Annotated in this window: 118 protein-coding genes (2 of these 118 only partly in view); 36 read left to right on the top strand and 82 right to left on the bottom strand. The window is 58.7% G+C overall.

What is annotated here, in order from left to right; all coding sequences use genetic code 11:
* On the top strand, positions 1–96 hold the 3' end of the coding sequence (locus G5171_RS11795) for an AMP-dependent synthetase/ligase (protein ID WP_167573616.1). It extends 1695 nt beyond the left edge of the window; only the last 96 of its 1791 coding nucleotides appear in the window; the start codon falls outside the window, past its left edge; the stop codon is at positions 94–96.
* Between the two features lie 81 nt (positions 97–177).
* Here G5171_RS11795 and gshA read toward each other — a convergent pair whose 3' ends face one another.
* The 4 genes from gshA to G5171_RS11775 all read right to left on the bottom strand — a co-directional run bounded on the left by gshA (position 178) and on the right by G5171_RS11775 (position 6173).
* Complete coding sequence (gshA, locus tag G5171_RS11790; RefSeq protein WP_421260217.1) at positions 178–1776, bottom strand: glutamate--cysteine ligase; 1599 nt, start codon at positions 1774–1776, stop codon at positions 178–180.
* 61 nt (positions 1777–1837) lie between these two features.
* Entirely contained in the window at positions 1838–4651 is a 2814-nt protein-coding gene (locus G5171_RS11785) for a M16 family metallopeptidase (RefSeq protein WP_421260216.1), read from the bottom strand.
* Positions 4652–4678: 27 nt separating this feature from the next.
* A complete protein-coding gene (locus G5171_RS11780) occupies positions 4679–5116 on the bottom strand; it encodes a YqaA family protein (RefSeq protein ID WP_101531118.1) in 438 nt (145 codons plus the stop codon).
* A gap of 79 nt (positions 5117–5195) precedes the next feature.
* Positions 5196–6173 carry an NADP-dependent oxidoreductase gene (locus G5171_RS11775; protein ID WP_421250774.1) on the bottom strand — a complete coding sequence of 326 codons (978 nt, stop codon included), beginning with the start codon at positions 6171–6173 and terminating at the stop codon, positions 5196–5198.
* A gap of 56 nt (positions 6174–6229) precedes the next feature.
* Between G5171_RS11775 and G5171_RS11770 the strand changes: the two genes are divergently transcribed.
* The gene (locus G5171_RS11770; RefSeq protein ID WP_005308905.1) at positions 6230–6397 is read left to right on the top strand and encodes a hypothetical protein; all 168 of its coding nucleotides are present in this window, start codon (positions 6230–6232) and stop codon (positions 6395–6397) included.
* A 53-nt stretch (positions 6398–6450) separates the two neighbouring features.
* Here G5171_RS11770 and G5171_RS11765 read toward each other — a convergent pair whose 3' ends face one another.
* Positions 6451–7461 (bottom strand): Preprotein translocase subunit SecY, encoded by a 1011-nt coding sequence (locus G5171_RS11765; RefSeq protein WP_421250773.1) that lies wholly within the window; start codon positions 7459–7461, stop codon positions 6451–6453.
* Positions 7462–7716: 255 nt separating this feature from the next.
* Between G5171_RS11765 and G5171_RS11760 the strand changes: the two genes are divergently transcribed.
* Together G5171_RS11760 and G5171_RS11755 are read left to right on the top strand one after the other, a co-directional pair.
* Complete coding sequence (locus G5171_RS11760; RefSeq protein ID WP_040067567.1) at positions 7717–8013, top strand: hypothetical protein; 297 nt, start codon at positions 7717–7719, stop codon at positions 8011–8013.
* A 19-nt stretch (positions 8014–8032) separates the two neighbouring features.
* Positions 8033–8383 (top strand): hypothetical protein, encoded by a 351-nt coding sequence (locus G5171_RS11755; RefSeq protein WP_042053367.1) that lies wholly within the window; start codon positions 8033–8035, stop codon positions 8381–8383.
* Positions 8384–8432: 49 nt separating this feature from the next.
* On the opposite strand, the gene G5171_RS11750 is transcribed toward G5171_RS11755, so the two are convergent.
* The 4 genes from G5171_RS11750 to rpsF all read right to left on the bottom strand — a co-directional run bounded on the left by G5171_RS11750 (position 8433) and on the right by rpsF (position 10421).
* Positions 8433–9173, bottom strand: coding sequence for a ferredoxin--NADP reductase (locus tag G5171_RS11750; RefSeq protein ID WP_421250772.1), 741 nt, complete (start codon positions 9171–9173; stop codon positions 8433–8435).
* A 101-nt stretch (positions 9174–9274) separates the two neighbouring features.
* A complete protein-coding gene (rplI, locus tag G5171_RS11745; protein ID WP_005340490.1) occupies positions 9275–9721 on the bottom strand; it encodes a 50S ribosomal protein L9 in 447 nt (148 codons plus the stop codon).
* A gap of 52 nt (positions 9722–9773) precedes the next feature.
* Positions 9774–10004: a 30S ribosomal protein S18 gene (rpsR, locus tag G5171_RS11740; RefSeq protein ID WP_005308890.1), complete on the bottom strand. Its 231-nt coding sequence runs from the start codon at positions 10002–10004 to the stop codon at positions 9774–9776.
* Between the two features lie 30 nt (positions 10005–10034).
* Complete coding sequence (gene rpsF / locus G5171_RS11735) at positions 10035–10421, bottom strand: 30S ribosomal protein S6 (protein WP_005308887.1); 387 nt, start codon at positions 10419–10421, stop codon at positions 10035–10037.
* Between the two features lie 237 nt (positions 10422–10658).
* Here rpsF and G5171_RS11730 point away from each other — a divergent pair, with 237 nt between their 5' ends.
* The 3 genes from G5171_RS11730 (at position 10659) to G5171_RS11720 (ending at position 13460) form a co-directional block, all read left to right on the top strand.
* Complete coding sequence (locus tag G5171_RS11730; protein WP_421260215.1) at positions 10659–11882, top strand: Nramp family divalent metal transporter; 1224 nt, start codon at positions 10659–10661, stop codon at positions 11880–11882.
* 111 nt (positions 11883–11993) lie between these two features.
* Entirely contained in the window at positions 11994–12851 is an 858-nt protein-coding gene (locus G5171_RS11725; RefSeq protein ID WP_421260214.1) for a hypothetical protein, read from the top strand.
* A gap of 165 nt (positions 12852–13016) precedes the next feature.
* The gene (locus G5171_RS11720) at positions 13017–13460 is read left to right on the top strand and encodes a PACE efflux transporter (RefSeq protein ID WP_005341315.1); all 444 of its coding nucleotides are present in this window, start codon (positions 13017–13019) and stop codon (positions 13458–13460) included.
* Between the two features lie 141 nt (positions 13461–13601).
* On the opposite strand, the gene hupA is transcribed toward G5171_RS11720, so the two are convergent.
* Positions 13602–13874 carry a nucleoid-associated protein HU-alpha gene (gene hupA, locus G5171_RS11715; protein ID WP_005340484.1) on the bottom strand — a complete coding sequence of 91 codons (273 nt, stop codon included), beginning with the start codon at positions 13872–13874 and terminating at the stop codon, positions 13602–13604.
* Between the two features lie 330 nt (positions 13875–14204).
* Here hupA and G5171_RS11710 point away from each other — a divergent pair, with 330 nt between their 5' ends.
* Together G5171_RS11710 and G5171_RS11705 are read left to right on the top strand one after the other, a co-directional pair.
* A complete protein-coding gene (locus tag G5171_RS11710; protein ID WP_005341316.1) occupies positions 14205–14687 on the top strand; it encodes an Rsd/AlgQ family anti-sigma factor in 483 nt (160 codons plus the stop codon).
* Between the two features lie 101 nt (positions 14688–14788).
* The gene (locus G5171_RS11705) at positions 14789–15169 is read left to right on the top strand and encodes a PilZ domain-containing protein (protein WP_216980102.1); all 381 of its coding nucleotides are present in this window, start codon (positions 14789–14791) and stop codon (positions 15167–15169) included.
* 81 nt (positions 15170–15250) lie between these two features.
* On the opposite strand, the gene radA is transcribed toward G5171_RS11705, so the two are convergent.
* Positions 15251–16618: a DNA repair protein RadA gene (gene radA / locus G5171_RS11700; protein ID WP_005341318.1), complete on the bottom strand. Its 1368-nt coding sequence runs from the start codon at positions 16616–16618 to the stop codon at positions 15251–15253.
* A 100-nt stretch (positions 16619–16718) separates the two neighbouring features.
* On the opposite strand from radA, the gene G5171_RS11695 reads away from it, so the two are divergent.
* Positions 16719–19100 carry a PilZ domain-containing protein gene (locus G5171_RS11695; RefSeq protein ID WP_421250769.1) on the top strand — a complete coding sequence of 794 codons (2382 nt, stop codon included), beginning with the start codon at positions 16719–16721 and terminating at the stop codon, positions 19098–19100.
* 36 nt (positions 19101–19136) lie between these two features.
* Here the strand turns inward: G5171_RS11695 and G5171_RS11690 are convergent, their stop codons facing one another.
* The gene (locus tag G5171_RS11690; RefSeq protein ID WP_421250768.1) at positions 19137–20042 is read right to left on the bottom strand and encodes an alpha/beta fold hydrolase; all 906 of its coding nucleotides are present in this window, start codon (positions 20040–20042) and stop codon (positions 19137–19139) included.
* A gap of 28 nt (positions 20043–20070) precedes the next feature.
* Positions 20071–21081: a phosphoserine phosphatase SerB gene (gene serB / locus G5171_RS11685; protein ID WP_421260213.1), complete on the bottom strand. Its 1011-nt coding sequence runs from the start codon at positions 21079–21081 to the stop codon at positions 20071–20073.
* 119 nt (positions 21082–21200) lie between these two features.
* Here serB and G5171_RS11680 point away from each other — a divergent pair, with 119 nt between their 5' ends.
* On the top strand, positions 21201–21836 hold the full coding sequence (locus G5171_RS11680; RefSeq protein WP_005341324.1) for an AhpA/YtjB family protein: 636 nt from the start codon (positions 21201–21203) through the stop codon (positions 21834–21836).
* 60 nt (positions 21837–21896) lie between these two features.
* Here the strand turns inward: G5171_RS11680 and deoD are convergent, their stop codons facing one another.
* From deoD to G5171_RS11645, 7 genes are all read right to left on the bottom strand, one after another.
* On the bottom strand, positions 21897–22613 hold the full coding sequence (gene deoD / locus G5171_RS11675; protein WP_040096807.1) for a purine-nucleoside phosphorylase: 717 nt from the start codon (positions 22611–22613) through the stop codon (positions 21897–21899).
* A gap of 76 nt (positions 22614–22689) precedes the next feature.
* The gene (locus G5171_RS11670; RefSeq protein WP_139408470.1) at positions 22690–23898 is read right to left on the bottom strand and encodes a phosphopentomutase; all 1209 of its coding nucleotides are present in this window, start codon (positions 23896–23898) and stop codon (positions 22690–22692) included.
* 14 nt (positions 23899–23912) lie between these two features.
* Positions 23913–25244 carry a thymidine phosphorylase gene (gene deoA, locus G5171_RS11665; RefSeq protein WP_005358033.1) on the bottom strand — a complete coding sequence of 444 codons (1332 nt, stop codon included), beginning with the start codon at positions 25242–25244 and terminating at the stop codon, positions 23913–23915.
* A 109-nt stretch (positions 25245–25353) separates the two neighbouring features.
* Positions 25354–26127 carry a deoxyribose-phosphate aldolase gene (gene deoC, locus G5171_RS11660; protein ID WP_421260212.1) on the bottom strand — a complete coding sequence of 258 codons (774 nt, stop codon included), beginning with the start codon at positions 26125–26127 and terminating at the stop codon, positions 25354–25356.
* 424 nt (positions 26128–26551) lie between these two features.
* Positions 26552–26722: a XapX domain-containing protein gene (locus tag G5171_RS11655; RefSeq protein ID WP_005340467.1), complete on the bottom strand. Its 171-nt coding sequence runs from the start codon at positions 26720–26722 to the stop codon at positions 26552–26554.
* Between the two features lie 125 nt (positions 26723–26847).
* Positions 26848–28122: a NupC/NupG family nucleoside CNT transporter gene (locus G5171_RS11650; RefSeq protein WP_005341329.1), complete on the bottom strand. Its 1275-nt coding sequence runs from the start codon at positions 28120–28122 to the stop codon at positions 26848–26850.
* Between the two features lie 216 nt (positions 28123–28338).
* On the bottom strand, positions 28339–29118 hold the full coding sequence (locus tag G5171_RS11645) for a TatD family hydrolase (protein WP_216980097.1): 780 nt from the start codon (positions 29116–29118) through the stop codon (positions 28339–28341).
* Between the two features lie 41 nt (positions 29119–29159).
* Here G5171_RS11645 and G5171_RS11640 point away from each other — a divergent pair, with 41 nt between their 5' ends.
* Positions 29160–29801, top strand: coding sequence for a type II secretion system protein (locus tag G5171_RS11640; protein WP_337073220.1), 642 nt, complete (start codon positions 29160–29162; stop codon positions 29799–29801).
* Positions 29802–30127: 326 nt separating this feature from the next.
* Here the strand turns inward: G5171_RS11640 and luxS are convergent, their stop codons facing one another.
* The 8 genes from luxS to G5171_RS11600 form a co-directional block, all read right to left on the bottom strand.
* The gene (gene luxS, locus G5171_RS11635; protein WP_017782209.1) at positions 30128–30637 is read right to left on the bottom strand and encodes an S-ribosylhomocysteine lyase; all 510 of its coding nucleotides are present in this window, start codon (positions 30635–30637) and stop codon (positions 30128–30130) included.
* 18 nt (positions 30638–30655) lie between these two features.
* Positions 30656–31258, bottom strand: a complete 603-nt coding sequence (locus tag G5171_RS11630) for a transglycosylase SLT domain-containing protein (protein WP_421212800.1) — start codon at positions 31256–31258, stop codon at positions 30656–30658.
* 50 nt (positions 31259–31308) lie between these two features.
* Positions 31309–31647, bottom strand: coding sequence for a nitrogen regulatory protein P-II (gene glnB / locus G5171_RS11625; RefSeq protein ID WP_005308848.1), 339 nt, complete (start codon positions 31645–31647; stop codon positions 31309–31311).
* A gap of 9 nt (positions 31648–31656) precedes the next feature.
* Positions 31657–33279, bottom strand: a complete 1623-nt coding sequence (locus G5171_RS11620) for an NAD+ synthase (protein ID WP_421250766.1) — start codon at positions 33277–33279, stop codon at positions 31657–31659.
* Between the two features lie 73 nt (positions 33280–33352).
* The gene (locus G5171_RS11615; RefSeq protein WP_337073216.1) at positions 33353–35464 is read right to left on the bottom strand and encodes a type IV pilus modification PilV family protein; all 2112 of its coding nucleotides are present in this window, start codon (positions 35462–35464) and stop codon (positions 33353–33355) included.
* An 8-nt stretch (positions 35465–35472) separates the two neighbouring features.
* Complete coding sequence (locus G5171_RS11610; protein WP_421260211.1) at positions 35473–36579, bottom strand: PilX N-terminal domain-containing pilus assembly protein; 1107 nt, start codon at positions 36577–36579, stop codon at positions 35473–35475.
* Between the two features lie 4 nt (positions 36580–36583).
* Positions 36584–37171: a PilW family protein gene (locus G5171_RS11605; protein WP_216980263.1), complete on the bottom strand. Its 588-nt coding sequence runs from the start codon at positions 37169–37171 to the stop codon at positions 36584–36586.
* Positions 37172–37191: 20 nt separating this feature from the next.
* Entirely contained in the window at positions 37192–37743 is a 552-nt protein-coding gene (locus G5171_RS11600; RefSeq protein WP_216980090.1) for a GspH/FimT family pseudopilin, read from the bottom strand.
* A gap of 95 nt (positions 37744–37838) precedes the next feature.
* Here G5171_RS11600 and G5171_RS11595 point away from each other — a divergent pair, with 95 nt between their 5' ends.
* A complete protein-coding gene (locus tag G5171_RS11595; RefSeq protein ID WP_216980089.1) occupies positions 37839–38228 on the top strand; it encodes a type IV pilin protein in 390 nt (129 codons plus the stop codon).
* 3 nt (positions 38229–38231) lie between these two features.
* Here the strand turns inward: G5171_RS11595 and tppA are convergent, their stop codons facing one another.
* The 12 genes from tppA to murJ all read right to left on the bottom strand — a co-directional run bounded on the left by tppA (position 38232) and on the right by murJ (position 52188).
* Positions 38232–38633 (bottom strand): type IVa pilus pseudopilin TppA, encoded by a 402-nt coding sequence (gene tppA / locus G5171_RS11590; protein WP_216980088.1) that lies wholly within the window; start codon positions 38631–38633, stop codon positions 38232–38234.
* Positions 38634–38641: 8 nt separating this feature from the next.
* Positions 38642–41995, bottom strand: coding sequence for a pilus assembly protein (locus tag G5171_RS11585; RefSeq protein WP_421260210.1), 3354 nt, complete (start codon positions 41993–41995; stop codon positions 38642–38644).
* A gap of 10 nt (positions 41996–42005) precedes the next feature.
* Complete coding sequence (locus G5171_RS11580) at positions 42006–42482, bottom strand: pilus assembly PilX family protein (protein ID WP_123173790.1); 477 nt, start codon at positions 42480–42482, stop codon at positions 42006–42008.
* Between the two features lie 11 nt (positions 42483–42493).
* Complete coding sequence (locus G5171_RS11575) at positions 42494–43594, bottom strand: PilW family protein (protein WP_216980086.1); 1101 nt, start codon at positions 43592–43594, stop codon at positions 42494–42496.
* On the bottom strand, positions 43591–43986 hold the full coding sequence (pilV, locus tag G5171_RS11570; protein ID WP_337073213.1) for a type IV pilus modification protein PilV: 396 nt from the start codon (positions 43984–43986) through the stop codon (positions 43591–43593). Before pilV ends, G5171_RS11575 begins: the two co-directional genes overlap by 4 nt.
* A 14-nt stretch (positions 43987–44000) precedes the next feature.
* The gene (tppE, locus tag G5171_RS11565) at positions 44001–44504 is read right to left on the bottom strand and encodes a type IVa pilus pseudopilin TppE (protein WP_216980084.1); all 504 of its coding nucleotides are present in this window, start codon (positions 44502–44504) and stop codon (positions 44001–44003) included.
* Between the two features lie 250 nt (positions 44505–44754).
* Positions 44755–45690, bottom strand: a complete 936-nt coding sequence (gene ispH / locus G5171_RS11560) for a 4-hydroxy-3-methylbut-2-enyl diphosphate reductase (RefSeq protein ID WP_421250763.1) — start codon at positions 45688–45690, stop codon at positions 44755–44757.
* Positions 45690–46142 (bottom strand): FKBP-type peptidyl-prolyl cis-trans isomerase, encoded by a 453-nt coding sequence (gene fkpB / locus G5171_RS11555; protein ID WP_005341354.1) that lies wholly within the window; start codon positions 46140–46142, stop codon positions 45690–45692. The genes ispH and fkpB overlap by 1 nt, the downstream gene beginning before the upstream one ends.
* On the bottom strand, positions 46139–46636 hold the full coding sequence (lspA, locus tag G5171_RS11550; RefSeq protein ID WP_421250762.1) for a signal peptidase II: 498 nt from the start codon (positions 46634–46636) through the stop codon (positions 46139–46141). Before lspA ends, fkpB begins: the two co-directional genes overlap by 4 nt.
* Positions 46636–49497 (bottom strand): isoleucine--tRNA ligase, encoded by a 2862-nt coding sequence (gene ileS / locus G5171_RS11545; protein ID WP_421260209.1) that lies wholly within the window; start codon positions 49495–49497, stop codon positions 46636–46638. Before ileS ends, lspA begins: the two co-directional genes overlap by 1 nt.
* The gene (gene ribF / locus G5171_RS11540) at positions 49497–50471 is read right to left on the bottom strand and encodes a bifunctional riboflavin kinase/FAD synthetase (RefSeq protein WP_111901026.1); all 975 of its coding nucleotides are present in this window, start codon (positions 50469–50471) and stop codon (positions 49497–49499) included. The genes ileS and ribF overlap by 1 nt, the downstream gene beginning before the upstream one ends.
* 154 nt (positions 50472–50625) lie before the next feature.
* Positions 50626–52188 (bottom strand): murein biosynthesis integral membrane protein MurJ, encoded by a 1563-nt coding sequence (gene murJ, locus G5171_RS11535; RefSeq protein WP_421260208.1) that lies wholly within the window; start codon positions 52186–52188, stop codon positions 50626–50628.
* A gap of 191 nt (positions 52189–52379) precedes the next feature.
* Between murJ and rpsT the strand changes: the two genes are divergently transcribed.
* The gene (rpsT, locus tag G5171_RS11530) at positions 52380–52643 is read left to right on the top strand and encodes a 30S ribosomal protein S20 (protein ID WP_005308808.1); all 264 of its coding nucleotides are present in this window, start codon (positions 52380–52382) and stop codon (positions 52641–52643) included.
* Positions 52644–52692: 49 nt separating this feature from the next.
* Here the strand turns inward: rpsT and G5171_RS11525 are convergent, their stop codons facing one another.
* The 8 genes from G5171_RS11525 to rppH all read right to left on the bottom strand — a co-directional run bounded on the left by G5171_RS11525 (position 52693) and on the right by rppH (position 60292).
* Complete coding sequence (locus G5171_RS11525) at positions 52693–52995, bottom strand: ArsR/SmtB family transcription factor (RefSeq protein WP_005341367.1); 303 nt, start codon at positions 52993–52995, stop codon at positions 52693–52695.
* Between the two features lie 51 nt (positions 52996–53046).
* Positions 53047–53979: a transcriptional activator NhaR gene (gene nhaR / locus G5171_RS11520; protein WP_005340434.1), complete on the bottom strand. Its 933-nt coding sequence runs from the start codon at positions 53977–53979 to the stop codon at positions 53047–53049.
* Positions 53966–54373, bottom strand: a complete 408-nt coding sequence (locus G5171_RS11515) for a hypothetical protein (protein ID WP_005348920.1) — start codon at positions 54371–54373, stop codon at positions 53966–53968. The genes nhaR and G5171_RS11515 overlap by 14 nt, the downstream gene beginning before the upstream one ends.
* Complete coding sequence (gene nhaA / locus G5171_RS11510; RefSeq protein WP_157161451.1) at positions 54370–55560, bottom strand: Na+/H+ antiporter NhaA; 1191 nt, start codon at positions 55558–55560, stop codon at positions 54370–54372. The genes G5171_RS11515 and nhaA overlap by 4 nt, the downstream gene beginning before the upstream one ends.
* A 224-nt stretch (positions 55561–55784) precedes the next feature.
* Positions 55785–56579, bottom strand: a complete 795-nt coding sequence (thyA, locus tag G5171_RS11505) for a thymidylate synthase (RefSeq protein ID WP_421250760.1) — start codon at positions 56577–56579, stop codon at positions 55785–55787.
* Positions 56579–57403 (bottom strand): prolipoprotein diacylglyceryl transferase, encoded by an 825-nt coding sequence (gene lgt, locus G5171_RS11500; protein ID WP_031227775.1) that lies wholly within the window; start codon positions 57401–57403, stop codon positions 56579–56581. The genes thyA and lgt overlap by 1 nt, the downstream gene beginning before the upstream one ends.
* Before the next feature lie 67 nt (positions 57404–57470).
* Complete coding sequence (gene ptsP, locus G5171_RS11495; protein WP_421260207.1) at positions 57471–59750, bottom strand: phosphoenolpyruvate--protein phosphotransferase; 2280 nt, start codon at positions 59748–59750, stop codon at positions 57471–57473.
* 14 nt (positions 59751–59764) lie between these two features.
* The gene (rppH, locus tag G5171_RS11490; RefSeq protein WP_005341374.1) at positions 59765–60292 is read right to left on the bottom strand and encodes an RNA pyrophosphohydrolase; all 528 of its coding nucleotides are present in this window, start codon (positions 60290–60292) and stop codon (positions 59765–59767) included.
* Positions 60293–61024: 732 nt separating this feature from the next.
* Here rppH and mutH point away from each other — a divergent pair.
* Both mutH and G5171_RS11480 read left to right on the top strand, forming a co-directional pair.
* Positions 61025–61699, top strand: a complete 675-nt coding sequence (mutH, locus tag G5171_RS11485; RefSeq protein WP_421260206.1) for a DNA mismatch repair endonuclease MutH — start codon at positions 61025–61027, stop codon at positions 61697–61699.
* A gap of 80 nt (positions 61700–61779) precedes the next feature.
* Positions 61780–62103 carry an isoamylase early set domain-containing protein gene (locus tag G5171_RS11480; protein WP_042030746.1) on the top strand — a complete coding sequence of 108 codons (324 nt, stop codon included), beginning with the start codon at positions 61780–61782 and terminating at the stop codon, positions 62101–62103.
* Between the two features lie 108 nt (positions 62104–62211).
* On the opposite strand, the gene rplS is transcribed toward G5171_RS11480, so the two are convergent.
* The 5 genes from rplS to ffh all read right to left on the bottom strand — a co-directional run bounded on the left by rplS (position 62212) and on the right by ffh (position 65729).
* A complete protein-coding gene (gene rplS / locus G5171_RS11475) occupies positions 62212–62559 on the bottom strand; it encodes a 50S ribosomal protein L19 (protein ID WP_005308701.1) in 348 nt (115 codons plus the stop codon).
* Positions 62560–62591: 32 nt separating this feature from the next.
* On the bottom strand, positions 62592–63341 hold the full coding sequence (trmD, locus tag G5171_RS11470) for a tRNA (guanosine(37)-N1)-methyltransferase TrmD (RefSeq protein WP_005308699.1): 750 nt from the start codon (positions 63339–63341) through the stop codon (positions 62592–62594).
* A gap of 34 nt (positions 63342–63375) precedes the next feature.
* On the bottom strand, positions 63376–63897 hold the full coding sequence (gene rimM / locus G5171_RS11465) for a ribosome maturation factor RimM (RefSeq protein ID WP_421191981.1): 522 nt from the start codon (positions 63895–63897) through the stop codon (positions 63376–63378).
* 24 nt (positions 63898–63921) lie between these two features.
* Positions 63922–64170: a 30S ribosomal protein S16 gene (gene rpsP / locus G5171_RS11460; protein WP_005341383.1), complete on the bottom strand. Its 249-nt coding sequence runs from the start codon at positions 64168–64170 to the stop codon at positions 63922–63924.
* Positions 64171–64352: 182 nt separating this feature from the next.
* Positions 64353–65729 carry a signal recognition particle protein gene (gene ffh / locus G5171_RS11455; protein ID WP_216980077.1) on the bottom strand — a complete coding sequence of 459 codons (1377 nt, stop codon included), beginning with the start codon at positions 65727–65729 and terminating at the stop codon, positions 64353–64355.
* 205 nt (positions 65730–65934) lie between these two features.
* Between ffh and G5171_RS11450 the strand changes: the two genes are divergently transcribed.
* Together G5171_RS11450 and G5171_RS11445 are read left to right on the top strand one after the other, a co-directional pair.
* Positions 65935–66726, top strand: coding sequence for a cytochrome C assembly family protein (locus G5171_RS11450; RefSeq protein WP_041233962.1), 792 nt, complete (start codon positions 65935–65937; stop codon positions 66724–66726).
* A gap of 34 nt (positions 66727–66760) precedes the next feature.
* A complete protein-coding gene (locus G5171_RS11445; RefSeq protein WP_421260205.1) occupies positions 66761–68041 on the top strand; it encodes an HlyC/CorC family transporter in 1281 nt (426 codons plus the stop codon).
* A 27-nt stretch (positions 68042–68068) separates the two neighbouring features.
* Here G5171_RS11445 and G5171_RS11440 read toward each other — a convergent pair whose 3' ends face one another.
* A complete protein-coding gene (locus tag G5171_RS11440; protein ID WP_005340388.1) occupies positions 68069–68539 on the bottom strand; it encodes an Rrf2 family transcriptional regulator in 471 nt (156 codons plus the stop codon).
* Between the two features lie 111 nt (positions 68540–68650).
* Here G5171_RS11440 and hmpA point away from each other — a divergent pair, with 111 nt between their 5' ends.
* Positions 68651–69844 (top strand): NO-inducible flavohemoprotein, encoded by a 1194-nt coding sequence (gene hmpA / locus G5171_RS11435; protein WP_421260204.1) that lies wholly within the window; start codon positions 68651–68653, stop codon positions 69842–69844.
* 99 nt (positions 69845–69943) lie between these two features.
* Here hmpA and G5171_RS11430 read toward each other — a convergent pair whose 3' ends face one another.
* From G5171_RS11430 to G5171_RS11405, 6 genes are all read right to left on the bottom strand, one after another.
* The gene (locus G5171_RS11430; protein ID WP_026034955.1) at positions 69944–70528 is read right to left on the bottom strand and encodes a tetratricopeptide repeat protein; all 585 of its coding nucleotides are present in this window, start codon (positions 70526–70528) and stop codon (positions 69944–69946) included.
* A gap of 392 nt (positions 70529–70920) precedes the next feature.
* Positions 70921–71856 carry a malate dehydrogenase gene (gene mdh / locus G5171_RS11425; RefSeq protein ID WP_005340384.1) on the bottom strand — a complete coding sequence of 312 codons (936 nt, stop codon included), beginning with the start codon at positions 71854–71856 and terminating at the stop codon, positions 70921–70923.
* A gap of 221 nt (positions 71857–72077) precedes the next feature.
* Entirely contained in the window at positions 72078–72740 is a 663-nt protein-coding gene (gene artM / locus G5171_RS11420; RefSeq protein ID WP_420939100.1) for an arginine ABC transporter permease ArtM, read from the bottom strand.
* A 3-nt stretch (positions 72741–72743) separates the two neighbouring features.
* Complete coding sequence (artQ, locus tag G5171_RS11415) at positions 72744–73394, bottom strand: arginine ABC transporter permease ArtQ (protein ID WP_421260203.1); 651 nt, start codon at positions 73392–73394, stop codon at positions 72744–72746.
* Between the two features lie 3 nt (positions 73395–73397).
* Positions 73398–74135: a transporter substrate-binding domain-containing protein gene (locus G5171_RS11410; RefSeq protein WP_005340381.1), complete on the bottom strand. Its 738-nt coding sequence runs from the start codon at positions 74133–74135 to the stop codon at positions 73398–73400.
* Positions 74136–74159: 24 nt separating this feature from the next.
* On the bottom strand, positions 74160–74900 hold the full coding sequence (locus G5171_RS11405) for an ATP-binding cassette domain-containing protein (RefSeq protein ID WP_416033002.1): 741 nt from the start codon (positions 74898–74900) through the stop codon (positions 74160–74162).
* Between the two features lie 203 nt (positions 74901–75103).
* Here G5171_RS11405 and argR point away from each other — a divergent pair, with 203 nt between their 5' ends.
* Positions 75104–75574 (top strand): transcriptional regulator ArgR, encoded by a 471-nt coding sequence (gene argR, locus G5171_RS11400; protein WP_005340378.1) that lies wholly within the window; start codon positions 75104–75106, stop codon positions 75572–75574.
* 90 nt (positions 75575–75664) lie between these two features.
* Here argR and G5171_RS11395 read toward each other — a convergent pair whose 3' ends face one another.
* From G5171_RS11395 to glnK, 5 genes are all read right to left on the bottom strand, one after another.
* Positions 75665–76570 carry a Dyp-type peroxidase gene (locus G5171_RS11395; RefSeq protein WP_040067425.1) on the bottom strand — a complete coding sequence of 302 codons (906 nt, stop codon included), beginning with the start codon at positions 76568–76570 and terminating at the stop codon, positions 75665–75667.
* A 103-nt stretch (positions 76571–76673) separates the two neighbouring features.
* A complete protein-coding gene (locus tag G5171_RS11390) occupies positions 76674–77708 on the bottom strand; it encodes an ABC transporter ATP-binding protein (protein ID WP_421260202.1) in 1035 nt (344 codons plus the stop codon).
* Between the two features lie 82 nt (positions 77709–77790).
* Positions 77791–79416: an ABC transporter permease gene (locus G5171_RS11385; protein ID WP_421260201.1), complete on the bottom strand. Its 1626-nt coding sequence runs from the start codon at positions 79414–79416 to the stop codon at positions 77791–77793.
* Between the two features lie 39 nt (positions 79417–79455).
* Positions 79456–80463: a Fe(3+) ABC transporter substrate-binding protein gene (locus G5171_RS11380; protein ID WP_421260227.1), complete on the bottom strand. Its 1008-nt coding sequence runs from the start codon at positions 80461–80463 to the stop codon at positions 79456–79458.
* Positions 80464–80721: 258 nt separating this feature from the next.
* A complete protein-coding gene (gene glnK, locus G5171_RS11375) occupies positions 80722–81060 on the bottom strand; it encodes a P-II family nitrogen regulator (protein WP_005341406.1) in 339 nt (112 codons plus the stop codon).
* Between the two features lie 201 nt (positions 81061–81261).
* Between glnK and arfB the strand changes: the two genes are divergently transcribed.
* Both arfB and G5171_RS11365 read left to right on the top strand, forming a co-directional pair.
* Positions 81262–81678: an alternative ribosome rescue aminoacyl-tRNA hydrolase ArfB gene (gene arfB / locus G5171_RS11370; protein ID WP_201990760.1), complete on the top strand. Its 417-nt coding sequence runs from the start codon at positions 81262–81264 to the stop codon at positions 81676–81678.
* A 25-nt stretch (positions 81679–81703) separates the two neighbouring features.
* The gene (locus G5171_RS11365; protein ID WP_421260200.1) at positions 81704–82195 is read left to right on the top strand and encodes a methylated-DNA--[protein]-cysteine S-methyltransferase; all 492 of its coding nucleotides are present in this window, start codon (positions 81704–81706) and stop codon (positions 82193–82195) included.
* A 360-nt stretch (positions 82196–82555) separates the two neighbouring features.
* On the opposite strand, the gene G5171_RS11360 is transcribed toward G5171_RS11365, so the two are convergent.
* The 4 genes from G5171_RS11360 to tapT form a co-directional block, all read right to left on the bottom strand.
* Positions 82556–82981: a hypothetical protein gene (locus tag G5171_RS11360; protein ID WP_005340360.1), complete on the bottom strand. Its 426-nt coding sequence runs from the start codon at positions 82979–82981 to the stop codon at positions 82556–82558.
* A 194-nt stretch (positions 82982–83175) separates the two neighbouring features.
* Entirely contained in the window at positions 83176–83949 is a 774-nt protein-coding gene (yaaA, locus tag G5171_RS11355) for a peroxide stress protein YaaA (protein ID WP_421260199.1), read from the bottom strand.
* Between the two features lie 47 nt (positions 83950–83996).
* Positions 83997–85106 carry a type IVa pilus ATPase TapU gene (gene tapU, locus G5171_RS11350; RefSeq protein ID WP_421260226.1) on the bottom strand — a complete coding sequence of 370 codons (1110 nt, stop codon included), beginning with the start codon at positions 85104–85106 and terminating at the stop codon, positions 83997–83999.
* Between the two features lie 28 nt (positions 85107–85134).
* Positions 85135–86169 (bottom strand): type IVa pilus ATPase TapT, encoded by a 1035-nt coding sequence (gene tapT, locus G5171_RS11345; RefSeq protein ID WP_421250752.1) that lies wholly within the window; start codon positions 86167–86169, stop codon positions 85135–85137.
* A gap of 39 nt (positions 86170–86208) precedes the next feature.
* Here tapT and G5171_RS11340 point away from each other — a divergent pair, with 39 nt between their 5' ends.
* The 5 genes from G5171_RS11340 to G5171_RS11320 all read left to right on the top strand — a co-directional run bounded on the left by G5171_RS11340 (position 86209) and on the right by G5171_RS11320 (position 89204).
* The gene (locus tag G5171_RS11340; RefSeq protein WP_421260198.1) at positions 86209–86910 is read left to right on the top strand and encodes a YggS family pyridoxal phosphate-dependent enzyme; all 702 of its coding nucleotides are present in this window, start codon (positions 86209–86211) and stop codon (positions 86908–86910) included.
* 141 nt (positions 86911–87051) lie between these two features.
* On the top strand, positions 87052–87876 hold the full coding sequence (gene proC, locus G5171_RS11335; protein ID WP_421260197.1) for a pyrroline-5-carboxylate reductase: 825 nt from the start codon (positions 87052–87054) through the stop codon (positions 87874–87876).
* An 11-nt stretch (positions 87877–87887) separates the two neighbouring features.
* Complete coding sequence (locus G5171_RS11330) at positions 87888–88439, top strand: YggT family protein (RefSeq protein WP_005341416.1); 552 nt, start codon at positions 87888–87890, stop codon at positions 88437–88439.
* Positions 88439–88741: a DUF167 family protein YggU gene (gene yggU / locus G5171_RS11325; RefSeq protein ID WP_005340341.1), complete on the top strand. Its 303-nt coding sequence runs from the start codon at positions 88439–88441 to the stop codon at positions 88739–88741. Before G5171_RS11330 ends, yggU begins: the two co-directional genes overlap by 1 nt.
* Before the next feature lie 43 nt (positions 88742–88784).
* Positions 88785–89204 (top strand): DUF4426 domain-containing protein, encoded by a 420-nt coding sequence (locus G5171_RS11320; protein ID WP_270905199.1) that lies wholly within the window; start codon positions 88785–88787, stop codon positions 89202–89204.
* A 101-nt stretch (positions 89205–89305) separates the two neighbouring features.
* On the opposite strand, the gene G5171_RS11315 is transcribed toward G5171_RS11320, so the two are convergent.
* The 7 genes from G5171_RS11315 to G5171_RS11285 all read right to left on the bottom strand — a co-directional run bounded on the left by G5171_RS11315 (position 89306) and on the right by G5171_RS11285 (position 96733).
* Complete coding sequence (locus tag G5171_RS11315) at positions 89306–90502, bottom strand: NupC/NupG family nucleoside CNT transporter (RefSeq protein ID WP_005348874.1); 1197 nt, start codon at positions 90500–90502, stop codon at positions 89306–89308.
* Positions 90503–90684: 182 nt separating this feature from the next.
* On the bottom strand, positions 90685–91620 hold the full coding sequence (locus G5171_RS11310) for a LysR family transcriptional regulator (protein WP_042053315.1): 936 nt from the start codon (positions 91618–91620) through the stop codon (positions 90685–90687).
* 82 nt (positions 91621–91702) lie between these two features.
* The gene (locus G5171_RS11305; RefSeq protein ID WP_076495785.1) at positions 91703–92239 is read right to left on the bottom strand and encodes a glutathione peroxidase; all 537 of its coding nucleotides are present in this window, start codon (positions 92237–92239) and stop codon (positions 91703–91705) included.
* A gap of 58 nt (positions 92240–92297) precedes the next feature.
* Positions 92298–92861 carry an NnrU family protein gene (locus G5171_RS11300; RefSeq protein ID WP_216976857.1) on the bottom strand — a complete coding sequence of 188 codons (564 nt, stop codon included), beginning with the start codon at positions 92859–92861 and terminating at the stop codon, positions 92298–92300.
* Between the two features lie 232 nt (positions 92862–93093).
* On the bottom strand, positions 93094–94227 hold the full coding sequence (locus G5171_RS11295) for a glycerate kinase (RefSeq protein WP_421260196.1): 1134 nt from the start codon (positions 94225–94227) through the stop codon (positions 93094–93096).
* Positions 94228–94236: 9 nt separating this feature from the next.
* The gene (locus G5171_RS11290) at positions 94237–95499 is read right to left on the bottom strand and encodes a GntP family permease (RefSeq protein WP_005340326.1); all 1263 of its coding nucleotides are present in this window, start codon (positions 95497–95499) and stop codon (positions 94237–94239) included.
* 118 nt (positions 95500–95617) lie between these two features.
* Entirely contained in the window at positions 95618–96733 is a 1116-nt protein-coding gene (locus G5171_RS11285) for a sugar diacid recognition domain-containing protein (RefSeq protein WP_216980066.1), read from the bottom strand.
* Positions 96734–96942: 209 nt separating this feature from the next.
* On the opposite strand from G5171_RS11285, the gene G5171_RS11280 reads away from it, so the two are divergent.
* Together G5171_RS11280 and G5171_RS11275 are read left to right on the top strand one after the other, a co-directional pair.
* Positions 96943–97317 carry a YacL family protein gene (locus tag G5171_RS11280; RefSeq protein ID WP_026034971.1) on the top strand — a complete coding sequence of 125 codons (375 nt, stop codon included), beginning with the start codon at positions 96943–96945 and terminating at the stop codon, positions 97315–97317.
* A gap of 66 nt (positions 97318–97383) precedes the next feature.
* Positions 97384–97680, top strand: a complete 297-nt coding sequence (locus tag G5171_RS11275) for a hypothetical protein (RefSeq protein WP_005348860.1) — start codon at positions 97384–97386, stop codon at positions 97678–97680.
* A gap of 67 nt (positions 97681–97747) precedes the next feature.
* Here the strand turns inward: G5171_RS11275 and G5171_RS11270 are convergent, their stop codons facing one another.
* The gene (locus tag G5171_RS11270) at positions 97748–98485 is read right to left on the bottom strand and encodes a substrate-binding periplasmic protein (protein ID WP_421260195.1); all 738 of its coding nucleotides are present in this window, start codon (positions 98483–98485) and stop codon (positions 97748–97750) included.
* Positions 98486–98605: 120 nt separating this feature from the next.
* Between G5171_RS11270 and G5171_RS11265 the strand changes: the two genes are divergently transcribed.
* The 3 genes from G5171_RS11265 (at position 98606) to G5171_RS11255 (ending at position 101742) form a co-directional block, all read left to right on the top strand.
* The gene (locus G5171_RS11265; RefSeq protein WP_421260194.1) at positions 98606–99436 is read left to right on the top strand and encodes a CPBP family intramembrane glutamic endopeptidase; all 831 of its coding nucleotides are present in this window, start codon (positions 98606–98608) and stop codon (positions 99434–99436) included.
* Positions 99437–99643: 207 nt separating this feature from the next.
* Entirely contained in the window at positions 99644–100960 is a 1317-nt protein-coding gene (locus G5171_RS11260) for a sphingomyelin phosphodiesterase (RefSeq protein ID WP_421260193.1), read from the top strand.
* Positions 100957–101742, top strand: a complete 786-nt coding sequence (locus tag G5171_RS11255) for a hypothetical protein (protein ID WP_421260192.1) — start codon at positions 100957–100959, stop codon at positions 101740–101742. Before G5171_RS11260 ends, G5171_RS11255 begins: the two co-directional genes overlap by 4 nt.
* 2 nt (positions 101743–101744) lie before the next feature.
* Here G5171_RS11255 and G5171_RS11250 read toward each other — a convergent pair whose 3' ends face one another.
* The gene (locus tag G5171_RS11250) at positions 101745–102965 is read right to left on the bottom strand and encodes a DEAD/DEAH box helicase (protein WP_421260191.1); all 1221 of its coding nucleotides are present in this window, start codon (positions 102963–102965) and stop codon (positions 101745–101747) included.
* Positions 102966–103109: 144 nt separating this feature from the next.
* On the opposite strand from G5171_RS11250, the gene G5171_RS11245 reads away from it, so the two are divergent.
* Positions 103110–103937, top strand: coding sequence for an ABC transporter substrate-binding protein (locus tag G5171_RS11245; protein WP_421260190.1), 828 nt, complete (start codon positions 103110–103112; stop codon positions 103935–103937).
* A gap of 58 nt (positions 103938–103995) precedes the next feature.
* Here the strand turns inward: G5171_RS11245 and tpx are convergent, their stop codons facing one another.
* Positions 103996–104496, bottom strand: coding sequence for a thiol peroxidase (gene tpx / locus G5171_RS11240; protein WP_021230929.1), 501 nt, complete (start codon positions 104494–104496; stop codon positions 103996–103998).
* 184 nt (positions 104497–104680) lie between these two features.
* Here tpx and G5171_RS11235 point away from each other — a divergent pair, with 184 nt between their 5' ends.
* Positions 104681–107140 carry a zinc/cadmium/mercury/lead-transporting ATPase gene (locus tag G5171_RS11235; RefSeq protein WP_421260189.1) on the top strand — a complete coding sequence of 820 codons (2460 nt, stop codon included), beginning with the start codon at positions 104681–104683 and terminating at the stop codon, positions 107138–107140.
* A gap of 210 nt (positions 107141–107350) precedes the next feature.
* On the opposite strand, the gene pulA is transcribed toward G5171_RS11235, so the two are convergent.
* Positions 107351–111385, bottom strand: coding sequence for a pullulanase-type alpha-1,6-glucosidase (gene pulA, locus G5171_RS11230; RefSeq protein ID WP_421260188.1), 4035 nt, complete (start codon positions 111383–111385; stop codon positions 107351–107353).
* A gap of 262 nt (positions 111386–111647) precedes the next feature.
* On the opposite strand from pulA, the gene G5171_RS11225 reads away from it, so the two are divergent.
* Entirely contained in the window at positions 111648–112061 is a 414-nt protein-coding gene (locus G5171_RS11225) for a hypothetical protein (RefSeq protein WP_005341466.1), read from the top strand.
* A 173-nt stretch (positions 112062–112234) separates the two neighbouring features.
* Here the strand turns inward: G5171_RS11225 and G5171_RS11220 are convergent, their stop codons facing one another.
* A complete protein-coding gene (locus tag G5171_RS11220) occupies positions 112235–112747 on the bottom strand; it encodes a mechanosensitive ion channel domain-containing protein (RefSeq protein ID WP_005354921.1) in 513 nt (170 codons plus the stop codon).
* 13 nt (positions 112748–112760) lie between these two features.
* Positions 112761–113726 (bottom strand): zinc transporter ZntB, encoded by a 966-nt coding sequence (zntB, locus tag G5171_RS11215; RefSeq protein WP_421213313.1) that lies wholly within the window; start codon positions 113724–113726, stop codon positions 112761–112763.
* 140 nt (positions 113727–113866) lie between these two features.
* On the opposite strand from zntB, the gene G5171_RS11210 reads away from it, so the two are divergent.
* On the top strand, positions 113867–113910 hold the start of the coding sequence (locus tag G5171_RS11210; RefSeq protein WP_421250741.1) for a YaiI/YqxD family protein. 409 nt of this gene lie beyond the right edge of the window; the window shows 44 of its 453 coding nt (coding positions 1–44); the start codon lies at positions 113867–113869; its stop codon lies off the right edge, out of view.

Here is a 113910-nt window from a genome sequence, read left to right as displayed (position 1 = left end):
GAGCTGGGTGAACTGACCCCCACCATGAAGCTGCGCCGCAAGATCATCGAGGCAAAATACCAGAGCGAAATCGAGGCCATGTATAACCACGTCTGATATCGCTCAGGTTCAGAGAAATCAAAAAGCCGCTCACTCGAGCGGCTTTTTGTTGGCACCTTGGTTGGTATGAACCAGCCTTCAGGCCGTGGGGGTACTGGTTCCGAAGTAGTCGGCCAGGAAGTCATCGAACGACAGGCTGTCGCTGCGCTCGCGTTCGCGCTGCTTGGCCAGCGAATCCTTCGCCTCACCGGCAAAGTAGGCTTCATCCCAGTATTGCAGCTCCCCTGCCAGCAGCTCCTCCCGATAGCGGGTAGCCAGCTTGTCGCCATAGCAGCCGTTGTCCTTGCCGCTCTCCAGCAACTCCCTGAGCATGCGGGCGGAGTAGGTGAGCTCGGGGTCGAGCAGCTTCTCGCGGTGCATCGCCAGCGTCTCGCGATAGCGGTTGCGGCCACAGCAGCGATCCAGCAGGTCGGCCACCTGAGCCAGCTCGTCAAACAGTTTAAGGCCGTACTCTTTGAGGCCAATGGCATTGCCCTGCTCATCTTCCAGCGTCAGGTCGGGACGACGTCCCTCCAGCACCACCTTGTTCTGGTTGCGGCGGTTGCGGGCAATCTCTTCGTCACTCAGCACCGGAGAGGGGCGCAGCAGGCACCAGACCAGGAACAGATCGAAGAAGCGGATCTGATCCGCATCGATGCCGAGCGGGGTGAAGGGGTTGACGTCCACGGTACGCAGCTCGATGTATTCGATGCCGCGCTGATCCAGCGCATCCGAAGGCTTCTCGCCGCTGCGCGGAGTACGCTTGGGGCGGATCGGGGCGTAGAGCTCATTCTCCAGCTGCAACACGTTGTCGTTGAGCTGACGATACTCCCCATCCACCTTGACCCCGATCTTGGCAAAGTCGGGATTGTGGGTGTTAATGGCGCGGCGCAGGCTGCTGACATAGGCCGGCAGATTGTCGTGGCTGATCTTGAGCCCAGCCTGGGCGCTGTTGGTATAGCCAAGATCGGAGAGACGCAGCGCGGTGGCGTAAGGCAGATAGAGGGTGCCCTTGCCGGTCTTCTCGAACGGCAGGTTGCTCTTGCGCCCTTTGAGGAAGGATTCGCAGATGGCCGGGGAGGCGCCGAACAGATAGGGCACCAGCCAGCCGAAGCGGTAGACGTTGCGAATAAGCCCCATGTACTTGTCGGAGATAAAGCGCTGGCTGCAGCACCCTTCGCACACCAGATCCTGCCACTCGCTCCAGAAGCTGTCGGGCATGGAGAAGTTGAAGTGCACCCCGGCGATCACCTGCATCAGGCTGCCGTAGCGGTTCTTCAAGCCCTGACGGTAGAGAGTCTTCATCTTGCCGATGTTGGAGCTGCCGTACTGGGCCAGCCGGATGCTCTCTTCCCCACCGACGAAGCAGGGCATGGAGAGCGGCCAAATCCGCTCGTCACCCAGATGCTGAATCACATGGTGATGGATATCGCCGAGCTGCTCCATCAGGCTATCGATGGAGTCGGTGGCCGGGGTGATGAACTCCAGCAGGCTCTCCGAGTAGTCGGTGGTGATATTGGGATGGGTCAGGGCCGAGCCCAGCGCCCGGGGATGGTCACTCTGGGCGAGTCGGCCATCCGGCGTGATGCGCAGGCATTCACGTTCGATCCCGCGCCGGATCCCCTTGAGCGCGGTCAGGCGCTCCGGTGATCCCAACGCATTCAGCAACTCGGTGAGCGACAAGCTTGTTGTAGTCATATTCACGGCTCATGTGAGGCCGCCCCATCCGGGGCGGCTCTTGATTTTTATAAAGCGTCAGTTACGGCAACTGCAGCGGATAGATGGGAAGATGAAGCTCCTTCAGGGGTTTTTCAAGCTTTTGCTTGTCTCCCACCACCACGATCACCATATCGGCCGGATTGAGCCAACGGGCGGCACTGGCCTTCAGCGCCTCGGGCGACACCGTCTTGATCAGGTTGTTCTGGGCCTGCACATAGTCCGGTTTCAGGTCATACATCACCATCTGCAGCAGGAAGCCCGCCTTCTGGCCCAAGGTCTCGTAAGAGAGGGCATCCTGCTGGGAGACCGCGCTGCGCATATAGGCCAGCTCCACCGGTGTCGGGCCGCTCTTGCGGTAGTTGTCCATCTCCTTGAGGAACTGGCGGATGGCATCCACGGTTGCATCGGCCCGCACATTGGCACCGGTGGCGAAGGTGCCCACCTCGCGGTTGGCGGAGAAGCCCGAGCTGGCGCCGTAGGTGTAGCCCTTGTCTTCCCGCAGGTTGAGATTGATGCGGCTGTTGAAGTTACCACCCAGGTTGAAGTTCATCAGCCCGGCGGTGAAGTAATCCCCCGTGGTATCAAACGGCATGGCGCGACGACCGATGCGGATCACCGACTGGGGCGCCCCCGGCTTGTCGACCAGATAGATGCCCGGCTTGGCCTGCTCACCCTTGAGCTTGAGATCCCCCAGGGTTGGCGTTGCCCCCTTCCACTCGGTCAGGAAGCCAAGTTGCTCCTCGATCTGCTTCTGGTCCACATCACCGACCACAACCACTTTGGCGTTGGTGGGGTTGTAGTAGGCCTGATAGAAGTGCTTCACGTCCGCCAGGGTCAGCTTGGCCACATCGGCCGGTACCCCGTCGGTAGGTTGCCCGAGGCGGTTCTGCTTGCCGTAGACCAGTTCGCGGAACGCCTGCCCGGCCAGCCACTCGGGCTGCTGCTGGGCCTGTTGCATCCCTTGCAGCAGCTGCGCCTTGACCCGCTCGAAGTCCGCCTCCCGCATGCCCGGGCGCTCCAGCACCTCGCGCACCAGCGCCAGGGTCTGGGGCAACTTGTCCGCCAGCGAGCTGACGGTGATGAGGTTGTTGTACTGGGCGCTGGAGACATCAATGCTTGAGCCCAGCTTTTGCAGCTCGTCGCTCAGCTGAGCCTCGGTCAGGCGCACCGTGCCCTGCCCCATCATGGCGGCAGTCAGATTGGCCAGCCCAAGCTGCCCCTTATCTTCGGCACGAATACCGCCCGGCAGGGCGATCATGATGGAGACGGCCGGGATCTCGTCACTCTTGGTGCCGATGATCTCGATGTTCTTGTCGAGCTTGCCGTGCCAGATGGCGGGCACCTTGACGCTCACCGCCTCACTCGCCTTGGGCTGCACGCTGCGATCGAAATTGTCTTTAACCGGTCGTTCGGCCAGCGCTTCGTCATGCTTGCTGTAATCCGGCAGCTCGCGCTTGGCGGGAGTAAAGTTCGGGGTGGCAACCTGCCACTCGGTCTTGCCCTTGGGCACCACGCTCAGCACCACCGCCGGCTTGTCGGCGATGAACTTGTCGTAGGCGGCCTTCACCTGCTCCGGTGTCACCTTGCCGATGGCATCGAGGGTCTTGAACACATAGTTGGGGTCCTGGGCAAACACCTGACCCATGGCGAGCTGGCTCACCTTGCCGGATACGCTGTCCAGACCCCAGATGGCGGAGGCGCGGTACTTGGCGATCGCCTTCTCCAGATCTTCCGGTTTGAGGCCGCGCTGGGCGAACTCGCCGATCACCTTGTCCACCTCCCCCTTGAGGGTCTTGAGGCTGCCATCCTGCGACGGATTGGGATAGGCGTAGACGGTCAGGGTACAGGCCAGCTCTTCGCAGTAGTGAGACGCCCCCACATCGATCGCCTTGCCGGTTTTCACCAGCGACTGGTAGAGCATGGAGCTGGCGGAACCGCCCAGCACGTCGGCAAACATGTCGAGCGCAGGCTCCTGCGGATCACCAAGGGAGACGGTGGGGTAGCTGATATAGAGCAGCGGCAGGTGCACCTTGTCCTGCAACGTCACGTAGCGGGTCTCGGGCAGAGTCACCGGCCTTGGCGTCGGCTCGGCCACGTCCGGGCCGCGCGGGATGGAGCCGAAGTATTTCTCGATCCATTCGAGAGCCTGCTTGCTGTCAAAGTCGCCGCCCAGAGTCAGGGTGGCGTTGTTGGGGCCATACCAGCGCAGGAAGAACTGCTTGAGGTCGTTCACATCGACCCGGTCGAGATCTTCCACGTAACCGATAGGCTGCCAGGAGTAGGGGTGAGTACGCGGATAGAGCGCCTCCCCCACCTTCTCGCTCACCAACCCGTACGGCTGGTTGTCGACCCGCTGGGCCCGCTCGTTCTTGACGGTGGCGCGCTGGATCTCGAACTTCTTCTGGCTCACCGCATCGAGCAGGAAGCCCATCCGATCTGCCTCCAGCCAGAGCACTTTTTCCAACTGGTTGGCAGGCACAGTCTCGTAGTAGTTGGTGCGGTCCTTGTTGGTGGTGCCGTTCATGTCGCCACCGGCCTCGTTGATGATCCGCATATGCTCCTGATCACCGACGTGTTTCGAGCCCTGGAACATCATGTGCTCAAAGAAGTGGGCGAAACCGGACTTGCCGACAGTCTCGCGGGATGAACCGACGTGATAGGTCACATCGAGGTGCACCAGCGGATCGGAGCGGTCAGGGGCCAGGATCACGGTCAGGCCGTTGTCCAGCTTGTACATCTGGTAGGGGATGGCGAGCTTGCCCTCCTCCTTGCCCTGTTCGGCAATCAGGGTCGGTGCCGCCAGCACCGGCAGGGTGAAGCCCAGCAGAATCGTTAAAGGTATGACTTTGTTCACGGTAACCTCGTGAGTGACAAAAACAGGCTAGAAAATGTGACTGGCCAGCAGAAAAACCAGGGCATAACGGAACAATTTGCCGAGCCCGATCAGAATGAGAGAGCGCCAGAAGGAGAGGCGCAGCCAACCGGCCAGCAGACAGAGACCATCACCGACCACCGGCGTCCAGGCAAGCAGCAGACACCAGTGACCATGTTGTTTGAGCCAGCCTAAGGCTTTTTGTTCCCCACGGCCTTGAAAATCTTCCGGTTTTTTCTTGAAGGTGGCGAGCCAGCCGAGCCACCAGGTGGTCATGGAGCCGAGGGTATTGCCCAGCGTCGCCCACAGCAGCAGGCTCGCCATGCTCCACTCCCCCTTGGCCGCCATGGCCCCCAGCAGCACTTCGGAGCTACCGGGCAGCAGGGTGGCGGAGGTAAAGGCGCTTAAAAAGAGCCACCCCAGCCCCATCTCCATTAGCTCATTCATGATGCGCGTCCCCACCCCCCAGGCAAGGACGCGAGGCGCTCAATAACAGCCACACCATGTGCCATCTCCATCATCTCGCTCATCCCGGATAGCCATCGGCCGCAGGCATCCGTAGCAGCAGCTTGCCGCGCACATGGCCCCCTTCGATGGCCTGATGGGCCAGCGCCCCCTCGGCCAGGGGGAATTCACCGGCGAGGGTAACCTTAACCTCACCCTGACGCAGCAGCATCAACATCTGCCCCAGCTGCTTCTGGTCGGGGTGAACCAGCATGCCGACCACCTCGATCCCCGCCGCAGCCCCAGCATCCTTGATCAACTGGGCGGTAATGGTAGGCACAGTCACCAAGCGACCACCCGACTTGACGCAGGCCAGCGCCGCCTTGCCGCTCTCGCCGCCCACCAGATCCAGCACCAGATCGACCTGACCGGCCTCTGCCACCACTCGTGCCGGCCAGTTCGCATCGTGGTAATCCACCATCCAGCGCGCCCCCAGTGCGTGCAGGAAGCCATGGTTGTCCGGGCTGGCGGTAGCCACCACCTCGGCGCCATAGGCGCTGGCAAACTGCACCGCCAGATGGCCGACACCACCGGCACCGGCGAGGATCAATACCCGCTGACCGCTCTGGAGGCCGCCGTGCTCAAGCAGCCCCTGCCAGGCGGTGAGACCGGCCAGCGGCAGCGCCGCCCCCTGCTGCAGGCTCACCCCGTCGAGTTTGACCAGCTCGCTCTCGCTTGCCACCACAGACTCCCCGTAGCCACCGGCGGTAAGAGGAAAACCGACCATGCCGCACACCAAATCCCCCTCGACCAGCGAGGTCACGCCGGGGCCCACCTTCTCTACCACGCCGGAGACGTCATAACCCGGTGTCCAGGGCAGCTTGTCCTTGTTCTGGGCCGCCGCCCAGCCAAGACCGGCGCGAGTTTTGGCATCGATGGGGTTAACCCCTGCAAAGCAGATGCGCACCCGCACTTCGCCATCGGCTGGCACCTTATCGAGGGAAGGGTTGAGCTTGAGTACCGAGGGGTCACCGAATGCGGTAATCTGTAGTTGCGTCATTGCACAATCCATCCTGTTGATTGATCAAGGGTCAACAGAATAACAGCGAGGACACCATGGCTCGAATGTTTCTTATTCCTCTGTTGCTGGCACTGGGGTGGTGGGCGTTTCTGCTCTACTTCCGCATCCCGCTCAAACAGGGGGCCAAGGGGTTTTACTGGATCATCGGCATCGGTGGCGGACTAGCCGCCTTCCTCAGCCTGATGATGGTGCTGACTCACTGAGTGCCAAGCCACTCGATAACGAAAAAGGCCACCGAGTTTCGGTGGCCTTCTCACTATCCGGCTTGCTGCTCCAGCGCCGGATTGAGGTAGTAGTGGCGATTGCTCCCCTGCCCCAGCACCCCCTGCGACAGCAGGTGGTGGAACACCCGATCCACCTCCTCCAACGAGAGTGACAAAGCCTGCGCCACCGAGCGCTTGCTGCACTTGAGCTCACCACTCATCAGCGCACCGCGCACCTGCTCCAGCACTTCGGGGGCTGGCTCTGGGGGCATGATGGGTTCGGGCTGGGCAGCCATCGCCAACGCCTCCTGCGCCTCTCTGCGAGCTTGATCCTGCTGCCAGCGCCACATCCGGCGAAAGCGGTTCTCCTCGCCGATCAGACTGACGAAAAAGGCACCGAACACGTCGAGCAACACCGAGAGGAAGCAGACCAGCAGGAACTGCACCTGACTGATGCTCATCCCCACCCCGTCCGCCAGACTGCTCATCAACCCCAGCATGGAGGATTGTTCGTTGACCGGTTTGGCATCGCGCTGCTGACGCAGCTCATCCTGCTGCAAGCGCAGCTTGGTATTGGCGTGCTGCAACGAGGAGACGCCACTGGAGATGCGCTCCAGCTCGATATATTTGCGGGCCGCCTCCTCGTTGAGCTGGATCTGCCGCTCGATGCTGGCGATCTGCTCGTCGAAACGGGCGAGTTCCCGCTCGTGGCGCGCCTGCTGGCTCAGTACCGTGTTGGTGGCGCTGTTGATGCCACCAATACTGCCGCCGATGGAGATGGCAGCCAGCACGCTGTAGAACAACAGCGACCAGAAAGCGCCACTCAAATCCCGCCGCGCCTTGCGCTCGCCGTACTCGTACCAGACGTAAAACTTGCCCAGCTCGAAGATGATGGCCAAGCCGCCGAACAGCCACTTCATCAGCGGGTTGTCATCGATGGAGAGGAACAGCAGCAGGGAGAAGATAATGGAAGCCAGAATGGCCAACCCGGTGAAACTGTATACCGTCGTCAGAGCGAACCACCCCTTGGGGTAGCGCTGTGTGGAGGAGTCCTGTGTGGTCATGATGAAGGGGTGTGCTGTGCAGGAAAAGTTGGCTGCCGATTATAGTCGCCAGACTCGCACAGAGAAGGGCAAATGACTGAATTCCTTCAGATTGGCAACCAGCTGCCCAGAGTGCGACCAAAACGGACAAATCGGCAGCAGAAAAGCGATACAATTCCTCCCTGACTTGATCATCTGGTGAGATGAGGTGCGATTCCGCCCGGGTTCAGCCCAGATCCGTACACTCATCCACCGTTGCAATTATCCGAGGCCATCATGAACAGTACGACCACCTTGCTACTCTCCCTTCTTCTGGTTACCGGCGGCGCCGCTGCGACACAGCAATATCCAGAGAGCGGTGGCACCGAATTTTCCGTCGATGAGCTTAAATTCAATCTGGACTGGGATGACAAACAGTTCGGCTGGACCCAGAACGACTGCCTCACTCTGGATATCGGGGAGACCTCCTCCGTCGACTGCAAGGCGGTCAAATTCAATCTGGAAGATGAAGAGAATCGCAACCAGCCACCGAAAACCAACCAGGTCCCAGCCAACTCGCAGAGCGACCAGTAACAACAGGAGTACCCTTGCGATGACCCAAGCTAAACACAACCCCGTTATCCGGCGCGGCGCCCTGCTGCTTTCCCTGCTCATGGCGCACGGCATCGCGGTTGCGGCACCGCCAAGCAAAAATAGCGATGGCATCAAGATCTCCGGTGATGACATCAAGATCAATCTCGACTGGGATGACAAGGAGTACGACTGGTGGCAGGACAACTGTCTGGATCTTGGCATTGGCGACAGCCGGATCAAACTCAACTGCGACAAGATGGATGGCAAGTACCGGGATCACTACAACCGCAGCATCCACAGCGGCAATAACCCGGGGCAAGGTCACGACAAACAGAAGGATAAAAACAAGGGTAACGGCAAGAAGAACTGAACGCCCTCTCCTGATGCAGCAGGGGCCTGGTGCCCCTGTGCTGATTGTTTTACCAATAATTCTCCGCACTGATATTGCCCGGCGCACGCCTCAGATTCTTGGCCAACCCCAGCGCCAGCAAGGTCTGCTGGGTCTCTTTCACCATCTCCGGATTACCGCAGATAAGCACTTGGCTCAGCTCGGGTGAGAACTCCAACCCCACTCTAGCCTGCAACTGACCATTGGCAATCGCCGCCGGGATCCGCCCTGCCATTGCATCGTGCCAGGGCTCGCGGCTGACAAAGGGGACATAGCGAAAGCGCTCGCCATATTGCTCGGCAAAGCTGGCGATCAAATCCTGATAGCTCAGCTCTTCGCCTTTACGCACCCCGTGCACCAGCACCAGATTCTCGAAACGGTTGAAGGCCTCGCCATCGGCCAGCATGGAGAGGAAGGGGCCGACGGCAGTGCCGGTCGAGAGCAGCCAGAGATCGCGCCCAGCGGGCACCTCATCCAGCGTCAGAAAGCCGGTGGCCTGGGATTGTACCAGCAGGGTGTCACCTGCTTGCAGCGAGCCGAGGGACGGAGTCAGCTCACCGCTCGGGATCTCGACCAAATAGAACTCGTGATATGGCGCAGAGGGAGGATTGACGAAGGAGTAGGCGCGCTGAATGCGGCGATCGCCCTGCTCGAGGGCCAGCTTGGTGAATTGGCCTGCCTTGTAGGGAGCCAGCTCGGCCGCTACCCGCAGGGAGAACAGAGTGGGTGTCCATTCGATGCGTTCGATGACGCGACCTTCTACCCAAGCCATAAAGATCTCCTCCAGTGGAACAGACCTTCACTCTACCCCCGGGCCGGAAAATAAAAAACCCGCGCAAGTGCGCGGGTTTTTTCTGCAAAAGCGAATCGCTATTACAGGGCAACAACCTGGATCTGTACGGTTGCTTTAACGTCAGCGTGCAGCTGAACAGCAACTTCGTAGTCACCGGTGTTACGCAGAACGTTGCCCATGCGGACTTCGCTCTTGGCAACGGCTACGCCGGCAGCAGTGATGGCTTCAGCCACGTCACGGGTACCGATGGAACCGAACAGCTTGCCTTCGTCGCCAGACTTGGAAGCGATAACCACGGTAGCCAGTTCGGCCAGCTTGGCAGCACGCTCTTCAGCAGCAGCTTTGTTGGCAGCCAGTTTGGCTTCCAGCTCAGCGCGACGAGCACCGAAAGCTTCGATGTTGGCCTTGGTGGCCATAACAGCTTTGCCTTGCGGGATCAGGTAGTTACGGGCATAACCAGATTTCACGGAAACTTGGTCACCCAGACCGCCCAGTTTGGCGATTTTGTCGAGCAGGATAACTTGCATTACCTTTCCTCTATAAATTTCGTTGAGTTAGGCTTAAGTGCCGGGCCGATTCTTACTTGTTGTGCAGATCGGTGTACGGCAGCAGAGCCAGGTAACGAGCACGCTTGATGGCGCGTGCCAGCTGACGCTGATACTTGGCGCGGGTACCGGTGATACGGCTCGGTACGATCTTGCCAGATTCAGTGATGTAGTTTTTCAGAGTAACGATATCTTTGTAGTCGATCTCGGTAACGTTCTCGGCGGTGAAGCGGCAGAACTTACGACGACGGAAATAACGTGCCATGGCCTTTATCCTCTAGTCAGTGATCCAGAATTACTCTTCGGAAGCAGCTTCAGTAGCTTCTTCGCGGCGCTCGTCGTCACGACGGGTGAAGCGCTCTTCTTTGGCCTTGGCCATCGGAGAAACTTCAGTCACGGCGTGCTTGGTGCGCATGATCATGTTGCGGATAACGGCATCGTTGAAGCGGAAGTTGGTTTCCAGCTCATCGATAACGGCTTGCTCTGCTTCTACGTTCATCAGAACGTAGTGGGCTTTGTGCAGTTTGTCGATCGGGTAAGCCAGCTGACGACGGCCCCAATCTTCCAGGCGATGAATGGTACCACCGGAGGTGGTGATGGCGCCGGTGTAACGCTCGATCATGCCGGGAACTTGCTCGCTCTGGTCCGGATGAACCATGAAGACGATTTCGTAATGACGCATTTTAGCTCCTTACGGATTAATTCAGCCTCCGCCCAGGTGCAGCCAGACCTCGGAGGCAAGGAACATAAAGGTGTTTAGTCGCTGCTTTTCTAGGGCGGCGTATTGTACGAAATCACATCCCTCACTGCAACTGACCGCCTTAAATGTTTTTCCCGATGGAAATCATCAGAAACAACAATTGATAATAATTATCACTTAGATCTACTCTCTCTCCATATCCTTATGGAGGGTGATGCCATGCAACCCGCACTGACGACTACGATTCCAGCCCGCAAATTCAAACTGACCCTGCTCGGGCCTGCCTTTATCGCCGCCATCGGCTATATCGACCCGGGCAACTTCGCCACCAATATTCAGGCGGGCTCTACCTTTGGCTACCAACTGCTCTGGGTGGTGGTATGGGCCAACTTGATGGCCATGGTGGTGCAAACCCTCTCGGCCAAACTCGGTATCGTCACCGGCAAGAATCTGGCGGAGCACATCCGCGACCGACTGCCGAAACCGGCGGTCTGGGCCTACTGGGTGCAGGCAGAGATCATCGCCATGGCCACCGACCTCGCCGAATTTATCGGCGCCGCCGTCGGCTTCAAGCTGCTGCTTGGCGTGACCTTGCTTGAAGGGGCCTGCATCACCGCCGTGGTGACCTGGGGGATCCTGATGTTGCAATCCCGCGGCCAGAAACCGCTGGAGTTCGTGGTCGGTGGCCTGTTGCTGTTTGTCGCGGCGGCCTACATCGTCGAGCTGATCTTCTCCCGCCCCCATCTGCCCAGCCTGCTGGAGGGCGCCCTCTTCCCCGGTCTGCCCAACAGCGATGCCGTCTATCTGGCCGCCGGTGTGCTCGGTGCTACCGTGATGCCCCACGTTATCTACCTGCACTCGGCACTGACCCAGCACACGCAGGATCAAGGTTCAGTCAGCCAGCGGCTGCACACCACCCGGGTCGATGTGGCGATTGCCATGACTATCGCCGGCTTCGTCAATCTGGCGATGATGGCGATGGCGGCCGCCGCGTTCCACAGCTCGGGCCACCAGCAGGTAGCGGAGCTGGAATCCGCCTACCAGACCCTCACTCCGCTGCTGGGTCAGGCAGCAGCCACCCTGTTTGGCCTCTCGCTGGTCGCCTCCGGCATCAGCTCTACCGTGGTAGGGACCCTGGCCGGGCAAGTGGTAATGCAGGGTTTTGTCCGCTTTACCATCCCGCTCTGGCTGCGTCGCGCCATCACCATGGCTCCCGCCTTCGTGGTGATCGCGATGGGTCTCAACACCACCGAAATTCTGGTGTTGAGTCAGGTGATCCTGAGTTTTGGCATCGCGCTGGCCCTGATCCCGCTGTTGATGCTGACCGGCGATCGGGCGCTGATGGTGCAACATCGCAACCATCCGGTCACACAAGCCATCGGCCGCCTTGTCGTTGTGCTGGTGATCGGGCTCAACGCCTATCTGCTAGTCGCCATGATCTAGCGAACCGTCAAACCGAGAAGAGGGGCTCATTAACACTGGTTAATGAGCCCCTTCGCACTTTGGCGTATGCTGCCGCTTTCTCTTCTCATCTATCGTTGCGGGAGCCTTGCCATGGAACACACCCGAGCCAGCTTCGTACTGGGCCATCATCAGGAGCAGGCCAGCGTGGTCTGCTGCCAGCGCGGTGACACCACACTGCTGGTCACCGACCTCACCCCCTTTCATCCCCAGAGCCATCTCTGGCCCGATCAGCCGGGGGATGTGGGCCATGCTCGCTGGGAAGGGGGCGAAGCCGCCATTGGCCCTTGCCGGATGGGGGTCATCAGCCCGGATGGCGAGCTGTTTGTCGATACTGCGATTCCGGTAAAACGGGGGGCTGAAGGGTGGCGTTTCGTGGTGGTCCATCCACTGACCGGTGACCACGCGCTAGCCGTTGGCAGCCAGGTCGCATTGCAAGTAGATAGTGCTGCCCGCCACGCCCTGAGTCTGGGCCATAGTGGCTGCCATCTGGCGGCGCTGGCTCTCAACCGGGTACTCACCCCCTACTGGCGCAAGGAAGTGAGCGAGCGTGATGCTCTGGGCCAGCCCGACTTCGATCGTCTGGCTATTCAAAGCTCGCGGGTCGAGCCTTGCGGTTCGCGAGAGCAGTACCGAATCGGCAAGAGCCTGCGCAAGAAAGGGGTCAACAGCGAGGCGCTGCTGGCAGATCTGGCGCTGATTGAAGAGAAGGTCAACCAGCAGCTGGCCGACTGGATTGCAGCCGGAGGAGAAATCCGCCGCAGCCGTGCTGGCGAGGCGATCATCGATTCCCGTTACTGGCACTGCATGCTGGAAGGCCATGAGGTGACCATTCCCTGTGGTGGCACCCATGTTGCCTCGCTCGCCGAGTTGGGAGAGGTCAAGGTACAGCTCACTCAAGTGGAAGAGGGCTTTGCCATGCTGACCCGGGTCACGCCAACCGACGCCTGAGTCGCAGACTTGACCACTCAGGGCTAACGCCCAAATTGGCAATAGAGAAGTATCGCAAATGAAGGGGGCATAATCATGCCCCTCAACATCAGTCATGACGGGCCGATGCTTCTCTTTTAACCACTCCCTGATTAGAATGCGCCTCCCACAGGAGGCACATCACCCATGAGTAGTACCCAACTACGCACCACCCCTGATCGACTTCGCTATCTGGTTCTCTACGAAGGCATCGGGCTGGCACTGGTCGCCCCCCTGATCAGCCAGCTGTTCGGTCAGGGCGTCGCCGAGGTCGGTTCGCTGGCCATCTTCTTCTCCATCGTCGCCACCGCCTGGACCTATGGCTGGAACCTGTTGTTCGACAAGGGGTTGCTCAAACTTTGCGGGCGCACCAACAAGCAACCACTGGACCGCTTCCTGCACGCGTTTGGCTATGAGGCGAGCTTTATGATGCTCTCCCTACCCTGCGTCATGTTCTGGCTCGATTTGGGTGTATGGGACGCCCTGATGCTGGATCTCGGCTTCGTCGCCTTCTATCTCGTCTACATCATGCTCTTTACCTGGGCCTATGAGCGGATCTGGCCGCTGCCATCCACTCCGCAGACGGCATAAGGCCTCAGACTCAACAAGGTTGACAAAGGAACTGGTACAACAGGAAAAGCAAGGGAGCGCTAACCGGAAGGATGGGAAAACCCCATAAAAACAATGCCAGTCAGCAAGCTGACTGGCATTGGACAAAACAGACTTTCGGACTTACTTGACGGCGTCTTTCAGTGCCTTGCCAGCCACAAATGAAGGCACGTTGGCAGCAGCAATCTGGATCTCTTTACCAGTTTGCGGGTTACGACCGGTGCGGCCTGCGCGGTGGGTGACCTTGAAGGTGCCAAAACCGACCAGTTGCACAGCATCGCCTTCTTTCAAGCTCTGGGTAATACCATTGATGATCTCTTCCAGAGCCACTTTGGCCTGAGCTTTGCTCAGATCTGCTTTGGCGGCAATCGCATCGACAAGTTGAGCTTTGTTCATAACATTTCCTTTATGATCGGGCATTTAGCGCTGGGTCACTCTATGCAAAAAAAAACGCACAGGCAAAGCCTTTATCGAGGCATACGGGTTAAACGCTGGGGTTTTCATCAAGATCTGCGGAAATAATCACATTCCGTGCCAGCAGAATAGCGAGCGGGCCCGAAACCTGCTTGCGGCAAGCTCCACCGTCCGCTTATTTCTTACCCGCTTAACAATATCCCGGCAAGCCTATTGACGCTTGGTCAGATTTTCCATAGTTATAGGTAGTGTCACCGCTCAAACGGCTCGGAAGCCCTATCAAACGCCAAGCCTTTGCCCCATGGAGGGATTATGTTGACAAAACTGGAACAGACCAAGCAGGCGCTGGCAGGCAAGCATAAGGCAATCGATGACTGGCTGGACGCCCGACAGGCATTGCTGGTTGAATATATGCGACTGGCGGGCCTCACCCCGGCTCGAACCAAACAGCGCTGCCTGCCCAAACAGGAAGAGTTGCAGCACTTCTGCGACCGCTTGGTCGACTATGTCAGCGCGGGCCATTTCGAGATCTACCACCACGTCGTCACCGCTTTCGAACAGGCCAGTGGCGAAACACTGGAACTCGCCAAACGGATTTACCCCCATATTCGTGCTACTACCGAGTTTGCCCTCGAATTCAATGACAAATACAGCGATGCCGATGAGGCCCAACTGCTACTGCTCGATGATGACCTCAACGAATTGGGCCCGGTACTGGAAGATCGCTTCAAACAGGAAGATCGTCTGGTAAAGGCACTCCATGTGGTGGAGTTTCTCAGTGCCCAGCAAGCCTGATCGCTATTTTTGGAGCAAGTTCAAGCTACTGGCAGCCAAGGTGCATTACACTCAGTGCAATGATTCCTTGTGTCCAGCAGATTGCAAACTAGGAGATGATCATGTCTGAGCGCCGCCGTTTTGCACGGATCCTCTATTTGACCACGGCCGACCTCACCCAGGGGGAGCACAAGTGGCAAACTCAGCTTGTCGACATCTCCTTGCAGGGAGCCCTGCTGATCCGCCCAGACGACTGGGAGAGCCGTGACAACAAGGAGTACCAGCTCAGTTTTGTCCTGAGTGGCAGCGATATCGAGATCAAGATGCAGGTCGAGCTGACCCATGAAGCCAGCAAGAAGCTGGGGTTCTACTGCCACCACATCGATATCGACAGCGCCACCCACCTCAAGCGGATGATCGAGCTCAACGTCGGCGACGAAGAGCTGCTCCACCGCGAGCTGGAACAATTGCTGAGCGAGCATCTGGAACATAGCCAGCCCTGATGGCTAGCTCCAGAACAACAAAAAAGAGCGCCGAGGTGCTCTTTTTTGTTGTGCTGTTGTCTTGACTGGAATGCAAGAGAATTAAAGTGCCTCGAGTGCCTCAGACAGCTTCTTGACCGGCACCACTTCCATCCCTTCGATAGGATGCTTGGGGGCATTGGCGTGCGGCACGATGGCACGGCGGAAACCATGCTTGGCCGCCTCCTGCAGCCGCTCCTGACCAGAGGGGACAGGACGGATCTCCCCTGAGAGCCCCACTTCGCCGAACACCACCAGATCCTTGGGCAACGCCTGATCCCGGAAGCTGGAGACCATCGCCAGCAACAGCGCCAAATCCGCACTGGTTTCCTCGACCTTGACCCCGCCAACCACGTTGATGAAGACATCCTGATCCGCCATCTGCAGCCCACCGTGACGGTGCAGCACAGCCAGCAACATGGCGAGTCGGTTGTGATCCATCCCCACCGCCACCCGGCGAGGGTTGGAGAGCTGGGAGTAGTCAACCAGCGCCTGCAACTCAACCAGTAGAGGTCGGGTACCCTCCCAGATCACCATGACGATGGAGCCGGGCGCCTGCTCCTGACCGCGACTGAGGAAGATGGCAGATGGGTTGCTCACCTCACGCATTCCCTGTTCAGTCATGGCAAACACCCCCAGCTCATTGACCGCCCCGAAGCGGTTTTTGTGAGAACGCAGGGTTCGAAAGCGGGAATCGTGACCACCGTCGAGCAGTACCGAGCAGTCGATGCAATGTTCGAGCACCTTGGGACCAGCCAGACTGCCATCCTTGGTCACATGACCCACCATGAAGATGGCCACATGGTTCTGCTTGGCGTAACGGGTCAGTAACGCTGCCGCCTCACGCACCTGTGAGACCGAACCGGGGGAAGATTGGACATCCGCCACATGCATCACCTGAATGGAGTCGATCACCATGATCTGCGGCTGCTCCTGCTGGGCAATCAAACAGATTTGCTCAACGCTGGTCTCGGAGAGCATCCGCAGCTTATCGGTAGGCAAACCAAGGCGGTTGGCCCGCATTGCCACCTGCTGGAGCGACTCCTCACCGGTGACATAGAGAGTTTTCATCCGCTCTGCCAGACCACACATGGTCTGCAGCAGCAGGGTTGATTTACCAGCCCCCGGGTTACCACCGATCAGAATCGCCGAGCCAGGCACCACTCCGCCACCGAGCACCCGATCCAACTCCTTGAAACCGGAAGTAAAACGGGGGATTTCGGTGGTGGCAATCTCTGCCAATGTCTGTACCTGACTACCGACCGCGCCGGCATAACCGGTGTAACGGGCACTCTTGCCAGCGGGAGTGACGGAGCCAAGGCGTACCTCGGTGATGGTATTCCACTCCTTGCACTCGCTGCATTGACCTTGCCAGCGTGTGAAGTCGGCACCACATTCGGAACAAACATAAGCAGTTTTATTTTTAGCCATTGATAACTCGGGGACAGGATGAATTCCTGCTTGATATACTTGTTTGCGACCGACAGATCAAACCCAGAATCGGAAAAGTGACTTTCCGTGGCAGGAACACATGGATTCAGTACACCAACAACATCTGATTGAACAACTTGTACCCCTGCTGCGGGAGAAAGATTTCGAAGAGATCTTCAACCGTCTGACTCAGGACGAAAACAGCAACGGCCGTTTTCTGATCAAGATGGAGCTAAATCGCAAATGCTCCCCCTGCCGCAGGGTTATCGACATGCGCGATGAGCTGGAGGACGAGTGCCTGGTGCACGAGTTCGACGGTATCACCCACTTTATGCCGACCGAGGCCATCGGACTGTTTCAGTCCCAGTGTTATCTCTACCGTGACGCCTATACCCTTGGCGTTTACGAAGCACTGCAGCAATGGCAAAAGAACCATCACCACGCCCGGGTAGATGGTCTGCTGCAACCCCCTGTCAGTCCCTTCCGACAATACGACGTCAACACCATCGTCTTTGCCAGTTACTATGGACGACGGCAGGAGCGGATGCACTTCAGCTCGCCCTTGCTCATCAAACTTCATGACGGGGAAAAGTTATTCGCCAAAAGTTCCGATCTTTCCCTCGGCGGCATGAGAGTCTCTGTCCCCTATTTGCCCAATTACCAGACCGGCGCTCAGGTGGAAGTCTTCTTCACAGGAATGGAGCGGGACCACCCCAATCCGGTGCTGCATCAACCGGTCGGTTATCAGATCCTCGGTGAAGAGAGCAAGGAGGGGAAATATTGGCTGAGGCTGGTGCGCTCTGGCGATCAGCCTGCATTCGATGCCTTCCTTAGCGACTTCATCGAGGCCAACAAAATCCGCTATCGGGTCAGCGTCGACTATCTGCTCTCCGCCGCCATCATCAAGGGATATGAGCAGTTCTACCTGCCACGGATGACCGGCATGCCGCTTTTCTTCAGCACAGGAGACAGTCCCTCACTCGAGATAGCCCTGCGCACCGAGAACAACCAGCACCTGCTGGAGTATTGGCGCGACGAGAAGAACCGCGATGCCCTGGCGGGACTCTTCTCAGCAAAACGGATGAAACGACTCTGCCCTGCCCCCGGCACCACGACCGAGACCCTCATCTACTGCTTTACCCACACGGTACGCAGCCATATCTATTTCTTCTCTGCCACTGCTGAAGAGCTTCGCCAGAGTGGCCTCACCGCCCTCTTCTTCCAGGTGGGCTCCCGGCGTCCCAGCTGGCGTGTCTACAAGTTTTCACTGGAGGCGTGTGAATCGCTGGAGGCAGATGTAGGGCAGTTGCAGGGGGTCGAAAATTCGCAACTGCAGGATATTCTGTTACTCGAACGTCTCAAACTGATTGGGTATTGCGGCCTGCTGCAGGAGATCAGTCTGGAGTCCCAACGGGAGGAGTTCCGCCCGGAGGGCGAGCTCGGCAACAATGCCAATGAACTACAACGTTTTGGTCACGAGCTGGGCGTTGCCCCCTTCGAGATTGAATCCCTGCACTATGTGCAGTTGCGCAAGGAACTGCGCTATATCCACAAGACAGCCGTTGCTATCCATCACAACGGCAAGTCATGGCTTGGCTGGACCCGAGATATCTCGGCCCATGGCTTGCAGATCGAGCTGGAAGAGGCGTTTGCCGGTGATAAAAACGATGTGGTGACCATCGCCCTGCCCCGTCTGCAGGAGTTATCCAAGAGCATGGATCTGCAGCATCTCTCCTACCGGCTGGTTAGTCTCAACATGACTCGCACCGTGCTGCACCTCTGTATCGATGGGGATTCTGATCGCCATACAGGTCGTCAGTTCTTCAGCCTGCTGATCGAGAGCAACCAGAGCAAGCTCAAGGCGGCGCAGGAACAGCGCCGCTATCGCGGACTGGCGCGAGCACTGCGCAATATCTACACCCACCATCTGTTCAACTCACCGGTCTATATCAACAAGCTGAAGGGGGCTCCCAAGCTCGCTGCCATTGGCAAGTCACTCACTCCGCGCAGCCTTCAACGGATACTCACCGCCTGTGCCGAACAACCTGAGCAGGAGAACCTCTACCCACTGTTTCAGGGGGAGCTGCTCAAGGAGCTACTGATGAATCCGTTGCGAGCCATTGAGCGTGAGGATAAACCGCGAGAAGATGAGGTATACATTGCCAGCATCCAGACCAAGGCGGGCCTGCCCATCTGCACCAGTCGCCTTGCCAGCAGCTTTGGCAGCCTAAAGGAGAAACGCCTGTTCATCGAGCAAGCACTGCAGCAGGGGGAGTTCTACTCTGTGCTGGTCGGCATCTCCCGCACAGGACGCCCCGACACCAACTTCATCGCCAACGAGCTGGACTACATCGCCAAGTTCGCTATTCACAAGGCAAAGCGGCTGGAAGAGGAGCTGTGGAGTGTCGTGGGGGTTGGCGAGCTGACCGACACCACCCAGGCAACCTTGTTCCGGCTCGGCATCACGCCGCCGTCCCTCTGACCTATCGACCCGGGCGCAAGATGCGCCCTGTTTTTGTCATGCCGCCTGCGGATGGAGCAGCCATTCAAGGATCTGGGGAAAATGATCCTCCTGTGCCTGCGGGGCGGTCAGCATATTGATATGGTCATAATCGAGGCAGTTGCCGTTATCACGCCCCAATCGGGTGTGACGACTCTTTGACCCCATCTCGTCGCTGAAGCGGCGCACATCGGTCGGATGACCCAATACCTTGTCAGCCTTGGCCGAGATCATCCAGAGCGGCGGCCAGTTCACCCGCGCCGCGCCCTCATCATAGGCAAAACCGTCGTAAGGATCCCGCCAGGGTCCACACTTGACCCAGGGAATGGTCTCCTGCAGATAGCGCAGCGGCTCATCATCGGCTCCAAACCTGAGATCCCGAGCGGCCAAAAAACCGCGGCGACGAGCCAGCCAGGGGGCCAGTCGGTTCCAGATAAGGTCCACTTTCAACCAACGTTCCGGATTTTGTACCGAGACCCCCCGTTTGGTACCGAAGAAGAGCAGGCTGGCCACCTGCTCCGCCAGCTCAGGGAAGCGCACCAGTGTCGAGGCCATGATGACGCCACCCCAGGAGTGAGCCACCCAATGCACCTTGAAGCCGTGATGGCGCTCGCCAATCCAGCGATGCAGGGCAGGCAGATCTTCGGTGATCAGCTCGTGCTGGCCGTGCTCCGCCTGCTCGGCGATGGCCGGAGTGCTGAGCCCACGCCCTCGTAAATCAGCCACATAGACCTGATAGCCGTGGCGGGCCAGAAAACAGGCCAGCCCCTTGCCCGACTCGGTGTAGAAAATCCGGCCGTTCTCGATGGCACCATGGACCATCAGGATTGGCTCACCATGCACGGCGACACGGGGCTTGATATGGCGGACATGCAGTTGATGGGCGCCACAGGGGATAAACAGAGACTGCTGCAACAATTCCATTTTAATTGGTTTCCTCCTTGAAACGGTCTCAGCGCTTATCCCAGCGTCGCTCGCTGCAGGACCGAGCCGTCAGCAGGCAGAGCACGCCCTCCAGATCGTGATGATTGAGGGCTGCTGCAGCCTGTGCCCGCACCAGCGGCTTGGCATGAATAGCAATCCCAAGACCAGCGACCCCCATCATCTTGAGATCGTTGGCACCATCGCCGATGGCCACGGTCTGGACGGCAGCAATGCCGTACTCCTGGGCAAGCAGCTGTAACACCTCGGCCTTGACGCTGGCATCAACGATGCGCCCGCTCACCTTGCCGGTCAGCTGCCCCCCTTCCACCGCCAGCTCGTTGGCGAAGATAGCATCGAGTCCCAGCACTTGCTGCAACTCACCGGCAAAACGGGTAAACCCGCCGGAGGCGATGGCCATCTTCCAGCCAGCCTCTTTGAGGGTATCGACCATTAGCTGCAGGCCAGGCATCCACGGCATGTTGGCGGCAACCTCGTCGAGAATGGTGACCGGCGCACCAGCCAGCAGGGCCACCCGGTTGCGCAGGCTGTCGGAGAACTCCAGTTTGCCCTGCATGGCAGCAGCTGTTACCGCCGCCACCTGATCGCCGACCCCCGCCAGCCGCGCGATCTCGTCGATGCACTCGATACGGATCGCGGTGGAATCCATATCCATCACCAGCAGGCCGGGCTCGCTCAGGGTCGGCAGCGCGGGCAGATGGCAAAGATCGATCTCCCACTCACCGCTCTTGAGTTCGGCCACCAGCGCGGGAGAGAAGCGATCGCAGCCAAGCAACAGCAGCGGCACACCCGTCACCTCGGCGGGAGGATAGAGGGTGGCCACCAGCCCCTGCGCAGCCAACAGTGGTGACAGGCACGCCAGATGGGAGGCGCCCAGCCCCTTGCCAAACAGCACCAACCAACCGCCCGCCAGCGGGGTCTCTGTCGGTTGCAACGCATCGGCGTTGAGCTGCCAATAAGGTGAGCCGGACAACAACGCGGACCAATCGGATATCTGGGGGGAGAGCCGGGACAGCAACATAAGGGATACGCCTTCCTTGGTGATCAGGGGGTTAACAATGCTGACCCAGAGTAGCGTATTGCTTTTTGCGCAGGCAAGCGCCAAGATCCGGCACTCCTTGTCAGCATGAGGTCTCGCGCTTGCAGCGTCATCTTCCCATCAAACGTGTGCTCAGTCTGGTAGCCGGCCTGCTGCTCGGCTGCTGGGTACTTGTTGTTCTCCTTCATATGCAGGGAGAGAGCCAGGCTGCGCTGCACACCGAAGCACGCAACCGCGCCCAGGCGCTGGTCGCCTATGCTGCCCGCGACATGAAGCGCTGGCTCAAGGAGGAGAACAGCAGTGAGCTGGAACGGCTGGCCCGGGATCTGGCGACCGAGCCGGAGATCCTCGATGTCACTCTCTATGATGGACGCGGCATTCCGCTCGCACAGTCGGAACAGGCCGTACCGCTGGAGAGCCTGCTGCCCATCGGCGACAACAACAAATCGATGCCGGAACAAGGTAAGGGTCGGATCCAGTTCGTACAGGAGGTCCTGGATGGCGATCAGACACTGGGCTACCTGCGCATCACCCTGGAAGAGCAGCAGATGCTGGCGGACAAGGACACCAGACTCAAAACGATTCAGGAGAAACAGCGGCTGATATTGCTGGTTGCCCTGCTGGCAGGTCTGCTTATCTCCTACGGCATTCGTCGCAACTATATGCGAGTGCGCAAGCACAAAAAACGAAGTCCCCCGCCCTCCCCACCGCCAACCAACAATGATGCGGCGCAGTAAACGGATAAAGAAACGGCGACCAGAGGTCGCCGTTTTTGCATGGTTCCAGAGGCTGCGGGATTAGTTGTCGCCCAGCAGGACGGAATCCAGCGCGATTTCGATCATGTCGTTGAAGGTCAGCTGACGCTCTTCGGAGGTGGTCTGCTCACCGGTACGGATATGGTCGGAGACGGTGCAGATGGTCAGTGCCTTGGCACCGTACTCTGCGGCCACGCCGTAGATACCGGCGGCTTCCATCTCGACACCCAGGATGCCGTATTTTTCCATGACGTCGAACATGGAGGGGTCCGGAGTGTAGAACAGGTCGGCGGAGAAGATGTTACCGACGCGCACGGCAACGCCCTTGTTCTTGGCGGCCTGCACGGCATTGGCAACCAGGTCGAAGTCGGCGATGGCAGCGAAATCGTGATCCTTGAAGCGCAGACGGTTTACTTTGGAATCGGTGCAGGCACCCATACCGATCACCACGTCACGCAGTTTCACGTCTTCACGCACGGCGCCACAGGAGCCCACACGGATCAGGGTCTTCACACCGTAATCGGTGATCAGCTCTTTTGCGTAGATGGAGCAGGAGGGGATACCCATACCGTGGCCCATTACAGAGATACGACGGCCCTTGTAGGTACCGGTGAAGCCGAACATGTTGCGCACGTCGCAGATTTGCTCGACGTTCTCCAGGAAAGTTTCAGCGATGTACTTGGCGCGCAGGGGATCGCCCGGCATCAGCACGGTATCAGCAAAGGCGCCATCTTTCGCATTGATATGAGGAGTTGCCATTCTCTTGATTCCTTCACACTAGGTTGAGTTTTATTGTTTTATAAATTGCCCGCCGCCGAAGTGGCGGGCGGGTAAATTACAGGAAGCTGGTACCGTACGCCAGTTTCGGCAGACCGTGGTAAGCAGCGATGCTCTGGCCGATATCGGCAAAGGTCTCGCGACGACCAACGGAGCCGGCCTTGACCGGCTTGCCGAAGAACAGCACAGGAATGTATTCGCGGGTGTGGTCGGTCCCACCCCAGGTCGGGTCGCAGCCGTGGTCGGCAGTCAGCACCACCACGTCGCCATCCTGCAGCAGCTCAAACAGCTCTGGCAGGCGGGAATCGAAATACTCCAGCGCACCGGCATAACCGGCAACATCACGGCGGTGGCCATAGGAGGAGTCGAAGTCGACGAAGTTGGTGAAGACGATGGTGTTGTCACCGGCCGCTTTCACCTCTTCCAGCGTGCGATCCCACAGCTCGGTCAGACCGGTCCCTTTCACCTGCTTGGTGATGCCCTGCTGGGCATAGATGTCGGCAATCTTGCCGATGGAGACTACCTGACCGCCCGCATCTTTCATGTAATCCAGCACGGTCGGCGCCGGCGGCAGCACTGAGTAGTCGTGACGGTTGCCGGTACGCTTGAAGTTGCCCTTGCCAGTACCCACGAACGGACGCGCAATCACGCGGCCGATGTTGTAGGGCTCCAGCAGCTCGCGCACGATGTGGCACAGCTCATAGAGCTTCTCGAGGCCGTAGGTCTCTTCGTGGCAGGCAATCTGGAACACGGAGTCGGCAGAAGTGTAGAGAATCGGCTTGCCGGTGCGCATGTGCTCTTCGCCCAGATCGTCCAGCACCTGGGTACCGGAAGCATGGCAGTTGCCGAGATAACCCGGCAGACCGGCCTTCTCGACGATGGCGTCCAGCAGCTCCTGCGGGAAGCTGTTGTGGTGATCCTTGAAGTAGCCCCACTCGAACAGAACGGGCACACCGGCGATCTCCCAGTGACCGGACGGGGTGTCCTTGCCGGAGGAGAGCTCCTGAGCAAAGCCGTAGGCACCGACCACCTCGATATCTTTCTTCAGCCCTTCCGGGAAGTAGCCGGAGGCCTGCTCGCAGGCATGGCCCAGACCCAGCTTGTTGAGGTTGGGCAGATTGAGGGCGCCACGGCCTTCAATTTCACCTGCCGCACACGCCTTGGCGATATGGCCAAGGGTGTTGGCGCCCACATCTCCGAACTTGTCGGCATCGGCAGCAGCGCCAATACCGAAAGAGTCCATCATCAGAATAAAGGTACGTTTCATGGGTCTTCCCCTTGTTACAAATCGGCCAGGGTGATACGGCGGTACACTTCAGGCAGTGCCTCCGGCCGCTCGCCACCAATCCGGACAGCCGCCTGCACCATGCTGGCAGCCTGAGCATATTGCTCTTCAGTCTGAGCGTGGATCATCGCGATCGGCTTGTCAGCATCAACGCTTTGACCCAGGCGGATAAAGTCGGTCAGACCGACCGCATAATCAAGTTTGTCACCGGCAGCGCGGCGACCACCGCCCATCGCCACCACGGCCAGACCCAGCTCGCGTGTATCCATGGCGGTCACGAAACCGCTGTTGGCCGCGAAGACCGGGCGCACGATGGCAGCCTTGGGCAAGTAAGCGTCATAACGCTCCATGAAATCGGCCGGGCCACCGAGACCAGTCACCATGCGACCGAAGATCTCGGCTGCCTTGCCGTTATCCAGCACCGCCTGCAGCTTGGTGCGGGCATCGCGCTCGTCGCTGGCAAGACCGGCAGAGATCAGCATCTCGGCGCACAGCGCCATGGTCACTTCGTGGATCCGCGGGTTGCGGTATTCACCTGTCAGGTAACGCACCGCTTCACGTACTTCCACCGCGTTACCGGCGCTGGAGGCCAGCACCTGGTTCATATCGGTCAAAAGCGCAGAGGTGCGGCAACCGGCACCGTTGGCCACGGCCACAATGCTCTTGGCCAGCTCTTCGGAGGCTTCGAAGGTTGGCATAAAGGCGCCGGAGCCCACTTTCACATCCATCACCAGCGCTTCGAGCCCGGAGGCGAGCTTCTTGGAGAGGATGGAGCCGGTGATCATGGCGATGGATTCGACGGTTGCAGTAATGTCACGTACTGCATAGATACGCTTGTCAGCAGGGGCGAGATCGCCGGTCTGGCCGATGATGGCCACGCCCGCCTCTTTCACCACTTTCAGGAAACGGTCGTTGTCGACCGAGGTCTGGTAGCCGGGAATGGCATCCAGCTTGTCGAGGGTACCGCCGGTATGGCCCAGACCACGACCGGAGATCATCGGCACGAAACCGCCGCAGGCAGCGACCATCGGGCCAAGCATCAGGGAGACAACGTCACCCACCCCGCCGGTGGAGTGCTTGTCGACAATCGGGCCACCCAGATTGAGGTGATCCCAGGTCAATACCATGCCGGAGTCGCGCATGGCGCAGGTCAGGGCAACCCGCTCATCCATGGTCATGTCTTTGAAGTAGACCGCCATCGCCAGCGCGGCAATCTGCCCCTCACCGATGGTGTTGTTGGTAATGCCCTGAACGAAGAATTGAATTTCTTGGGTACTGAGCGCTTCACCGTTGCGCTTCTTGCGAATAATTTCTTGAGGCAAAAACATCTTTCATTCCCTCCGCCATTGCTGGCGTTACACAAGCCTGAATCTTTGCCCGCACACCGCATGGTGGGGGCTAACAGGGCGGACAGCTGTCCGCCCTCTCATCGACCTATTAGTAACCGCTGGTGTTGGCCGGCTTGTCGCCATGCCCCAAAGTGGCCAGCAGACTGGCCAGCAGGCTGGATGCACCAAAGCGGAAGGTACGGGCGGATACCCACTCGTTGCCGAGGATCTCTTCGGCCATGGCCAGGTACTGACCGGCAACGGCGGCGTCTTTCACGCCACCAGCTGGCTTGAAGCCGACTTTCGGATTCTTGGCCTTGATCACTTCCATCATGATGCGTGCCGCTTCTGGGGTCGCATTGACCGGCACCTTGCCGGTGGAGGTCTTGATGAAGTCGGCACCGGCATCGATACAGATCTCGGAAGCGCGACGGATCAGCGCCTCTTCTTTCAGCTCGCCGGTTTCGATGATCACTTTCAGCCGCACCTTGGCACCACAGGCCTCTTTACAGGCTTTGACCAGATCAAAACCAATCTGTTCATTGCCGGCCATGAAGGCACGGTACGGGAACACCACGTCCACTTCATCAGCACCGTAGGCGACAGCGGCACGGGTCTCGGCCACGGCGATCTCGATGTCGTCGTTGCCGTGCGGGAAGTTGGTCACGGTCGCAATGCGTACGTCGGCAGCGCCGATCTCACGCAGGGTCTTGCGAGCGATAGGGATAAAACGGGGGTAGATGCAGACGGCGGCGGTCAGGCCAGCCGGTGACTTGGCCTTATGGCACAGGTCGATCACCTTCTGATCGGTGTCGTCATCGTTCAGGGTGGTCAGGTCCATCAGGTTCAGAGCGCGCTGAGCGGCCACTTTCAGATCAGTCATTCTGTTCTCCAAAGTCTCGATTTAATCCAGATAACCGGGCACCACCATACCATCCAGCGATGGATGCACAGGCAGTAATCCCCAGCTATACGGGAATGGAATTACAGTGCGAAGGCACCGGCACTATCGGGATGCTATTCAAAACACCCTGCAGGCACTGCGACTGTAAATAAGGCAAGAGCCCTGTCACTTTCTTACAAAAGTGCGGACTTGGTTCCATGAAGACTTGAGAAAGGCCGACAGCATCTGACCCGACTTCCCAATCAATTCCATTTGACCGCCAACACCCGATTTCATCGAGTATTAGTCATTGCCAGCACCCTGCTGGCAACGCCTATTTCAGCCGAGATACCCCCTGTTTGCAAGCCGGATTTGCCAATTTCAGAGGTACCTCACATCTGGCAAATCCAGGTCTAAAAAAGCCTTACGAAAAGAAACGAGTCAGGATCCAAGAGTAGGCCAATCCCCCCAGATAGACCCCGACGATCCCCATTACCCCGGACAAAACGGGAGGTGCCGGGATCGGCAATTTGAGGAAAGAAAACAACAAACCAACTATAAAGCCGGCCACCATCGCCAGTAGCACTTCATTCATATAACCTCCGATTTGACTCATTTTATTATTAGTTTAGATAGGAAAACGGTTGTCACCGCTCCATACGCGAACGCCACGGCAGGTGCCGTGGCGTTCGTGTTTATACCCTGTCAGTCAGGCGACGATTACATGCCGGACAGTGCCAGGAAGAAGCCAGCGATAGTGGCAGACATCAGGTTGGACAGAGAGCCAGCCAGTACGGCTTTCAGACCAAAGCGTGCAATGGTGCCGCGGCGGTTCGGCGCCATGGACCCCAGACCACCCAGCAGGATGGCAACAGAGGAGAGGTTGGCAAAACCACACAGTGCGAAGGAGATGATCGCCTTGGTGTGATCGGACATGGCCACACCGTTGATCAGTACTTCGTCTTTCAGGTACGGAGCGAAGTTCAGGTAAGCCACGAACTCGTTCACTACCAGCTTCTGACCGATGAAGGAACCGGCAACCACTGCTTCATTCCAGGGCACACCGATCAGGAACGCCAGCGGGGAGAAGATCCAGCCCAGCAGCAGTTCCAGAGAGAGTTGCGGATAACCGAACCAGCCACCCACACCGGAGAAGATGCCGTTGATCATGGCGATCAGACCGATAAATGCCAGCAGCATGGCGCCGACGTTCAGGGCCAGTTGCATACCGGCAGAGGCGCCAGCAGCAGCAGCGTCAATGACGTTGGCAGGCTTGTCATCCAGCTCGGCATCGGCAGAGCTTTCGTCGTAGTTCGGGGTCTCGGTCTCGGGAACCAGCAGCTTGGCGAACAGCAGACCACCCGGTGCAGCCATGAAGGAGGCAGCAATCAGGTACTCCATCTTCACGCCCATGGAGGCATAACCGGCCAGTACGGAACCGGCAACGGAAGCCAGACCACCACACATGACGGCGAACAGCTCGGAGTCAGTCATCTTGGAGATGTAAGGACGAACCACCAGCGGCGCTTCAGTCTGACCGACGAAGATGTTGGCAGTTGCAGAGAGGGATTCGGTGCGGGAAGTGCCCAGCACTTTCTGCAGGCCGCCGCCCAGCAACTTGATGACCATCTGCATGATGCCCAGGTAGTAGAGCACGGCAATCAGGGAAGAGAAGAAGATGATGACCGGCAGAACACGGAAGGCAAAGATAAAGCCGCCGCCACCGAATACTTCAAACATCTTGTTGCTGACCAGACCGCCGAACAGGAAGTCGATCCCGTTCTGGCCGTAGCTGATCACGCTGGATACCGCATCGGACACGCCGACCAGGATATCGCGACCAACCGGAACATAGAGTACAAACGCCCCCAGACCGGCTTGAATTGCGAACGCACCGACAACGGTACGTACGTTGATTGCCTTGCGATTGCTGGAGAACAGCACCGCGATAAGGACGAGCGTCGCCATCCCTACCAGACCCATGAACAAATTCATTATTATCTTCCTCTAGTAGCACCTGGCTTGTTAGTGAGTTGTTATCAAACCCAACTAATCAAGGGGAGCGCATTATACTAATTAAAGTCCGATAAAATAGAATGCTGGTCACATTTTATCGTTATCAAAATGCCCAAGTGTCACAAAATTAGACAGCAAACGATTTTTACGCTCATTTTTTTTCCTGACAACTAAATCAGGTGTTGCGAATTTGTTTCATGACAATAGGTCGTGATGGAAAAGATGCCGGGCAGTTTCAAATAACACCTTGGCAACATCTACCGATGATTCCTCCCGCAATGTCATCAATATTTCTGCTATTTTCGGCAGCGCTTCCGGGGTATTCCGGGTGCCTTGATCACCTTGTAACGGCATATCGGGCGAATCGGTTTCCAGCACCAAAGCCTCGAGCGGCATAGCCCGAAATACCTCTCGCGTCTTGTTCGCCCGCTCAAAACTGATTACCCCGCCCACCCCGAGTCGAAAGCCTAGTTGCCAGAAGGCCTCCGCCTGCTGCAACGAACCGCTGAAAGCATGGATCACCCCGCCACGAGGCGGCTTGAAACGGCGCAACAGCTTGGCCACAGTGTCATTGGCACGCACCGAGTGGATCATCAGGGGAAGCCCGACATCGGCAGCCAGCCGGATCTGAGCCTCAAACAGCGCACGCTGCCCCTCCTGCGGCACGTGAGAACGGAGGTCCAGCCCGCACTCGCCAATGGCCACCAGCCCGGCAGGCTGGCTCATCACCAGCGTTCGCAGCCGTTCCATCACCCCCTCACGCTGTTCACCGGCATACCAGGGATGAATGCCCAGACCATAAAAGAGGCCGTCATGTTGCTCTGCCAGTGCCATCACACGAGTCCAGTTATCCTCTGCGATGGCAGGAATGATATACTCCGTCACCCCTAATGCCCGACAACGGGCCAGCAGCGCCTCCCTGTCCTGGTCGAACACCGGAAAGTCGAGATGGCAATGGGTATCTATCAGCTGCATATCACTCACACCTGTTTGCGGTATTTAATGGGTCATTGAACATGATGAACAACAGAAACAACGGCTTTACCCTGATTGAACTGGTGCTGGTGATCATAGTGCTGGGGATCCTGGCCGTCACCGCCCTGCCCCGCTTTATCAATATCAAGGATGATGCCCTGAAAAGCACGGTCTCGGCGACCGCAGGCAGCTTTGCCAGTGCAGTTCAGCTGGCTCATGCTGGATGGGCGGTGAAAATGCAGGGACAAGCAATCGCGCTCTACAATCTGAGCAGCTTTGGTAAAGGCAAATTGGATATCAATCGATATGGTTGGCCAACGGGCTCGAAGGAAGATCAAGGGAGTGCGGGAAGCGATAAACCATATCAGCCGGGCTCAGGTAACCATATATCGGTCAACAATGATGATGACTGTGAATTGCTATTCAATGACCTGCTTGATGGAGACCAAACGGTCACCCCCATAGCTCCCAACGCTGTGAATATCCCAGAAGGGTTTGATTATCTATCCACACAAGTCGGTTCAGGCCATCAAGATGAGGATGAAGGCAACGAGAAACACTTCAACTGCCGCTATATCCTGCGCGACTCAATCAACCGCTTCCAAACCAGCTCGGATTATCTAAATGGCCTCGGCTTCGAGTACAACAGCGTTACCGGCGCCGTGACCCGCAATTTTGATTGAGCTCAGCCTCTTCTGCGCCAGCTCGCTCTTGGCTTGAATCATCATCATAACGAACCGGCGTACAGCAGCGCCGGTTCTCCTGGGTGAGGCCCCACTCCTCACACCACGCATCGTAACGGGCCAACCAACGCAGCAATACCCCCTTCATCGTCACACCTCCGCCAACAGATTCAGGTCAAAAACCATCCTAATCAGAGTCGGCAAGGGGAGCAAGTCATCCCCACGACCGCGATCGGGCGAAATAAAAAAAGAGCCGGTCAGCATAGCTGACTGGCTCTTTTAACATTCCCCGAAGAGATTACCCGATGAGCGACAGCTCATCCGCCTCACAGGCTCTTCAGTTTCTCTTCCGGCAGGGCCAGCTCGTCGTTGTGGTTGACGCCGATACCGCGCTCCAGCACATGACGGGCGATGGCGTGCGCCTCTTCCAACGAGTGCATGCTGTAGGTGCCGCACTGATACTCGTTCAGCTCGGGGATCTTGCCCTGCTCCTGCACGGTCAGCACGTCGCTCATGGCGGCCTGCCAGGCGGCGCCAACCCGGGCTTCGTCCGGTGCACCGATCAGGCTCATGTAGAAGCCGGTACGGCAACCCATGGGGGAGATGTCGATGATCTCCACCCCATTGCCGTTCAGGTGATCACGCATGAAACCGGCAAACAGGTGCTCGAGGGTGTGGATGCCGCGCTCGGAGAGGATCTCCTGGTTCGGCACGCAGAAACGCAGGTCGAACACGGTAATGGTGTCCTTGTTCGGGGTCTGCATGGTCTTGGCAACACGCACCGCCGGCGCAGCCATGCGGGTGTGGTCAACGGTAAAACTGTCCAATAACGGCATTTCTGACTCCTGATTTGGTTACCAGAACCAGCCCCCGCTGGAGAGCTGATCCTTGCATTGTCGATACTGGGCGCCGTAGCGCTGGGCGCGGGCCTCCACCTTGCGGGATGTCTTCATAAGCCATCCCTTGCTGCGGTAGCTGCCACGCCGATAGCCACCCCACCCTTCGTGATAGTTGAGATACTGGCCATACGCATCCCACTTGGAGGTGCCGTTCAGCCGCTGGGCCTTGTGAGTGTACCAGCCCATGAAGTCGATGGCGTCGGCAAAGTCGTCGCGATCGCTCCAGCCGTTGCCGGTTTCCCGCTGGTAGTCGGCCCAGGTTTCATCTTTGACCTGGGCATAGCCGTAGGCCGAACTGGCCCGCCCGGTCGGGATGAAGAGGAAATACTGCATCGGCGGCTGGGCATCGTGCACGAAGGAGGATTCCTGATACATCATGGCCATCACCACATGGATCGGCGTCCCCCACTTCTCGTTCATCTTGAGCGCGGCCTTGTGCCACTCCGGCTTCTCGCGAAAGATCTGGCACAGATTTTCCGGCTGGGCCGGCGGGCGGGTACTGCACGCAGTGAGTACTGCCAGCAGGCCGGCCACCGCCACTATGCGCTTTCGGGACATCAGAGCAGAACTTGTTTTGCTCTCCTGAACATAACGAGGCAAAAACGACATCAGATAGCGTCTTCGTTCTCTTCGCCGGTACGGATACGAATGACGCGCTCCACCTCGCAGACGAAGATCTTGCCGTCACCAATCTTGCCGGTGCGGGCGGTATTCTGGATCGCTTCCAGACAGGCATCGAGATCCTCGTCCTGTACCACCAGCTCCACTTTCACTTTGGGCAGAAAGTCGACCATATATTCGGCACCGCGATAGAGCTCGGTGTGACCCTTCTGGCGACCGAAGCCTTTGACTTCGGAGACGGTCATGCCGTTGATGCCGATCTCGGCCAGGGCTTCGCGCACATCGTCCAGCTTAAACGGTTTGATGATGGCTTCAATCTTCTTCATGGTGACTCCTTACCAGTTCTGTTTACCGAACCCGGAAGTAATGGGGTAACGGCGATCCTTACCAAAGTTGCGAGCCGTGATGCGGGGCCCGACCGCCGCCTGACGGCGCTTGTATTCGTTGAGATCCACCAACCGGATCACCTTGCGTACCACCGCTTCCTCGAACCCTTCTGCCACCATGTCGGCGACCGAGGCATCCTCTTCCACATAGCGTTTGAGGATCGCATCGAGGATGTCGTACGGGGGCAGACTGTCCTGATCCACCTGATCCGGCGCCAATTCTGCCGAAGGGGGGCGGTCGATAACCCGCTGCGGGATCACGTAGTCGACCGAGTTGCGATACTCGCACAACTTGAACACCAGCGTCTTGGGCACATCTTTCAGCACATCGAAGCCACCGGCCATGTCGCCATAAAGAGTCGCATAGCCGACAGCCATCTCGCTCTTGTTGCCGGTGGTCAGCACGATACGGCGACGCTTGTTGGAGAGCGCCATCAACAGCACGCCACGGCAGCGCGCCTGCAAGTTCTCCTCGGTGGTGTCGCGGGCAGTCCCTTCAAACAGCGGTGCCAGCTGGGCCATAAAGCCCTCGAACATGGGCTCGATGGAGATGATATTGAACTCCACCCCCATCCGCTCAGCCTGCTCCTTGGCATCCTCCACGCTCATCTGGGCGGTGTAGCGGAACGGCATCATCACTGCCTGCACCTTGTCGGCCCCGATGGCATCGGCCGCAATGGCCAGCGTCAGCGCCGAGTCGATGCCGCCAGATAGGCCCAGCACAGCGCCGTGGAAGCCGTTCTTGGTAACGTAGTCGCGCACTGCCAGCACCAGCGCCTGATAGGTCTCGGCCAACGGCTCGAGCGGCGCAGCGGGTTCCCGCTCCTTCACCGGCTGACCATCAGCAAAACGTACCAGCGCCAGCTCTTCGGCAAACGGGGCCAGCTTGTGGGTCAACTCGCCCTGGCTGCTGAACACCTTGGAGCAGCCGTCGAAAATCAGCTCATCCTGACCGCATACCTGATTGAGGTAAACCAGTGGCAGACCGGTCTGATCGCAGCGCTCGGCCATCAGCTCGCGGCGGATCCAGGGTTTCTCCTGATCATAGGGCGAGGCATTGATAGTGAGCAGCAGCTCTGCCCCCGCGGCCTTGGCGGCCAGCGCCGGACCCGGCTGCCATAAATCTTCGCAAATGAGCATCCCCAGCTGGTGACCACGGAACGGCACCACACAAGTCTCGGTCGCGGCGGTGAAGTAGCGCTTCTCGTCGAATACCCCGTAGTTGGGCAAGTCCTGCTTGAAGTAACGGGCAATCAGCTTGCCTTGCTCATAGAGGGAGGCGGCGTTATAGAGCGCCTCCCCTTCACGCCAGGGATGGCCCACCAGAATGGCGCAAGCACCTTGCCATGCCGCGATGCGGGTCAGCGCGGCTTCCACCCGGACCATCAGGTCGGCGCGCAGTAGCAGATCTTCCGGAGGATAGCCGGTCAGGGCCAGCTCGGAGCAGACCAGCAGATCGGCACCTTGCCGCTCGGCCTGAGCCGCCGCAGCGAGCACTTTGTCAGTGTTATCTTCGATGGCGCCTACCGTCAGATTCAACTGGGCAAGCATCAGAGAGAGGGCTTTTGCCATGGCGATGCATCTTGTATTCGAAAATGATGGGGAATGATAAAGAAAAGGCGCTGGCTGTGCCAGCGCCCCGGATTCAAGGGGTGCAACTTAGATTGGTTGCGTTGGTTACACCATTGTCCACCAGCAGGGCACAAGGACCGCTAATCACCTGACCGTTGGCAGGCGGTGTCATGGCAATGCTCAGAGAAGCGGGCTTCAGCAAATAGGCTGTATTGCCCTGGGCACTATAAGAAAAACTTATCACCAGAGTACTGTTTTGCGGAGCAGTACAGACATAGGTGGCCGGCTGGTTGTTAGCTTGGGGTTTATCAATACGGCAAGTGGCACCACTAGTAGTCGTAGTGGGCGGATTCAGCCCGTTAAAGGTATTCTTATTGCACGCCGTAGGCGATGAATCCTTGTTACTGACTTTTTCTAGGCACTCGATCCGCCCTGATACCGTGAGGGTTGGCACCGTCTGGGAGCTGGTATCGACCGAGATAGGCATGATGGCGACCTTGGCCTCATTTCGGTCTACCGGTGAGATAAGCGAAGCGGTGATCCCCGAGTTACCCTGATAGGCAGTCACCTTGATCGATGCACTTTGCAACACGTTGGATGCATCCTTGGTGCTCTTCTTGGCGGACAGATAGCCACGGCTATAGCTACCAAAATAATAGCTGCCAAGATCAACGACAGTCTTGACCGGCTCGTTGGTCACACCGACATAGTCAGAGGCACTGCCAGTCAACTGGCCACTCAATGGCACCAGACTCCACTCCGCCAGCATGGTCAGATTGATATCCTGAAACGGGACCTTGGCCAACAGATCCTGAGAAGTCAGATCGAGCTTCGCGAGACTGTCTGGCGAGAGCAGATCCACGTAGATACCTCTGGCAATCAACTGGGCGGTCCCCGTATTCATGGTGATCTTGGTGCTGGTATCTCCTCCTGTCGCAGCATTGGCAGGCAACCAATCCGCAAACTCGGTGATCGTCGGCGCCGTAGCCGTGGGGTTTGCGGTCCAGTTGAGAATGTTCTTCTGCCAGGTGATGTAGGTAGTAACTACGTACTTGATGTAGTTCTGATAGCTAGTCTGGTTTGCGGGCTTGGCAAGAAAATCAGCGCTGGTCACGATAACTTTGATCAGGTTCCAGTCCGGCAGGGGACGATAGTAGCCATCAAGCCTGACAAAGCGGCAGGCATCCACATAATCGCCGCTATTGACCGATGAGAGGCCACTGTTGTAGCGCAGTCGGCTGGTATTGAGTGGAGCGTAAAACTGCTCGAAACTGCTGCCGCTACCATCGAAATGATCCTTGCAGCAGCTGGTGCAGAGACTCGGTTGATCTCTGACACTGCTATTAAGTACCCCGGTCTGCTTGGTAACCTGAGAGCCCACGTTCCAGTACAACAGATTGCTGCTGGTCAAAATGGCCTTACCTGGCAAGTAGGCATTAACGCTCGAGCCATAGCTGCAGGAACAGGAAACCGATGCCAGATCCTGCAGCACCTGTTGGGTATTGCCACCATTGTCTGGCTTATAGGTAACTGTCTCGAATTGCACCAATTTGCCGACAGTACCGTCCTTGGAGGTCACGGTGGGCAATGGCTTGCTGGTCTCTTGTTTGCGCCCTTCCTGGTCAATCTGGATGGAAATGACATCAGGCGCAACCCCGGGGGTATAAACCACATGGGGCGGTTCGCGACTGGTATCCAGCCCCCCGTTAAACTGATTCTGGGTTAACGACTCCACCGGCGATACAGCGCCAGAAAGCAGCAAGGAATGAGACTGCCCGACGCTGTCACTCCAGCTGACGGTTACATTAACCACCTTTCGGCCAGGGTAGGCACGCAAGTAACCCGCCGGGATAGCCGTTTGCCAAGCAGAACCATTCCAGTACTGGTTACTGACAGACCAAGTAAGAGCATAAGTCCCACCACCATCGGGAGGAGTGGCCGAGCTGGAACCGGCCGCGATACTGTTATAGGCAGTGAGCGGAGAAACCGCACTCACCACCCCATTGAAGGTACGAAATGCATCCAGCTTTGACTCCGCCAGCCGCATGGCTACTTCATAGCGGCGACTATCCTGAGAGGTATTGAGCAATGAACGAGACATAGCCACCAGTCCAGCAACCCCCACCCCCAGCAGAACCAGAGTGATCAAAATCTCTAACAGCCCAAATCCCTTGTGCGGTTTCATACATGCTCCTACCAATCGCGCCAGCTACCAGGCACCAGATTGATGCTCTGAAACGCCGCCCCATTTTCGATATTGCTCAACACCGCCTGATCATACTTGGCATCAAAGGTACCGTTAGCCGTTTTGCCCAGTTGATAGTTGGCCACTACAGCACCATTGACGATGGCCCCCCCTTTCAAGCTGATATCGGTAGTCGTAGTTGCAGGTGTGGATGAATAGGCAAACACCAGTCCATAGAGGGTGGCGCTCCCATTTACTGTCAGATTGCCATTGCGCACGATGAGTACTACAGGCGCAGATGTAGACCCAATTGATCCACCCGGTTTACAGTCTCCATCGACAATAATCAGGCCGCTCGATGCCGTCGAAAGCGAATCACAATTTTTCAGTAGTTGTACTGCTCGCGACTCCAGATTGGCCCACCCTGTAGCGTCGTCATTTTCATTGAACAGATACCAGACCAGATCAGTGGGGAATGCAGTATCATTGTCTTTTATGTCCGACTGTTTATCGCCCTTCTGACTAATGTAAGCACTGCACCCGCCGCTGTAGTCCCCCTGATGGCAGGTCTGGCCAGAACCATTGGTCAAATCCACATTGCCATTTGTCCAGACTGATAGCGGGACGCCCGGTCCTCCACCGTTGGGGTTAGCCACCACTGTAAAGTTGCCGGATACTGCCATGCCACCAGCAATCGTCAGAGGGGCCGCCGGTGTGCCCGCCAATACGCTTATCTTGATGGCCTTAATTTCAACCTCGGCATTGGCAGTACTGTCCACCAAGCTCGCCATAGCGCGCACTCTAACAGGAACTACATTCGCCCCACCGACAACCACTGCCGGTTCGTCCTGTGCCTGCAGGGTATAATTTCCAGCTGAAACAGTGATAGATATACCGCTACTAGGGGTACGCCAAGAAGCATCTTGCGTGAGCCGTCCAACCCCATCCGAGAGGCCCAGCTCGGCCAGTGCAAGTGCCTGGCGATACTGTACTTCATTAAGACTGACACGACGGTCTGCTACCATCAGTTTGCCCGCCAGCAATGAAATGCCAAGCAGGATCACAATAAGCAATAGCGTAATAGTGAATGTGGTAAAGCCAAGATGACGTTTCATGGCATCAATACCCGTCGTTACGCAGCTTGATATCACGCTGCAGGGTGAGTTTAAGTGCGGGATTCGCCTTTAACTGACCCGATATGCTCAAACGTACCGTTCTCGCGCCAGCCGAGGCACTGCTTCCAAGGAGCGAAAAAGTCAGGTCAGTCACCTCAATAGTGTCATCGGTGCTAAGTAAATTACCTGTGCTGCAACTGGAACCAAGTTGTACCCCTTTGTCAGCACTGTCGTAGCTGTAAATAAAGGTTTCATTGGTACCAAGTATTCCATTGTTATCATCATCGTATTTCAGCCTGATACAGCGATAAATCTTGGAGCCACTGATCGTTTCACTCCTCAAATCGCTGGTGGTATCAAAATAAAATGGCGATTTGACACCCGATGCAGCACCGAGGAATGCAGTCGCAGCCTGGTCGTAACCGGTTCGCTGTACATCGCGGGCAATCATATCGGTGATACTTTGCAGTTCCTGATTTAGACGACTCACCTGCATCGATGTTTGATTGGCCTTGAGAATAGTGGCGAACAAGGATGTTACTGCCGCGACCAAAAACAAACCTGCGACCATGGCCACCATTAACTCGACTATGTTAAAGCCTCGTGCCAGACCTAATCGCATGGAGAGCTCCCCGTTACAGGCTCGGTTCTCACTCGGCCATTCGTGGCAATAATAACCCTGTGCTCAGAGGCACCGTTCTTCAGACAAATAGAACCATTGCCCAAACCGCCACTGCCGTGAAGATCTTTGAATGAGCCTCTGCGATTATTGATTTCAAGAGCATGTTCAGAACCGGATAACTCATAGTTTGTAGTCAGAGTAATACCCTTAAACTCGCTGGCATCGACGCCCTTGCGACCTTCAATAGCAGAACATGAATCCATGCAGCTATTACATGTAGAATCAAGAGCTATGCGATAGCACCAATTGGCCTGCCCCGCATTAAATATCTTGAAGATAATCGGTTTATTACGTTTGATAGCCTCAGACTTGAGCAGCATGATATCCGTGTAAACAGCTTGGGTAGCCGCCTTGACCATCTGTTCCTGGCGCAATGACTGGTAACTGGGAATAGCCACGGTTAGTAGCAGGGCGACCAGAGCCATGGCGATCATCAATTCAATCATGGTAAAACCGGCTGAGCGCCCCTCTGTGAATTCCATTGGCTAAATACTCCTTTCTTTTCGCTCATGCCAGTAGAGTATGAGGTAAGTACTATCCTATAGTATCTACCTGTTTAACGAACCCTGCCGCGCCCATGAGAATCAAACAATCTGGAATCACCCTGCTGGAATTGATGGTGGTCGTTGCCATTGTTGCCATTATTGCTGCTGTCGCCTACCCGAGCTTTACCGACGGTCTGCGTAAATCTCGTCGAGCCGATGCCATCAAGGGCTTGTTGACCATGCAGCTCAAACAGGAAGAATTTCGCATCTCCAATGCCAGTTACAGCAGTGCGATAGCCAGTGTGGGCAACCCAACCAGCGACTACTACACCTTTAGCATTTCTGGCGCCACCGCCACCGCCTACACACTGGTAGCCACCAGCAAGGGGGCCCAGGTCGGTGACAAGGCTGGCAGCACGGCCTGTGATACCCTGACTATCAACAAGGCCGACATCAAGCACCCTGCCGAGTGCTGGAACTGAACGCTACCAGCATTCGGTGGCTGTCATGGTGGCTCGTGATACCCCCTGCAGTCCGCTCTGATCGAGGGTCAACAATCCACAGGGATCGCCATTCATCACACCGGTCGGAATAGCGGTCAGGGTATAACGTGCCCCACTGGCATTGAGCGCCACATTGTAATAAGCAGCACCACCATCCCTCGGTAGGGTCGCCAGGCCGGCAGAGGTCAGGTTACCTGCGTCATAATTGCCGCTGGCGGTAAACTCCCGCTCCAGATATTGTGCAGCTTCCAGCAATACGGCCTTAGCTTCGGCTCGCTTGGCTGCCGCCATGTAGTTGTTGTAACTGGGATATGCGATCGCGGCCAGAATGGCGACCACTGCGACCACTATCATCAACTCAATCAGGGTAAAACCACGTTCCATGCCAACCTCTACTCCAGTTGCAACCAGGACTGACGGCCACCCAGATCGCCTGCCCCCTCTTCCAGCGTGACTGAGATATTACCACTGGAGCCGCTGATATATTTTCGCTCCATCTCGGCATCCTCCACCACGCTTGGCGTCGTGGTGAGCTCATCAAACTGTTTCCCGCTGACAGGTACCTTGATGTCATTACCAGCATCATCCTTGATCGCGACATAATCATCATCGTTAACAGCCCCGTCGCCGTTAACGTCAAACACCGAGTAGGTTAGTCTGGCACCCGAGATGGGATCCAGCTCCATCAGCCAGGAGCGGCCACCAAAATCACAGGCATCCGCTGACGGAATCAATGTGTTGAAAATTAAACGCTTATGCCGATAGAGCATCTCGGAGACAGCCCGTTCCCCTACCCCCTTGCTCAAGCTTGGCGATTTCAATAGCAGATACCAACCCTTTTGGCTGGTGTAATTGACATTCCGGTTGGAGACAACCCTCACGTTGAACTTGATAGTGGTGCCGTTGGCCACAAACTCATGGGTGATGCTCTGCTGCAACAGCTGGCTACTGAGCACGGTAGCCCCCGTATCCCAGATACCGTACACCGCTTCCAGCCTCGGCGTGGCGAGAACCAGTTTGTCATCATTGGTAAAATAACTGCCAGTCCCCATCATTACCATAACCCCCCCCTTAGGGTGACGAATAGCCAAAGGGCGCATGGTAATCGGCTGACGCGTACTGGCACTGCAACTACCATTACAGGCCTGAAACATCGGCGTGGGCTTGCTGCCCGTTTTCAATGCACTTCCCCACTGGGCACTGTTGTTGCCGGTCAGATCGAATTTCCACAGATTGCCGTGCAGGTCACCGGCATAGACATAGTCGACAACCCTGTCCCCGTCTTGATCTACCGGTAAGGGGGAAGATAAACCATTGGGCTCGCTGGCCGACCCCACCTGGGTATCGATCTCCTTGATAATGGCGCCAGTTGCCAGATCCAGCACAAATAGCCTCGCAGTCTGGCTGGTGCTGTTGTAACCATTGGCAACCAGAGCAACCCATTTGTTGTCGGCTTTGACCCGGACCAAAGTGGGTGCCGCCAGTGCAACCCCCATTTCGCTATTGGTGAACTCCCACAGCATCTTATCTGCGGTGAAGTTATCCGGGGCCGTCACATCGATGGCAAATACCGCCTTGCCACCGGCACCAGTGGATCCCAGCAAGATGCTCTTCCAGCGACTGCCCAGATAGGCATCGCCCACCTTGGGCGTCCCATCCACATAGTAGCGATGGCTGTAATTCGGTCTGGTCAACTGAGTCAGCTCGCCCAGCAGGCTGGACGGGATATAGGCCAGCCGCTCGACACCGTCGGAGACTCGAAATCCGTGCAGCATACCGTCATTGGCACCGACATAGAGCATGGGGGTGCGGCGGGTAATCGCCGTTGAGTCTAGAAAAGCCTGGTAACCCTCCCGCTCTGGCTGGGTCAGACCGGCTGCACTGCTGTAACCGTAATCACGCTTGCCCACATAGACGGGATCTGAATTAATGATGTCTCCAAGCAGATCGCTACGATTGCGAAACGCACCGCCATTGCGCTGCTCGCCACTGCGCTCACCGCGCAGATAGGCGACGCGGCTTTCTCCCTGGTTGTCACCAGCAACATTGAATAGAGCCCGGTTGGCCACATTCAGCGTATCCCAACGGAAGGGGATGCCGACACCGTCTTGCCGGGTGAAAATATTGCGTGCTGAAGGCTCGGGGATCAAGGTAGCTGCATCCCAGGCGATCTCCCCAAGGGTGCCATCGCTGTTCAGCGGGATCGAGACCAGTTGCCCCGACCAGTCGCCGCTGTTATAGCGGGCTTGGTAGATGTGGGTATTGCTGTCCAGCCGGGTTGCGTTGGCAGTCACCGAGCTGGCGGAGCTGTTGCGGGCCGCGATCTGGGCCAGGGTGCTGCTCAGGGCTGCGGCGAAGGTATCCGGATCCGCCGCGCTGAAAAAGCTCCCCTTGCTGTTGAGTGCCGCGTGCCACAGGTCATCAATCTTGTACTCCGGAATGTAGGTCGCATTCTTGTACTCCTTGTCATCCGGATCATGGGGATTGGGCCAACGGCTCGGGATACCGTTGGCAGGATTGAGGGAACCGTTGACGCCAAGCCCGACGGTAAAGTTGACCAGATGCTGCCAATTGGCCGGATCCGCCGTGCTGGTCGGCACCTTGTTGGCGAGATCGGGGCGCAGATCGGTCTTCCAGTACTGGTAGGCCACATCGGCCAGCGTATTCTCGATGCTATCTTTGTCCTGATCGCCGACCCAGGGAGAATTTCCGTTCCAGTAGCCATCAGTCATCAGGATGTTGTAGCTCTGCCGGCAGGTGAGGTGGGGCAAGGTGCTGCCGGCACTGGCCGCCCAGGGGCCGTTTTTGTCAGTGCGGGAGAAGTACTCCCCCACGTCCTTCAGACTGGTGCGCAGCGGCGTGCCGGCGGCCGGAATATCGCGGCTGTAAAGGTCGCTGAAAAAGGCGCTGCGATCGGTTCCGGAGAAAGGCGCTACCCCGCGGATCACACTGCCGCTAGCATTGATGGTGGCAAACCCCACCCGGAGGGCCTGCCCTTGGCTGGCAAAGGCACGGCCGACCCCGGCACGAGCCGCTAGGATCCGGGAGCGGTAGTAGGTATACCAGTTGGCAAAGTTCTGGATCTCCTCGTCATAAGTACAAACGGGGGCGCTCTTACAATCACTGCGATTGGGCCGCCCGCCATAGGTGCTGCCGGACTTTATCTCGACCCGGGTATAACTGCTCACTTTCTTCACGTCACCACTGCCTTTGTAGGCAAAGTAGACGGCTGGCCAGAAGGTCTCGTCATCTTTGTAATCGGTGGAAGAGAATCCGGTGTAGTAACGCAGGGACTTGGAGCGGTTGTTCTTGGTCAGATCACGACAGCCGGCGGCGGTATTGAAGGGGTTGTGCGGTGCACAGCTGATGCTGGCATTCGCCATCGGGGTACCATCCGCCTTGGCCCAGGGCCGATAGCTCTGCTGCGGGTTGTAGTAGAGTTTGTTGTTGTTGCTTGAGCGGGTATAGGCATTGCGGTCGTTATTGCTGGTGAAAGTCACGGTCCGGTTGTCATAATCCTCGCTGCCATAGACATTGTCGGCTCTGGGGTAGACGTAGCGAGCGCTGTTCTCAATCAACCCCTCCGGCATCAACTCGAAATGCATCGAGCCCGAATCATCCAGGGTAAACATGATATTGGGATCGGCCCGGGTGCCGAGATAGAGGGGAACCTGGGCAATATCGAGCGCCGCCTGTGCCGAAGCACAGCAGAGCATCACTGAAAGGCCAAAACCAAGTTTGCCCATACACCGCCTCCTAGCGACTATAGGTCGATTGCAACAGCACCCGGCTCTCGTCAGAGAGACCAAATCCCCTTGCAGTAATACGATATAGACGACGCTCACTGATGGGCTCATCGACTGCCAGATCCTCGCTCCCCCCCTGGGTATAGGGCAACCGTTCGATAAAGTATTCGGGAGCGCGCCCCGCCAGACCACTGTTGGTATAGGTACGCCAGGCGGTCGAAGGGGAGGCAGGATCCACCGCGGTGTCGATAAATTCATACAGGCCCGCGCTGTTGTCATAGGGACCCGAGTTGCCAGCCTCGATATAGCGCTCGGCAGCGCGCAGGCCCGCTTCTGCCGCCTGCAATGCCTGCAGTGCCTCTTTCTGGTTACCCGCCATCTTCTCTTGCAACTGCGCCCCACGCATGCTGGCCATACCCAGCAGGCTCACCATGACCAGAAAAATCAGGCTGATCACCAGCGCCATCCCCTGCTGTCGATCCATCATGACTGGGCTCCTCAAGGTAGCCGATTGCGCAGCGCAACTGTGGTTTCGGCGACCCAGTACCAGTTGCGATCGGTCGCCCGGAAGGTGGCTCCGGCAAAGCTAAGGGCCTGCGGAGACGACACCACATTACCCTGGTTGCTGCGCATCAAAAGTTGCACTCCAATCCCCAGTACATTGTCCCAGTTTGGATTACCTGCGGCGCTCACGTAGCGATCTGCCGCACGATCCCGGTTCTGATCCTCACCGAATGTAAGTTGCATATTGGCAACCCCTTCGATAAGGGGCATACCTGCAGCCACCCCGTTCTTGCGATAAAGCGCGTAGGGGCTGCTGGCAGAGGGGCGGGCGATATAGTAGAGACGGGTTTCCACCCTGTTCACGACCGAGCCAAGACCGAATCGCTCCTCGGGTGGGCTGCTGGCCCCCCCCCAGGAACTGCTGGCATTGCCTGGCGTATATTTGTTGTCATTGGAGTGGACGATATTGACCTCACGCCCCCCTGCCACGCCCTGTACTTTGGTGACCTGAAATATTCTGGCCTTCTGACAGTCGGAGACCATGACGATATCTCCCTCGCACAGATCGCTATAACCCTGTGCGCCGGAACCACAATAGTCGGCCTTGCTGGATAGCTGCTGCACAAACAGCTGGGCGGCACTGTTATGATTATCACGACTGAGCGGAACCCCAACCCCAACCGGCCCCTGAACCAACAGGATATCGCTACCCGGCATGGGTCTGGGCTCGGAACCGCTGAACAGAGCAGACAGCTCGGCTGGCAAAGTGGACGTCACATTGTCGTAACCACGCAAAAAGGTGGTGAAGTTGTAGGGCAGTGCCGTACTGTTATTGAGGGTATTGGTGATATTGACCCCCTGCTTGCTGAGACACCCCTGATAGCCCACCATACGCAGCTCTTTTTGCAGCAGATTGGTGGCAAATCCGCTATCTTCCCGCACCCGGGCAATGGCCTCGCCAGTGAGATAGGTTTTGTGATTGCCGAGAAACACCTGAATCATGACCCCCACCGTTATCAGCGAGAGCACCAGGGCGATCATCACCTCGACCAAGCCGATCCCGTGCTGGTGTAGCGGCAAACCGCTCCTGCTCATAGGTCCGTCCTCAGGATCATGCTGCGCGACGCTGGATCAGTCGACAGCCGACTGCTATCCCACTGAATAGTGATGGTGGCCCTTCCGGCACTGACCGATACGGCGCCATCGCCACCTGGTAGCTCGGCCACGACCCGCTTCCAGTGCAGCAGATCCTGAACCGCCATAGAGCTACCCGAGACAGTTTCGCCCAAGTCGATATTGTATTGCCCGTTCAGAGCCGCGCTGCGATTAGCCCGCATCATATCGTTGATCATGTATGCATACTGGGTCGCCTCGGTACGCGTCAGCGCCGACTGGTTACTCTTGAGAGCCTGCAGTTGCAGAGTAGCCATCCCCAGAATACCGATGGAGAGCACCAGTACCGAGATCATGATTTCAAGCAGTGACAAACCCCGTTCTCGCATCATGGGCAACTAGCCTCGGTAATGGAGGGGCGACCAGCGACTGTGATGTTGATATCACGGGAGGCCTCATTTCTGCACTCATCGGGACGCAGAGAAAATACCCGGGCCAAGGGAGTACGACCATCAAGAAAACCCTCGCTATTAAAACGCAGCAGGGAGGTATTGCTGCTCAGGACTCCACTCCCCATATCGGGAAAGTCTCGCAACAACTCACCATTATCCAGTATGCCGTTGCCGTTGCCATCAACCCAGATCTGCCAACCGGCCTCCCAGTGATGCTGGGTCAGGTTATCGGCAGCAGCGGAGAGGATCACTACCGTGTTGCGACGAATGGCTTCCGAGCGGGCAAGGTTGATAGCTGCAACAAAGTTGTTGGCCTGAGTATTGAGAGAAATGGTGCGCAACAAAGCGCTGAAGGAAGGAACCCCCAACGTGAGTAACAAAGAGACGAGCGCTATGGTCACCATAAGCTCGATAAGGCTAAAACCTGAACGCAAAAACATCCTGTTTCGCTCTGATCTGTTCCAGGAGGACAGACACACTCCATGTGTGCTAAGCCAGAATAAGGGCTTGCTGGCAAGTCTATGCCGGGCACTTGGGGTTTCAATCCCGGCAATGCAAAAGTTCGAGCTACATCATCAATTTTTGCTGCGATCTGGTTGCGAACATGCAAAAAGGACTCGTTGGGACCAAAAAAGCCACCTCAACGAGGTGGCTCTGGCAATAAACCGACATCTAGCAAGATGACAGGGATCAGAGGATCCGCAGCTCGGGTGGTACCTCAAACACCACGTTCTCTTCGCGACCGGGGTGCTCGGCGACGACCTTGCCACCCAACTCCCGCAGGCGTGCAATCACAGACTGCACCAGCACCTCGGGGGCGGATGCACCTGCAGTGACGCCGATCGCTTTCACGCCTTCCAGCCAGCTCGCCTCGATCATCGACGCATCGTCGATAAGATAGGCTCTGGCACCCACCTTCTCGGCCAGCTCGCGCAGACGGTTGGAGTTGGAAGAGTTGCGAGACCCCACCACCAGCATGACGTCCACCAGCCCCGCCATCTCCCGCACCGCATCCTGACGGTTTTGGGTGGCGTAGCAGATATCGTCCTTGCGCGGCCCCTGGATCTTGGGGAAGTGCTTGCGCAGCGCATCGATGACGTCAGAGGTCTCATCCACGCTCAGGGTGGTCTGGGTGACGAAGCAGAGGTCATCCGGATTCTTTACCTTGAGCTTGGCCACATCTTCCGGTGTTTCTACCAGATACATTCCGCCTTCGCGATTCTCGTACTGCCCCATGGTCCCGATCACCTCGGGGTGACCGGCGTGGCCGATGAGCACAGCCTCGGAGCCCTTGCGGCTGGCGCGATGAACCTCCATGTGCACCTTGGTCACCAGCGGACAGGTGGCATCGAATACCTTGAGGGAGCGGGACTTGGCCATCTCGCGCACTGTCTTGGCCACGCCGTGAGCAGAGAAGATGACGATGCTGTCGTCCGGCACCTCGTCCAGCTCCTCGACGAAGACAGCGCCCGCCTCTTTCAGCTTGTTCACCACATAGCGGTTATGCACCACTTCGTGACGGACATAGATGGGGGCCCCAAACTTCTCCAGCGCGCTCTCGACAATGCTGATGGCGCGATCGACACCGGCGCAGAAGCCACGGGGGTTAGCCAGCAGAATATCCATTAATGCACCTTCTCCTCATCATCAACGCCCAGGATCTCCACCTCGAAGGTGACGGTATGACCGGCCAGCGGATGGTTGAAGTCGACCGTCACCGACATCCCGGCGACCGCCCGGATGATGCCCGGCAGCTCGCTACCGTTAGGCTGATCGAACAGGATGATGGTGCCAACTTTTGGCTCCACATCGGCGCCAAACTTGGCACGGTCGAGATGGTAGATGTTGTCGGGGTTGGAGAGGCCAAAGGCCTCTTCCGGCGCCAGCGTGAAGCTCTTGCTCTCCCCTTCGCTCAGCCCCAGCAGGCACTGCTCGAAGGTGGGGGTCAGGCTGCCATCGCCCATCCGCAGGCGGGCAGGTTTGCCGTGCAGCGCCGTGCTGTCGGCAACCGAGCCATCTTCCAGCTTGATGGAGAAGTGGAACAGCACGCTGCTGTTAGCGGTGATCTGCTGGCTCATGCCTGCTCCTTTTTCTCACCACGGAACCCGTCCAGCACAATCATGGCGGCCCCGATAAAGATAAAGCTGTCGGCTAGATTAAATGCCGGCCAATGCGTACGCTGCCAGTAGAAGTCGAGAAAATCGACCACATGGCCCAACACCAGTCGATCAAAGACGTTGCCAAGAGCGCCGCCGATGATGAGTGAATAGGCGATACCGCTCCAACGCTGGGTCACCGACTGCTTGCGTAGCCAGTGGATCAGCAATCCACAGATGGCAAAAGCCAGCACCGCGAAGAACCAGCGCTGCCAGCCCCCCTGATCAGCCAGAAAGCTGAATGCGGCCCCCTTGTTGTAGACGTGAACCAGATTGAAGAAGGGGGTGATCTCCACCCCCGGGTAACCAAATGGCAGCAACTTGACCACGGCGAGCTTGCTCGCCTGGTCCAGTACAAAGGCCAGCACTGCCAGCCACAGCCAACGCAGGCCGCTTTTATGTTGAGTCATGTTCATCAGGCAAATTGACGAGTTTCGCCGTCACCCTCAACGTTGGTCACACAGCGACCACAGATCTCTTCGTGACCCGCGATGGTGCCCACATCTTCTACATGGTGCCAGCAGCGGTCGCACTTGGCGGCGGCAGACTGGGCCACGCTCAGCCACAGGTCATCACGCTCGGTCGCCACAGAGCCTTCCGGCGCAGTGTCAGCCTCCACAACCTTGGCTTTGGAGGTGAGCAGCACGAAGCGCAGCTCATCGGCCAGCGCGTTCAGACGAGCGGCCAGCTCCGGCTTGGCGAACAGGGTCAGCTCGGCCTGCAGGGAGCCGCCGATGCGCTTCTCACCACGAGCCACTTCCAGCGCCTTGTTCACTTCACCGCGCACGGTGAGGATCTCGGCCCAGAACTCGTCGTTGAGGGTTTCACCCGCTTCCAGCCCGAACAGGCCGTCGTACCACTCTTCGGTGAAGACGAACTCGCCGCGCTCACCCGGCAGCAGGGCCCAGATTTCATCAGCGGTGAAGCTCATGATCGGCGCCATCCAGCGCACCATGGCCTCGGCAATGTGATAGAGGGCGGTCTGGCAGGAGCGACGGGCCAGGCTGTCAGCCTTGGCGGTGTACTGGCGATCCTTGATGACGTCCAGATAGAAGGAGCCCATCTCGATGGAGCAGAACTGCATCAGCTTCTGGGTTACACCGTGGAAGTTGTACTCATCGAACGCTGCCATGATCTCGGCCTGTACCGCTTTGGCACGACCGACAGCCCAACGATCCACCACTACCATGTCGGCAGGCGCCACCATGTCGGTCGCCGGATTGAAGCCGTTCAGGTTGGCCAGCAGGAAGCGGGCAGTGTTGCGAATACGACGATAAGCATCGGCAGAGCGCTTGAGGATCTCGTCGGAGACAGTCATCTCGCCGGTGTAGTCAGTGCTCGCTACCCACAGACGCAGGATGTCGGCACCCAGCTTGTTCATCACGTCCTGCGGGCTGACCACGTTGCCGATGGATTTGGACATCTTGCGACCCTGACCATCAACAGTGAAACCGTGAGTCAGCACCTGGTTGTACGGGGCCTTGTCTTTCATGGCCACGCCGATCATCAGGGAGGACATGAACCAGCCGCGGTGCTGGTCAGAGCCTTCCAGATACATGTCGGCTGGCTTGCCGTTGAACTCGGGACGGGCATCAACCACGGAGGCATGGGTAGAACCAGAGTCAAACCAGACGTCGAGGGTATCAGGTACTTTCTCGTAGTTGTCGGCATCGGCACCCAGCAGCTCCGCCTTGTCCAGATCCCACCATGCCTGAATGCCGGACTGCTCGACCCGCTTGGCTACTTCGTGCATCAGGCGCACGGATTCCGGGTGCAGTTCCTGAGTCTCTTTGTGGACGAACAGGGAGATGGGCACACCCCAGGTACGCTGACGGGAGATACACCAGTCAGGACGGTTCTCGACCATCGCCTGAATGCGGTTTTTACCCCAGGCCGGTACCCAGCCGCTCTGGCCTTGCTGGGCAATGCCGTCCTTCTCGATGCGCTCGATCTCTTCCAGCGCGCGCTTGCGCAGACCCTTCTGCTCCATGCTGATGAACCACTGCGGGGTGGCACGGAAGATGATCGGGGTCTTGTGACGCCAGCAGTGCGGATAGGAGTGGTTGAACACCTTGTGGTGCAGCAGGGCGCCGCGCTCGGTCAGCACTTCGATCACGGAGGCATTGGCCTTGAACACATGCTGGCCGGCAAACAGTTCGGTATCCGGCAGGTAAACACCGTTGCTGCCAACCGGGTTGGCCACTTCCAGACCGTACTTCTGACCGACCACGAAGTCTTCCTGACCGTGGCCAGGTGCGGTGTGAACGGCACCGGTACCGGCATCCAGGGTGACGTGGTCACCCAGTACCACCGGCACGTCGAAGCTGTAGAAGGGGTGGTTGAAGCGCAGCAGCTCGAGTGCGGCGCCCTTGGCGTAACCCAGATTGTGGAACTTCTCGATACCGGCGCGATCCATCACATCCTTGACCAGCTCGGCGGCCAGGATCAGACGCTCGGGGTGCTCACCTTCAACCTGCACCAGTGCGTAATCCAGATCGGCGTGCATGGCGATGGCGCGGTTGGCTGGCAGGGTCCACGGAGTGGTGGTCCAGATCACCGCAGAGATCGGGCCCTTGCCGGTGTGGCCTTCGGCGCAGTCAAACTTGGCGGTAACGGTCGCCTCATCGACGGCCTTGAAGCGCACATCGATGGAGGGAGAGTTCTTGTCGTAGTACTCCACCTCGGCTTCAGCCAGCGCGGAGCCGCAATCGGTACACCAGTGCACCGGCTTGGAGCCTTTGTGCAGGTGGCCGTTTTCAACGATCTTGGCCATGGAGCGGATGATGTTGGCTTCGGTGCCAAAATCCATGGTCAGGTAGGGATGTTCCCAGTCGCCCAGCACACCCAGACGGATGAAGTCGGTCTTCTGCGCTTCGATCTGGGTCTTGGCGTATTTGCGGCACTCGGCGCGGAATTCGGCAGCGGAAACCTTCTCGCCCGGCTTGCCGACCATGCCTTCCACTTTCAGTTCGATAGGCAGACCGTGGCAATCCCAACCCGGCACATAGGGGGAATCAAAACCGGAGAGGCCCTTGGACTTGATGATGATGTCTTTGAGGATCTTGTTGACCGAGTGACCGATGTGAATATTGCCGTTCGCATAGGGGGGGCCATCATGCAGAATGAAAGAAGGCTTGCCCGCTTTGGCGCGGCGAATAGCGCCGTAGAGATCCTGATCGTACCAACGTTTCAGCATGTTGGGTTCGCGCTTGGCCAGATCGCCACGCATCGGAAACTCGGTTTCCGGAAGATTCAGGGTGTGTTTATAGTCGCTCATCAGTCCTGGGTTCCCTTCTTTTCTAAAAGAGTGCTGGGTAAATTGAATTGTGGCAGCCCGAACCAGGCTCGGGCCGCCAGGGCATCTCGTTCGATCTGCTCTTTCAAGGCAGTGAAAGAGGCAAACTTCTGCTCTTCACGCAGCTTGTGGCGAAGCAGCACCTTGACCTGCTGACCATATAGATCACCAGAAAAATCAAATAGATGTACTTCCAATCTGGCTTGTGTACCGCTCAAGGTCGGCCGTACACCCACATTGGCTACACCGGGGAAGGTCTTGCCGGAACATATCACTTCCACCGCAAACACGCCACCGACCGGGATCACCTGACGCTTGAGGGCCAGATTGGCGGTGGGAAAACCTATGGTGCGCCCTAGCTTGTCGCCGTGGGCCACCCGGCCGCTGATGGTGTAGGGGCGGCCAAGCATCAGCTCCACCTCCGCCATCCGGCCCGCCTTAAGGGCTTCACGCACCAGGGTGCTGCTGACCCGCTGCCGTTCGAGCTGGAAGCTCTGGGTGCTGATCACCTCGAAACCGAAGCGATGGCCCGCCTCCTCCAGCAGGTGGAAATCCCCTTCCCGCCCCTTGCCGAAGCGAAAATCATCGCCGACCACCAGATAGCGCACCCCGAGCTTCTCCACCAGCAACTGCTCGATGAAGGTCGAAGCCGCCTGCTCGGCGAAGCGGTGGCTGAAGCGCACGCAGAGCATGCGATCGATATCCAGCCCCTGCAGCGCTTCGTACTTTTCCCGCAACCGGCTCAGCCGGGCGGGCGCCGCCGTGCCGGCAAACAGCTCCAGCGGCTGCGGTTCAAACAGCATGACGCAGGCGGGCAATCCCAGCTGGGCCGCTTTCTCCTTGAGACGTGCCAATACCGCATGGTGACCCTGATGAACCCCATCAAAGTTGCCAATGGTTAATACACATCCCCGGTGACGGGGCTTGAGATTGTGAATGCCGCGAATAAGCTCCATCAGTGCCTTGTGCGTTGCTGCCATGGAAATCGGCGGATTATATATCAGGCAGCAGACATGGTCAGCCCTCATAGCCTGATTTCAACTATACGGGCCCATCACGCCCCCCCGCGGCGCCATGAGGCACTATCCCCATGGCGCCGCAGGATCACGGCTACTGCTGCCCCGATTTAAGGTGACGCGGCCGAATGCCCAGCAGCAGCAACACCACGGCATAGACCGCAGCCCCCAGCGACAGCAGCATGGTCAGCTGCAAACTGGCCTTACCCATGCTCCATGCACCCCACTGAGCCAGATCCGGCGACAGATAGGCGAGCACGCCCCCCATCAGCACGCTGGCGACCAGCAGCTTGAGGCAGAACACGCCGGTATGGCGGGAGGGACGATAGACGCTATGCTGGTACAACCCCTTGAACAGCAAAGCCGCATTCAGAGTACCCGAGCAGGCGGTCGAGAGCGCCAACCCCACGTAACCGAGCGGGTAGATGAAGATGAGGTTGCAGACCATGTTCGCAATCATCGACATCACCCCGATCCGCACCGGCGTTTTGGTGTCCTGACGGGCGTAGTAACCGGGCGCCAGCACCTTGATCAGCATCAGGGAGAGCAGACCGGTAGTGGAGGCCAGCAGGCTGGCGCTCGACATGCTCACTTCATGCAGGCCGAACTCGCCGCGCATGAACAGCACCCGCAAAATGGGCTCGCGCATCACCGCAATGCCTATCATGGCGGGCAGGCCGAGCAGCATCACCATCCGCACCCCCCAATCCATGGTGCGGGAGAAGTCCGCCGGATCGGCATCCACATGCTTCTTCGCCAGCGCAGGCAGGATCACGGTACTGATGGCCACTGCAAACAGACCGAGGGGGAACTCCAGCAGGCGATCAGAGTAGTAGAGGTAACTGATGGCACCGGTCGCCAGGAACGAAGCCAGCATGGTGTTGACCAGCAGGTTGATCTGGCTGACCGAGACACCGAACAGGGCAGGGATCATCAGGGTGCGGATCTTCACCACCCCGGGGTGATGCCATCCCCATTTGGGCCATACCAGCATGTTGATTTGGCGCAAAAAGGGGTACTGGAACAAAAACTGCACCAAACCGCCCAAAAAGACACCAATCGCCAGCGAGATCTCAGGTTTGTCCATCAGCGGTGCAATCCACCAGGCCGCCGCAATCATGGTGATGTTGAGAAACACCGGCGTAAACGACGAGACCGCAAAGCGGCCGAAGGTGTTGAGGATGGCCCCCGCCATGGCGGTAAAGGTGATGAACCAGAGGTAGGGGAAGGTGATTTTGAGCATCAGACTGGCGAGCTCGAACTTCTCGGCTGCAGGGCCGCCATGCAGCCAATCCCAGAACCAGCCCCAGCCAAACAGCGCGGTCAGTACACCCGAACCGAGCACACCAAGCAGGGTGACCACAGTCACTATGCCCCCCAGCGTGCCCGCCACAGCGGCCAACAATTCACGCACTTCCCCCTCATCGCCATTTTTCTTGTACTCCGTCATCACGGGAACAAAGGCCTGGTTGAAGGCACCTTCGGCGAACAGGCGACGCAGAAAGTTAGGAATGCGATTGGCAAAGAAGAAGACGTCTGCGGCCACCCCGGCACCGAGCAGATTGGCGATGACCACATCGCGAACCAAGCCCATTACGCGGGATGCCAGCGTCATTCCGGACACTATCATGCCGGATTTGATCAATTTCTTACTCAAGACGAGGCCTCTGGAACTGTCAGAATGAAAAGAATGCTGCTAGAATCGGCCGACAGTTTAACCGTCTCCCTACTGACACACCACCGGGAGGCGGTGTTTATTTGCACAAATCATTTGACATTATGTGGTTGGAAGGGCATATTTCCGGGCCTTTTCAATACACTCGCTAAGACAGTTTTAGGAGTTTTACCTTGGCTAACATCAAATCTGCTAAGAAGCGCGCTCTTCAGTCAGAAAAACGCCGTCAGCACAACGCCAGCCGTCGTTCCATGACCCGTACCTACCTGAAGAAAGTCATCGCTGCTATCGCCTCTGGCGACAAAGCTGCCGCGACTGCCGCTTTCGCTGTTGCTCAGCCGATCATGGATCGTATGGCGACCAAAGGCCTGATCCACAAGAACAAAGCTGCTCGTCACAAGAGCCGCCTGTCTGCCCAGATCAAAGCTATGGCTTAATCAGCAACTGCTGATAAAAGCTGAAAAAACCGGCCTTAGTGCCGGTTTTTTATTTATCTGCGCTGCAATACAGTCGATGCAGCAAGCTGATCATTTCACGCACCTCATGGCTGCGCAGCGAATAGTAGACCGTCTGGGCCTCTTTGCGCGTCGTCACCAGCTCATCCCGCCGCAGCAGCGCCAGATGCTGTGACAAGGCCGACTGACTCAATCCCAAGCGCTCGTTAAGCTCCCCTACCGACAGCTCCCGCTCCAGCAACTGGCACAGAATAAACAGCCGTCGTTCGTTGGCTAGCGCCTTGAGCAGTGCCACAGCCCGACTCGCATTGGCTTCCATCTCTTCAAGTTGCATCACATCTCTCCTCTGCCACTGATCGCCGATGATACGTGGTGACGCGCCGTTTTAAAACGACAGGGTGGCAGGCTGGATAGCGGAGAAGTTCTCCTGGCCGGAAAAGAGAAAGGTAAAATCGCTCTCGCAGACCCGCTTCACCGCCGGATGCTGGATCATCCGCTCGGCGAAGATGACGTAATACTCCTCCATCAGATCCTGGGTTTCCCCGATCAGCATCACCCCCTCCCCCTCGAGGATCTCCTCCCGATAGATGGTGGGGGCCATGAAGATGCCCTGATTGAAGAAGCCAAACGCCTTCATCAAGGCGGCATCATCAAACTCGCCAAGAATGCTGGGGGAGACACCCTGCTGCTCGAACCACTGGGTCAGCTGACGCCCCATGGCGGTACGGCGACCGGGGATCAGCAGCTTGCGCTCCTCCAGACAGGCAGGAAAGGGCTTCTCAGGCAGCGGCGCCTTGCAGAAGAAGCTGACGCCACAGCCGCCCAGCCGTTTGGAGAGCAGCCCCGCATGCTGGCTGGAGTCCACCGGACAGTCGGAGAGGATCATGTCGAGCTTGTGCTCGCTCAGCTGTTCCAGCAGTAGTTCGTGGGTCGATTCAAAACAGCGCAGATGGATGGAACCATCATTGGGGATGACAGAGAGCAGCACGCGGCTGGCAAGGCGCTTGGAGAGGGCATCGGCGATGCCGACGTCGAACAGGATCTGGCTCTCCTTGCGGTAGTTGACGATATCGAGCATCTCGTAGGAGAGGCTGAACATCTTGTCGGCATAACGAAACACCAGCTGGCCCAGCTCAGTCGCCTCAAGAGAGCGCCCCTTGCGTTTGAGCAGCTTGCCCCCGAGGCGCTGCTCCAGCAGCTTGATCTGACCGGTGACGGTTTGCGGGGTCAAAAAAAGGGCTTCCGCTGCCTGGGTAACGGAGCCCTTCTTCTGAGTCATCCAGAAATAGTAGAGATGGTTGTAGTTAAGGTGTGACATCCGATGGGGTTCCCGCTTGACGCGGACTCCGGTAGCAGCTGAGTTCAACCGCCAGAATGTCATACATGTCGCTAACCGAGTCAACCTTGTTCGCGCCAAACTGCTCCATCAGACTGGCCTTGAGGCGTGCTTTGTCCGGCATCCGGTCAGCGCAATAACGCTTGTTGGAGCGTTTGACCATCTCGCCAGCCCGGCTGCTCAGCGCCCGCTCGGAGAAGGTCTCGCCAAAGCGCGCCTTGGCCTGCTTGTCCCCCAGCAGCAGGGCGCTGTCTACCACTCCGTTCAGATAGGCAGAGCAGTTCGCCGAAGTGGCGTCCTGCTTGCAATCCTCCAGCCCGCCGGCCCATGCCGCGGGGCTCAACAACAGCATCAACAACCCTGTATGCAGCTTCATAGTCCCTCCGTACTCTGTTCCCCTTCACCCTTGGGAAGGGCCATGCGCAAGGCCAGATAGCCGACTACCGCCGCCATGGTAGAGCCCACCAGGATCCCGAGGCGAGAGTAGCTGCCGTAATCCAGCCCACCGTGCTCGAAGGCGAGCGACGCGATAAACATCGACATGGTGAACCCGATGCCACAGAGGATGCTGACCGCAAAAATCTGCTTGAAGTTGACCCCGGGCGGCAACTGGGCGATGCCCAGCTTGACCGACAGCCAGCTGATGGTGAACACCCCGAGCGGCTTGCCGATAAACAGCCCCAGCATGATCCCCATGGGTACCGGACTCAGCAGGGAGGAGAGACCAATCCCCTCCAGCGATACCCCTGCGTTGGCAAAGGCAAACAACGGCAGGATCAGATAGGCACTCCAGGGGTGCAGTTGATGCTCCAGATACTTGAGCGGCGAGGCGTAACGCTTGCCGTTAAGCGGAACCATAAAGCCCACCACCACACCGGCCAACGTCGCATGGACACCAGACTTGAGCACCGCCACCCAGAGCACCAGACCGACCAGCATGTAGAGGCTGATCCGATCCTCACCACGGCGATTCATCCAAAGCAGGGTGAGGGTTGCCAGAATACCGACGGCCAGCGCCTCCAGCGACAACTGCTGGGTATAGAAGAGCGCGATGATAATGATGACGCCGAGGTCATCCATGATAGCCAGCGCCAACAGGAATACCTTGAGGCTCACCGGCACCCGCTTGCCGAGCAGCGCCATCACCCCGAGGGCAAAGGCGATATCGGTCGCAGCCGGAATTGCCCAGCCAGCACGCGCCACTTCATCCGAATAGTTGAAAAAGGCGTAGATCAAGGCCGGAGCCAGCATGCCGCCAACCGCCGCAATAGCCGGGAAGGTCGCCTGAACCCGGGTCGAGAGCGCCCCCTCCAGCATTTCACGCTTCACTTCCAGACCAACCAGCAGGAAGAAGATCGCCATGAAGCCATCGTTGATCCAGAGCAGCAGCGGCTTGTTGATGTCGAGGGCCGCGATGCGCACCTGCACCGGCGTGTCGAGAAACGCCTGATACCCGCCAGCCAGCGCGGTATTGGCTAAAATCATTGCCAGCATGGCAGCCATGATCAGAATAATTCCGGAGGCGGCCTCCAGCTTCAGGAACTTTTTGATTACGTCACTCATGGTTAATTTTTCCACAAAATTACTTGAATTTAAGTCTATAGCCTGCAACAACCAATGGAAAATCGTTTCTTGCAGCCAAAAACATCGGAAAAATCGAAAGCAAAATAGAACTGGCCTACCTATAACAGGTTTTTGCCTGCGTCATATTCACAACTAAGTTAGCCAATAATGAGATTTTTAAATGTTTTTATATATAAAAAAAGGCGCCTCATGGCGCCTTTCTGTCAGATGGCGACGGGCGCCTTGATGCCGGGATGGGGGTCATAACCCTCGATCTCGAAATCCTCGAACTTGTAATCGAAGATGGAGTCAGGTTTGCGCTTGATCACCAGGGTCGGCAGCGGGCGCGGCTCGCGGGATAGCTGCAGCGCAGTCTGCTCCATGTGGTTGGAGTAGAGGTGCACATCACCGCCAGTCCAGACGAAGTCACCCACTTCCAGATTGCACTGCTGGGCCATCATATGGGTCAGCAGGGCGTAGCTGGCAATGTTGAACGGCAAGCCGAGGAACACATCACAACTGCGCTGATAGAGCTGGCAGGAGAGCTTGCCGTCCGCCACATAGAACTGGAAGAAGGCGTGGCAGGGAGCCAGCGCCATCTTGTCCAGTTCGCCCACGTTCCAGGCGGATACGATGATACGGCGCGAATCCGGGTTGTGCTTGATGTCATCCACCGCCTTCTGGATCTGGTCGATGACAGAGCCGTCGGCCGCAGGCCAGGAGCGCCACTGAGCACCGTAAACCGGCCCCAAATCGCCATTTTCGTCGGCCCACTCATCCCAGATGCTGACGCCGTTTTCCTTCAGATAGGCGGTATTGGTATCGCCATTGAGGAACCAGAGCAGCTCGTGAATGATGGAGCGCAGGTGGCACTTCTTGGTGGTCACCAGCGGGAACCCCTCCGCCAGATTGAAGCGCATCTGATGGCCGAACAGGGAGATAGTACCGGTGCCGGTACGGTCAGACTTGACGGTCCCCTCATCGAGGATTTTCTGCATCAGGTCGAGATAAGCTCGCATTATTTCGCCTCCTTCACGGCATTACCGAACAACTGCGGACGCTTGTAGGCGGCCCAAATCATCAGGGCACCGGCGATAATCATCGGGGTGGAGAGGATCTGGCCCATGCTGATCTCCTGGAAGTAGAGACCAAGCTGGCTGTCCGGCTGGCGCACAAACTCCACCAGGAAGCGGAACAGGCCGTAGAACAGCAGGAACATACCGGAGATGGCGCCGCGCGGCGGATTCTTGCGCCAGAACAGGTTGAGGATGATGAACAGCACCACCCCTTCCAGTGCGAACTGGTAGAGCTGGGAGGGATGACGCGGCTCGGGACCGGCCTCCGGGAAGATGATGGCCCAGGGCACATCGGTGACCCGCCCCCACAGCTCGCCGTTGAGGAAGTTGCCGATCCGGCCAACGCCGAGACCGAACGGAATGAGCGGTGCCACAAAGTCGGCCACGGTGAAGAAGTGGCGCTTGGTTTTGTGGGCAAACCAGATCATCGCGGTGATCACTCCGATCAGACCACCGTGGAACGACATACCGCCGGTCCAGATCTTGAACAGGTAGGTGGGATCCGCGAGGAAGAGATCGAAGTTGTAGAACAGCACGTAACCGACACGGCCACCGAGGATCACCCCGAGGAAGCCGTAAAACAGCAGATCCGACACCTCGTTGCGGGTCCAGCCGCTGTTCGGTGCATCGGCGCGACGGCCAGCCAGCCACATGGCAAACGCAAAACCGAACAGGTACATGAGACCATACCAGCGTACCGATAGTGGTCCCAAACTGAATGCTACGGGATCAATCTGCGAGAAAACCCAATATCCATCGTGCTGCATATGCGGCCCCAGTCAAAATAAAAGCCGCATTTTCCGATCATTCGTCAGCAGGGACAAGGCATGATTATCAATCACTCTGTTTCGATTTATGACCGGCTCGCAGCAAACCGCCCAAACCATGCTCCTCCAGATAGCGGGCAAACAGGCCGCGCAGTACGTGGGGGTTGTCATGTTTGAGGCCATCGGCCATCAGTTCGGTCAACTCGCTCAGGGTGGATTGACGCAGCACGTACTTGATCCGGGCGATGTTGTGGGTGTTCATACTGAAGCGGCGATAGCCCATGGCAAGCAGCAGCAGTACACCGACCGGATCACCGGCCAGCTCGCCACACACCGACACCGGCTTCTGGTAGCGATGGGAGGCATCAACCAGCTGTTGCAGGGCGCGGATCACCGCAGGATGGAAGGCATCGTAGATGTTGGCAACCCGGGAATTGTTGCGATCTACCGCCAGCAGGTACTGGGTCAGGTCGTTACTGCCCACCGACCAGAAATCGATGAGCGGCGCCATCTCCGGCAAGATAAAGAGGGCTGAGGGCACCTCGATCATCACCCCGAGGCTGGGGTAGCGGATCACCGCATCGCGGCTCGCAGCCTCTTCCGACACTTCCCGCCACGCCTGATCCAGCAGACGACGGGAGGCTTTGATTTCGCTGACGCTGCTGATCATCGGCAGCATGATGGCCAGATTGTCCAGCCCTTCGCTGGCACGCAGCATCGCCTTGAGCTGCACCAGAAACAGTTCGGGGTGATCCAGGGTGATCCGGATCCCCCGCCAGCCAAGGAAGGGGTTTTCCTCGACGATGGGGAAATAGGGTAACGGCTTGTCGCCGCCCACATCCAGCGTCCGCATGCAGACCGGCCGGTTGCGGTAGGTCTCCAGAATGCCGCGATAACGGGCAGTCTGTTCCCACTCGGAGGGGAAGCTCTCCTGCAGCATAAAGGGGATCTCGGTGCGATAGAGACCCACCCCGTCCGCCAGCTGGTTGAGGGAGATCTCGGTATCGGCACTGAGACCTGCGTTGAGCAGTAGGGAGACCTTGGTGCCATCGGCGGTTTCGGATGGCAGGTTGTCGACGCTGCGCACCAGGGTATCGAGCGCCCGCTCTTCGCTCAGCAGCTGACGATACTCGGTCAGGATCAGCTGATTGGGCTCGATGAAGAGATCACCGCTATAGCCATCGACCACCAGCATGCGACCACCAATGTCACCAAGGGGCAGATCGACCCCCATGATGGCGGCAACACCCATGGCACGGGCCAGAATGGCAGCGTGGGAGTTGGTCCCCCCCTTGAGCGAGACCACCCCGGTCAGATACTCGCGGGGCACTTCCGCCAGAATGGTGGCCGTCACCTCGTCGGCGACCAGCACCACAGGCTCACCGATCGAGATATGCTCCGGCTCGTTCTGCACCAGTCGGCTGATCAGCCGCTGGGCGATATCTTTCACATCGGTGGAGCGCTCTTGCAGGTAGGGATCCTTCATCCCCTTGAACTGCTCGATCAAGCGATCGCTGATGAGCTTGACCGCAGATACCGCAGTCCAGTGCTCCTTGCTCACCTTGTTGCGAATGGGCTTGATGTAGCCAGGATCGTTCAGCAGATGGAGGTAGATGTCGAAGATCGCCACCGAATCCTGGCTGTAGCTCTCACGAAAACGCAGCGCCAGACTCTCCAAGTCGTGCCGCACCTCCTCAACCGCCAGCTCCAGCCGCGCCAGCTGGCTGGCATGGTCTTCATCCTTGCGCGGGGTAATGGACGAGAGCGCCTTGCGGGGCCGCCACACCCAGGCCTTGGCCATGGCGATGCCGCTGGCACCGGCAATACCGCGTAACGGCTTGCTCCAGTCGGTCTTCTGCAGCCACCCCTTGGCCTGCGCCTGGGCGATCCGCGCAGCCAGCTGGGCCGCCAGGGTGACCATGAAGGACTCTTCCCCCTCATCGAAGCGGCGGCTCTCCTTCTGCTGCACGACCAGAATGCCGACCACCTGACGCTGATGCATGATGGGGGCACCAAGGAAGGAGCGGAACGCCTCTTCGGCAACATCGGGCAGGAATTTGAAACTGGGATGCGCGGGAGCATCAGCCAGGTTGATCAACTCTTCCCGCTGACCCACCAGACCGACGATGCCCTGCTCGTAGGGCAGAGTGACCTTGCCGACCGCGGACGGGGCTAAGCCGTCGGTAGCCGCCAAGCGATAGCGGCGCACCTCGGGTTCCGAGACATAGACGGAGCAGCAGTCCACTGCCATGGCGTGCCGGGTCTGGCTCACCAATGCTTGCAAGGCCTGCTCGAGGGTATTGGCCTCGGCCATGCTCTCGACGATACGTCTCAGTTCCGTTAACAACTAATCTGTGCTCCTTAACGGGCGCGGTTGCGCCGCCCATCCTTCTTGTTGACCTGCACTACCGGCACTGGCATCGCCAGCGGGGCAAACTCTTTCATGACCCGGCGGTAAACCTCCCGCTTGAACGAAACGACCTGACGCACCGGGTACCAGAAGCTGACCCAACGCCAGTCGTCAAATTCGGGATGGCCATGACAGCCGAACTGGATCTGCGACTCCTTGCCCGGATTCAGCTGTAACAGGAACCATTTTTGTTTTTGGCCAATACAGACCGGTGAACTGTCCCAGCGGACAAGACGTTTGGGTAAACGGTACTTTAGCCAGTTACGACTGGTGGCCATGATGGTCACATCTTCGGGCTTGAGGCCAATCTCCTCATACAGCTCTCGATACATGGCCTGCTCTGGCGTTTCACCATCATCAACCCCCCCCTGCGGAAACTGCCAGGAGTGCTGCCCATAGCGTTTAGCCCACAACACTTGTCCTTCACGGTTACAGATCACGATACCGACATTGGGACGAAATCCGTCGCCATCAATCACGTGATCACCTTATAAAGGCTGAATCTATAAGGAGATTGTTCCACATTCACCCCGTGGCAGCAAACAAGGAGTGAATCCCCTGTTTCATGAATAACTTTCAATTTCAAACATACTTATAAACAAATCCAAGGATCCGCTCCCCCAAGTTGCCCACCCAGACTGTGTATAAAGCTGTTAGCAAACGGGTATATACAGTACTTTTTAACTGTACGCGAAAAGTGACTCTCCGCATCAACATGCAACATGACATATAAAAAACTATTATTTTACATTGTGTTAGGACATGATAACTGGATCTAGATCCATGTCACTCCACGCGCCAGATCCATGATCCGGATTGTGAACAAGTTCAACTGCTCAAAGATCCACCTCGGCGAAATTATCCACAGGAGTGGCACAATATCTACCCCGTTAACCCTGTAAAAATGGGGTGGCATTCACAATTTTTTGTAACATACCCGCGACTCCACCCACTTTCATCCACTTATCCAAGATTTCTGTGGATAACTGTGTGTAACATCATCCGCAAACCCTTGGACAACTATTTCGGACCCGGATCGGCTGAATATCCTTGCTCGATAAAAAAGACAAATTTCTTTAAAATCATAATCATAAGACCTACATAGCCGAATTATCCCCATTTACCCTTATCTACTCAGGATCGGTTATAAAAACAGCGATCCTCCCGGGATCCTGCCCTGTTAGAATAGGTCGAGCAATATGGAGCCAAACATGCCAAACAATCCCCAATCCGAACCGGAGTTGCTGAGCCGTGCCTACGCCATGGCAGGCTTCACGCTGGCGCAGCTGGCCGCCGAAGCTGGTGTGGCGGTACCCAGAGATCTGCGCCGGGACAAGGGGTGGGTGGGCCAGTTGATCGAGCTGCAGCTGGGGGCCAGTGCCGGCAGCAAGCCGGAGCAGGACTTTCCGGATCTCGGGATCGAGCTCAAGACGATCCCGGTCGATCCTCAGGGGCGACCGCTGGAAACCACCTTTGTCTGCGTCGCGCCGCTGATCGGTGTCAGCGGTCAGCGCTGGGAGGAGTCCAACGTGCGCAACAAGCTGTCACGAGTGCTCTGGATCCCGGTGGAAGGTAGCCGCGAGATCCCGGTTGGCGAGCGGCGGGTGGGGATGCCGCTGATGTGGAGCCCCAGCGAGGAGGAAGATCGGCTGCTGCGCCAGGACTGGGAAGAGCTGATGGACATGATAGTGCTGGGAGAGGTGGAGCAGATCAGCGCACGCCACGGCCAGGTAATGCAGTTGCGCCCCAAGGCCGCCAACAACAAGGCGCTGACTCGCGCCATCGGCCGCGATGGTCAACCCATTATGACCCTGCCCCGTGGCTTTTATCTCAAGATCGATTTCACCCACAGTCTGCTGCAACGCTATTTTGCCCTGCCAGTTTGATCTGCTTTATCAACATCTTTGTCATAAGGTGGTATAAAAATAGGCAGGAGCCATTTTTAACTCACAGACAAGGAGGCGTCATGCCACTTACCAAGCAGTTTCTCAAGTCCAAACCTGAGGTGAAGGTGACCTTCGCCGTCGAGAAAGAGGCCGCAGCAGGCGCGCAGCAGGTGATGCTGATCGGCGAGTTCACCCAGTGGCAACCGGTCGAACTGAAGCGCATGAAGAGCGGTGAGTTCAAGGCAACCCTCAACCTGCCGACCGACGGGCCGGAGAGTTTCGAGTATTGCTACCAGTTCATCACTTCGGAGGGAGAGACCCTGTACGAGAATGACTGGCAAGCCGACGCTTACGTACCCAGCCCCTACGGCCGCGACAATTCGGTGGTGCGAGTGATCCAGTAACGGTAACCAGATAGTCCATAGACGGATACAAAAAAGGCTCGCCATTGGCGAGCCTTTTCACTACCTGTCGAGCTTTTCGCCGACATATCGACACCAATTCGAATCGAATTAGTTGAGCTTCTCTTTGATACGAGCAGCTTTACCGGACAGGTTGCGCAGGTAGTACAGTTTGGCGCGGCGAACATCACCACGACGCTTCAGTTCTACACTGTGGATCAGCGGAGAGTGAGTCTGGAATACACGCTCAACACCTTCGCCGTTGGAGATCTTGCGAACGGTGAAAGCAGAGTGCAGACCGCGGTTACGCTTGGCAATTACGATGCCTTCGAAAGCCTGCAGACGCTCTTTACCACCTTCTTTAACACGAACTTGAACACGTACGGTGTCGCCCTGGGCAAAAGCCGGGATGTCGGTACGCATTTGCTCTTGTTCAAGCTGCTGAATAATCTTGCTCATTGTCTTTCCTTACCTAGGATAAACTGAAAACTCTACTTAACGCTGTCACGCACTTCGCGGACATACTCGGCAAGAAGTGATTCTTGCTCGTCAGTCAGAGCTAGGTTGTTAATAAGTTCCGGCCTTCTTTGCCAGGTTCGTCCGAGCGATTGCTTGAGACGCCAGCGTCGAATCACTTCGTGATTGCCGCTTGTCAGCGCCTCGGGCACCGCCAGCCCATCCAACACCTCCGGCCGAGTATAGTGGGGATGATCCAGCAAGCCATCCGTAAAGGAGTCCTGCTCGGCACTGGCCTGATCACCCAAGACTCCTGGAACCAGACGCGAAACCGCATCGATCAGGGTCATGGCAGGCAACTCGCCACCACTTAACACGTAATCCCCGATAGACCACTCTTCGTCGACTTCGGTTTGTATCACGCGTTCATCGATACCTTCGTATCGACCGGCTACCAGAATCAGTTTCTGATTCGTCGCCAACTCGGTTACGCCAGCTTGAGTCAGCTTGCGTCCCTGAGGGGAGAGATAGATGACTTTCGCCCCGTCTCCCGCCGCTTGCTTGGCTGCATGAATCGCGTCACGCAGCGGCTGAACCATCATTAACATGCCGGGCCCACCACCATAAGGACGATCATCGACCGTACGGTGTTTGTCGTGGGTAAAGTCCCGGGGGTTCCAGCACTCAATCTGCAGCAGGCCACTCTTGACGGCCCGACCCGTTACCCCGTGCTCGGTAATGGCTCGGAACATTTCAGGGAAGAGGCTAATCACCCCAATCCACATAAGAAACCTCCGGCACTCGTGTTACCGCGGGAAACTAGAAACCAGGATCCCAATCAACTTCGATTGTTCGAGCAGTCAGATCAATATTCTTGATCACCTGCTCTTCCAGGAACGGAATCAACCGCTCCTTTGCACCAAAGGCATCTTTTACATTGGCCTCAACCACCAACACATCGTTGGAGCCGGTTTCCATCAATTCGGTCACCTTGCCCAGGTCGTATCCCTTGGTGGTCACTACCGAGCAACCAATCAGGTCACGCCAGTAGAACTCGCCCTCGGGCAACGCAGGCAACAGATCGGCGGCTACGCCAATCTCGACATTGGTCAATGCCAGGGCATCCTCGCGCACATCGATACCATCGAGTTTGCAGATCAGACCCTTGTTGTGACGTTTCCAGGATGAAACCCGAATTTCACGCCACACCCCGTTCTGATTAATCAGCCAGGGGTTGTAATCGAAAATCGCTTCGGCAACATCGGTGAAGGAGTTCACTTTAAGCCACCCCTTGATGCCGTATACGGTACCCAGGGTGCCCAGAACTACAGGTTTTTCCACCTTAACTCCTTACCGTTTGACTGATTAAGCAGCTTTGGCAGCGTCTTTGATCAGCTTGGCAACGCGGTCAGAAACAGCGGCACCAGTACCAACCCAATGCTCGATGCGAGCCAGGTCCAGGTTCAGCTTTTCAGCGTTACCAGAAGCAACCGGGTTGAAGAAACCAACGCGCTCGATGAAACGACCGTCACGGGCGTTACGGCTGTCAGCAACTACTACCTGGTAGAACGGACGCTTTTTCGCGCCACCACGTTGTAAACGAATGGTTACCATATCGTCCTCATTAACATCTAATGAACAAGGCCCGCAAACACGCGGACCCTAGCTTAAAATAAGCCGCATAATTCTACTTGGATTCGTAATAATTGCAACCAAGCCAGCCATTTTTTGCGCAAGGTGGCAATGAAAAGGGCCTGCAACTCGCAGACCCTCGCTCAATACCTAACTCCGGATAATCAGAACGGACCGCGACCGCCACCAAATCCCGGTGGCAGCATGTTCTTCATCTGGCTCATCATTTTGCGCATGCCGCCCTTGCCGGACATCTTCTTCATCATGCGCTGCATCTCTGTGAACTGCTTGAGCAGCTTGTTCACGTCCTGCACCTGCATGCCGGAACCAGCAGCGATACGACGCTTGCGAGAGCCCTTGATGAGGTCGGGATGGGCACGCTCTTTCGGCGTCATGGAGCTGATGATGGCCTCCATCCGCACGGTGAGTTTGTCATCCATCTGATCCTTGATGTTGTCCGGCAAGCCGGACATGCCGGGCAGCTTGTCGAGCATGCCCATCATGCCGCCCATGTTGCGCATCTGGGCCAACTGCTCGCGGAAGTCCTCGAGATCGAAGCCTTTGCCACTCTTGACCTTGCTGGCCAGCTTGGCGGCCTTCTCTTTATCGACGTTACGCTCGACTTCCTCGATCAGCGACAACACATCGCCCATGCCGAGGATACGAGAGGCGAGGCGATCAGGGTGGAACGGCTCCAGTGCATCGGTCTTCTCGCCCATACCGATAAACTTGACCGGCTTGCCGGTGATATGGCGTACCGACAGCGCGGCACCGCCACGGGCGTCACCGTCCGCCTTGGTGAGGATCACACCGGTAAGGGGCAGTGCTTCATTAAATGCCTTGGCGGTATTGGCAGCATCCTGACCAGTCATGGCATCCACCACGAACAGGGTCTCGACCGGCTTGATGGTGGCGTGCAGATCCTGGATCTCGGCCATCATCTCGCTATCGACGTGCAGACGGCCGGCGGTATCGACGATCACCACGTCATAGAATTTCTTGCGCGCCTGATCGATGGCGGCGGTGGCGATGTCGACCGGCTTCTGGCTGGCGTCACTCGGGAAGAAGTCGACGCCGATGTCACCCGCCAGGGTCTCCAGCTGCTTGATCGCTGCTGGGCGATAAACGTCAGCACTGACCACCAGCACCTTCTTCTTGTTGCGCTCTTTGAGCAGCTTGGCCAGTTTGCCGACCGTGGTGGTTTTACCGGCACCCTGCAGACCGGCCATCAGGATAATGGCGGGCGGCTGGGCAGCCAGATTGAGCTGCTCGTTGGCCTCACCCATTACGGTGACCAGTTCGCCGTGCACAATCTTGATGAACGCCTGACCCGGGCTCAGGGATTTGGCCACTTCCTGGCCGACGGCACGCTCCTTGACGCGAGCTACGAAATCACGCACCACCGGCAGGGCGACATCCGCTTCGAGCAGCGCCATGCGGACTTCGCGCAGGGTTTCCTTGATGTTCTCTTCGGTCAGACGGCCGCGGCCACTGACATTGCGCAAGGTGCGCGAGAGTCGTTCAGTCAAATTCTCAAACATGACGCATTCCGGTTCTTGGCGTTGTAAATGGAGGACATTATAACCCAGAGCAGCCGCGAGGACGATTATTCACCGCGGAGCCACTCATCGATGCTTCGTCCCTATATATGGGCAGATCGGCCATTGCACAACTGGCGAGCACATCTTGTGCAAGGTATACTGCTCCTCTTGTATCCCTAAATGCTTGTGTAACAACGACCTGGTTATGATCGTGATCTCTGTTCTGGCCCTGGCGTTTTATCTGCTGGCCATCATCGCCTCACTGCACCTGCTGCTCAATGCCAAACAAGTCGGGCACGCCCCCCTGTTTGCTTGCGTAGGACTGGCGCTGGTCGCCCATGGTGCGTCTGTTGCCAGTGAAGTAATGGTGACCCATTCAGGTCAAAACCTGAGCATGCTCAACGTCGCCTCGCTGGTGAGTCTCATCATCAGCTGCTTCATGACCTGCGTCACTCGTCGCTTCAACGGCTGGATCCTGCTGCCGGTAGTGTACAGCTTCTCGGCCCTACTGCTGGCTGCCAGTGCCCTGATCCCGGGTCGCTACATAACCCATCTGGAGGCCCATCCCCAGCTGCTGCTGCACATTGGCCTCGCCCTGATGGCCTATGCGGTATTAATGATCGCCTGCCTGTTTGCGTTGCAGCTTGCCTGTCTGGACAAGCAGCTTAAATCTAGAAAAATCAGTAACCTGCCAGCGATGCCGCCACTGATGACGGTAGAGAAGCGGCTGTTCCAGCTTATCTCTGCGGGGGTGCTGCTGCTGACCCTCTCCATCGCCTCCGGCCTCTTTTTTCTCGAAGATATGTTCGCCCAGGGCAAGTCTCACAAGGCAGTGCTCTCCATCCTGGCATGGTGTGTTTACGTGTTGCTGCTGTGGGGTCACCACACCTATGGCTGGCGCGGTCGCAAAGTCATCACGCTGAGTCTGATCGGCAGCTTCATCCTGACCCTTGCCTACTTTGGCAGCCGCTTCGTCAAAGAAGTGCTGTTGAGCTGACATACTTAGCCATACCACCCAACAGGAGCCCTTTTTGGACAGTATCTCAACGAGCACATTACTGATTGTTCTCGTTATCTTGATCCTCTTATCCGCCTTCTTCTCCAGTTCCGAAACCGGTCTGATGTCCATCAACCGCTACAAGCTGCGGCACTTGGCACAGACCAAACACAAAGCCGCACGTCGCGTCGAGCAACTACTCGCCCGCCCCGATCGCCTGCTGGGACTGATCCTGATCGGCAACAATCTGGTCAATATCCTCGCCTCTGCCATCGCCACCATCGTCTGTATCCGGCTGTTTGGTGATCTCGGGGTCGCCATCGCCACCTTCGGCTTGACACTGGTTGTTCTGGTATTCGGTGAAGTGACACCAAAGACGCTGGCCGCCATGTTCCCGGAGAAGATCGCTTATCCCGCCTCCTGGATCCTCAAGGGACTGATGGTGCCGCTCTCGCCGCTGGTCTGGCTGATCAACGGCATCACCAGCGGCCTGCTCAAGATGCTGAAGATCAATCCCCACAAGGATGACTCCCTCAATACCGAGGAGCTGCGCACCATCGTCAACGAGGCAGGCAACCTGATCCCCAAGCGTCATCAGGAGATGCTGCTCAGCATCCTTGATCTCGACAAGATGCTGGTCGAAGACATCATGGTACCGCGCAGCGATATCTACGCCATCGACATCAACGATGACTGGAAAAGCATCCAGCGCCAGCTGGCTCACTGCGCTCACACCAAGATCCTGCTCTATCGCGACAATATCGACGACGTTGTCGGCTTTTTACACGCGCGCGATGCCCTGCGGCTGGTAGCCAAGGACCAGTTCAACAAATCGAGTCTGTTGCGGGAAGTGGACGAGATCTACTTCATTCCGGAAGGAACCCCACTTAACGTGCAGCTGGCCAAGTTCCAGCGCAACAAGGAGCGAATTGGCCTGATCGTCGACGAATACGGCGATATTCAGGGGCTAATCACCCTAGACGATATTCTGGAAGAGATCGTGGGGGACTTCACCACCTCCATGACGCCAGCGCCGAGCGACGAGATCCATCCCCAACCGGACGGCTCCTTCCTAGTGGAAGGCTCAGCCAGCATCCGTGAGCTGAACAAGGAGATGAACTGGCACCTGCCCATCGACGGCCCGCGTACCCTCAACGGTCTGATCCTCGAATATCTGGAGGAGATCCCCCAGCCCAACATAGGTATCCGGCTTGCTGGCTATCCTATCGAGATCCTCGATGTAGAGAATAACATGGTGAAGATGGCGCGGATCATGCCGGCATCGTACCGGGCGGAGTCGGATTCGCAAGATTGAAAAAGGGCTGCCAGTGGCAGCCCTTTTCTATTGCTCATCTTCGTCATCCGGCTCCAGCACCAGTGTCGGGATCAATTCACCGAAGACCCGTTGCAGCTCGTCACGGTTGGCCAGCAGGTCTTGCAGCGTATAGCTATCCATCACCGCCAGAAACGCATCCATCGCCTCTTTCAGCGCACTCTTGAGCAGACAGACAGAGACGATGTGGCAAGCGGGCGAGCCGCAGTCAATGCCGTCCAGATTGCCTTCCAGCGCCCTGATCACCTGCCCGATATTGATGGTGGCGGGATCGCAAGCCATACGAATACCGCCATTCTTGCCCCGCTGGGATTGCAGATAGCCCAGCTTCACCAGCTGATTGACCACCTTCACCATGTGGTTGCGGGAAACACCATACAGGGCCGATACCTTGGCAACGCTCGACAACTCCCCTTCCGGCAGGGTGGCAAGATAGAGCAGGGCTCTCAATCCGAAATCTGTATAACTGGTTAGTCTCATAAAACCTGATTAGCGCGATGCGAAAAGTGGAGTATTGATTCAAATCAAATAAACATCTAGGATGCCACTTATTAAATGACATTTTATATGTTCAATTAGAACGAGGCCTCTATGCTAGATCAAACCACCGTTGCCGTCATCAAAAGCACCATCCCGCTGCTCGAATCGGCAGGCCCTGCCCTCACCCAGCACTTCTACCAACGGATGTTCAGCCATAACCCGGAGCTGAAAGATATCTTCAACCTGGCCCACCAACGCAGTGGCGGCCAGCCGCTGGCCCTGTTCAATGCAGTCGCCGCGTATGCAAAGAATATCGACAATCTGGGAGCGCTCGCCGGTGCGGTCGAGCGGATTGCGCACAAACATACCGGATTCCTGATCCAGCCGGAACAATATCACATTGTAGGTAGTCATCTCTTGGCCACGCTCAAAGAATTGGGCGGAAGTGCGGTCACCGACGAGGTGCTGGAGGCATGGGGCAAGGCGTATGGCGTGCTGGCAGACATCTTCATCGGCCGCGAGCGAGAGATCTATCAGGAGAAGGCAAGCCAGGATGGCGGCTGGCAAGGAACCCGCACCTTCATCATCAAGGAGAAGCGGGCCGAGAGCGCCCTCATCACCTCCTTCCTGCTGGCGCCGGAAGATGGCAAGCCGGTATTGACCTTCAAACCGGGCCAATACCTCAGCATCAAGCTGGTTCACCCCGAGCTGGAATATCAGGAGATCCGCCAGTACTCCCTCTCCGATGCCCCCAATGGGCAGGATTACCGCATCAGCGTCAAGCGTGAGCCGCAGGGCCAGGTCTCCAACCTGCTGCACGATTACCTGCAGGCGGGTGACAAGATCGAGGTGATGCCCCCTACCGGCGATTTCTACCTGAAAGCCGACAGCCAGACCCCGGTGGTACTGCTCTCAGCCGGTGTCGGCGTGACGCCGATGATGAGCATGCTCAACCAGTTGCTGGAGAGTGCTCATCAGGCCGAGATCACTTGGCTGCACGCCTGCGAACAGGGCGCTGTACACGCCTTCCGGGAGGATACTCAGCAAAAATCCCGCCAGCATACCAACTTGCTGAGCCGGGTCTGGTATCGGGAGCCGGAGGCCAGCGATGTACAGGGTGAAGATTACGACCTGGCCGGCACCATGGATCTGACTGCCGTGAAGGAGCGCATCACGCCAGAGGCCCACTACTACTTCTGTGGCCCTGTCAGCTTCATGCAAGAGATCAAGCGGCAGCTGCTGGCTGCTGGGGTACCAACGGGGCAGCTCCATTACGAAGTTTTTGGCCCCCACCAAGATCTCTAAGGCGCGGGCAGCCATATAACAGAGGGAGGTTCCGGCCTGTCATGGCACGGCGGCTGGAACCGGACCCACAGGTGCAGATCTGTGGGTCATTTTTTTGGATCAGTGCATCGCCTTGGCGCGAGCCACCACGTTGGCCGGCATCCTGTTGCCAAGACGGTTGAGCAGACTCGCCGCCTTCTGGTGCAGCGCCTTGTCACCTATGACGGAGCCATGGAGCCAGCGATAGGCGTCCTCATAATCGAGCGGACTGCCCATCCCCTGCAACAGCATCTCGACCCACTCGATGCGGGCCCGCAGAAAACCGAGGCTGGCCGCCTCGCGCATCAGGGTCTCGGCTCGCACCAAATCCTTCTGCACCAAAGTTCCTTTCCAGTAGTAGCGACCCAGTTGCTCCAGCGCCGGCGCCAACCCCTGATTGGCCGCCTCCCACATATATTGCACCCCGAGCTCAGCATTCGATTTGGTGCAGACACCCCACGCCAGCATATCCCCCCAGAGGAATTGATAGGCTGGGATCTTCATCACCGAGGCGCGCGCTTCGATATCCTGAGTCAGCTGACAGCGATCCTGTTTAACCTGAGTGAGGTGGCGCCCCTGCTCAATCCAGTTGAGCAGCTCGTCCTGACGATAGAGCGGCACCGCCTGCAACTCGCCTGCGGCCAGAGGTGCGGGAGGCGCCACCACAGCGGCAGGCTCCGCCGGTTTTGGCAGCGGCGCGGCCCCCTCACCACTGCTGGCAACGGGCGTGACCGGCTCAGCCGGAAGCAAAACGGGGACTGCCTCAGAGGGCGCTGGCGTAGCAGCAGAGACAGGGGCCGCCACCGCAGCACTGCTTGCGGTCGGTGCCGATGCACTTGCTGCAGGCGCATCGCTCGATACGGCAGCCGATACCGCCTCGGCACCATAGAGGGGCGCGGTGAATGCACCGACAAGAACGAGAAGGGTAAGGGGTTTCATCATAAGGATCTCCTGCTGCACTCTGTTATCGGCACCAAGCCCCATCCCCTTAGCCTGCCGAGCGGCTCTCATCAATACAAAAGGGAGCCGAAGCTCCCTTGTTGGCACGGTTGACCCGCTTACTTGACGAAATCGACACCCAGCTGGATATCGGCTTTCAGGGTAGCCAGCATGCCTTCCATCGCTTCCTGCTCGAAGGCGCTCAGCTTGCCGTAATCCAGTACGGTTTCGACACCGTTCTTGCCCAGCAGTACCGGCTGCGCGAAGAAGGTGGCGTGCTCGCCGTTGCCTTCCACGTAGGCGCACTCGACAACGTTGGCTTCGCCCTGCAGACCCTTGATAAGGGAGAGACCAAAACGGCAAGCCGCCTGACCCATGGAGAGGGTCGCAGAACCGCCACCGGCTTTGGCTTCTACCACTTCGGTACCGGCATTCTGGATGCGCTTGGTCATGGCAGCCACTTCTTCAGCAGTGAAGGAGGCGCCTTCAATCTGGGAGAGCAGCGGCAGAATGGTAACGCCACTGTGACCACCGATCACGTTGACGCGTACCTTGTCGATGTTCAACCCTTTGGCGGCGGCCACGAAGGTCTCGGCGCGGATCACGTCCAGAGTGGTGACACCAAACAGACGGCGCTTGTCATAGACACCGGCTTTCTTCAGCACTTCGGCGGCGATGGCCACAGTGGTGTTGACCGGGTTGGTGATGATGCCGATCAGTGCTTTCGGGCAAGTGGCCGCGCACTTCTCGACCAAATTTTTGACGATACCGGCGTTAATATTGAACAGGTCGGAGCGATCCATCCCCGGCTTGCGTGCCACACCGGCGGAGATCAGCACCACATCGGCCCCAACCAGCGCAGGAGTCGGATCTTCACCGCAGAAGCCCTTGATGGCGACGTCGGTAGGAATATGACTGAGGTCAACGGCCACACCCGGGGTAACCGGGGCGATGTCATACAGGCTCAGCTCGGAGCCAGCCGGCAGACGGTTTTTCAACAGCAGAGCGAGGGCTTGACCGATGCCACCAGCGGCACCCAGAACGGCAACTTTCATGATCAACTCCATGTTTAAGCGTAGGTTTAAGGTTGTTTGTTGTTGTGCGCCCAACCTTAATGGATCCCCCCATAAAAAACAATCTGATAACAGTTGCAGTCACGGGTTCTGTGAGCCACGAAACATGCGGGAGCAAAAATTGGAGGGAAATACAAAAAGTTGGAGGAAAAGCACAGTTTTTCTGCACTTCTCCTTACCATAAAGAGGTAGATTTGAAGGTCTCAGGATTGGAATGCCAGCGCCCGTTTTTCACACCAGCGAAAACCAATTGTTAACAATCCGTTCATCGCCAGATAAAGCCCACCAGCCACCCCGAACACCGCCAGGGTATCGTAGGTCTGGGCGTTCAACCCCTGTGCCAGCCCCATGATGTCCATGATGGTGATGGTACTGGCGAGGGAGCTCCCCTTGAGCACCAGGATCACCTCGTTGGAGTAGGCAGGCACCAGATGACGGGCGGCATGGCGCACCTTCATCCACAAGGTCTGGCGGCCGTTAAAGCCAAGCGCACGACACGCCTCTACTTCACCGGCCGGGATGGCATCGAGCGCCCCCTTGAACAATCGGGTGGAGTAGGCCGCCGTGTTGAGACCCAGCGCCAGCACGGCGCAGAACCAGGGCTGCTTGAGCATCGGCCAGAGCGGGCTGGCTTTCAGCCACTCAAACTGGCCCGGCCCGTAGTAAATCAGGAAGATCTGAATGAGCAGCGGCGTGCCGGTAAAGAGCAGCACCCACAGCTGCACCAGCTGGGTCGCTACCGGCAGGCGCAGCTCCAACACCCAGGTCATCAGGGCTGCCAACACAATCCCCAGCAGCAGGCTGAACAGGGTCAGCTCCAGCGTGGTGACAAGACCGCCCAGCAACGTAACGAGATACTCTTGCATCAGTTAGCCTCCGTAGCGGCGGGTGTAGCGGGCAGCCAGCCCGAGGCCATATTCACTCACCAGACTGATGGCCAGATAGATGAGGGCCGCAGCGGCATACCAGGTGAAGGGCTGATAGGTACTGGCCGAGGCCATCTGGGCCTGACGCATCATCTCGTTCACCCCGATAAGCGACACCAGCGCGGTATCTTTCAGCAATACCAGCCACTGGTTGCCGAGGCCCGGCAGGGCGTGACGCCACGCCTGCGGCAACACGATGCGAAAGAAGATGTGGCTCTTGCTCAACCCCAACGCCAGCGCCGCCAGCCGTTGACCTGAAGGCACCACATTGAGCGCCGCCCGCAGGGTCTGGGTTGCATAGCTGGCGAACAGCAGGGAGAGCGCCAGCACGCCACAGGCGAACGGGCTGAACTCCACATACTCGCCAGTGATGAGGAACAGCACCTGGGTCGAGCCGAAGTAGATGAACAGCACCACCAGCAACTCGGGCAGGCCACGGATCAGCGTGGTCAGGGTGGCCACTGGCCACACCAATGCACGCTGCTTGCTGAGCTCGGCGGCACTGAACGCCAGTGCCAATACCATGCCCCCGACCAGTGATGCCAAGGCCAGCCCGAGGGTCATCCAGGCTGCATCCAACAACAGGCTCAACATGGCTTACTGCGCGAAGTATTTGTCGAAGATTTTCTGATAGGTGCCGTTGGCCTTGATCTCGGCCAGCCCCTTGTTCAGCTGGGTCAGCAGCTCCTGATTGCCCTTGGCGACCGCGATGCCAAAGCCGGTACCGAAGTACTTGGCATCGGTCACCGGCGCACCCACCACCGCATACTCCTTGTGCTGCTTCAGCCAGTCGGCAGCAACGGCAGTATCGGCAAAGACACCGTCGGTACGGCCATTCATCATGTCGAGGAAGGCGCTCTGGTAGCTGGCGTACGGCACGGTCAGCAGACCCTTGCTCACCCAGTTATCCACCAGATAGGACTGGTGAGAGGTGCCGTTCTGCACGCCGACCGTCTTGTCGACCATCTCTTCCGGCCCCTTGAAGGCCCCTTTCTTGGCGACGAATACTGCCGAGTTCTCGTAATAGATGTCGGAGAAATCGACCTGAGCGGCCCGCTCAGGGGTTACGTCCATGGCGGCGATGGCGGCATCGTAGCGACGGAATTTCAGGCTGGGGATCAGGCTGTCAAAGGCCTGGTTGTGGAAGCTGCACTCCAGCTTGGCCTGCTCGCAGATGGCGCGCGCCAGATCGATGTCAAAACCCTGAAACTCGTTCTTGTCATCCAGGTATTCGAACGGCGCGTAGGTGGCCTCGGTGGCGAACTTGATCTCTTTGGCCATGACGGAGGTACTCAACAGGCCCATGGCAGCAACCAACAACAGACTCTTTTTCATGACAGCTTCCTTATCGATTCAATATCAATGCATCAAGAATTCGGCAAACCGGCTGGTTTGCGGGGATTGGAAAATGGCAGCGGTGCCGGATTCGATGATCCGCCCCTTCTCCAGATAAATCACCTGGCTGGCTACCTTGCGGGCAAAGTCGACCTCGTGGGTCACCACCACCTGGGTAATGCCGGTCTGGCTCAAGTTGCGGATGATCTCGGCCACCTCTTTGGTGATCTCGGGATCGAGGGCTGCTGTCGGCTCGTCAAACAGCAGCACTTCCGGGTCCATCATCAGGGTACGGGCAATGGCCACCCGCTGCTGCTGACCGCCAGAGAGACGGGCAGGCCAAGCATCGCGCTTGTCGGCCAGTTGCAGCTGGGCCAGCAGATAGGCCCCCTTCTCGATGGCGGCCTCCTTGCTCATGCCAAGCACCTTGACCGGCGCTTCGATGAGATTCTCCATCACGGTGAGATGTGGCCAGAGATTGTACTGCTGGAACACCATCCCCACCTTGCGACGCAGCAGTTGGGACTGGCGGTTGAATTCGGCAGCAGAGAGGGAGTTCGGGAAAGAAAATTCACTTTCGCCAATCCGCAGAACACCCGCATCCGGGGTATCCAGCAGGTTCATCATCCGTAGCAGAGAACTCTTACCAGCACCGCTCGGGCCCAGCAACACCAAGGTTTCACCGGGCGATGTCCGAAAGCTGACCTGTTGCAGAACCGGCACCTTGTGCCAGGACTTCTCGACACCTATTAATTCAATACCCATACAGCCCAATTGAATAAGTTTTCAAAATTTCGTCCTGATTCTATCCCTTATAAAGGTTGATGCAAGCCATTTTTGAATCAATATGCAGAACAAGCGCCGCTTCCTTGCAAAAAACGGCATATGAATGCAAAATAGCCACGCTGTTCGTATCTGCCGCCTGGCTCTGAAACAGGCCGCCACACCTCCTCATTCGTGAGACCAAGATGAAACATAACGACAAGCAAGAAAAACTGGCCAAGGCCTTTAAAGCCTTGCTGAAAGAAGAGCGCTTTGGCTCCCAGGCAGAAATCGTCACTGCCCTGCAAGAACTGGGCTTCGAAAACATCAACCAGTCCAAGGTATCGCGCATGCTGAGCCGCTTCGGCGCCGTTCGCACCCGCAATGCCAAGATGGAGATGGTCTACTGCCTGCCGGTGGAGCTGGGTGTGCCCACCACCTCCAGCCCGCTCAAGAATCTGGTACTGGACGTCGATCACAACGGCGCACTGGTGGTGATCCACACCAGCCCGGGCGCAGCCCAGCTGATCGCCCGCCTGCTCGATTCCCTCGGCAAGGCAGAGGGGATCCTCGGCACCATCGCCGGTGATGACACCATCTTCATCACCCCGACCAGCGACACCGATATCGAAGAGCTCTACCTCTCCGCCCTCGAGCTGTTCGAACAGACCCCGTAATGGCCGCTACCGCATCATAGCGGTCACGCCAGAACGAAAAATCCCGGCCAAGGCCGGGATTTTTGTTTTCTGAGTCTTCGTCAGGCGGGCTTATTTGCCCTGCGCCATCAGAAAACCTTCAGATGGGGCGAAGAAGGCCGCACCGGTCACTGCCTTGGTGAAGCGCAGCAGGTGATCAAAGTGGCTGCCCTCGCCTTTGTACATGCTGGCCAGCATGGCGTTGAAGTGCTGCGGTGTGCGGCAGCAGGAGATGAAGTAGAGTCCCTGCTCGGTCATGGTGCCCCAGGGCATGCTCTGGCGCAGGATCTCCATGGACTCCCCTTTCGGGGTTTTGAGGTTGACCCGCTTGATGTGGGCGGTCAGCGGCTTGGCGGCAGACTCATACTCGATATTGTCGGGCTTGGTGCGACCGATAATGTCTTCCTGCTCTTTCTGCGCCAGCTTCTCCCAGTCGCTCATGGCGTGGACCCAGCGCTGGACGTGAATGTAGGAGCCACCGGCAAACTCGCCATCAGCCAGCAGCGCCACTTCGGCACGGTGTTCATCCTGCGGGTTCTCGGTGCCATCTACGAAACCGGTCAGATCGCGGCAATCCAGATTGCGGAAACCGCGCACCTCTTCGGCCAGCTCTACCAGTCCGGCCAGCAGTGCCATCACACGGTGACCGGCGTGGTGCAGCACATCCACCCGATCGGCGCGCAGCTGAATAAAGAGATCAAACGGGGTGTTGGGCGCTTCCTGACCGTTGGCGGATTGCGCCATAAAGCTGCGGAACTGGGGCGGACGGGCGGCAGGATAGAGACCATCCCAGGCATCGGCGCCAACGGCAACCAGACCGCTGAAACCGGCATCGGGGAAATCGGCAGCCACCGCTTGCCACAGGGCGGGCAGTTTGGCCAGACGGCCGACCAGTTCGGCGGCATCGCCGGTACGATTGAACATCAGATAGAGGGCGTGCAGATTCGGCTCTGCGCAGATCCCGGCTTGGGCTTTCATATATCTCTCCCCTGAGTAGGCGTTAGCGTTACGGGCTATTTGCGTTGCGCGATTATAAACCAGAGTGGATCCAGTTCTTTGATTTCACGACGATATCACGCGTTCAGGGCAAAGGGTCAAACAACACCAGCCCATGGGGGGAAACCTTGATCCGTGCCCGCATCCCATCAAGAGGCTCGCCAATGCTCGCCTCCAGCTGCAGATCGCCACACTCGAACAGCACCCGGCAGTGGTGGCCGAGGAACTGCTGCTCCACCACCTTGAGCTCCCCATCTGCGGCGCTCTTCAGCAACAACTGCTGGGGTCTGAGCATCAGCTGCAACTGCTCACCCACCGCGCGGCCATGAGGCTCGCTGCCACAAATGACCCCGAGCGCCGTCTGCACGCAGTGGCTGTCCACCACCTCGGCGGCCAGATAGTTGACCCCGCCGAGAAACTCCGCCACGAAGCGGTTTTGCGGACGGCGATAGAGCTGCTCCGGCTGGCCCACTTGCTCGATGTGACCGGCGCGAAACAGCGCAAGCCGATCGGCGAAGGCAAACGCCTCTTCCTTGCTGTGGCTGACGAAGATGGCGCCAATCCCTTGCTGCTTGAGCAGGGCGCGGATCTCGAGGATCAGCTTCATCCGCACCTGGGTGTCGATGTTGGAGAAGGGTTCATCCAGCAGCATCAGCCGCGGCTTGCACACCAGCGCCCTGGCGATGGCTACCCGCTGCTGCTGACCACCGGAGAGCTGGTGCGGATAACGATCCCCCAGCCCCTGCAGATTGACCAGCGCCAGCGCCTCGTCCACCTGCTGCTGGCGGGCGCGGCGATCGAGTTTGGTCAGGCCAAAGCCAACATTGTCAGCCACCGTCAGGTGGGGAAAGAGGGCGTAATCCTGAAAGATCATGCCGATGTTGCGCGCCTCGGGCGGCACGCTGGCACCCGGCCCGTCGAGCTGGGTATCACCGAGGCGAATCGAGCCCTCTGCCAACGGTAGCAAGCCGGCGATAGCCTTGAGCAGCGTGGTTTTGCCGCAGCCACTGGCCCCCAGCAGGCAGACGATCTCGTTGTCTGCCACCGTCAGGGAGAGCTGCTCCAGCACATTGCGGCCGTTGTAACGGCAGCTGACATTTTCAACCTGCAAACAGGACAAGGCTGACTTCCTCTCGTTTCTGGCGGCGCGCTGCCTTTCGGTTCAGCACACCGCATGCAATTTCATTGACCGACGCGGCGACTCAGTGGCCCGGACTGTCCAGACTGCGGTTGACCCAGATCAGCGGCAACAGTCCCACCAGCACGATAACGATGGCCCCCAGCGCACCGCGCTCCAGCATCTCGTCCGAGACGAACTGGTAGACGTGGGTCGCCAGGGTATCGAAGTTGAACGGCCGCAGCAGCAGGGCGGCGGGCAGCTCCTTCATGGATTCGATAAACACCAGCATGGCACCGGCAAACAGACCGCGGCGCACCAGCGGCAGATGGACCCGACGCAGCATAGCGCCATCCCCTTGCCCCAGAGAGCGGGCAGCCATGTCGAGGCTGGGGGAGATCTTGCCCATGCTGCTATCCACCGAGCCGATGGCAATGGCCACGAAGCGTACCAGATAACCGAACACGATGGCGGTGATGGTGCCGGTCAGCAGCAAGCCCGGGCCCTGACGCCCGAGCCACTCGGCCAGATCGTTGATGGCAAAGTCGAGGGCGGTGAGCGGCACCAGCACACCGATGGCAAGCACGGTACCCGGCATGGCGTAGCCCATGGCGGCGATGCGCAGGGGCAACAAACTCTTTATCCCGCCATCGAGGCGACGGCAGAAGCCGAGCAGCAGGGCGATGCCCATCGCCAGCAGAGCGGTCAGCGCCGAGATAGCCAAGCTGTTGCCGGCAAAGCGGACAAACTCCGGCGTCCACGACAATTCGAAGTAGCGCACCCCGTAATCGAGCAGGATGACAAACGGCAGGCCGAAACCGGCCAGCACCAGCCCCCAGCACCAAAATGCGGCCAGAGCGCGACTCATCCCCTTGAGCGGATAGCGCAGCGGCTGCTCATGGCCCATGGACTTCTGGAACACCTGCTGCCGACTGCGCGAGCGGCGCTCCAGCGCGATCAGCAGCACCACAGCCAGCAGCATCAGGCAGGAGAGTTTGGCCGCGGTGGCCAGACTGCCATAGCCAAGCCAGGTGTCGTAGACCGCCGTGGTCAGGGTGTTGATGGCAAAGAAGTGGACGGTGGCGAAATCGGCCAGCGTCTCCATCGCCACCAACGATACCGCCACCATGATGGCGGGGCGCGCCAGCGGCAGACTGAGACGACGAAAGCTCTGCCACGGGGTACAGCCGAGCAGGCGGCTGGAGTGGATCAGGCTGACTGACTGCTCGAGAAAAGAGGCGCGGGTTAGCAGATAGACATAGGGGAACAGCACCAGCGCCAGCACCCAGGAGGCGCCACCAAGGGAGCGAATGGCAGGAAACCAGTAATCGGCCGGACTGTTCCAGCCAAAGAGCGCTCGCAACCCGGCTTGTAGCGGGCCCGAGTAATCGAGCAAGTCGGTATAGACGTAGGCGACGATATAGGAGGGCATGGCCATTGGCAGCATCAAGGCCCACTGCAGGGCACGCCGTCCCGGTACCTGACACATGGCCACCAGCCAAGCGGTAGGCACGCCAAACAGCAGGCTTAGCAATACTACGCCGACCACCAGCCCCAGAGTATTGGCCAGATAGTCGAGCAGCACGGTATCGGCGAGGTGGCGAAACAGCTCCCCCTCAGCCGAGAAGCCAGAGAAAAGCAGGGCTATAACCGGTAAACCCAGCAGCAGGGCGATAGCCCAGCTGCCGGTCATCCATCCAAAATTTTTCATGAGACCACAGATGTTGATGGGGCCGTTGGCCCCATCTGATTACAAGTCGAACTTCACTTCATCCAGCAACTGCAAGGCGTCCTTGCGGTGCTTGGCGTAATCGCTGACCGGTAGTGGGTCAGACTTGAAACTGCCCCAGGACTTGACCATGGCGGAAGGCTCGACTCCGGCCTTGACCGGATATTCGGCGTTCACGTCCGCATACATGTGCTGGGCGGTGTCACCAGCCAGAAACTCCATCAGCTTCTGGGCCTCGGCCTTGTTCTTGGCATACTTGGTCATGGCCACGCCGCTCACGTTGACGTGGGCACCGCGGTCAGCCTGGTTCGGGAAGTTGATATAGACCGCATCCGCCCAGGACTTCTGCGACGGATCTTTCAACATGGCGCCCAGATAGTAGCTGTTGCCGAGCGACACGTCACAGATACCATCCTTGATCGCCTTGACCTGATCCCGGTCGTTGCCCTGCGGCTTGCGCGCCAGGTTGGCCTTGACCCCTTCCAGCCAGGTTTTGGTCTCGGCCATGCCGTGATGGGCAATCATGGAGGAGACCAGCGCCACATTGTACTCATGCTTGCCGCTGCGGGTGCAGATTTTCCCTTTGAATTCCGGTTTGGCCAGATCTTCGTAGCTGATGGTATCGAGCTTGCCGAGGCGCTCCTTGCTGGAGTAGATGGCGCGAACCCGGGTGGTCAGGGCGAACCAGCGATTCTCCGGATCACGATAGATGGCGGGGATGTTCTCCTGCAGGATCTTGCTGTCCACCGGCTGCACCAGCCCCTTGTCCACCAGATCGGTCAGACGGCTGATATCGACGGTCAGCATCAGGTCGGCCGGAGAGAGTTTGCCTTCCCGCTCCAGACGCTCGTTCAACCCCTCTTTGGCGAACACCACGTTCACCTTGATGCCAGATTCCTTCTCGAACTGCTGGATGATGGGCTTGATCAGCTCATCCTGCCGGTTGGAGTAGACATTCACTTCCCCGGCCGCCAATGCCGACTGAGCTGCCAACGCAGAGAAAGCCAGTGCCAACATCTTCATTTTCATCATCCATTCCTTGATTAGCTATACAGAGTGATAACGATTTCCGTTTGCATTCTGCATACATCTTATAAGCGGATCAAGAAAGCTCGCCGTCGCCACATCACATATTTAATCGCCCATAAATGAAAAGGGCCGGATGGAATCCCATTCGACCTCTTCTGAGCAAAACGTTATGTTGATCAGGCTTCAATAAGCGCTCACGACATCGGGATTCCCCGAGATCGGGAGGTCAACAGATCTGTACGTCACGGATGCGGTTCATCACAGCGCCTCGTCGTCACTCTCGCCGGTGCGGATGCGCACCGCTTGCAGCAAGTCGTAGACAAAAATCTTGCCGTCGCCGATCTTGCCGGTATAGGCCGCCTTGCAGATCGCCTCGATCACCCCTTCCACGTTATCATCAGCGGTGGCAATCTCCAGCTTCACCTTGGGCAGGAAGTCGACCTGATACTCGGCTCCCCGGTATAATTCGGTGTGTCCCTTCTGGCGGCCAAATCCCTTGACCTCGGACACGGTCAGCCCTTCCACCCCCAGGTTGGCAATAGCCTCGCGGACATCGTCCAACTTGAACGGTTTGATAATCGCACTAATCAGCTTCATCTGGTTGCTCCCAATCCATGGTGTGTCATGAATCGGGTTTCAATTCTTATGCCAAGTATTTTTATTGTTTTATTTCATATAGATAGAGTTTAATGTCGGCGCCATTCGCCAGGCACATCCCCATAACTGGCCAGCACGCCCCATAATGAGGCACCATGCTGCAGCGGTCAGCGGGTATGCACCAAACAAGAGCAAAACAGCATGTTAGTTATCTCCAACAGCGTCACGATTCCCTGGCATGAGCTGCAATTTCAGACCATGCGGGCACAAGGCAACGGTGGACAGCACGTCAACAAGACCGACTCCGCCGTCTGGTTGCGCTTCGATTACCGCAACTCTCCCAGCCTGACGCCCCTCTACAAGGAGGGTCTCGACAAGCTGAGCGATAGCCGGGTACACGATGGCTTTATCCTGATCCGGGTCGAGAGCCATCGCAGCCAGGACATGAACCGCAAGGAGGCGATGAGCCGTCTGATGGAGTTGCTGAAGAAAGCAGCCTGGCGCCCCAAGGCTCGTCATGCCACCAAGCCGACCCGCAGCTCCCAGCGCAAACGGGTCGATGCCAAGAAACGCAAGGGGGATATCAAGTCCGCCCGCGGCAAACCGGTTCTGGACTGAGCCAGCCCCCAAAGGATGTTAGCCGATGAGATACAGTTTTTGCGACAGCGCCCGCGGCCCGCTGCTGGTCGCCATCGATCAGGATGGCCTGCGCCACGTGGAGTTCATGCACGGGGAGCGTCCCGTCATGCCGCAAACTGACTGGCAACGGGATGACAAGGCGCTAGCGCCCTATCTTGCCCAGTTCAACGCCTATTTCGCCGGGAAATTGCAGCAGTTCGATCTGCCCATGGCAGCGAAGGGCACCCCGTTTCAACAATCGGTGTGGAACGCTTTGTGCGATATCCCCTATGGCGAGACCGTGAGCTATCTCGAGATTGCCCAGGCTATCGGCAATCCCAAGGCAGTGCGGGCGGTGGGTGCTGCCAACGGCCGCAATCCGCTGAGCATCATAGTACCCTGCCATCGAGTGATCGGACGCAGCGGCGAGCTGACCGGCTATGCTGGCGGCATTCCCATCAAGCGCTGGTTGCTGGCTCTGGAACAGGCAGACACGGCATTCGAGCTGGCCCCATGACACGATGACCGCCCCGGAGAGGGGCGGGATAATATCGTAATCAGAATGAAAAGGCTTTCTGCCAGTGGCCACGCTTTTGCTGACAAGATGAACAGAAAATGAAGAATCGCCTCAGAACTACTTCAGATTGAGCTTGGCATGATGGCTCCATACTTGAATGGCACGGCTCATTCGCTGATTCAAGTAGCACCCATGTGACGCTTCCAATCTGTCTTTTCCCCGCGCCTCCTCTGAGGCGCTTTTTTTGTGCCAACACAACAGGCTACCACCCAGGTTGAGTGGCCTGAGCGCCACAAAATCTGCACCAGCCCAAAAACCAAGAGGCGAAGGATCATCCTTCGCCTCTGACGTAACAGCTGGTTACTCGCTCTGGGGCAGGAACTGCAGTTCAGGCGCCGAGGAGGTCAGCACATCGGCGCAATAATCCCAGGTCGAGATGCGATAGTGCTGCAGATCTTCATCCAGATGCAGGCCGTCCGACTCCTGATGGAACCAGCTGGCAAAACGGGATGGGGTGATGAGCTGGATCTGCTCTTCGATGGCGTGACTATCCTTCCCCTCGGCCAGATCGCAATCTTCGATAACACGCAGGGCGTAGATATGGCGAAAATATACCCGGCAGAGGATTTGCGGGGGCAGATCGATGCTGCGCGCCCGCCCCAGCATGATGGTCAGAGAGTCGCTCCAGAGATCCTGATGCAGCTCGGCAACCACCAGCCCGGGTGGGAGCTGGCGGGACGGAGCCCAAGGGACGGCAACCTGCCGAATGGCATTTTTCTGTTCCATATTCACCTCACGACGACTCGCTCCCTGTCTTGAGTCTATCTGAACCACATAGTCCCGGCGAAGGCAATCGATGGACAATAAAAACGGCAATAAAAAAGCCGACGTATCAAACGTCGGCGAATAAAAAGTGCTTACAACAGAGGATTCACATATTCAGACCCGTGGGTCGAAAGATTGGTTCCCTCTTTTTGTAATTAATTTTCGGCGCGTTTAAACATCAGGGTATTGGCGTCCGACTCTTCCGGCACGAAGTAGTAGCCCTCGGCGTTGAAACCGGTCAGCTGCTCCACCTCGGTCAGACGGTGCTTGATGATGTGGCGAGCCATCATGCCGCGCGCCTTCTTGGCGTAAAAGCTGATGATCTTGAACTGGCCGTTCTTCTCATCCTTGAACACCGGTGTGACAATCCGCCCTTTCAGGCTCTTGGGTCGTACCGACTTGAAATACTCGTCGGAGGCCAGATTGATCAACACCTCATCCCCCTGGGCTGCCAGCGCGTCGTTGAGGTGGTGAGTGATCACCTCGCCCCAGAACTGGTAGAGATCCTTGCCGCGATCGTTGTCGAGCTTGGTCCCCATCTCCAGCCGGTAGGGCATCATCAGATCGAGTGGGCGCAGCACGCCGTAGAGGCCGGAGAGCATCCGCAGGTGCGCCTGAGCGAAGTCAAAATCGGCCTCGCTGAAATCCTCTACCGCCAAACCGGTGTAGACATCCCCCTTGAAAGCCAGCAGCGCCTGACGGGCGTTGGCGAGGGTGAAATCTGGCTGCCACTCGGCAAAACGGGCGGCATTTAGACCGGCCAGCTTGTCGCTGATCTTCATCAGAGTGGCGATCTGGTCAGGGCTCAGTTGGCGGGCCCGGCTAATCAGTTCGGCGGAGTGATCCAGCAGCTCGGGTTGGGTGAAACAGGGTGTCACCAGCGGTGACTCGTAATCCAGCGTCTTGGCCGGGGAAACCACAATCAGCATAACGTTCCTTTATGGCGAGGGGCCGAACGGCAGAGCGGCCCCATGATTCATTCATCCAGCGTCACATTGTCCAGCGTGCCGGTGCCGAGCCGCTCGCGACCGGAGAGCTTGATCAGCAGTCGCAGGTCGTTGGCCGAGTCGGCGTGGGCGAGTGCCTCACTGTAGCCAATCTGGCCGGCGCAGAACAGGCTGAAGAGCGCCTGATCGAAGGTCTGCATACCCAGCTCGGTCGATTTGGTCATCACCTCCTTGAGGCGATGCATCTCTCCCTTGCGGATAATGTCGGTGATGAGCGGGGTATTGAGCAGGATCTCGAACGCAGCGCAGCGCCGCTTGCCATCCATACTCGGCACCAGCTGCTGAGCGACGATGGCCTTGAGGTTGAAAGAGAGATCGAACAGGAACTGGCGGTGTTTGTCTTGCGGTACCAGATGGAGGATGCGATCCAGCGCCTGGTTGGCATTGTTGGCATGCAAAGTGGCGAGACAAAGATGGCCCGTCTCGGCGAACTGCAGGGCAAACTCCATGGTCTCCTGACTGCGGATCTCACCGATCAGGATCACGTCCGGTGCCTGACGCAGCGAACTTTTCAGCGCCACATCGAACGACTCGGTGTCGATCCCCACCTCTCGCTGGGTCACCAGACTGCGACCATGCTGATGGACGAACTCCACCGGATCTTCCACCGTCAGAATATGACCATCGGCATGCTGGTTGCGATAGCCGATCATCGCCGCCTGGGTGGTCGATTTGCCCGCCCCGGTGGCGCCGACAAACAGCACCAGCCCCCGCTTGGCCATCGCCACCTCTTGCAGGATCTTGGGTAGCTGCAAATCTTCAAAGGTGGGAATGCGGGTCTCGATACGCCGCACCACCATGCCGGGCAGCTCCTGCTGCCAGAAGGCGCTGACCCGAAAACGGCCAAGCGCCTCGCGATAGATCGCGTAGTTGGCCTCCTTGGTGCGGATATAGCGCTCGAAGTGATCGCTGCTGAGGGTATCCCTGACCAGCGTCAGTGCCCCCCTCTTGTCGAGCGCCTCACCCCCCAGCGACACCAGATGGCCATTTACCTTGAGGGTGGGCGGCGAGCCCACCGTCACAAACAGATCCGATCCCTTTCGCTCGACCAGCTCGCTCAGCAGATCATCCAGATTCATCATCTATCCCTCCCTGGGTGCGAGTCTCTTAAATGCTGTTGGGATCCACGGCCTTGGCCTTGGCATCAAGGGATGCCACCACGCCACGACTAACCAGCTGCTTGAGGCTCTGATCCATGGTCTGCATGCCGTGGGTCATCCCGGTCTGGATCACCGAGTAGAGCTGGGCAATCTTGTCCTCGCGGATCAGGTTACGCACCGCCGGAATGCCCATCATGATCTCGTGAGCCGCCACCCGACCGCCACCGATACGCTTGAGCAGGGTCTGGGAGATAACCGCCCGCAGGGATTCGGAGAGCATGGAGCGCACCATGTCCTTCTCCGCGCCGGGGAAGACGTCGATGATACGGTCGATGGTCTTGGCCGCCGACGAGGTGTGCAGGGTGCCAAACACCAGGTGGCCGGTTTCGGCGGCAGTCATGGCCAGACGAATGGTCTCAAGGTCGCGCATTTCGCCCACCAGAATGATGTCCGGGTCTTCCCGCAGTGCCGAGCGCAGGGCGTTGCTGAAGCTCTTGGTATCCCGGTGCACTTCCCGCTGGTTCACCAGACAGCGCTTGTTCTCGTGGACGAATTCGATGGGGTCCTCGATGGTGAGGATGTGGTGATGGAAGTTCTCGTTGATGTAGTTGACCATGGCCGCCAGGGTGGTCGACTTACCGGAACCGGTCGGGCCGGTCACCAGTACCAGACCCCGCGGGAACTCGGCGATCTTGCGGAAGATCTCCGGCGCATCGAGATCCTCGAGGCTCAGCACAGTGCTGGGGATGGTACGAAATACCGCGCCCGAGCCGCGCGCCTGCTGGAAGGCGTTGACCCGGAAACGGGCCAGATTGGGCACCTCGAACGAGAAGTCGACCTCGAAGTTCTCTTCCAGCTCCTTGCGCTGATAGTCGTTCATGATGTCGTAAATGAGGCCATGCACTTCCCGGTGTTCCAGGGCGGGCAAATTGATCTTGCGAACCTCACCATCAACCCTGATCATCGGGGGAACCCCGGCCGAGAGGTGTAGATCCGAGGCTTTATGCTTTACACTGAAAGCCAATAACTCTGTGATATCCATAGACTTGTCATTCTCCCATCACAAGATCACTAACGAAATATGAACCAGATTGCCCAGCACCTGTTTCAGGTAAAGGAACGTATTACCCAGGCCGCCGAACGGGCGAGCCGCAACCTGCAGCAGATCCGCCTGCTGGCCGTGAGCAAGACCAAGCCGGTCGAGGCCATCATGGCTGCCCATGCTGCAGGTCAGCGCTGCTTTGGCGAATCCTACGCACAGGAAGCAGCGGCCAAGATCGATACCCTGCGCCAGCAGCCGGAATATAGCGACATAGAGTGGCACTTTATCGGCCCTTTGCAATCGAACAAATCCAAACTGGTCGCCGAACGGTTTGACTGGGTGCAGAGCGTGGATCGGGACAAGCTGATCGACCGCCTCAACAACCAGCGCCCAACTACAATGGCACCGCTAAATGTTTGTCTGCAAATCAATATTAGCGGAGAGAGCAGTAAATCCGGAACGTCGGAACAAGAGATTTTCCGCCTTGCCGAGCAGGTCTCTCAAAGTGAGCGACTGGTGCTGCGGGGGCTGATGGCAATTCCCGAACACACCAGTGACGAGAGCGTACTGGCCGCCCAAATGACCCGTATGCAGACTCTGTTCACCGAGCTTGCGCGACAATACCCCACGGTGGATACCCTCTCGATGGGCATGACCGAGGATCTTGAACTGGCTATAGCCCACGGCAGCACCATGGTGCGGGTCGGCACCGCCATCTTCGGCGCCCGTGACTACTCATAGGCAAGGCCAGCGGATAACCCATACGTCCGCCTCTTGCCCGACTTCATCAACAGGAGCGTTTGATGGAACACCGAATTCTGGCGTCAGGTGGTGCAGGCAGCGCCAACCCCGCCGCGACCCCATGTGCAACAGGAGCATCTGATGCAGCATAGAACGCTGGCCTTTATCGGCGCGGGCAACATGAGCCGCAGCATCATCGCCGGACTGGTCAAGGCGGGTTATCCCGCCGGGCAGATCACTGCTGCCAACCCCAGTCTGCCCAAGCTGGAGACGCTGGCGAGCGAACATGGCATTCGCATCACCCAGAGTAATGCCGAGGCGGCCCGAGGCGCCGAGGTGATCGTGCTGGCGGTCAAACCGCAGCTGATGGCCGGCATGTTGGCAGCACTGGTTGAAGAGCTGGGATCCCTTGAGGGCAAGCTGCTCATCTCCATCGCGGCTGGCATCAAGGTGGCGCGCCTTGGCGAGATGGCCGGTGGCCACGACCGCATCATCCGCACCATGCCCAATACCCCTGCCCTGCTGGGTCTGGGCATGACCGGTCTCTACGCGCCCGAACATATTGCCGCCGCGGATCGCGAGTTTGCCGAGCAGATGATGCAGGCGGTTGGCAAGACCCTCTGGGTGGAGCAGGAGTCCGGTATCAACGGCATCATCGCCGCAGCGGGCAGTGCCCCAGCCTACTTCTTCCTCTTTATGCAGGCGATCGCCGAAGAGGCAGAGGCAATGGGCTTCTCGCCCGAGCAGGCTCGCCTGCTGGTGCAGCAGACCGCGCTGGGCGCAGCCGCCATGGTGGAGCAAAACCCGGAGCTGGCGCTGCAGACCCTGCGTGAGCAGGTGACCAGCAAGGGCGGCACCACAGCCGAAGCCATCAAGACATTCCAGCAACAGGGGCTGATGCCGCTGACTGCACAAGCCATGCAGGCGGCCGTTGCTCGCGCCACCGAAATGGAAACCCTCTTCTAACAGGAGCCCAGATGAACACTGCTTACTTTCTGATTAACACCGTTTTCGATCTCTACCTGATGGTGATCCTGCTGCGCGTCTGGCTGCAGTGGGCCCGCGCCGACTTCTACAACCCGATGAGCCAGATGGTGGTCAAGCTGACCAATCCGCTGGTGATCCCGCTGCGCCGCGTTATCCCGGGCTTTGGTGGCATCGATCTCGCTTCCGTGGTGCTGGCGCTGGCCATCGCCTTCGCCAAGCTGGCCCTGCTCAAGAGCATGAACGTACTGCTGGCGGACTGGCTCAGCATCAGCCTGTTTGCCGCGCTGACCGTGCTGAAGAAAGCGGGCTCGATGATCTTCTGGGTACTGCTGATCCGCGCCATCCTGAGCTGGGTCAGCCAGGGCCGCAACCCCATCGAATACGTGATGCATCAGCTGACCGAGCCGTTCCTCGCCCCTATCCGCCGCGTACTGCCGGCACTGGGCGGACTGGATCTCTCGGTGCTGGTCGCCTTTATCGGCCTGCAAGCCATCAACTACCTGCTGGGTGACCTGTTTGGCCAGCTGTGGTGGATGATTTGATGCCAGCCGTCCTGCAACAAGGGGATGAACTGGTACTGCATCTGGTGATCCAGCCCAAGGCGAGTCGGGATCAGATCATCGGATTGCATGGCGAAGAGCTAAAAGTGGCCATCACGGCGCCGCCGGTTGATGGCCAGGCCAACAGCCATCTGATCAAGTTTCTGGCCAAGCAGTTCAAGGTAGCCAAGGGACAGATCACCATAGTGCGGGGCGAGCTGGGGCGACACAAAACCGTCGCCATCGACAGCCCCAAACAGTTGCCGCAAGAAGTGAGTGCACTGCTGAATGACACGCAAGGCTGAATGAATCGGCCTGCGCCAACCGTAGATATGAGAGGGATGACAGATGAAAACAGCCTGGATGAGTGGCCTGCTGGCACTGCTGATGACCCTGCCGCTCAAGGCAGAACAGATTAAGGAGCTGGGGCCCTGGCTGGTGCACTACAACGCCTTCAACTCCAGCTTCCTCACCCCCGAGGTCGCCAAAGCGTATGGACTGGAGCGCAGCCGCTACAACGCCATCATCAATATCGCGGTACAGGACAAGCAGAAAGTGGCGCAAGCCGTGGGGATCACCGGTGAGGCCAAGAACCTGACCGGTACCATCCGCACCCTGAACTTTCAGGAGGTAAAAGAGGGGGATGCCATCTACTATCTGGCGACCCTCCCCTACCGCAACGAAGATACCTATCAGTTCACCCTGAAGATCATGGGCGGTGGGCAGCAACAGAACCTCAGCTTCCAGCAGACCTTCTACGTAGACTGAGCAGCAACAAGAAGCCCCGACCAAGGCCGGGGCTTCATTTTATCCATATGACAAGGGCGCCATCAGGGCGCCCTTGTTACATCTATTCCGTACCGCAGCGGTTACAGGGCGAGGAACAGACCGGCCAGACAGGCGCTCATCAGGTTCGCCAGCACGCCGGAGAGAATGGCGCGCATGCCGTAACGGGCGATGAAGGATTTGCGCTCCGGCACCATGGAGCCCAGACCACCGATCAGGATCGCCATGGAGGAGATGTTGGCAAAGCCGCACAGGGCGAAGGTCACGATGGCCTTGCTCGACTCGCTCAGGGTCTGATCCTGCACCAGACCGATAAAGGCGACGAACTCGTTGACCACGATCTTGGTACCGATCAGGGCGCCAGCGGCTTGCGCCTGATCCCAGGGTACCCCGATCAGCCAGGAGACGGGGGCAAACAGCCAGCCCAGAATGATCTGGAAGCTCAGATCCAGCCCTACCAGACCGCCAGCCCAGCCGAGCAGGCCATTGAGCATGGCGATCACGCCAACGAAGGCCAGCAAGGTGGCACCGACCGCCACCGCGATATTGAGGCCAGACATGGCGCCATCGGCCGCCGCTTCGATCACGTTGGTAGCGCGGGGGATCTCCACATCCTGATGGTGATCGACCTCTTCAGCTCCCGGCGGCACCAGGATTTTGGCCATCGCCAGACCGGCAGGGGCCGACATGAAGGCTGCCGCGATCAGGTATTTCAGTTCAACCCCGAGGCTGGCATAGCCCACCAGGGTGCCACCGGCGACGGAGGCGAGACCACAGCTCATCACAGCGAAGAACTGGGAGTCGGACATCTTGGAAAGGTAGGGTTTGACCACCAGCGGCGCCTCCACCATGCCAACGAAGATGTTGGCAGTCGCGGAGAGGCTCTCGGCACGGCCGGTGCCCAGCAATTTCTGCAAGCCACCACCCAGCAGGGCGATCACCCGAGGCATGATGCCGATGTGGTAGAGGATGGCGATCACCGCGGAGAAGAAGATGATGACCGGCAACACGTTGAAGGCAAAGATGAAGCCCAGCTTGAACTTGGCCAGATCGCCGAATAGGAAGGCGATCCCCTCCTGACCGTAACCAATCACGCTGCTTACGCTCTCGCTGACCCCGTTCAGCACATGCTGACCGGCAGGCAGCCAGAGCACCAGACCGGCAAACATGATTTGCAGGCAGAGGGCAAGGCCAACTGTTCGCAACGGGATACGACGACGATTATCAGAGCAGATGACGGCAAGCGCCAGGATACTCAGGATGCCGAGCAGGGCAATCATAGGGACTCCATCAGGTGGGGCAAAAGATGGGCGCGGATTCTGCGCCTCTCCCCCCGTCACTGCAAGTCCGCTTGGTTACAACCCTGTTAGAAAAAACGTTTGCACGATATCGGTTGCGCCAACTGGCTGATTTGGTTCGGTTTTAGTATCAGGAGAAATCGAGAGTTTTTATATGGAAACAATCATTCCTCACTGCCGGACAATTTACCCCCGAGCCAGGGGACCAGTCGCTGCTCCCAATAGGGTTCGGGGCCAAAGCGGGCCTTGAGGAAATCGATGAAGAGACGGATCTTGGGATCCAGATGTTCGCGCCTGGCATAAACGGCGTGTACCGCCATCTGCTGGTTCGGTCGCCATCCTGGCAACACCGGGATTAGCTTGCCGCTCTGTAACTCCTTGTCCAGCAAGTAGTTGGCGATATAGGCGATGCCGAGCCCGGCCAGTGCCGCATCCCGCACCGCCTCCGCCATATCCACCCGATAGTTGCCCGCCACCTGCACCGTCTGGCGCTCCTTGCCCTGGCGAAACGACCACTGGTGATAGCGCCGCTCCCGACTCTGGTAAGTGATGCAGTTGTGCTGGGCCAGATCCTTGGGATGGAGCGGCGTACCGTGGCTCAGCAGGTAATCCGGCGAAGCCGCCACCACGAAGCCAATGTCGGCCAGCCGCTGTCCCACCAGCCCTTCCGGCTTGTCCTCATAGGTGGTGAGCCAGAGATCCAGCCCCTCATCCACCAGATTGGTTCTGTGGTCGAACAGCGAGACCTCCAGCTCCAGCTCGGGATAGCGATCCTGAAACGCCTTGAGATGAGGAATGACGTGCAGACGACCAAAAGATTGGCCCACCCCGAGATGGAGCACGCCACTCACCTTGCCACGCCGCTCGGCGATCATGGAGTCAGCCTCCTGCGCCACCGCCACGAGCGCATGGCAGTGACGGGCATACTCCTGACCCAGCTCGGTCAGGACGAAGCGGCGGGTGGTGCGCTGCACCAGCTGGGCGCCAAGGGTGGTCTCCAGCAGCGCCAGCTGCTTGCTGATATGGGATTTGGAGACCCCGAGACGACGGGCGGCGGCAGAGATCCCCTGCTCGCGCACCAGCGCATCGAAGATCACCATTTGAGGAAGACGTTGCAGCACAGGATAACCGGATTGAGTGGCGGTAGCCCATTATTCCAGAGCCGCCCGCCAAGGGGTAGGGTCAGAGCCCCAGCGCCCGGGTGATCTGCAGTTTGAGGGGGTCGTCAGCCGGATTCTGGTTGGCGCCGTAGCTGGCGATCAGCTTGCCATCGCGCCCCACCAGATACTTGTGGAAGTTCCAGTTCGGCTCATCCCCATCAGCGGCCGCCGCCAGCCCCTTGAACAGTGGCACAGCATCGGAGCCCCGCACCGCTACCCGATTGAACATCGGGAAGGTGACGCCATAGTCGCGGCGACACACCTCGGCGGTCTTGGTCTCGTTGCCCGCCTCCTGCCAGAAGTCGTTGGAGGGGAAACCTAGAATAATCAATCCCTTATCCTTGTAGCTCTGGTAGAGCTGCTCCAGATCGCGGAACTGGCCGCTGTAGCCGCAATAGGAGGCGGTATTGACCACCAGCACCACCTTGCCCTCGGTCAGCTGACAGAGATTGTGGCGCTGAGAGTTGTTTAGCTCCCGCATCTCCACATTGAAATAATCGGGGCACGCCGCAGAGGCCGCACCGGCCCCCAATAACAGCAACAGAGTGAACCATTTCATCGCCAAGACTCCTTTTGTTTTGTCCATCATACGCGGTTACCAGAGCCGCAGTTCACTCTCAATGCAATGGAATGCCGGTCAGCCAGCCGTGGCCCCAGAACACCAGCAGCGCGGTGGCAGCCAGGCCCGCCCCGACGCTGATGCCGGTGCCCGTCCAGTTGGCCGCCGGACGGGGATATCGCTGCCAGTCCCGCACCGAAATCCAGACCATGCTCACCAGCGCCCAGAGCCCGATGCCGCCAAACAACACCAGAGAGCGCGCCTCGCTGTTGACCAGCAGATGAGCCACCGCCCAGAGCAGGGTACCGAGCAGTTGGGGATGCACCAGCCAGCGCCGCAGATGGTTGGGCCCCTGGCCGGAGAAGAAGAGGATCAGCGCAAAGGGCATCATCACCGTCATGGTCATCGGCCCCCACTCCGGCAGGAAATAGAGCGGCAGCGAGCTGGCCGAGCGCCAACCGGCGATGATGCAGGCGATGGCGACAAACAACAACAGGGAGAAGAGCCCCTTGTAGCGATTCTCCCCCAGCCGCTCGCGCAGCCGCGCCCGATGGGCCACCGCAAAACAGGGGTAGAGATGGATCAGGGTAAACAGCGCAACCCCCAGGGTCAGCAGGAACATGAGTCTCTCCTTGTACTTGGTACGACCACTATGCCGTAAAGGGAGATTTGCGCCTATCAAAACCGTGCTGACCCATGGAGTCAAAAGTGTGGCAAGACAAAGGAGCAGAAAGAAAAGAGCCGATCACGATGGATCGGCAAATAAGTGCCAGGGCAGTCAGACATCTCGCGGGATGGGAGATGCCCCAAACGGGGATATTGAGTGGCCGATGGGGCGCATCGGCCGAACCGGATCAGCCCTTGAGCTGATAGAGCGCCGCTACGTTGCGCGCAGTGAGTTGAATGTTGGTGCTGGCGCTCTCCAGCGCCTCCGGCAGAGACATGGCGCGGTTGACTACGGCGAATACCGCGTCCAGCCCGTGATCGTGTACCACACCGCAATCGTCGGTCAGGCAACCGGAGATACCGATCACCGGCTTGCCGAACTGCTTGGCGCAGCGTGCGACACCGATTGGCGTCTTGCCATGGATGGTCTGGCTGTCGATGCGCCCTTCGCCGGTGATGACCAGATCCGCATCGGCCACTTCATCGGCCAGTTTCAGGGCTTCGATGACGATCTGGATTCCGGGCTTGAGCTCGGCACCAAGCAGACCGACCAGCGCGGCACCCATGCCACCGGCGGCACCCGCCCCCGGAATATCCTTCACCTGCTTGCCAAGGGCCTGCTCAATGCAATCGGCATAACGGGAGAGGTTAGCATCGAGCTGTGCCACCATCTCGGGGGTCGCCCCCTTTTGCGGGCCAAACACCGCAGAGGCGCCTTTCGGGCCACAGAGCGGGTTGTTCACATCACACGCCACCTCGATAACCAGCTCATCCAGACGTGGATCCAGACTGCTCAGATCGATGGTCGCGAGCTCACTGAGACCTGCGCCACCCAGAGCAATAGGCGCACCATCCGCTTTGAGCAACTTGCCGCCGAGCGCCTGGATCATGCCGGCACCGCCGTCATTGGTGGCGCTGCCACCGATACCGAGGATGAGGTGCTTCACCCCCATCTCCAGCGCAGCCAGGATCAGCTCGCCGGTGCCGAAGCTGGAGGTGAGCAGCGGATTGCGCTGCTCGGGAGCGACCAGATGGATGCCGGAAGCGGCGGCCATCTCGATGACGGCACGCTCGCCATCACCCAGCAGACCGACAAAACCCTGTACCTTGTTGCCAAGGGGCGCGGTCACTTCGACCGGCAGGATGCGGCCACCGGTGGCATCAACCAGCGATTGCACCGTACCTTCACCGCCATCGGCCATCGGCAATTTGACGTAAGTGGCGTTCGGCAGCACCTGCTTGAAACCGGCCTCGATGGCATCAGCCACCGACATGGCGCTCAGACTCTCCTTGAATGAATCGGGGGCAATAACAATTTTCATATCAATTCCTTAGGCGAGGCCAAACACGCCAAACATCAGGGTGGAGACAGTGGCAATGGTCAGACCGACTGCGGTTTCGTATGGGATAAGTTTCAGGCGCTCACCCACCCCCATGTGGACGCTGCCACCGGTGGCATGGAAGAAGGAGCCGTGGGGCATGTGGTCAAACACGGTGGCACCGGCATGGATCATGGCCGCTCCGGCCAGACTGCTGATGCCAAGTTCAATCAGGGTGGAGCTGAATACGTTGGAGGCCACCACGGTACCGGCGGTGGTCGAGGCGGTTGCCAGCGACATCAGGGCACCGGAGATGGGCGCCAGCAGGTAAGAAGGCAGACCGGAGGCGGTCAGGCCGCTGATCAGCACATCTTTCAGGCCGGAGTTGGCGATGATGCCCGCCAGGGTACCGGTACCCAGCAGCATGATGGCAACCGGCGCCATGCGGGCGAGGCCGGAGACCGCAAACTGGTTCACCTTGCTGAATTTACCCATCATCAGGGCACCAACCAGACCACCGAGGGGCAGTGCAATCAGCGGATCCACCACGATACCGGCGACCGGCCGCAGAGCCAGCAGCAGGATGGCGACCAGCGGCGCGCTGATGGCGGCGGCAAAGCCCGGCAACTTGGCACCGGCAAAGCTCACCACTTCATCAGCAGCAACCTTGCTGCCCTTGTTGTTAAGACGCTTGGCCAACCAGTAGGCCATCACCAGACCGAACAGACCCGGGATGATGCCCGCCGCCATCACCGAAGTGAGGGGCAGATGGAAGGCGTCAGCCGCGGCAATGGCGTTGGGATTGGGGGACATGACGTTACCCGCCTTGCCGCCGCCGATCATCGCCAGCAGGATGGCCGCCTTGGAGAGGTCGGCACGGCGGGCGATAGCCAGCGCAATGGGGGCGACCGTGATGACGGCCACATCCACGAATACGCCGACCGCAGTCAGGATCAGGGTTGCCAGCGCCAGCGCCAGCAGGGCGCGGGTTTCACCCAGCTTCTTGACGATGGTCTCGGCGATAGTGGTGGCAGCACCCGATTCGATCAGCACGCCCGCCAGTACACCGGCCGCCAGGATCCGCATCACAGCTGTGGTGATCCCCTGGGCGCCGCCGATCATCAGGGCGACGGTCTGGGTCAGATCGGCACCGCCAATCAGGCCACCAGCAAGAGCACCCACGATCATGCCGTAAGCGGGCGGCACCTTCTTCAAAATGAGGATGATGGCGATGGAGAGCGCCGCGATGGCGCCAAGGGCTGTAACCGGGATCATGACGGACACCTTCAATGGGAGTGAATGGCCGCCATTATGGAGATCTGCAATCAGAATACTTTGGCTTAAAAACCAAAAATTGCGTCATGTAAAAGTGGTTTTTTGTCCAACTTCACAATCACAAGTCGAGATTAAGGCCGAGATAGAGCAAAAATTTGTCGTCTAACTTGTTGAAATTCAACCCAGTTATCTGCTCTATTCGCCCCAGCCGATAGCGCAGGGTATTGGGGTGAATGAACAGGGCTTCGGCACAGCGATGCAGATCACAATCCTGCAAGAAATAGTGGCGCAGGGTCTTCTGCAGCGCCCCCTTGCCATCTTCCCGGGCCAGTTTCTGTAGCGGTGTGCGCAGCTGATCCGCCTGCCAGGAGTCCGCCAGACTGCCCAGCAGCACCGGCAAACGGTAGTCCTCAAAGAAGTAGACCTGTTTGCGCGGCGCCTGCCGCATGCCACGGCGCAGGGTATCTCGCGCCGTCTGGTAAGAGCGCGCCAGCCCGTCTATCCCGGCGAAGTAATCGCCCACCGCGATATGCACCTTGAAGTGGGGAATGCGCGCCAGCAGTTGCTTGATCCGGCTGCGCTCCTGCGCCGATTGCCAGACGCCATCACTCAATTGTGCCGGTTTGAGCACCACTATCTCGTCGAGCCCGTTGATGGCGACCAGATTGTCCCGCTCCGGATTCTCCAGCTGATGGACCAGCTCGCGCAGACGAGCCGGATCGGCCTCCTCCAGCGCAAGCACGGCCACCACCCTGGGCTGGGCCAACTCCAGCCCGAGAAAACGGGCCGCCTGCTGCAGCTGATCGTCCCGCCCTTCACCACGGATGAGCTGCAGCACCAGCTCCTCCTTGTGGCGCTTGTCCCACTGCAGCTGCTCGGTGAGCGCCGCCTGCTCCAGGATCAGCTCGGCGGTCATTCGCACCAGCTCAGCGTAAGCACGCACTTCCTCCGGATCGCCGGAGATGCCGATCACCCCGATCAGCTCCCCCTGATAGGAGATGGGCAAATTGATGCCTGGTCGCACCCCTTTGAGCTGCAGGGCTGTCGCTTCGCTAATCTCCACCACCCGGTTTTCAGTGAGCGCCAGCACGGCCCCTTCGTGACGCTGATGGATCCGCTCCGGATTGCCGGACGCAATGATGAGGCCGTGTTCGTCCATCACGTTGACCGAAAAGGAGAGGATCTTCATCGCCCGCGCGACGATCTGGCGGGCAAGGTTATCGTTTAGCTGCATAACATCTCCGGACAAGGGGCTGATCTGGCTACGTCACCACGAGGCGATTCAGGGCACATGGGCGCAAAGATGCCACATCATCAAGACAAGCGAGAGGGGGATCGCTAGAATAGGCCACTTTACCCGATGTGTGCCCCGCCATGGAGCAGGAATTGCGTGCTTGCACCCGCCTGCCCGTGCTGGCCCATCCCTCCGATCTGGACTGTGCTATGGATTATGAATTTCGCCGCGACCCGTTTGGTGGCTATCGCGCCCGGTTCTCCATGGGCCATGAAGCCATCGGTCAGTGGCTGATCGACGAGGTTGGCAAGGATGAGGAGAAGCTCGACGAGCTCTTCTCCATCATTGATCAGCTCTCCAACCGCACCCGAGTCGAATACCGGCTCAACGGCGGTGACTACTCCCTGCTGCTGACCCATGAAGAGGCGGAGGTGAAAGCCAACGCCCTCAATATCGAGCTGGGTGAGGATCTTGACGATCTCGCCTACTACGATGATGAACAGCTGGCCATGTGCGGGCTGGAAGATTTTGCCCAGGTGCTCACCTCCTGGCGCGCCTTTATCCGTAACGAGGATATGGGCTGATTGACCCAATGTCGGATTACTATGTCGGGCAAACGTGCCCTTTTGCCTAACTCAACAGGATTGACTATGTCTATTTACGATTTTGATGACGAACTGCCGGAAGACGAAGAACAGGAATCCACCAAGAAAGCGGCTGCACCTGCCAAGAAGAAAGGCAAGCAGGTGATGAACACTCAGGTCAACCTGAGCCCGCGCGATGCCAGCCGTCTGAACGGCATGCACGTTGAAGCGATCGCCACGCTGGACGACGTCAGCCTGCCGAAGAACGTCATCTTCAAGGCTGGCCTGATCGCCCTGGGCGAACTGGAAGCCGGCAAGCGCGCCGATATCATCGCCCGCGTGATTGCCGAATCAGGCCGCTAAGCGTCCCTGAAGGCAAATAGAAAGCCGGAGCCACTGCTCCGGCTTTTTGTTTTCCGGCCGTGCACTCTCAACGGCAATCGCTCCCCTTTCCGGCTCGGGAGATCAGTTGGTCATAGCGGCCATCGGCACGGGCGGCAGCCAGGGCATGATTGAAGCGCTCAAGCAGGTTGGCGGCCTCCGGGTACTGCCGTGAAATGATCAGGTAAAAGGTGTCGCTCTGACGAAAGTGGGGCAATGCCTGCAGATGGCAGGGGTCGCCAAACAGCTGAAGGCTGGCATCCCGGGTCACCGTCTCGTTCATCGGCAGCAGATCGATCCGTTTGCGATCCAGCAGTTGCAGACACTGTGCCAGGGTCTTGGGGCGCTGCAGATCCAGCCCGAAACGCTTGATCACCCCGTCGGCATGGCTGGTGCTCCACCCCAGCGGAATACAGACACGCAACCCTTGCCAGCGACCAGCCTGAATGGCCTCGCTCCCCCGATAGGTGAACCAGGAGAGGCGATCTATGTGAATGGGAGCACTGTAGTGGAAGAGCTTGGCCCGCTCGGCAGTCCAGGCGTAGGGGAAGGTGGCCGCGACCAACCCATTGCGGATCAACTGATAGCCGCGGGGCCAAGGCAGGTAGTCGACCTGGAGCTCTCGATACCCGGCCTCTTGCAGCAGGGCCGTCACCAGCCGGGTGCTCTCGCCGCCTTCAGGCAGGGCCTTGCCGGTATAGGGGGTAAACTCACCGGTCACCAGCAGCAAGGGTGCGGCCTGCAGCCAGACACACCAACAACACAACAACCACAGACAGTGCTTCATCAGGTGCTCTCCCTTTACCCTGTTGATGAGTATAGAGAAGGGATCCGACCACCTCCTGCGCGGTTGTCCTGCTGACGCCCACTTGTTAAGGTTGCCGCCTGCCTCGATCAAGGAGATCCAATGCTACCCCTTCCCGACTCATTTATCTGGGGCGCGCTGGCGCTGGCCGTGCTGCTTGCCCTCTTCCACCCGCGTCTTCCCGCCTTGGCCCTGCTGGGACTCTCCCTGCTGCTGGCACTGTGGCTTGACCGAATGACGCTACCCGCCCTGCTGGTCTCGGTCGCAGGATTACTGCTGGCGTGGCGTACGCCAACCCTCCCCGCCCGCTGGGCGATGGCGGCCAGAGTGGTGCTGATCCTCTGGGCGATTGCGCTGACCCTGCACCTCATCCCCGGCTTCAACAATCTCAAGGTGCTGGATCAGGCGCTGGCAGGCCCCGCCAGCGTGCCGTTCAACATGTATCTGAACCTCGACAAACCGCTGCTGCTCTTTGGCTTGCTGCTGGCCTGCCCGATGCTGCTGGGCAAGGGGGGCACCATCCGCTGGCGCCCTTTGGCCCTGTTGCTGCTGCCGCTGGGTGCCCTGCTGGTCATCGCCTGGCTGTTGGGGGCACTGAAACCGGAAGTGGGTCTGCCCCACTGGTGGTGGCTGTTTGCACTCAACAACCTGCTATTCACCTGCGTGGCGGAAGAGGCGCTGTTTCGCGGCGCGATCCAGCAGGCGCTGACCGAGCGTTACCGCCCCTGGATTGGCATCGTCGTGGCTGCGCTACTGTTCGGAGCCATCCACTTGCCCGGTGGCCCACTGCTGGCGCTGTTTGCGACCCTGGCAGGCTGCTGCTACGGCCTGGCATTCCAGCTCAGCGGGCGACTCTCCGTGGCCATCCTGATCCACTTCGCCTTCAACTTCGCCCATCTGGCGCTCTTCACCTACCCGCTGGCCCAGCACTAGCTCCTGAAGGCGCCTGACACGAGCGCCTTCCCTCGCTCTTCCCTCTCTCTTTAAGCGTGTTAAGCGTGCTGCCTCGCTCGCTTTACACCTCCAAAAAGCTCCAAACAAAACCAATTCATTTACTTGTAACCAAAATGTAAACAAACTGACCTCTGCATTCGCCATAACAGTCACTTTCCATTGCCCTGCAACCAAAAGGATCCTGTGATGCAGAAAACCCTCAGTTATGCCGCCCTGCTGCTGGTCAGCCAGTTCCCGCAACTGGCTCTGGCCGATACCGATGTCTATCTCACCAACAACAGTCCTGAACCGCTTCAGATCGACATCCGCCAAAGCGGCAGCGGCCAGTTGCAACCCGGCAGTCAGTGGAGCCAGCACCGTACCGAACTGGGCCCATGGGAGAGTGCCATGGTGCTCAGCTTCAATCGCTATGAGGGGGTCAAGGCGGGCAAGAGCTATCTGTTCGAAACCCGTGTGACCACAGCGGGTGGCGACGTCTATCGGCTCAACCAGCTGATGGAGGGAACCTGGTGGAACACCACCTTGCAGCACGGTGGCGAAACGCCAACCGGCGCATCCGGCTGGCAAAACAATCGGGCGATCCATCGCGTTGCAGGGCCACAAGAGCTGGCCTTTGCCGCCAAGTTCACCGGCCGCTACGACGATCTGCACTATATGATCACGCCCCCCCAAAAACAGGAGCAACCGGAACCGGCAGAAAACAGGCTCAAGGTGGCCAGCTACAACGTCTGGGCACTGCCGGTCATCGCCTCCAGCATCGGCGAGCGGTTGACCTTGCTGCCTGATTATCTCAAGGGTTATGACGCCCTGCTGCTGCAAGAGGTATTCGATGGCCGCCGCGAGGGCTTTTTGCAGGCGCTGGCGAAAGAGTACCCCTACCAGACCAAGGTACTCGACAAGCCCGGGGTCAACATTCATGACGGCGGCGTGGTGATCGTCAGCCGCTATCCCATAGTGCGGGAGGCCCAGCTGGTCTATCCCCAATGCACCGGCACCGACTGCTTCGCCGACAAGGGGGTGATGTACGCCGAGGTGATCAAGGGGGGCAAGGCGTGGCACCTGTTCGCCACCCACACCGCCAGCTTCGACACCGACGAGGCCCGCAAGCTGCGCCAGATCCAGTTCGGTCAGATCCGCTCTCTGGCAGCCAGCCTCAAGATCCCTGCCACGGACACCGTCATCTACGGCGGCGACTTCAACGTCAACAAACGCAAGTTTGCCGATGACTACGCCAACATGCTGGCCAATCTGAATGCCTATGAACCCGCCTATGGCGGCTATACCGAAGCCACCTTCGATCCCAGGATCAACCCCTATGCCGGTGGCCCACTCTCCGGTGGCGCCAACGTCGAGTATCTGGACTATCTGGTAGTGAGTCGGGAGTACGGCAACGCCAGCCACAACCTCAACACGGTCTGGATCCCGCGCAGCAGCGATGGCAGCCTCTGGCCCGCCAGCAACCTCTCAGACCACTTCCCGGTCAAGGGAGAGATCAGCCGATGACTCGCCGTTACGGGATACTGGCGCTGGCGATCCTGACCCTTTTGCTGGTGAATCTGGGCTGGCAGGAAGAGCAGTCCCCGATATCGCCAGAACGGTCGACGACGCCCTCTCCGGCCGATATGCAGTTGCCAGCAGAACCGGGGAGCCCGCCTCCCCACATGCCAAACGCTGAGGGGATGGATGGCAAAAGCAAAGAAGTGCCCAGCAGCTGGCAGGCGATGCCGGATGAACTGATCAACCAGCTTGCCAGCGAGATCAGCGACAGCGAGTTGCCGCTGGCGCAGCGTGTAAGCAATCTGGAAGCAACAGAGGCCGGATGGCTGAGCGAGGGTGAGAGCCTGATCCGGCTACAGGGACGCTATGCCCTGGCGCTGGATCAGTTGGCGCAGGAGAGCGAGCAGTTGCCGCTGGCCGAGCGGCTGGACACCCTCACCCATTTGCAGGATCGGTGGGCGGCGGATCATCCGGATCTGGCGATGGATCTGTTCAACCCGGATGCCCGCCTGCAGCAAGCCCGTCAGCTGTGGGGAGATGAGGAGCTGGCCACCCTGGCCCGTCACTTCCTGCCCGCAGAGCAAGCCGAAGCCACGCTGGCGTTTGCCGGAGCGCGCCAGCAGCAGCAGGATCAACGCAGCCGCTACCAGCGAGAGCTGGCCGAGCTGGAGCAGCAACTGGCGGCCAGCCAACAGCAGATGGATCCTGCGCAGTGGCAACAACACAAGGAGGAGGTGTTGAGCCAGTGGCGTCGTGACTTCTTCGCGCGGGAGCAAGGCAAACCCTGAGGTCAGCGCTTGCCCTTGAACTGCTTGACGCTGCGTTTGGCCTGAGTGCGGCGATTGGCCTGCTTGTCACGAGGGGGGCGCTTGCCCTCCCCGCTGGCAGGCTGGTCGGTAACCGGGAATCCCGCCAGATCGCCCAACGGCAGCTCGCGGCCGGTCAGGGTGCGGATAGCTTGCAGCATGTCACTCTCGCCATGGCAGACCAGCGAGATGGCCAGCCCCTCGCGGCCAGCCCGGGCGGTACGACCGATGCGGTGTACATAGACGGGGGCGCTGGCGGGCAGATCCAGATTGATCACCACCGGCAGCGCCTCCACATGGATGCCACGCGCCATCAGGTCGGTGGCCACCAGCACCCGAATTTTGCCCTCTTTGAAATCGCTGAGCGCCTGCTCGCGCACCGCCTGTTCTTTTTCGCCATGGAGGGCAGCCACAGCGATGCCTGCCTTGGCCAGCTTTCTGGCCACACCGTCGGCATCATCCCGCGCACTGATAAAGACCAGCACCTGCGGCCACGCCTGTTCCTTGAGCAAGCTGATAAGCGCCGGGACCTTGCTGCTCTTGTTGACCAGATAGAGTCGCTCTTCGATCTCGTTCACCACGCTGTTGAGGGGGTTGGCCTCGATGCGGGTTGGCTCACGCAGCAGGCCGTTAGCCAGCGCCTCTAGCTCGGCAGGCAAGGTGGCGGAGAAGAGCAGGGTCTGGCGATCCGCCGGAATAAAGCCGAGCAGCGCCTTGATGTCGGGAGCAAAGCCCATCTCCAGCAAGCGATCCGCTTCATCCAGCACCAGCAGTTGCAAACCATCCAGCCCCAGCAACTGTTGGGTCAGCAGATCCCGCAACCGCCCCGGCGTGGCGACCAGCAGCTGTGGCCCCTGCGCCAGTTCGGCCTGTTGCCGCTCCTGCGCAACGCCCCCACACAACGTCACGATGCGCAGCCCCAGCGCCTCGGCGCCCTCTTTTAGCGCGGCAGAGACCTGAATCGCCAGCTCGCGGGTCGGCACAAGCACCAGACCCAGCACCTGACTGGAGGAAGGATCCAGCCGTTGCAGCAGCGGCAAGCCAAACGCCAGCGTCTTGCCGCTGCCGGTCTGGGCCAGCGCCAGCAGATCCTGCCCCGCCAGCGCCGCCGGAATCGCCAGCTGCTGGATGCAGGTCGGCGTCTGCAAGGTGGCGGGCAAAGAAGCAAGCAAGTCGGGATGAAGGGCAAGTTCGCTAAAGGTCATGGCGCTACGTCAACAAAGAAGTGGGAGGCGAAGTCTAGTGAGCGGGGGCCGAGAAGTAAAACCCTATCCATGATGGTTTGGCCGAGGGGCGCTGACGACGGGCTGACTACACTTTAGCTGACCCATCACCAAGAGAGACCCGCCATGACCAGACACATCCCCCTTCTGCTGCTCGTGGTCACCCTGCTCGGCAGCGCGACTCTCGGCCTGTCGCAGACTCCGGAAAACGACGCCACCCCCGAGCCGCCGAAACCGGTGCGCATCCTCAATGCCCACCTTGGCGAGCTGCCGGGGCTGATCAATGCCGACAAGACAGGTCCCTTTGTCGATCTGGTACATGCCATCGATGATCTCTACCCCGATGTGACCATCAAGATCACCATCTATCCCATTGCCCGCGCCATGGCGGGGGTAATCGCCGGCAAGGCTGACCTGGGGCTGCCCGCCATCCGCAACCTCAAAGATGCCGAGATATTGCCCTATAGCTTCAGCACTCGTAGTTTCGGCAAGGTGACCCATGTGATTTACAGCAATACCGCCAATCCGGTCACTACTGATATGGCCTATGGCATAGTGCCCAGCAAACGGGATCTGCTGATCGAGGCGGTTCCCGACTATATGCCCTTCCCGGTGCAGCGCTCGATGAGTATCGAGCAGTCACTGCGCAAGCTCTCACGCGGCCGTATCGACGCCTTTATCTGGGCGCAAGAGGAGGCCGACCTGATGCTGAAGCATCTGGGGCTGACCAATGTTCGCCGGGAATTCTTCGGTGATTTCGAAGATGTCTTCATCATCCAGAAAGGGGCTGCAGGTGATGAGATGGACGAATTTCTCCGCAACGCCATCGACCAACTGGCAGCAAGCGGCAAACTGGCCGAGATCTACAATAAGATCCACCGTCCCTATGTGGAGTGGCAACCATCTCCTCCCGCCAAGACGGAGCCAGCGTCCACCCAACCCGCAACGCACTGAGCAGCCCATTTCCCCATAAAAAATCCCGCCGAAGCGGGATTTTTTATGGCTTGCAGCCTTACAGCACGGCCAGCGCAGCGGCGTAGTTCGGCTCGTCGGCCACTTCTGCGACCAGCTCACTGTGCAGCACCTTGTTATCACCATCCAGCACCACGATGGCGCGAGCGGTCAGCCCGACCAGCGGGCCGGAAGAGAAGGCAACGCCGTAATCTTCCATAAAGGCCGCACCGCGCAGGGTGGAGAGGGTCACTACCTTGTCCAGACCTTCGGCGCCGCAGAAGCGGGACTGGGCGAACGGCAGATCGGCGGAGATACACAGCACGACAGTGTTATCCAGCGCGCTGGCCTGCTCGTTGAACTTGCGCACAGAGGTCGCGCAGGTGGGAGTATCGACGCTCGGGAAGATGTTCAGGATTTTGCGCTGACCGGCAAAGCTTGCCAGGGTCACGTCGGAGAGATCCTTGGCCACCAGGGAGAAGGGCTTGGCTTGCTCACCGGCGACCGGGAAGTGACCAGCGACGGAAACCGGGTTGCCTTGCAGAGTGACTGAGTTGCTCATGTGTTATGTCCTTTATTGATGTAATAAAAATCCGGGTGATCAGTATAGGGGCGGCAGGACCAGACAAACACCCTCGAAGACAAGGGATATAAAGGGGTTGACCTTGGACTTAACACCAAGGTTTAGACTCCCCCTCAATAATCAGGGATCTCGCAGGGGCGGGATCCATCAAGAGGGACTCATCATGAGCAAATCCTGCTGCAATCATCAGCACGCCGCCCCCATCAAGGCCGTCAGCAAGGCGGCACCCGGCCAGAGTGAACATCACCACGATAGCCACTGCTGCGACAACACCACGCCCGTCAGTTGCTGTTCAACCCAGACGCCTCATGAGCACACATCCCGTGACGGCAATGAATCCCCCGGGGATGAAGAGCCTCCCCGAGGAAGCTGTCACGCTCAAGCGTGCTGCAGCGCCCCCTTATCGCCAGCTCACGATCATAAGCATGAGCATGAGCATGAGCATGAGCACGATATGCCCCCTGCCGACCCGCTGGTTGCGCCGGTGCAAGGCAACAGCCGCCACAGCTGGCAGGTGTTGGGGATGGATTGCCCCAGCTGCGCCCGCAAGATCGAGACCGCCGTCAGCCGGGTGAGCGGCGTACAACAGGCGCGCGTATTGTTTGCCACCGAGAAGCTGGTGGTGGATCTGGCCCCCGGCCTCTCACCCGATCCCGTCACCGCCGCCGTGCTGGCCGCCGGTTTCCAGCTCAAGGGGGAAAGTGCTGACAAGCAGGCAGCTGGCCGCAAGCAAGCTTCACAACCGCCCCTGCAAGGCAATCTATTCGGTAACTTTTTGGGCAAATATTGGCAGCCCCTGTCACTAGCCGGCCTGATGCTGGTCGCCGCCCTGCTGCCGAAAGAGCTCGGTCAGCCACTCTTTACCCTGGCGACCCTCTGGGGTCTGTGGCCCATCTCCCGCAAGGCGTGGGCGCTGACCAAAAGCGGCTCCCCCTTCGCCATCGAGACCCTGATGACGGTGGCCGCCGTGGGGGCCCTGTTCCTCGGCGAAACCGCGGAAGCGGCCATGGTGCTGCTGCTCTTTATGCTGGGTGAACATCTGGAGGCCTACGCCGCCGGACGCGCCCGGGCTGGAGTGACCGCGCTGATGGCGCTGGTGCCTGACAAGGCGCTGCGCATCCGTACCACTGTCGAGGGCGAGGTGCGCGAAGAGGTCGGCGCCGATGAGCTGCGTCCCGGCGACATTATCGAAATCGCCCCGGGTGCCCGTCTACCTGCCGACGCCCGCCTGCTCGATGAGCTCGGGGCGTTTGACGAGAGCGCCCTGACCGGTGAATCCATTCCGGTGGAACGTCGCCAGGGGGACAAGGTGCCGGCCGGTAGTCTGGCTGCCGATCGGGTGCTGCACCTTGAGGTGGTGTCCGAACCCGGCAACAACGCCATCGACCGCATTCTGCACCTCATCGAGGAAGCGGAGAGCCAGCGCGCCCCCATCGAGCGCTTTATCGACCGCTTCAGCCGCTGGTATACCCCGGCCATGATGCTGGTCGCCCTGCTGGTGGTGCTGGTGCCGCCCCTTGCCTTCGGCCAGAGCTGGGACGAGTGGATCTATCGCGGGCTGGCGCTGCTGCTGATCGGCTGCCCCTGCGCGCTGGTCATCTCCACCCCGGCAGCGGTTACTTCGGCGCTGGCCGCCGCCACCCGTCAGGGGGCCCTGATCAAGGGTGGTGCCGCACTGGAGCGACTGGCCCATATCGACACTGTCGCCTTTGACAAGACAGGCACTCTGACCCTGGGCAAGCCGCAACTGACCAAACTGGTGAGCCTCAATGGCCAACCGGAGGCCGAGTTGCTGGCACTGGCGGCTGCCATCGAGCAGGGCTCCCACCACCCGCTGGCCCGCGCCGTGGTGGCCGCTGCCAACGAGCAGGGGCTAGTTCAGGTAGAAGCCCGCGACTTGCGCGCCCTGCCGGGCATGGGCGTTGAGGGACGCATCAACGGTGAACTGTGGCAACTGCTGGCACCGAGCCGGGTGGCGGCCCTGAATATGGAACAGCAAACCCGGATTGGTTCGCTGGAGCGGCAGGGCAAGACGGTGGTCGTGCTCTGCCAGAGCAGCGGCGACCAGGCGCTGCCGGTCGCCCTGCTAGCGCTGCGGGATCAGATCCGGCCGGAAGCGGCTGCTGCGCTGCAAGAGCTCAACCGACTCGGGCTCAACAGCATCATGTTGACCGGGGATAACCCCCGCACCGCCGAGGCGATCGCCACCGAGCTGGGCATGGGCTGGCGTGCCGGCCTGCTGCCGGAGGGCAAGGTCGATGAGATCGCCAAGCTCGGTCTGACGCAAAAGGTCGCAATGATCGGCGATGGCATCAACGATGCCCCCGCCATGAAGCGGGCCAGTATCGGCATCGCCATGGGGGGCGGCACCGACGTGGCGCTGGAGACTGCCGATGCGGCGCTGACCCACAACCAGCTCGGCGGCATAGCTGCGATGATCCGGTTGTCGCGGGCGGCACTGGCCAATATTCACCAGAATATTGCGCTGGCGCTGGGGCTGAAGGCCATCTTTCTGGTCACTAGCCTGCTCGGCATCACCGGCCTGTGGATTGCGGTGCTGGCCGATACCGGCGCCACCGCGCTGGTGACCGCCAACGCCCTGCGGCTGCTGCGCAAGCGCTAAGCCAGCCAATGGCATCCCAGCCAAAAGCCGTCCCCCAACCGGGACGGCTTTTCTTTTTCCTCTCATTTCTCTCACGGCACCCCGTAAAAGAAAAAGCGCGCCTGCCGGTCGGCAGTCGCGCTTTGCTTACTCTCTCGGAGTTATCCCACCCTTGGCAAGGTGGAATTCAACCCGGGGACGCCGAGCCATCCCCCGGACTCAATGGGTTGCTTACTTGGCACTGCACTCCTGAATGACGGCAGTACCTGCCTTGACGCCAGCCGGGTCAACCTTCACCAACACACTCCACAGCCCTTGCGGCAATGTGATGCTGTTGTTGGCACTACCGGCCTCGGAGAAGGCGAACGGGTAGCCCGTCTCCGCCTTCAGCGCGCCGCCGCCGTTGAGCAGGTACTCCTTGCTCCAGTCCTCGTTGGCGACCTTGAACTCGGTGCTGCCTGTGTAGTTGAAGGCTGCCTGATAGATGGCGAGATCGCCGTCCATCCCCTTGTAGCTCAACTGGTACTGGGGCTGAGCGGCCCAGCCGGAGAGCTCACCCTTGACGAACAGGTTGTAGCCGAGCGGATTGCCCGCCACCGTGTCCAGTACCTTGCAACTCTGCACCGGCTCGGTGAAGCTGACGCTCAGGGTGGGCTTGTCCTTGTTCATGGCGGTAAACACGAACTTGTAGCTGCCCGCCTTGGCCAGATCGAGCCCGATGTTGCCGGTATCCCCACCCTTGCAAAGGGTCAGCGGAGTGCCGACCACCAGCTTGTCACCGGCGTTGCAGCTGCCATAGTTGACCGGCCCCCAGCTGGCATCTGCAATCTTCACCTCGGTTGAGCCCAGCTTGTCAGCCTGTACTTCCGTGGTGAATTCATACATGAAGTTGCTACTGAAGGTCATCTGGTTGGTCTCACCCCATTCACCGAGGAACCCCTTCAGATAAACGGCGGTGTTGCCAAACGGTGGCAGGGTGCTCAAGTCGGTCTTCTTGCTGACCGGCAGGCCCGCGCCCTGTGCACCAGACTGCGGCTTGACGAACACGGCGGCAGACCAGGCCCCCAGCGTCAGCTGGCCGTTGTCATAGGCGGCGCCGCTGGCGATGCTGTCGACTGCGCGATGCTTGCTGCTAAGCACCATACCGCTCAGATCGATGGGCTGATCGTTGCCATCACGGAAGTCGCCGATGCTCTGGCTCTGGTTGCTGGCGTTGATCATCACCACCAGACCATCGATGGCCGGATCCAGATCCGCCCCGGCACTGACGCCATCATCCACCGTCATGACGATAAGGCCGGGCACCTGATCCGGGCCGGTATTGCGGAAGTCGACCCGCTTGATCACCTCGGCGCCGCTGCCCAGACGCAGCAGGCGGGAGGAGTTGCGCAGCTCCGCCAGCTCCTGATAGAAGCTCACCATCTGCGCCATCTCGGCCGAGCCCGGCTTGGCATGCTTGCCGAGCACCTGCTCAATCAGTGGATAGTTGTCGCCATCCTTGTCCTTGCGCGGCAACCCCTTGTCGAAGTTGTTGTCGCCCAGGGTGTAGTCGACCTTGTTGTACCAGTCGCCCGAGTCATAACTGTCCCGCTCCATGGATTTGGAACGCAGCAGCTCGACACCGGCGTGGGTGAAGGGAATGCCCTGACCCAGCATGGCGGTCGCCAGCGATACTCCCTGCATCCGTACCAGATCGGCTCCGGCAGGTGCCTTGTAGATCAGGTTGTCGAACAGGGTCTGGTTGTCGTGCTTGTCGACATAGTTCTGCACTTCCACCGGATCCTGGGCATAACCGGCAGGCTGACCGTTGTAGTCAATCTCGGCGCCTTTCTTCGGCATGCCATCCTTGTCGGTCAGCACGAACTCCTTGAGGTTGCCCGCCATGCCGAGCCGCACCAGATCGGACTGGTGCAAGGCCGTCGCCAGATCCACCTTGCTCATTTCGTTAGGATCGACAAAGGCACCGTTGCCAAAGCCCTGGGTCTTGCGAATGGTATCGCCACCGTCGAACGGACTGCCGCCGCGCACCGCATCGCGCAAGCGGTCGGAGAAGGAGCCGATACCGGTACCACCCAGATGCTTCTGGGTAGCCTGCACGAAGCGCTTGTCATCCTGCACTTCGCCGAAGTTCCACCCCTCGCCGTAGAAGTACATCTCGGGATTGACCTTCTTCACCGCGGCCAGCGCCTGCACCATCTGATCTTTCGGATGGTGGCCCATCAGGTCGAAGCGGAAGGCGTCGATCTTGTAGTCGCGCGCCCAGGTGACCAGGGAGTCATCCATCAGCTTGGCAAACATGGCGTGTTCCGGCGCCGTGTTGGAGCAGCAGGTGGAGTTCTCCACCGAGCCGGTCTCCGGATTGAGGCGCTGATAGTACCAGGGCACTATCTTGTCGAGCACCGATTTGGGGCCGAGCCCGGATTCGTTGGTGTGGTTGTAGACCACGTCCATCACCACGTTCATACCGATGTTCTGCTTGATGGCCTTGACCATCTCGCGGAACTCCAGAATACGTTTGGTGCCCTCGGCGTTGGTAGCGTAGGAGCCTTCCGGCGTGGTGTAGTGGTAGGGATCATAACCCCAGTTGAAGGAGTCGACGCCGCGCAGATAGCCGTACAGCTCCTGCACCACAGGGTTCTCCTTGCTGTCGCTGGCTTGCAGCTCACCGAGCACGGCTTCAATGGTCTCGCCACCACCACAGTGGCTGGCAAACCGGGAGTTCTTGACCTCGGGATTGACCTCGCACAGCTTGCTGAAGTCATCGCCGATGTTGGCCACCTTGGCCGGATCCTCGTTGACGGTGGCGATGTCGAACACCGGCAGCAGGTGCAGGTGGCTGACGCCGCTCTTGGCCAGGGATTTCAGGTGGGTGACGGGCACGCTGTCGCTGTCGGTCAGCCCGAGGAACTTGCCACGGTGCTCCACCGGGGTGGAATCATCGTTGCCGGTCAGATCGCGGACATGGGCTTCATAGATGGTGATGTCGGCGGGATTCTGCTGGCTGTGGGGCGCCTTGAGGCTGTCCCACCCTTCCGGTTTCAGGGCCGGATCGTCGAGATCCACCACCTGACTGAACTCGGAGTTCATCGCGAGGCTAAGCGAATAGGGGTCGGTCACCTCGTAGTGCTCGACCTTGCGGCTCAGCGGATGGTAGACCTCCATGTCGTAGCGGTAGAACTGGCCGATCAGCTCGCTGCCCCCTTCGTAACTCCAGCTACCGCTGGCGCTATCGAAGGTCATGGCCACCTCGCCACTCTTCTGGTGGCTAGCGTTGTAGAGGGCCAACTTGACCGACTTGGCGGTCGGCGCCCAGAGACGGAAGGTCACCCGGTTACCCTCCACCACGGCGCCATAGCTGAGCTTGGTCGCCTCTGGGGCATAGAGCGCATCAAGGGCACCAGCACTTTGCACCAGGGTCGCCCCCTGCAGGATACCGTCGGCATCGGTGCCGATAGCCACCAGTTCACCCTTGAGCAGGGTCTTGAGGTCCTTGCCGGCGGGCAGGGCGAAGGCGGCCGCATCCTTGAGGTGCGGATATTTGGCCTGCTGCTCGGCAGTCAGGCTGGTCGCGGTCAGGCTGATATAGGGGAAATCGAACACCCCATCGGCATTGGCCTTGATGGTGCCCGAGTCGGTGTAATAAAGGCGCACGTGAGGCTTGTCCTTGCCCCCTTGCCAGATCAGGGTATTGCCATCGATCAGATGGGCACTGGCCCCCGCCACGCCGAAGGCCGCGGTAAAGGCTTCGGCACGACTGCCAAACAGATCCTTCTTGCCCGCGACGATGGCCACGGTGCGATCCGGGTGCTCACTGAAGATCACCTTCATATCGCTGCCGGTCAGGTTGGCCAGATCGCCGTTGCGAGCGATAAAGTTGATGCACCCTTCCACCTTGCTGAGCGGTACGACCCAGGCCGGACCAAAGTTGTCGGCAGTGGCAGGTGTCTTGCTCTTGTCATCCCACCCGCTGTTCAGGCCGCTATCTGCCGTTGCATTGCAGGCATCGTTATTCCAAAGATGCAGGCTGTGGCTGTCAAACGGTGTCTTGGCACTCTTGGCTGCCGCCTGGGTGTCCACCAGCGCAATGACTACCTCGTTGGGGCCAGCTTGCAGCAGCTCCTTTGGGGGATCCATTTTGGGCAGTCGAGCGACAGGTCCGTCAGAAGGTTCAGGTGTAGAAGTAGATGTGCTGTTGCCATTACAGCCAGACAAAAGCGCGAGCAGTGAGGCTGTTACCAGCGCCACTTTGGTCTTTTTCATATCCATATTTTTATAATTCCCGCTGTAGTTAGTCTCGATAGTCGAGCACCCGGTCATTGCCAGGCGGTGCCATATTAATCAGCGGCAATCGATTCAAATGTGAGCAACAGGGCAAAAAAACCATCCAGTTTCAACAAGATAACGTTTTCAGACTGAAACTTCGATCCGGCTCACAGACCTCGCGGCCATTTGGCCTCATATCTGGAAAGCGGCAGTCACGGGGTCAGAAAAGCAATGTCTGATCAAGTGGATAGACAAGGAGTAAACAATGAAACGGATTGAAGAGCAGGCAAGACGACTCGATCAGGAGTATCAGGCAATCGGTCAGCTGTTCGACCAGTTCTGCCAGCAGGCTGGCGCCCTGGCCGAGCAGTATCACTTCTTCAACTGGCCCGATTATGAAGACTCCCCCCCGCTGAGCCGCGCCTTCACTCTGCTGGGGGAGCCCCGCCAGTTGCGGCTGCGCTGTCAACCCGGTGAGCGCTCTGCCCTCAATGGTTTGATCCAGGTGGTCTCGGAGGATGGCACTATTGATGCCAGCCTCGGGTTTCGCGCCGATGGTCAGCTGCTGCTGGAGTCCGGCAAGCTGCTGGACAACCCGCCCGGACTGCTGCTCAAGTTGCTGCTCGGGGCAATCTGGCAACACAAGCCACAGGCAGATGTTGCACAACAGGAGATCTAGCAGCAGAGCCAACTGTTGACCCGTTCTGGCTATTGTGGCCGCAGCAAGCATCTACAATAGCCTGTTCCTGTCGAAGTAAGGTTCAACGGATGGGCGTCTTCGCGACGTACCGTCGGCACCTGCCACACAGCAAAAAGGCTCCAGAGGAGCCTTTTTCTTATTCCGGTTACTTTCTATTCCGGCTGCAGCGGTTCCGCCACCTTGCCCTCCAGCTTTCTGACCGGCTTTTGCAGGATCAGGTTGGCCGGATAGGTGACCAGATCGCCGTTGTCATCACGCACCCGCACATAGAAGAGGCCAATCTCGGTGATGACGCCGGTGACCGAATCATCCTTGTCGAGGATGCGGATCCGGTCGCCAATCTTGTAGGGGAAGGCGAAGAAGATGGTGATGCTGGCGGTGATGTTGGAGAGGATCGACCACTGGGCGACCATGGCGACCCCCAGTACCGCAAAGAAGGAGGACGCGAGCACCACCAGTCGGGAGAAGTCGAGCCCCCATACCCCAGCCAGCACCAGCAGGGTGGCGCAGCCGAGCAGGAAGTGGAACACATGGGCCACGTAGAGCACCCGGTTCTCGCTCACCTGCCTGCTCTGACCGAGCGCCAGCAGGCTCTTGTGAATAAGCCGCCGGATCAGGGTATGCCCCAGCAACAGCAGCAGGGTCAGGCCAATTGATTGCCACATGGGTTATGCCTCCTTACCACCAGCGCCGATGTTTGAGCCAGATAGCCAGCCCGCTGGCCAGCGCCACCAGCGAACCGCAGAAGACCCAGAAGGCGGTCGGATTCTCGGCCCCGGGGATACCGCCGAGGTTGATGCCAAACAGGCCGGTCAGGAAGCTGGCAGGTAAAAAGAGCAGCGCCATCACCGACATCTGGTAGGCGCGGCGGTTGGTCGCCTCCGCCATCAGATTGTTGATCTCGTCTGCCAGCACAGCGGTGCGCGCCACCCCGGCATCGAGGTCATCGAGCCAGCGCCGCAGCCGATCTGCGATATCGAGCAGACGCCGCCGGTCATCTTCATCCAGCCAGCTGATCTTCTCGTTGGCCAGCCGTGCCACCAGATCCCGCTGGGGGGAGAGGTAACGACGGATCATGATGAGCTGCTTGCGGATCAGCGCCAAGCGGCCATTGGCGGGCAGGTCGCGCATCAGCACCATCTCCTCCAGATCGAGGATCTTGTCGTGCAGCTCCTCGACAAACTCCCCCGCCCGATCTGTCAGGGCATCGCAGATCTCCACCAGCCAGTCGGCCGGGGTATCGGCGCCACCACCCAGTTTGAGCTGGTTGAACACATCCTGCTCGGAGAGCAGCGGACGACGACGGCTGCTGATGATGAGATCCGGGGTGATGAAGATGCGCAGCGCCACCATCTCTTCGGGCCTGTGATCCTTGTTGTGGTTGATGCCACGCAGGATCAGCAGCACCGTCTCCCCCATCCGCACCAGCTTGGGACGATTGCTCTGGCCGAGCAGCGACTCCCTGGCCGCCTCGCTGAGCAAGGGGGTCTGCAACAGCCAGCGCGCCGAATCGGGATTGCCGTAATCCAGATGCAGCCAGCCGGGATGCGCCGCCGGGACTTCGCTTCCCGCCGTCAGCGGCGCCATGCCACCCTTGCCATCCAGGGTCAGGGCATAAATCACTTCACCGGGCACCCGATCCATCTCGTCTCCTTCTCGTTTCATGTGCTGGCCCCAGCTTACACCAAAGGCGGGGCCGACTCAGCCCCGCGCCGGAAAGGGGAGGCCTGTGTTAACATGACCACTCTCGTTTTCTATCCGCTTTCACTACAGGAAACCATGCCATGCCCATCTGGGTTGATGCCGATGCCTGCCCCATTCCGGTCAA

It is taken from the genome of Aeromonas sp. 600774 (assembly GCF_049175075.1).
Classification (GTDB): Bacteria; Pseudomonadota; Gammaproteobacteria; order Enterobacterales; family Aeromonadaceae; genus Aeromonas; species Aeromonas veronii_A.
Note: the sequence above shows the minus strand (reverse complement) of the source record. Positions and strands in the feature narration are given on the sequence as shown.

Coding starts and splice junctions, on each gene's coding strand:
- rpsP (WP_005341383.1), bottom strand. CDS start 64,170: ATGGTAACCATTCGTTTACAACGTGGTGGCGCGAAAAAGCGTCCGTTC.
- G5171_RS11300 (WP_216976857.1), bottom strand. CDS start 92,861: ATGTTCCTGCTGACCCTGGGGGTTGCGCTGTTTACCCTGATCCATCTC.
- G5171_RS11250 (WP_421260191.1), bottom strand. CDS start 102,965: ATGACCTTTAGCGAACTTGCCCTTCATCCCGACTTGCTTGCTTCTTTG.
- glnK (WP_005341406.1), bottom strand. CDS start 81,060: ATGAAGCTGATTAGTGCGATTATCAAACCGTTCAAGTTGGACGATGTC.
- rplS (WP_005308701.1), bottom strand. CDS start 62,559: ATGAGCAAGATTATTCAGCAGCTTGAACAAGAGCAAATGCGTACCGAC.
- radA (WP_005341318.1), bottom strand. CDS start 16,618: ATGGCTAAAAATAAAACTGCTTATGTTTGTTCCGAATGTGGTGCCGAC.
- pulA (WP_421260188.1), bottom strand. CDS start 111,385: ATGGATATGAAAAAGACCAAAGTGGCGCTGGTAACAGCCTCACTGCTC.
- ispH (WP_421250763.1), bottom strand. CDS start 45,690: ATGGATATTCTGCTGGCTAACCCCCGTGGCTTCTGCGCCGGTGTCGAT.
- gshA (WP_421260217.1), bottom strand. CDS start 1,776: ATGACTACAACAAGCTTGTCGCTCACCGAGTTGCTGAATGCGTTGGGA.
- G5171_RS11640 (WP_337073220.1), top strand. CDS start 29,160: ATGATGAACAACAGAAACAACGGCTTTACCCTGATTGAACTGGTGCTG.
- G5171_RS11575 (WP_216980086.1), bottom strand. CDS start 43,594: ATGAGCAGGAGCGGTTTGCCGCTACACCAGCACGGGATCGGCTTGGTC.
- serB (WP_421260213.1), bottom strand. CDS start 21,081: ATGTTGCTGTCCCGGCTCTCCCCCCAGATATCCGATTGGTCCGCGTTG.
- G5171_RS11515 (WP_005348920.1), bottom strand. CDS start 54,373: ATGAAGCTGCATACAGGGTTGTTGATGCTGTTGTTGAGCCCCGCGGCA.
- rplI (WP_005340490.1), bottom strand. CDS start 9,721: ATGCAAGTTATCCTGCTCGACAAAATCGCCAAACTGGGCGGTCTGGGT.
- G5171_RS11245 (WP_421260190.1), top strand. CDS start 103,110: ATGACCAGACACATCCCCCTTCTGCTGCTCGTGGTCACCCTGCTCGGC.
- G5171_RS11305 (WP_076495785.1), bottom strand. CDS start 92,239: ATGAAATGGTTCACTCTGTTGCTGTTATTGGGGGCCGGTGCGGCCTCT.
- glnB (WP_005308848.1), bottom strand. CDS start 31,647: ATGAAGAAGATTGAAGCCATCATCAAACCGTTTAAGCTGGACGATGTG.
- G5171_RS11285 (WP_216980066.1), bottom strand. CDS start 96,733: ATGCAGCTAAACGATAACCTTGCCCGCCAGATCGTCGCGCGGGCGATG.
- G5171_RS11220 (WP_005354921.1), bottom strand. CDS start 112,747: ATGTGGCAATCAATTGGCCTGACCCTGCTGCTGTTGCTGGGGCATACC.
- G5171_RS11620 (WP_421250766.1), bottom strand. CDS start 33,279: ATGGCAAAAGCCCTCTCTCTGATGCTTGCCCAGTTGAATCTGACGGTA.
- G5171_RS11750 (WP_421250772.1), bottom strand. CDS start 9,173: ATGGCTTGGGTAGAAGGTCGCGTCATCGAACGCATCGAATGGACACCC.
- G5171_RS11265 (WP_421260194.1), top strand. CDS start 98,606: ATGCTACCCCTTCCCGACTCATTTATCTGGGGCGCGCTGGCGCTGGCC.
- G5171_RS11450 (WP_041233962.1), top strand. CDS start 65,935: ATGATCGTGATCTCTGTTCTGGCCCTGGCGTTTTATCTGCTGGCCATC.
- arfB (WP_201990760.1), top strand. CDS start 81,262: ATGTTAGTTATCTCCAACAGCGTCACGATTCCCTGGCATGAGCTGCAA.
- deoC (WP_421260212.1), bottom strand. CDS start 26,127: ATGACTGATCTGAAAGTGGCCGCTCAGCGCGCTCTGAACCTGATGGAC.
- yaaA (WP_421260199.1), bottom strand. CDS start 83,949: ATGCTGATTGTGGTTTCCCCGGCCAAGACGCTGGATTACGAGTCACCG.
- G5171_RS11720 (WP_005341315.1), top strand. CDS start 13,017: ATGAGTAGTACCCAACTACGCACCACCCCTGATCGACTTCGCTATCTG.
- G5171_RS11705 (WP_216980102.1), top strand. CDS start 14,789: ATGTCTGAGCGCCGCCGTTTTGCACGGATCCTCTATTTGACCACGGCC.
- ribF (WP_111901026.1), bottom strand. CDS start 50,471: ATGGAGCTTATTCGCGGCATTCACAATCTCAAGCCCCGTCACCGGGGA.
- proC (WP_421260197.1), top strand. CDS start 87,052: ATGCAGCATAGAACGCTGGCCTTTATCGGCGCGGGCAACATGAGCCGC.
- G5171_RS11380 (WP_421260227.1), bottom strand. CDS start 80,463: ATGAAAATGAAGATGTTGGCACTGGCTTTCTCTGCGTTGGCAGCTCAG.
- G5171_RS11775 (WP_421250774.1), bottom strand. CDS start 6,173: ATGACGCAACTACAGATTACCGCATTCGGTGACCCCTCGGTACTCAAG.
- G5171_RS11395 (WP_040067425.1), bottom strand. CDS start 76,570: ATGAAAGCCCAAGCCGGGATCTGCGCAGAGCCGAATCTGCACGCCCTC.
- G5171_RS11670 (WP_139408470.1), bottom strand. CDS start 23,898: ATGAAACGTACCTTTATTCTGATGATGGACTCTTTCGGTATTGGCGCT.
- deoA (WP_005358033.1), bottom strand. CDS start 25,244: ATGTTTTTGCCTCAAGAAATTATTCGCAAGAAGCGCAACGGTGAAGCG.
- G5171_RS11290 (WP_005340326.1), bottom strand. CDS start 95,499: ATGATCCCGGTTACAGCCCTTGGCGCCATCGCGGCGCTCTCCATCGCC.
- thyA (WP_421250760.1), bottom strand. CDS start 56,579: ATGCGAGCTTATCTCGACCTGATGCAGAAAATCCTCGATGAGGGGACC.
- G5171_RS11600 (WP_216980090.1), bottom strand. CDS start 37,743: ATGGAATTCACAGAGGGGCGCTCAGCCGGTTTTACCATGATTGAATTG.
- G5171_RS11755 (WP_042053367.1), top strand. CDS start 8,033: ATGACCCAAGCTAAACACAACCCCGTTATCCGGCGCGGCGCCCTGCTG.
- G5171_RS11270 (WP_421260195.1), bottom strand. CDS start 98,485: ATGAAGCACTGTCTGTGGTTGTTGTGTTGTTGGTGTGTCTGGCTGCAG.
- hupA (WP_005340484.1), bottom strand. CDS start 13,874: ATGAACAAAGCTCAACTTGTCGATGCGATTGCCGCCAAAGCAGATCTG.
- G5171_RS11580 (WP_123173790.1), bottom strand. CDS start 42,482: ATGATGGATCGACAGCAGGGGATGGCGCTGGTGATCAGCCTGATTTTT.
- luxS (WP_017782209.1), bottom strand. CDS start 30,637: ATGCCGTTATTGGACAGTTTTACCGTTGACCACACCCGCATGGCTGCG.
- lgt (WP_031227775.1), bottom strand. CDS start 57,403: ATGCAGCACGATGGATATTGGGTTTTCTCGCAGATTGATCCCGTAGCA.
- G5171_RS11275 (WP_005348860.1), top strand. CDS start 97,384: ATGTCTATTTACGATTTTGATGACGAACTGCCGGAAGACGAAGAACAG.
- G5171_RS11405 (WP_416033002.1), bottom strand. CDS start 74,900: ATGGGTATTGAATTAATAGGTGTCGAGAAGTCCTGGCACAAGGTGCCG.
- zntB (WP_421213313.1), bottom strand. CDS start 113,726: ATGGATCGGGTGCCCGGTGAAGTGATTTATGCCCTGACCCTGGATGGC.
- G5171_RS11330 (WP_005341416.1), top strand. CDS start 87,888: ATGAACACTGCTTACTTTCTGATTAACACCGTTTTCGATCTCTACCTG.
- ileS (WP_421260209.1), bottom strand. CDS start 49,497: ATGAGCGACTATAAACACACCCTGAATCTTCCGGAAACCGAGTTTCCG.
- G5171_RS11710 (WP_005341316.1), top strand. CDS start 14,205: ATGTTGACAAAACTGGAACAGACCAAGCAGGCGCTGGCAGGCAAGCAT.
- G5171_RS11690 (WP_421250768.1), bottom strand. CDS start 20,042: ATGGAATTGTTGCAGCAGTCTCTGTTTATCCCCTGTGGCGCCCATCAA.
- G5171_RS11730 (WP_421260215.1), top strand. CDS start 10,659: ATGCAACCCGCACTGACGACTACGATTCCAGCCCGCAAATTCAAACTG.
- G5171_RS11725 (WP_421260214.1), top strand. CDS start 11,994: ATGGAACACACCCGAGCCAGCTTCGTACTGGGCCATCATCAGGAGCAG.
- G5171_RS11610 (WP_421260211.1), bottom strand. CDS start 36,579: ATGAAACGTCATCTTGGCTTTACCACATTCACTATTACGCTATTGCTT.
- G5171_RS11695 (WP_421250769.1), top strand. CDS start 16,719: ATGGATTCAGTACACCAACAACATCTGATTGAACAACTTGTACCCCTG.
- G5171_RS11225 (WP_005341466.1), top strand. CDS start 111,648: ATGAAACGGATTGAAGAGCAGGCAAGACGACTCGATCAGGAGTATCAG.
- G5171_RS11525 (WP_005341367.1), bottom strand. CDS start 52,995: ATGCAACTTGAAGAGATGGAAGCCAATGCGAGTCGGGCTGTGGCACTG.
- G5171_RS11595 (WP_216980089.1), top strand. CDS start 37,839: ATGAGAATCAAACAATCTGGAATCACCCTGCTGGAATTGATGGTGGTC.
- G5171_RS11340 (WP_421260198.1), top strand. CDS start 86,209: ATGAACCAGATTGCCCAGCACCTGTTTCAGGTAAAGGAACGTATTACC.
- G5171_RS11440 (WP_005340388.1), bottom strand. CDS start 68,539: ATGAGACTAACCAGTTATACAGATTTCGGATTGAGAGCCCTGCTCTAT.
- hmpA (WP_421260204.1), top strand. CDS start 68,651: ATGCTAGATCAAACCACCGTTGCCGTCATCAAAAGCACCATCCCGCTG.
- argR (WP_005340378.1), top strand. CDS start 75,104: ATGAAACATAACGACAAGCAAGAAAAACTGGCCAAGGCCTTTAAAGCC.
- G5171_RS11280 (WP_026034971.1), top strand. CDS start 96,943: ATGGATTATGAATTTCGCCGCGACCCGTTTGGTGGCTATCGCGCCCGG.
- G5171_RS11615 (WP_337073216.1), bottom strand. CDS start 35,464: ATGAAACCGCACAAGGGATTTGGGCTGTTAGAGATTTTGATCACTCTG.
- G5171_RS11320 (WP_270905199.1), top strand. CDS start 88,785: ATGAAAACAGCCTGGATGAGTGGCCTGCTGGCACTGCTGATGACCCTG.
- mdh (WP_005340384.1), bottom strand. CDS start 71,856: ATGAAAGTTGCCGTTCTGGGTGCCGCTGGTGGCATCGGTCAAGCCCTC.
- G5171_RS11645 (WP_216980097.1), bottom strand. CDS start 29,118: ATGCAGCTGATAGATACCCATTGCCATCTCGACTTTCCGGTGTTCGAC.
- ffh (WP_216980077.1), bottom strand. CDS start 65,729: ATGTTTGAGAATTTGACTGAACGACTCTCGCGCACCTTGCGCAATGTC.
- G5171_RS11310 (WP_042053315.1), bottom strand. CDS start 91,620: ATGGTGATCTTCGATGCGCTGGTGCGCGAGCAGGGGATCTCTGCCGCC.
- tppE (WP_216980084.1), bottom strand. CDS start 44,504: ATGTTTTTGCGTTCAGGTTTTAGCCTTATCGAGCTTATGGTGACCATA.
- tpx (WP_021230929.1), bottom strand. CDS start 104,496: ATGAGCAACTCAGTCACTCTGCAAGGCAACCCGGTTTCCGTCGCTGGT.
- nhaA (WP_157161451.1), bottom strand. CDS start 55,560: ATGAGTGACGTAATCAAAAAGTTCCTGAAGCTGGAGGCCGCCTCCGGA.
- tapT (WP_421250752.1), bottom strand. CDS start 86,169: ATGGATATCACAGAGTTATTGGCTTTCAGTGTAAAGCATAAAGCCTCG.
- G5171_RS11765 (WP_421250773.1), bottom strand. CDS start 7,461: ATGACCACACAGGACTCCTCCACACAGCGCTACCCCAAGGGGTGGTTC.
- G5171_RS11760 (WP_040067567.1), top strand. CDS start 7,717: ATGAACAGTACGACCACCTTGCTACTCTCCCTTCTTCTGGTTACCGGC.
- G5171_RS11650 (WP_005341329.1), bottom strand. CDS start 28,122: ATGAATTTGTTCATGGGTCTGGTAGGGATGGCGACGCTCGTCCTTATC.
- trmD (WP_005308699.1), bottom strand. CDS start 63,341: ATGTGGATTGGGGTGATTAGCCTCTTCCCTGAAATGTTCCGAGCCATT.
- rpsR (WP_005308890.1), bottom strand. CDS start 10,004: ATGGCACGTTATTTCCGTCGTCGTAAGTTCTGCCGCTTCACCGCCGAG.
- yggU (WP_005340341.1), top strand. CDS start 88,439: ATGCCAGCCGTCCTGCAACAAGGGGATGAACTGGTACTGCATCTGGTG.
- rpsF (WP_005308887.1), bottom strand. CDS start 10,421: ATGCGTCATTACGAAATCGTCTTCATGGTTCATCCGGACCAGAGCGAG.
- G5171_RS11295 (WP_421260196.1), bottom strand. CDS start 94,227: ATGAAAATTGTTATTGCCCCCGATTCATTCAAGGAGAGTCTGAGCGCC.
- G5171_RS11630 (WP_421212800.1), bottom strand. CDS start 31,258: ATGTCCCGAAAGCGCATAGTGGCGGTGGCCGGCCTGCTGGCAGTACTC.
- G5171_RS11315 (WP_005348874.1), bottom strand. CDS start 90,502: ATGATTGCCCTGCTCGGCATCCTGAGTATCCTGGCGCTTGCCGTCATC.
- G5171_RS11410 (WP_005340381.1), bottom strand. CDS start 74,135: ATGAAAAAGAGTCTGTTGTTGGTTGCTGCCATGGGCCTGTTGAGTACC.
- G5171_RS11360 (WP_005340360.1), bottom strand. CDS start 82,981: ATGGAACAGAAAAATGCCATTCGGCAGGTTGCCGTCCCTTGGGCTCCG.
- mutH (WP_421260206.1), top strand. CDS start 61,025: ATGCCAAACAATCCCCAATCCGAACCGGAGTTGCTGAGCCGTGCCTAC.
- artQ (WP_421260203.1), bottom strand. CDS start 73,394: ATGTTGAGCCTGTTGTTGGATGCAGCCTGGATGACCCTCGGGCTGGCC.
- G5171_RS11585 (WP_421260210.1), bottom strand. CDS start 41,995: ATGGGCAAACTTGGTTTTGGCCTTTCAGTGATGCTCTGCTGTGCTTCG.
- G5171_RS11235 (WP_421260189.1), top strand. CDS start 104,681: ATGAGCAAATCCTGCTGCAATCATCAGCACGCCGCCCCCATCAAGGCC.
- tapU (WP_421260226.1), bottom strand. CDS start 85,106: ATGAATCTGGATGATCTGCTGAGCGAGCTGGTCGAGCGAAAGGGATCG.
- G5171_RS11385 (WP_421260201.1), bottom strand. CDS start 79,416: ATGAAAAATTTTGGATGGATGACCGGCAGCTGGGCTATCGCCCTGCTG.
- tppA (WP_216980088.1), bottom strand. CDS start 38,633: ATGGAACGTGGTTTTACCCTGATTGAGTTGATGATAGTGGTCGCAGTG.
- nhaR (WP_005340434.1), bottom strand. CDS start 53,979: ATGTCACACCTTAACTACAACCATCTCTACTATTTCTGGATGACTCAG.
- G5171_RS11255 (WP_421260192.1), top strand. CDS start 100,957: ATGACTCGCCGTTACGGGATACTGGCGCTGGCGATCCTGACCCTTTTG.
- G5171_RS11480 (WP_042030746.1), top strand. CDS start 61,780: ATGCCACTTACCAAGCAGTTTCTCAAGTCCAAACCTGAGGTGAAGGTG.
- fkpB (WP_005341354.1), bottom strand. CDS start 46,142: ATGAGCCAGCAGATCACCGCTAACAGCAGCGTGCTGTTCCACTTCTCC.
- G5171_RS11655 (WP_005340467.1), bottom strand. CDS start 26,722: ATGAATGAAGTGCTACTGGCGATGGTGGCCGGCTTTATAGTTGGTTTG.
- lspA (WP_421250762.1), bottom strand. CDS start 46,636: ATGAACATGACTCAACATAAAAGCGGCCTGCGTTGGCTGTGGCTGGCA.
- G5171_RS11260 (WP_421260193.1), top strand. CDS start 99,644: ATGCAGAAAACCCTCAGTTATGCCGCCCTGCTGCTGGTCAGCCAGTTC.
- G5171_RS11365 (WP_421260200.1), top strand. CDS start 81,704: ATGAGATACAGTTTTTGCGACAGCGCCCGCGGCCCGCTGCTGGTCGCC.
- deoD (WP_040096807.1), bottom strand. CDS start 22,613: ATGGCAACTCCTCATATCAATGCGAAAGATGGCGCCTTTGCTGATACC.
- G5171_RS11770 (WP_005308905.1), top strand. CDS start 6,230: ATGGCTCGAATGTTTCTTATTCCTCTGTTGCTGGCACTGGGGTGGTGG.
- artM (WP_420939100.1), bottom strand. CDS start 72,740: ATGCAAGAGTATCTCGTTACGTTGCTGGGCGGTCTTGTCACCACGCTG.
- G5171_RS11780 (WP_101531118.1), bottom strand. CDS start 5,116: ATGAATGAGCTAATGGAGATGGGGCTGGGGTGGCTCTTTTTAAGCGCC.